The sequence below is a fragment of the Streptomyces sp. Root1310 genome (assembly GCF_001426425.1).
In the GTDB taxonomy this organism is placed as follows: domain Bacteria; phylum Actinomycetota; class Actinomycetes; order Streptomycetales; family Streptomycetaceae; genus Streptomyces.
This window is the reverse complement of record NZ_LMEQ01000023.1, coordinates 227,314-342,656: the sequence shown is the minus strand read 5'-3', so window position 1 is coordinate 342,656 and position 115,343 is coordinate 227,314. Positions and strand designations below refer to the sequence as shown.

Sequence of the window (115,343 nt, the reverse complement as noted above, 5' to 3'; positions counted from 1 at the left end):
GCGCCCTGGGCGAACTCCACCATCAGCATGACGGTCGCGGTCAGCAGCAGCACCCGCAGCAGCCCGCGTGCCCGGGGTGCCACCACCGGCACCAGGACGCCGAAGGGCACGCCGAGCAGGATGTTCCCGCCGATCTGCTTCACCGCGTCGCGGAGTTCGGGCTGGTCGAGGTAGGCACGCAGGGAGTCGCCGGGGCGCAGGTTGGAGTGCACCAGTGCCGCGGAGGCGGGTGACGGCTCCAGGGTGAGCCGGGCGAGGACCACGGCGAACGCCACCATGAAGGCGAACGCGAAGAGCATCGCCAGCAGCCGGAGCGGAAGCGGCAACGGCCGGCGCTCGGCGCGCTCCTCCTTCTTCGACCGGCCTGGCTTCGAGCCGGGCTTCGGGTCCGGCTTCGCGCTTGACTTCGAGCGGGGTTTCGGGACGGGCTTCGGGCCGGATGCCGAGCGCGTCCAGAAGGGGAATCCGCGCTTCGGGCCCGACTTCCCGGCCCCGTTCTTCGGTGAGGCGGGCTCCTCCGTCCTGGTGGCGCGTGGGCGGAACACGGCAAGTGGACGTAGAGCGGTACGGGCCATTCGGTCCTCCAGTCTTCAACTTTCCTGCGTGGGAGCGCGTTTACCCCCGAACGTCCGAGGGATGCGGTTCCGCCTCGCGGCCAGTGCCGGCCTCCGCGGTGGCCGACTCTCCCGGCGCCTGCGCGATGCCGATGCACCCCGCGTGCCGGGTCGGGTGTGGTCGGTCAGGCGTGGCCGTCAGGCGTGATAGGTCACCTTCACCTCCGTGAAGCCGAGGGAGCGCAGCAGCCCCTGGAGCATGTCGGTGGTGTTGGTCTCGGCGCGCGCGATCAGCTCGCTCTCCTTCGCCGCCTCGCCGATGTGCTTGACCGCCAGCTTCTGCACGGCCTGCTCGCCGCTCGGGTTGTCCGAGAAGAGGTCACCGAGGCGGTCGAACAGCCCGCGCTGCTTGGAGACCGCGTAGGAGCGGTCGGGGTCGAGCGCGGGTTTGCCGAGCAGGGCGTGCGGCAGCCGGAGTGTGGCCGAGGTGCGGTCCTCGTCGACCGTCACGTCCTTGTCGCCGACCTTGCCGAGGTCGACGTAGGCGTCCACGGTGCCCGCCCCGACGTACAGGGTGCGGGTGCCGCGGATCGCGTCGGGGAGGTACTTGGCGTCCTTCTCCAGGTCGACGACGACCTGGAAGTTCCCGGAGGCGGCGTCGTAGCGGCTCATGTCCTGGATGGACTGCAGCAGGGCGGGGCCCGAGCGGTCGTGGGTCTCGGTGCCGAAGAAGTCGCGCAGTCCCGGCAGCAGGCTCAGCCGGATTCCGGCGAACATCACGACGAGTACGACCACGACGGCGGTGAGCACCTTGGCCCAGCCGGGCATGCGCCGGGGGAGGCGTGTGGTGGGCTTCTCGGGCTTGGTGTCAGTCGTCATGCGACGGCCCTCCTTCCTCCTGTCCGGATGCCCGTCAAATCCCCTGTCAGACCGCGCTGTTGGCAACCTGTGACAGTGGGGGCACGGACGGCCTGCCGCTCAGGTGAGCGAGCCGGTGCGTGCCGAGTGGTCACCCCGGGACGCCGGGGGGAGGGGCCCGCCCCGCCGCCTCGTGGGCCGGCCGGGCCGGCCACCGGGCCGACGACGCGCGCCGTCCCGACCGGCGCGCGGTTCCGGCAGCCCACCCGGTTGGCCGCGTGGAGCGCTCCGGGGCCCGGCGGCGGGCGACGACGGGTTTCCCCGGGGTTCGAGGGGCTCCGAGGGACTTCGCGTGACCCGACGGGGCTCCCGCGCACTCCTGAGGGTGGGCAAAACGGACCCGGTCCGTAGCATGAGAGCTCCCCGCCCAGCCGGACATGATCAGCGAGGAGCCGATCGTGCGAGACATCTCCGTGTTCAGCGGCAGTGCCCACCCCGAGCTGGCAGCCGAGGTCTGTGCCCACCTCGGTGTGCCCCTGAGCCCCACCCGACTCAGCAGGTTCGCCAACGACTGCCTGGAGGTCCAGCTCCAGGCGAACTGCCGGGAACGGGACGTCTTCCTGGTCCAGCCCCTGGTCCGGCCCGTGCAGGAGCACCTGGTCGAGCTGCTGCTGATGTGCGACGCGGCCCGCGGGGCGTCGGCGGGCCGGATCACCGTCGTCATGCCGCACTACTCCTACGCCCGCTCCGACAAGAAGGACGCGCCCCGCATCTCCCTGGGCGGACGCCTGGTCGCGGACCTGATGGCGGCGGCGGGCGTCCACCGGGTCCTCGCCATGACCCTGCACTCGCCCCAGGTGCACGGCTTCTTCTCGATGCCCGTGGACCATCTGCACGCCCACCGGGAGCTGGCCGCCCACTTCCGCCGCTACGACCTCACCCGCACCACCGTGGTCTCGCCCGACCTCGGCAACGCCAAGGAGGCCGCCGCCTTCGCCCGGATGATCGGCGCCCAGGTGGCGGCCGGCGCCAAACAGCGGTACGCCGACGACCGGGTCAGTATCAGCGCGGTGATCGGCGAGGTGACCGGGCGGGACGTGATCGTCCTGGACGACGAGATCGCCAAGGGCAGCACGGTCCTGGAACTACTGGACCGGCTCAGGGAGTTGGAACCGAGGTCGATACGGGTGGCGTGCACGCACGGCCTGTTCGCGGCCGGTGCCCTCAAGCGGCTCAGCGAGCAGCCCGACGTGCTGGAGATCGTGTGCACCAACACCGTGCCGGTGCCCGCCGAGGAGCACACCGACAAGCTGCGGATCCTGTCCATCGCGCCGGCCCTGGCGGAGGCCGTGCGCCGTATTCACAACGGCGAGTCCGTCAGCGCCCTGTTCGACGCCGCGCGCGGCCGATAGCCCGGGACCGGGCAGGGCACGGGCTGAGGCACCGGTACAGGAGCAGGCACAGGAGCTGGCGCTGGCGCTGGGACTGGCCCTGACGCTGGGACTGGTCCTGGCATAGGGGGCGGGATGGCCGGGCGGCGGGGGCCGCGGGAGCGGGAGGAGCGCTTCGAGCGCCGTCATAACGTTCCGGAGGTGGCCTCGGGCTGTTCCAGGGCCGCGTCCAGCGTCGTGGCGGGCGGCAGCAGCCGGTACAGCCCCGTGGCCCGCAGGATCCGCAGGGTGAGCCGATGGGTGCAGACGAGGTGCAGATGCCCGCCGTGGTCCAGGACGCGCCTGCGGGCCCGGTACAGCAGGCGCAGCCCGGAGCAGTCGAAGAACTCGATCAGGCTCAGGTCGATCACGATCCGGGGCGCCGGGCCACCGGTCGCGTCGTCGAGGTGCGGGGTGATCTCGGTCGCCGCGACGATGTCGATCTCGCCGCGGAACTCCAGCACCGTGTACCCCCGGTCCTCACGGACGCGCAGATGCGGGGTGTCCGCTGCGGGTTTCTCCAGCACGACGACATCGCCTCCAACCCGCTCCACCGGTCGGGAGCCTCCAACGGCCGGGGAGCAGACAGCAGTTCCCCGCCCCAGCAAGTTACCCCCGATCGGATGAATTCCAGCATGTTCGATTGACATATGTCTTCGAAATGCAACCGACTCTGTCGGAGTTTTTTCGCGCCGTGAGCGAAGGGGTGCGTTGAGGACTAGGACAGCGCGTGCCAGGCCTTGGAGAGCGCTGTGCGCAACTGCTCCGCCTGGTGTGCGGTGAGCTCCCGCACCATGCGCTCCTCCAGTTCCCGCACGGGCCCGGCGTGCCGGTCGAGCAGCTCGCGGCCCTCGGTGGTGAGCAGGATCAGCAGCTCGCGCCGGTTGCGCGGATTGCGTTCGCGGCGGACGAGGCCACGTGTCTCGAGGGAGCGCACCAGATCGGCGATGGACTGGGCGGTCACGAAGGAGTCCCGGGCCAGCTGGGCCGCGGACAGGCCGTCGTGCCGTTCCAGCACGGTGAGCGCCGTGTACTGCAGGGCCGTGATCCCCGACGGCTTGACCAGCTCGTCCAGGTGGGATCGCACGACCAGCTCCACCTGCTTCACCATGTAGAGCAGGGACGGGGGTGTCCGGTGGGGCTGAGGTGCGGACGCTGCCTTGGTTGTCTGGGTGCCGGCCATGATGCCGAGCGTAGACCATTGACAGGAAACCTGTCTGTAATGAGACTGCGGACCAACAGGAATCCTGTTTGTTGAAATCTTGGCGACGATGCTGAGGAGTGGTGATGACCACCTTCGAGATCGACCCCGGTCGACTGTTCATCGGGGGACAGTGGCGCGAGGCGGCGGACGGCGCGCGGACCGAGGTGGTCGACCCGTCCCGGGGCGCGGTCGTCACCACCGTCGCGGAGGCGGGCGCCGCCGACGTCGACGCGGCCGTAGGGGCCGCGCGCGCGGCCTTCGACGCCGGGCAGTGGTCCGCGCTGAGCGGCCGGGAGCGCGGCCGCGTCCTGCTCCGGGTGGCGGAGCTGATCCGTGCGGAGGCCGACGAGATCGCCCGGCTGGAGAGCCTGGACGTCGGCAAGCCGATCACCCTGGCGCACGCGGTCGACGTCACGAACGCGGCCAACGACTACGAGTACTTCGCCTCCCTCGCCTTCTCCCTGGACGGCGCGATCCGCGACACCCCGATGAACGCCCTCGCCTACACCAAGCGCGGCCCGATCGGCGTGGTCGCCGCGATCACCCCGTTCAACTTCCCGCTGATCCTGGCCGGTTCGAAGATCGCCCCGGCGCTCGCGGCCGGCAACACGGTCGTCCACAAGCCCGCCGACGAGACCCCGCTCAGCGCCCTGTACATGGCCGGACTGTTCCAGCGGGCCGGCGTCCCCGACGGGGTGGTCAACGTCGTCACCGGCGCGGGCCCGGTCGCCGGTGAGGCGCTGCTGCGGCACCCCGGCGTGGACAAGATCGCGTTCACCGGTTCCACCGCGATCGGCCGGCACGCCGCGAGCGTCGCCGGCGAGAACCTCAAGCCGGTCACCATGGAGCTCGGCGGCAACGCCGCGCACATCGTCTTCGAGGACGCCGACCTGGAGAAGGCCGTCGGCGCCGTCATCAAGGGCTTCGTCTTCAACACCGGCCAGTTCTGCATGGGCGGCCCACGGCTGCTGGTGGCCCGCCCGGTCTACCGCACCCTGTTGAACATCCTCGCCGAGGCGGTGCCCGGGGTGCCGGTCGGCGACCCGCGGAAGGCGGAGACCGTCGTCGGCCCGATGGCGGGGGAGAAGCACCTGCGCAAGGTCGAGGAGTACGTCGAACTGGCCCGCAAGGAGGGTGCCCGCATCGTCTGCGGAGGCGAGCGGCTCGACCTCGACGGCGGCTACTACTACCGGCCCACCGTGATCGCCGACCTCGCGAACGACTCCCGTGTGATCCAGGAGGAGATCTTCGGCCCGGTGCTCACCGTCCAGCCCTTCGACGACGAGGACGAGGCCGTCGCGCTGGCCAACTCCACGCCGTACGGCCTGGCTTCGGGCGTCCAGACCGGCAGCCTGGCCCGCGCGCACCGCGTCGCCGACCGCCTCCAGGCCGGCATCGTCTGGGTGAACGACTGGGCGATGCTCGACCCGGCCGTCCCCTTCGGCGGCGTCAAGGACTCCGGCTTCGGCCGCGAATACGGTCCCGAGGCGCTCAACGCGTACACCAAGGTCAAGTCCGTCGTCGTCTCGCTCGACTGAACGCGCCGCGAAACAAAGGGAGTCCGACCGATGTCCATCACCACCCGCGCCGCCGTCGTCGAGTCCGGCGGAGCCCCCTTCACCCTGTCCGACGTCGTCCTCGACGACCCCGCCCCGCACGAGGCGGTCGTCCGTCTGGTGGCGGCCGGACTCTGTCACACCGACCTCGGCGTGGCGAGCGGCGGACTGCCCTTCCCGCTGCCCGGAGTCCTCGGCCACGAGGGCGCCGGCGTCGTGGAGTCGGTCGGCTCGGCCGTCACCGGGGTGGCACCCGGCGACCATGTCGTGCTGTCCTTCACCTCCTGCGGCGACTGCCGCAACTGCCACGGCGGCCATCCCGCCTACTGCGCCACCTGGCTGCCGCTGAACCTCATCGGCGGCCGCCGGGCCGACGGCACCGGCACGATCAGCCGGGACGGCGAGCCCCTCGGCGGCCACTTCTTCGGCCAGTCCTCCTTCGCCGAGCGGGCCCTGGTCGACGAGCGCAGCCTCGTCAAGGTCGATCCCGGAGTGCCCCTGGCATCCATCGCCCCGCTGGGCTGCGGGGTCCAGACCGGCGTCGGCGCCGTCTGGAACGTACTGAAGCCGGCGACCGGCAGCACGGTCGTCGTCCTCGGCGCGGGCGCCGTCGGACTGTCGGCGGTCATGGCGGCCGCCCTCACCCCGGCCACCACGATCATCGCGGTCGACCGGGTCGCCGAACGCCTCCAGCTGGCCAAGGAACTGGGCGCCACGCACACCGTCGACGCGAGCGCGGTCGCCCCGGCCGAGGCGGTCACCGGGATCACCGGCGGGCGGGGCGCCGACGGCATCGTGGAGACCACGGGCAACACGGCCGTGCTGCGCCAGGGGGTCGACGCGCTCGCCGCCCGCGGCACTCTCGTCGTCGTGGGCGCACCGCCCTTCGGCAGTGAGGTCGCCCTCGACGTCAACGGGCTGCTGGGCGGCAAGCGGGTCGTCGGGCTCACCCTCGGCGACAGCGAGACGCAGTCCTTCATCCCGGCCCTGGTCGAGCTGGTCAAGGAGGGCCGCCTCCCGCTGGACCGCCTGATCGGCACCTATCCGTTCGCGGACATCGACCGGGCGGTGCGGGACATGACCGAGGGCAGGACCATCAAGCCCGTGCTGCTGTTCTGACGGTCCGTCAGTCGACCGTCAGGACCAGCTTGCCGGTGGTCCGGCCGGTGTCGCCGAGCGTGTGCGCCTCGGCGGCATCGGCCAGCGGGAACGTCCCCGCGATCGTGGGGCGCAGCTTCCCCGTCCCGGCCAGTTCGGCGATCGTCCGCATCCCGGCCCGGTCGGCGTCAACGAGCATCCGCACCGCCCGGACGCCGAGCCGCTCCGCCTCCTCGTAGAACTCGTCCGACCCGACCGGCAGGATCGACACCACGATCCCGCCCGGCCGCAGTACGCGCAGGGACCGCACGGAGGTGTCCCCGCCCAGCGTGTCCAGGACCACGTCGACGTCCTTGACGGCCTTGGTGACGTCGTCCTCCCGGTAGTCGATCACCTCGTCGACGCCGAGCTCCCGCAGGAAGTCGTGCTTGCCCGCGCTCGCCGTACCGATCACATGGGCGCCGCGCGCCTTGGCGATCTGCACGGCGACATGGCCCACGCCGCCCGCGGCCGCGTGGATCAGTACCCGCTGCCCGGCCTCGAGGCCGGCGTTCTCGACCAGGGCCTGCCAGGCGGTCAGCGAGACCAGCGGCAGTGCGGCCGCCTCGACGTGGCCGAGCCCGGCCGGCTTGTGCCACAGGGCGCGGACCGGGGCGATGGCGTACTCGGCGTGCGAGCCGTGGCCGTAGGGGTACGGCAGCATGCCGAAGACCTCGTCGCCGGGGGTGAAGGTCGCCACGCCGATGCCGACCGCCTCGACGGTCCCGGAGAGGTCCCAGCCCAGGACGAAGGGCGGTTCGCCCAGGAAGCCGCCCGTGGCGCGGTGCTTCCAGTCGGTCGGGTTGACGCCCGCGGCGCGCACCCGCACCAGTACCTCGTTCGGACGCGGCGCGGGCCGCTCCACTTCCTGTTCCTCGAGGACCTCGGGACCGCCGAGGGCGTTCTGGCTGATGACGCGCATGGTGTTCACAGTGCTCATGGTGAACCAGCCTGCCCGGCCGCGTCCGACCGGGAAATGGCAAGATTGCCAAGCTTCGATAGGATCGTGCCATGCAGGCACAGCAACGCAAGCACCGGGTGGTCGTCCTCGCCCTCGACGGTGTCTACCCCTTCGAACTCGGCATCCCCAGCCGGATCCTCGGCGCGGCCGACGGCCACTACGAGATCCTGACCTGCTCGGTCGACGGCGGACCCGTCCAGACCAACGCCGACTTCACCGTCGGCGTGCAGCACGGTCCCGAGGCGCTGGCCACGGCCGACACGGTCGTCGTCGCCCCGGTGGCGTCCGACTGGATCACCGCCGAACTGCCGGACGGGGTCGCCGAGGCGCTCGCCCGGATCCGCCCCCACGCGCGCATCGTCTCCATCTGCACCGCCGCGTTCGTCCTCGCCGCCGCCGGTCTCCTCGACGGCCGCCGGGCCACCACCCACTGGCAGGTCGCCGAGGCGTTCGGCCGGATGTATCCGCAGGTCGACCTCGACCCGGACGTCCTGTTCGTCGACGACGGCCGGGTGCTGACCTCGGCGGGAGCCGCCTCCGGGGTCGACATCTGTCTGCACCTCGTCCGCAAGGACCACGGCAGTGAACTCGCCAACAAGGTGGCCCGCCGCTGCGTGGTCCCGCCGTTCCGGGACGGCGGCCAGGCGCAGTACATCGAACAGCCCGTTCCCGAGACCGGCCCGGCCAGCACGGCGGCCACCCGCGCCTGGGCCATGGGGCGGCTGGACGAGCCCCTCGCCCTCGCCGACCTCGCCACGCACGCCCGGATGAGCCCGCGCACCTTCGCCCGCCGCTTCCGCGACGAGGTGGGCATCAGTCCCGGCCGCTGGCTGATCCAGCAGCGCGTGGTACACGCCCGGCACCTGCTGGAGGCCAGTGACCTCTCCGTCGACCAGATCGCCGGCCGGGTCGGGTTCGCCACCGGCGCCTCACTGCGCCAGCACCTGCACGCGGCCATCGGCGTCTCCCCCCAGGCGTACCGCAGGACGTTCCAGACGGCCCGCTGAACGTTCCGGACCACTGCCGCGTCACAGGAGCGGACGCGAACGGGCGGCCGAGGGACGGAAACGGGGGACGGGTATGCGCGCACGGTTCGTGGCGTCCGCACTGCTGGTGGTAATGGCGGCCGCGGGATGCGGTGCCGGGGACGAGCAGGACGTGGTCGTCGAGGGGACGCCCCCGGCGACCCCCTACGCCGGTCCGCTGGACATCGCCACGAAGGAGCTGGACGAGAGCACGCCGGAGGCCCTGCGTGTCGCGTCCGGCGCCGCGGGCCGCGCGCTGGAGTGCGACAGGGAGATCTCCTGGGGCGGCGGGCCGGACGGCTGGAGCGAGCGCGACGGCGGTGACACCCCGGAGGAGGGGCTGCGGCTCTACTTCGACCTGTTCGAGCCGGCGGGCCCGCACTCCGGCTTCCGGGTGGAGCGCGCGGAGGCGGACCGGGTGCTGTTCTCGTACGACGTGGCCGGCCGGACGAAGATCGCGGTCGTCGTCGCCCGGGACCAGGAGGAGCGGCCGGGATGGGGCCCGGAGACCAACGCCTCCTGTGATCCGGCCGAACTCCCCGCGAGCGTCACCGACTCCGGCGACGAGGAGATCTGGACGGACCGGCACGGCGGGCGGGTCGCGACCACGACCCTGAGCAGCTACCCCGGCGCCGAGCACTGCGGGTGGCAGACGGCGCACTTCCTGGGGATGGGCCGGGGCGCGGATCACCGGCAGTACGTCCGCGACCCCGACGGCGTGATCGAGGAGGAGCTGCTGACCTCGCCGTACGACGGCGACGCCGCCGTGCCGGCCGACGCCCACGACACCGGGTACCGCTACGGCGACTGGCGGTTGTGGCTGGCGGACGACGCCTCGACGGCGTATGTCCGCACCTCCGACGGCGTCGAGGCCTGGCCCCTGGCGAAGGACATGGTGGCGTGCCGGTGACCGCCGGTCAGCGGCTGGCGTGCAGCGCGACGAGCAGCTGCCACACCTGGTCGGCGATCTCACCGGGCGTGCCCTCGAGGTCGCCGTGCAGCCAGTCCGCCAGCACCCCCGCGAAGGTCGCGGCGACCGCCGAGGCGACCAGGGGCGCGTCGGCCGCGCCGGCCCGCTCCCTTTCCCGCAGGCTGTAGGCCCGCAGATCCCGGTGCAGCACGCGGCCGAGCGGACCGCCGCCGCCCGGCGCGAGCAGGGTGCGGTACAGCGCGGCGTGCGGCGTCAGGGAGCCGAAGAACTCCGGCAGCGCGGCCGGTGCCCGTACCGGGTCGGGCCGCCCCCGCCAGGCGTGCAGCGCCTCCACGGCTTCCCGCACGACGTCCGCGCAGGCGTCGACCGCGAGCGCCTCCAGGTCGGGGTAGTGCACGTAGAAGGTGGCCCGGCCGACCCCCGCCCGCCGTACCAGCGTGGCGACGCCGACCTCCTCCAGCGGCCGCTCCGCGCATTCCTCGAGCAACGCGGTACGCAGCCGCGCCCGGGTGCGGGCCGCGCGCGGGTCCTCGGGCTCGGCGCGGGTCACTGCGCGATCAGGACGGCGGCCAGGGCGAGCGCGCCGGGCAGGGCCTGGGCGACCAGGATCCGGCGGTTCGCCGTCGCGGCGCCGTACACGCCGGCCACGATCACACAGGACAGGAAGAACACCTGCGCCCGGAAGCCGGTCGGGTCGGCCGCGATCAGCCCCCACACCAGGCCCGCCGCGAGGAAACCGTTGTAGAGGCCCTGGTTGGCGGCCAGCGCGGCGGTCCGCTTCGCCATCTCCGCGTCCAGGCCGTGGAACGACATCCCCGGCTTCCTCTGCCACAGGAACATCTCCATCACCAGGATGTAGAGATGCAGCGCGGCCACCAGCGCGACCAGCACGTTCGCCAGGATCTCCATGGTCTCCCTCAATTTCTTGGACAGGTGTCCACTATAACGGGACACCTGTCCAGGAAGTCCAGCGCCGGTGGGAATCGTGACCTCCCGCGCGGGACTCTTGGTGCGAAACGGGCGGCGAGCGCCAGACTGAAACCATGACGCCCGTACCCGCACGCCCCGCGAAGCAGCGCAGGATCGACACCCTCCACCGGCTGGAACACGACGTCGACGCGTGGGTCGCCACGGCCGCCGAGGGCGGCTCGGCCCCCTATCTGGTCCCCCTCTCCTTCGTCTGGGACGGCGCGACCCTGCTCTTCGCCACGCCCGCCACCAGCCCCACCGGCCGCAACCTGCTGGCCACCGGGGTCGCGCGCATCGCCGTCGGCCCGACCCAGGACGTCGTGATGATCGAGGGCACCGCCGTGGCCGTCCCCCCGCTCGAACTGCCGGAGGAGGACGCCGAGATCTTCGCGGGCAAGACCGGCTTCGACCCGCGCGAACTGGCCGCGCCCTACCTGTACTTCCGGGTCCTCCCCGGCCGGATCCAGGCCTGGCGGACGGCCGACGAGATCCAGGGGCGGGAGCTGATGCGGGACGGGGCGTGGCTGGTGGCCGACTGAAACCGGGGTATCCGCAAGGTCCGGGGGGCGGGAACCGCCCGCCCCGGGCCGGACCTCGCGGAGGAGACGACGACATGGCAGTGGTGAAAGCGGGCGTTGTGGTGCTCGACTGTGCCGAGCCCGAGAAGCTCGCCGAGTTCTACAAGGGGCTGCTGGACGCCGAGGAGATCGTCGCGTCCGCCAACCGCGTGGAGATCAGGGGCGCCGACGGCACCCGGCTGGCCTTCCGGCGCGACGTGAACGCGACCCCGCCGAGCTGGCCCCGCCCCGAGAACTCCTTTCAGGCCCACCTGGACTTCCTCGTCGACGACCTCGACGAGGTGGAACGCAGGGTCGTGGGCCTGGGCGGCCGCCCCCTGGAGACCAAGGGCGCGCCCGGCCCGCACGAGGAGCGCGGCTACTCCGACCCGTCCGGCCACTCCTTCACCATCCGTCTCGAGCCCCCCACGGCACCGAAGCAGGGCTGAAGCCGGGTACGGGAGCGGCCCGGCCCTCACCCGGACGACGCCGGAGAGGGCCGGGCCGCGGTCGCGCCGACGGCACCCCGGCGAAGCCCGGACGGGCGCCGTGGGTCCACCGCCGGCCGCGGCCGGTCCCGGAGGACGGTCCGCTCAGTCCCGGCCGCCCTTGTCCTGGGCCGGCCACACGCCCGTGGACCGTTCGATCGCCTTGGCGCCGGTACGGTCGGCGGCGCTGCGGACCGCCGCGAAGATCGCGCCCTGGACCGCCGCGGCCAGCAGGATCTCGCCCCACCCGCGGTCCCGGTCGAGAGCGTCCGGAGCGTCGTCCTCGTGTCGTATCGCCTTCCACGCCTTGCGGAACGCGGCTCCCGCCAGGGCGCCGCTCGCCCAGCCGAGCACGAAACCGACGGGCTTGTAGACAAGGGGGAGTTTCCTCTTCTTGGCCACGTGTGTCTCACTCCTTCTTGCGGTGTTGCGTGGATGGGGGTCTCAGGGCCGCCCTCGCGCCGGAACCTCCTCGTCGACGCGGACCGGACCGGGCGGTGTCCCGGTGCCGAACGGACGGCCGCCGAGTTCCTCGCGGTGGTGGGCGGCGTGCCAGTCGGTCAGATCCGGGCCGAGGGGGACGATCCGGGTCGGGTTGATGCCGGTGTGCACCCGGTAGTAGTGCCGCTTGATGTGGTCGAAGTCGACGGTGTCGCCGAAGCCGGGCGTCTGGAAGAGATCCCGGGCGTACGCCCACAGGACCGGATTCTCCGTCAGCTTCCAGCGGTTGCACTTGAAGTGGCCGTGATAGACGGCGTCGAAACGCACCAGTGTGGTGAACAGCCGGATGTCCGCCTCGGTGATCGTGTCCCCCACCAGGTAACGCTGCCGGGCCAGCCGGGACGCCAGCAGCTCCAGTCGCCGGAACACCCCCGCGCAGGCCTGCTCGTACGTGCCCTGCTCATGGGCGAACCCCGCCCGGTACACCCCGTTGTTGACGTCCTCGTACACGTCGGCCATGACCGTGTCGATCTCGTCGCGCAGCCCGTCGGGATAGAGGTCGGGGGCACCCGGCCGGTGCAGCGCCGTCCATTCGGTGGCGAGGTCCAGGGTGAGCTGCTGGTAGTCGTTCGTCACCAGCTCGCCGCTGGGCACGTCCACGATCGCCGGCACGCTGACGCCGTCCCCGTGGTCGCGCTCCCGGCGCTCGTACGCCTCGCTGAGATAGCGGATGCCGAGGACGGGGTCGCGCCCGTCCGGGTCGAGGGTGAAGCGCCAGCTGCGGTCGTCCTGGATGGGGTCGGCGATCGCCATCGGCAGCGCGTCCTCCAGGCCGAGAAGGCGCCGGGAGATCACCGCCCGGCTCGCCCACGGGCAGGCACGGCTGACCACCAGACGGTAACGGCCCGCCGTCACGGGCCAGCCGTCCCGGCCGTCCGCCGTGATCCGGTCGGTGAAGTGACTCTTGGACCGCTGGAACGCCTTGTGGCCGTACGCGCTGTTGCCGTCGCCCCCGCCGCTCATGGTTCCTCCCGCTGGCATCCGTGCTTCCGTGCATGTCCTGTGCCCTGCATGTCCTGCTGAACGCGTTCCCCGATTTCCGCCGACGGCACGGTATGAGCCCGATCTGCCTGGGCAGTCGGCGATGGTGACAGGGACATCTGCAGAGCGCCAGACCGCACGGACCGCCGATCGGACCGCCGATCGGACCGCCGAAGGGAACGTCGAAGGGAACGCCGAAACGACCACCGGAAGGGCGGCCGCGGAGAAGGCGCCGGGGAGAGGAGAGCGCACCGCCGAGTCGCGCGCCGACCGCAGGACCCGCGTCACCGTCCTGGTGGCGCTCGCCGCCAACCTGGTGATCGCCGTGGCCAAGGCCGCGGGCGGTCTGTTCGCGGGCTCGCCCGCCCTGCTGTCGGAGGCCGCGCACTCCGTCGCCGACAGTCTGAACGAGGTCTTCCTCCTCGCCGCACTGCGCCGCAGCCGACGCCCGGCCGACGCACGGCACCCCTTCGGCTACGGCAAGGAGCGCTTCTTCTGGTCGCTGCTCGCCGCCGTGGGGATCTTCGTCATGGGCGGCTGCTTCTCCTTCTTCCAGGGCGTCGAGGCCCTGCGGTCGGGCGTCGACGAGGAGCTCAGCGGCTATGTGGTGGGCCTGATCGTGCTCGGTGTCGCCTTCCTCGCCGAGGGCGTCTCACTGCTGCGGGCCCTGCACCAGGTACGCAAGCAGGGGGGCGGTCTCGCGGGCCTGCGCGACCCGGCCCTGCGCACGGTCGTCGCCGAGGACGGCACCGCCGTGCTCGGCGTCACCCTGGCCGCGATCGGCATGGTTCTGCACATGGTGACCGGGCAGGTCGTGTGGGAGGCCTCCGCCTCGCTGGCGATCGGCGCGCTGCTCGTCTACGTCGCCTACCGGCTGGGGCGCGAGGCCCGCGACCAGCTCATCGGCGAGGCCGCCGACCCGGAGACCGGGGCGCGGATCCGCGCGCTGCTCGACGCCCAGCCCGAGATCGACAGCGTGGAAGCGCTGTTCACGATGAAGATGGGCCTCGACGCGGCCCTCGTGGCGGCCCGGGTCGACCTCATGCCGGGCCTGGACAGCGAGCGGGTCGAGGAGATCGCCGTGCGCATCAAGCGCTCGATCGCGGCGAAGGTGCCCGAGGCGGACCAGGTCTTCCTCGACGTGACCGACCGGGGCGCGCGAGAGGCAGCGGAAAGCCCCGCCGCGACGGGGGAACGCGGCGGGGCCTGACAGTCGGGTGCCCGGGGGGAGCACCGTCATGCGTTCACTGTGACAGATTTTTCTACGGCATCGTCGAGGAGTCCTGGAGGAGTCCTCGAAGGGCGCTCGAACGGCGCCCGGAGGGGCACCTTCCGCACCCGCGCGGCGGCCGTCTCAGCCGCCGGCGGCGGGCTCCACGACGAACACCGGGATCTCCCGGTCCGTCTTCTTCTGGTAGTCCGCGTACTGCGGGAACGCGGCGACGGCGCGCTTCCACCACTCGGCCTTCTCCGCGCCGGTGACCTCACGGGCCGTCATGTCCTGCTTCACGGGGCCGTCCTGGAGCTCCACCTGGGTGTCGGCCTTGACGTTGTGGTACCAGACCGGGTGCTTCGGCGCACCGCCCAGCGAGGCGACCAGGGCGTAGCGGCCCTCGTGCTCGACCCGCATCAGCGGCGTCTTGCGCAGCTTCCCGCTCTTCGCGCCCCGGGTCGTCAGCAGGATGACCGGCAGTCCCGTGTCGAGCAGCGTCGTCCCCTCGGTGCCGCCGGAGCGCTCGTACAGCTCCACCTGTTCGCGCACCCACTGGGTCGGGCTGGCTTCGTACTCGCCTTCGAGAGGCATGGCATCCGTCTCCTTCGTCTTCGCGCCGCGTCGTTCGCGTCACGTACGTCCGACTCGCAACCCGGTTCAACACCGCCGGCCGCGAGATTCATCCGCCCCGGGGCCTCCTAGATCACCATCCGCACGGCCAGCACCGTCATCACCCCGCTCGACACGAGTGCCGTCGCCAGCCGCCCCCGGTGTCCGGTCAGCACGCGGCCCAGCAGCGCGCCGCCACCGGCGAGCGACACCTGCCAGCTCGCGGACGCGGCAAAGGCCGCCAGCACGAACACGCCCTGTTCCAGCGGCCGTACGGACGCGGTGGTGCCGGTGCCGAGAACCAGGGCGGCGAAGTAGATCACGGTCGTCGGGTTGAGGAGGGTGATGCCGAACAGGCTCAGACAGGCCCGGGCCGGGCTCGGTGGAGGGGGCGCGGACCGGGTGCTGAGCCGCCGGGCCCGGTACTGGCGTACGGCCGCCACGGCGCCGCGTGCCGCCAGGGCCAGCAGGACCAGCGCCGAGGCCCAGCGCAGCGGCGTCAGCACCGGCCGCAGTACGGCCGCGACGGCGGCGCCCCCGACCGTGGCGACCAGGGCGTAGAGGCCGTCCGCGAGGGCGACGCCGAGCGCGGCGCACACCCCGGTGCGCAGGGAGGTGCGGGCGGTGAGGGAGACGAGGTAGGTCGCGACCGCGCCGACGGGTACGGCGATGCCGTAGCCCGCGACCAGGCCCGCGACGAGCGCGGCCGTCACGGTCGCGCGGTATCGGGCCTCCGGGGACGGCCGGGCTGCTGTCGGCGGGGCGCCGGAAGGGTGGTGGCGTACGTCGGCGGCAGGAGGGCGTCGAAAGTGGACATGGCCGGATCCTGCGGGTGAAGGCGGGGCGGCGGCAATCGGTTTTCCCGGCGCCGTCCCAAGAGTGGCGCTTCGGAGCGTACGGTTCCGGCCGAACCGCCCCATTGGTCGATCTGGCCGAACTGCGCGTCGCCCTATAGGTGCCCGGGGCATCTAATGAAGATCGGCATGACGCACCCTTCGTCTGCGAGGTCACCCATGACGGACACGACCGACACCACGGGCCTGACGGAGGTGAGGCGCGGGCCGGCTCCCGTCGCCTTCCCGCAGGACCGCACCTGCCCCTATCAGCCGCCCCCCGCCTACGACACCCTGCGCGACTCCCGTCCGCTGGCCCGCGTCACCCTCTACGACGGCCGGGTCGCCTGGCTGGTGACGGGGCACGAGGCGGCCCGCGAGCTGCTCGCCGATCCCCGCCTGTCGACCGACCGCACCCGTCCCGGCTACCCCGCGACCGCACCCCGCTTCAAGGCGCTGCGCGACCGCCGGGCGGCCCTGCTCAACGTCGACGACCCCGAGCACCACGCCCAGCGCCGCCTGCTCGTCGCGAACTTCACCCTCAAACGCGCCACCGCCCTGCGCCCGGCCATCCGGCGGATCGTCGACGAGCGCATCGACGCGATGCTCGCGCAGGGGCCGCCCGCGGAACTCGTGAACGCCTTCGCGCTGCCCGTGCCGTCCACGGTGATCTGCGAACTGCTCGGCGTGCCGTACGCCGACCACGAGTTCTTCGAGGAGCAGTCGCGACGGCTGCTGCGCAGCCGGGTTCCGGAGGAGGTGCGCGTGGCGCGCGACCGGCTCGACGCCTACCTCGGCGCGCTCATCGACCGGAAACTGACGGAGCCGTCCGGCGACGGCGTCCTCGACGCCCTGGTCCACGAGCAGGTGCGCGAAGGCACCGTGGACCGGGAGGAGGCGATCGCGCTGGCCATGATCCTGCTGGTCGCGGGCCACGAGACGACCGCCAACATGATCTCGCTGGGCACCTACGCCCTGCTCCGGCACCCCGAGCGGCTGGCCGAGCTGCGCGCCGAGCCGTCGCGGCTGCCGGCGGCCGTCGAGGAGTTGATGCGGCTGCTGTCCATCGCGGACGGGCTGCTGCGACAGGCCACCGAGGACATCGAGGTGGCCGGGACGAGGATCCGGGCGGGGGAGGGAGTGGTCTTCGCGACGTCCGTGATCAACCGGGACGAGGGCGCCTACCCGGCACCCGACACCCTCGACTGGGACCGCTCCGCCCGCCATCATGTGGCGTTCGGCTTCGGCATCCATCAGTGCCTCGGCCAGAACCTGGCCCGCGCGGAGCTGGAGATCGCCCTGGGCGCGCTCCTGGAGCGGCTCCCCGGGCTGCGGTTGGCCGTGCCCGCCGACGAGGTCCGCTGGAAGCCCGGCGACACCATCCAGGGGATGCTGGAACTCCCCGTGACCTGGTAGGAGGCTCCCGTGACGGACATTCACATCGACACGGGCGTCTGTATCGGCGCCGGCCAGTGCGCGCTGGCGGCCCCGGGCGTCTTCACCCAGGACGACGACGGTTTCAGCGCCCTGCTGCCCGGCCGGGAGGGCGGCGGCGGTGACCCGATGGTGCGGGAGGCCGCACGGGCCTGCCCGGTCGGCGCCATCAAGGTGTCCGACCCGGCCGGATGAGGCGCGGGCGCGGGGTGCGGTGGCGATAGGGCCGACCACGTCCGTCCGCACCCCGTGTCCGCTTCACCCGCTTCCGAGGCCCGCCCGCGTCGGCTGCCGGGCCGGGCCCGGTGGTCAGCCGTCCCCGGACCGACCCGGGGCCGGGGTCCGGCCCAGCAGCAGCCGCGCCGCCTCGCGTGCCTCCGCCGCCGGGGCTGTGCCGCCGCTGATCCCGGCGGTCACCATCGCGCCCTCCGCCAGCAGGAACAGCGGCCCGGTGAGCGCGTCGGGCAGCCCCGCGTCGGCCACGAGCCCGCCGAGGTACTCGCGGAACGCCCGCTTGTGGGCGCGCACCCGACCTGCCACCCGCTCCGAGGTCGCGCCCAGCTCGCCGTAGGCGTTGATCCAGGCGCAGCCGCGGAAGTCCGGCTCGCCGAACCACTCCGCCAGCCAGTCGAAGACGGCCAGGATCCGCTCCCGGGGGTCCTCCCGCCGTGCCACGGACTGCGCGAGCAGCCCGCGCCAGCGCACGTCACGCCGTTCCAGATAGGCCTCCACCAACTGCTCCTTGGCCGGGAACAGCTGGTACAGGCGCTTGAGCGACACCCCCGAGGCGCCCCGGAGGTCGTCCATCCCGACGGACTGCACGCCGCGTCCGTAGAAGAGCTTCTCCGCGGCGTCGAGCGCCTGCTCACGGGCCGTTGCGCTGTCCACGGGCGACCACCGCTCCTCGGGTCTGGTTCCTTGACGGGAGAACGTTCGTTCTCTACGTTAGCAGCCAAGACGGAGAACGCTCGTTCTCCACCGTTCGGGAGCCAACAGGAGACGCCATGCCGGACGCCCGTCCACCCCTGCCGCCCTTCACCCGGGAGACCGCCGCCCGGAAGGTCCAGGCCGCCGAGGACGCCTGGAACACCCGCGACCCGCACCAGGTCGCCCTCGCCTACTCCGAGGACTCGGTCTGGCGCAACCGCGACACCTTCCTCACCGGCCGTGCCGCCATCGTCGAGTTCCTCACCGCCAAATGGGCCCGCGAGCACGAGTACGCGCTCCGCAAGGACCTCTGGGCCCACGACGGCCACCGCATCGCCGTCCGCTTCCAGTACGAGTCGCGCGACGCCACCGGACAGTGCTGGCGCAGCTACGGCAACGAACTGTGGGAGTTCGATGAGCGCGGGCTGATGACCCGCCGGGAGGCGAGCATCGACGACGTGCCGATCGAGGAGGCGGACCGCCGGATCCACGGGCCGCGCCCCGAGGCCGAACGGGGGCTGTCCTTCCCGCTTCAGTAGGGTGCGCGGGTGACCGAACAGGACGAACAGCCGCCCTTTCTCTACGTCGTCGTCTGCGCCGCCGGCATCGCCGCGGACGTCGGCAGGCTGATCGCCGCCGCCCGCGAACGGCAGTGGGGCGTGGGCGTCATCGCGACGCCCCACGCCATGAACGGCTTCTTCGACACCGCCGCCGTCGAGGCGCAGACCGGGCGCCCGATCCGCTCCGCCTGGCGGCGCCCCGGCGACCCGCGGCCGTTCCCCGAGCCCGACGCGGTCCTCGTCGCCCCGGCCACCTTCAACACCATCAACAAATGGGCGGCGGGCATCGCCGACACCCTCGCCCTCGGCACCCTGTGCGAGGTCTCCGGTCTCGGCGTCCCCGTCGGGGTCCTGCCCTGTGTGAACGAGACCCTCGCGCGCCACCCCGCCTACCGGGACAGTCTGATACGGCTGCGCGGCATGGGCGTCCGGTTCGGGCACCCCCACGACCGCGCCCAGGGCGAGGAGTTCGACTGGGAGCGGGCGCTGGACCTGATCGAGTGAGCCGGGCGAAGCCGCACGGTCCCGCCCGTCCGGCCGGACCGACGTACGCTCCACTTCCGTACCCACACCGATGTCAGGAGCGGCCGCGATGCAGTACGTGAAGCTCGGTTCGACGGGGCTGGACGTGTCCAGGATCTGTCTGGGCTGCATGACCTACGGACTTCCCGACCGGGGCGCGCACGAGTGGACCCTCGACGAGGCGGCGTCGCGCCCGCTCATCAGGCAGGCCCTGGACGCGGGCATCACCTTCTTCGACACCGCGAACGTCTACTCCGACGGCACCAGCGAGGAGATCGTCGGCAGGGCCCTGCGCGACTTCGCCCGCCGCGACGAGATCGTGCTCGCGACGAAGGTGAACGGCCGGATGCGGCCCGGACCCAACGGCGCCGGACTGTCCCGCAAGGCGATCCTGTCCGAGATCGACCACAGCCTGCGCCGCCTCGGCACCGACCACGTCGACCTGTACCAGATCCACCGCTTCGACCCGCACACCCCGGTCGAGGAGACGATGGAGGCACTGCACGACCTGGTGAAGGCGGGCAAGGTGCGCTACCTCGGGGCGAGTTCGATGTACGCCTGGCAGTTCTCCAAGATGCAGTACACGGCCGATCGGCACGGCTGGACCAGGTTCGTGTCGATGCAGAACCACTACAACCTCCTCTACCGCGAGGAGGAGCGCGAGATGCTGCCGCTCTGCGCGGACCAGGGCGTCGGCGTACTGCCCTGGAGCCCGCTGGCCCGCGGCCGCCTCACCCGCGACTGGGGCACCGAGACCGGCCGCAGCTCCACGGACGGCTTCGGCGGATCCCTCTACCCGGAGGGCGACCGCGCCACCGTCGAGGCGGTCACCCGCATCGCGGCCGACCGGGGCGTCCCCCGTGCCCGGGTCGCCCTGGCCTGGCTCCTCCACCAGCCCACGGTGACCGCCCCGATCGTGGGAGCCGCGAAGCCCCATCACCTCACCGATGCGGTGGCCGCCACCGAACTGACGCTGACCGAAAAGGAGTTGGCGGAACTGGAGGAGCCCTACCGGCCCCACCCGATCGCCGGCCACTGAACGCGCCCCGCCGCGGGCGCGGGGAACCGCGCGAGCGGAGAGCTAATGCGGGCCCTGCGGTGCGAACTCGGTACCGCAGGGCCCCGCCCCCTCGCTGACCGCCAGCGGGACCCGTTCACCGCTCATGGAGACCGTCCGGTAGTACCGGCCGATCCGTCGCGCAGACCGCCCGGCATAGTGCCCGATGAACGACCGCCGGAACCGGTCCCCACTGGTATTGGGCCCCGACCCGTGCACCAGGCTGCCGTTGAAGAACAGCACGTCACCCGGCGCCATGTCGACCGGCACCGCGGCGAGCCCGGGCGGCGGCGGCACGTACTCGCGCGCGAACGACACCTCCGCGTCCGCCTCCTCGGGGCAGAACAGCCCCGTCCGGTGGGTGCCGGGCACTACCTCCAGCCCGCCGTTGTCCCGGTCGATCACGTCGCAGGCCAGCCAGGCCGCCACGCAGGTGCCCGGCTCGACCCGCAGATAGAAGTTGTCCTGGTGCAGCGCCTGGCCCCGGGCGCCCGGCGGCTTGAAGTAGAACATGCTCTGCGCGGCCAGCACCTCCTCGCCGAGCAGTTCCTCCAGCACGTTGCGCAGCCGCGCGTCCAGCAGCACCTGCCGGGCGAGGGCACTGATCTCGTGCGGGTGCATCACCCTCGGGTACGCGTGCAGCGGGTCGGCGGAGCCGGGGCGCGGTGCGAAGTGCCCGGGCACCGGCCGCCCGGCCGCGTGCAACTCCGTGAACTCGGCACACAGCCGGTCGACCTCGCCGTGCCCGAACAGTCCGCGTACGACGGTGAAGCCGTCCTCCCGGTACTGCCGCAGCCCCGCCGGGGTCAGGACGGGTGTTCCGGCGGCGCCGGTGTCCGTGACGGTCATACTTGCCCTCCTCGGTCCACTGGTCTCGACCGTCACGCTAGGCCTACGCGCTTCCCGGGAGGATGCCCATGCGTGCTGACGACCTGCCCAGGACTGCCGGGTCCGCGGATCCGTCCCCGCCGCCCGGCCTGGTGGTGGTCGGTCACTTCGACGAGGACGCCGGGTACGGCGTCAACCGGCCTCGGGGGTCGGACAGTTGGCTGTTCACCTGGACGACGGGCGGAAGCGGCCTGCTGCGCCAGGGCGGGAGCGAGGTGCGGGCGGGCGCCGGAGACCTGGTGGTGCTCGCGCCCGGCGTCCCGCACGTCTACGCCGTCGAACCCGGCTCCCGGCACTGGCGGTTCTGGTGGGCGCACTGTCGGGCCCGGCCCTCCTGGACTCCCTGGCTCCGTCCCTACGCCACCGACGGCGGCCCGGACGGTCTGTACGCCGTCGGCCCCGTCCCGGCCGCCCTGCACGACCGGATGGAGGGAGCCTGGCGGCGGACGCACGCCGACGCCCGGTGGACCGGCGCAGAACCGCCGGCCGGTGATCCGGGGATCGCGGTCGCCCGTGGCTCCGCGGCCCGGGAACTCGCCCTGTGCGGGCTGGAGGAGGCCGTCCTGCTGGCGGCAGCCTCGGCCCGGCCTCCCGCGTCCCCGCCCGGTCTCGACGACCGTGTCCGCCGGGCGCAGGCGCGGATGGCGGCGGATCCCGGCGCCCCGCACACCGTCCGCTCGCTCGCCGCGGAGGTCGCGTTGTCGCCCTCGCGCTTCGCCCATCTCTTCACGGAGCAGGTCGGCCGTTCCCCGATGCGGGCCCTGCTCGAGACGCGACTGAGCCATGCCGCCCGGCTGCTGGAGGGCACCGACCTGTCCGTGGAACGGGTGGCGTCGGCCTCGGGCTTCGCGAGCGCGTTCCACTTCAGCCGCGTCTTCCGGGCCCGCCACGGCACACCGCCGGGCGCGTACCGGGACGGAATGCGCCCGGTAATTACCGTCCGGAAAGGCACGTCGAAAGGGGCACCAAAAGGGACACCGATACAGTGACCACCCCACAGCGGTTACGCGGTTGACGTTTCGTCAATATTCTTCGTCCCGCGCGCAATGCACGAAACCGTGAGATCCCTTGTTCCGCCTGGTCCGGCTGTGCGAAGGTGAGCCCTGTCGGCGCCCGGACAACGATTTCCCCGGTGCGCGCGAGACACCTCCCGTTCACACCCCCCACGCTTCAAAAGAGCGGTACCCCCCCCGCGGACGTCAGAGGTGCCGAACCCTGTGCGAGTCGATCCCGCTTCGTGGGCGGGATCGCAAACCCGATGGTATGGACTTTATGCCGCATGCCCCCGGAAGGAATGCAGACCGTGAATGACGCAGGCCTGTCGAATTCCCCTTCGGCGCGCCGCTTCGACGCGACGGACGAACAGCTGAGCTCCGAGCTGAAGAAGTGGACGGGGGCGTCACCCGCACTGCATCCCGTCGGTGAGCTGCTGGACCGCCACTGGGCGCCCGCTTTCGCCTATGCACGGCTGTGCACCGACGGCGAGCGCGCGGCGGGCATGCTCACCACGGCCGCCTTCACCCGGCTGTTCGGTGAGAGCCTGCGGCAGAACGGGCCGACCGCCGCGTGGCGTCCCCATCTGCTGGTGACCGTGCGCCGCATCGCCGGTGAATGGGACGCAGACGGCCGCCGTGACCTGCTGCATCCGGCGCTGCGCTCCGAGGGCGAGGACCGTGACCGCGCCGCCGCCCGCCTGCTGCCGCCGCTGAACCGGCGCATCCTGTCCCGGGCGTTCCAGCGGCTGCCGCAGTCCGCGCGCTGCCTGCTCTGGCACATCGAGGTCGAGGCCGAGCCGTTGGCCGTCCCGGCCGGACTGCTGGGCCTGGAGGAGGAGGGCGCCCGGGTCGAACTGCGCCGGGCCCGCGAGCGGCTGCGCGAGGAGTGCCTCCAGGTGCACCGCGAACTCGCCACCGACGACGAGTGCCACCGCTACGACCGGCTGCTGGACGTCACCTGCCGCCGCGGCGGGGCCGACCTCGACCCCGACCTGCGCGGCCACCTGGAGCGGTGCCGGCACTGCCTGCACACCGCCGACCAGCTGCGCCAGTTCGAGGGTCTGCTCGGCGCCGCCCTGGCCGAGGGCATCCTGGGCTGGGCCGCCGCGGCGTATGTGGAGGTCAGGATGGCCGGCGACGGCGAATCCGGCGAGACCCCCGCGGAGCAGCCCCGGAGCTACTCGGGAGAGGCCTTCACCGACGGAACCCCCGCCCCCGCCGCGCCCGGCGCCGGGGCCGGCCCGGACCCCCGCGCGGGGTGGCGTGCGGGGGCGATCGCCCGTATCGGATCGCGGGTCGGTGCCGCCGCGCGCACCGGAGCCGGGTCCGGCGCCGACGCGCGCCCCGGCGGGAGCCGGTCGGCCCACAAGGCGGCCCGCCGCGCCCGCCGGCGCAACCTCGCCGCCGCCGTGCTGACCGTGAGCGGGCTGGTCGTGCTGCCGCTCGGGGTGTGGGCCGCCATCGGCTCCGGGGACGGAGCCGCGCCCGGCGCGGGCAGCGCGTCGGCGAAGACCCCGGCCGCCGGGACGGACACGGCCACCTCCGACCCGTCCTGGGTCGACGTCGGTGAGGACGCCCAGGGCACCCTGCGCGGCCGCCTGCACAACGTGGCCTCCGGGCTGTGCATCGGCATCGTCGGCACCAAGGCCGTCAGCGGCGCCGAGACCGAACTCGCCGCCTGCTCCTCGGTGGCCGGCCAGCAGTGGTCGTACGAACCGGACGGGCTGGTGCGCAGCGCCGCGGACGCCGATCTGTGTCTCGACTCCCACCTGGGCTTCTCGGTGCGGCTGGCCCCGTGCGCGGGAGCCTCCCAGCCCGACCCCAAGAACGTCCGGTACGACTTCACGCTCCAGGGCACGCTGGTCCCGCGCTCGGGTCAGAACCTCGCGCTGGCGCCGGCCGCCACCGACGGGTCGGGCGCCCTCGTCCTGAAGAACCGGGTGGACAGCGCCGCACAGCGCTGGGTGATCGACACCTCGCAGCCCGACCCGCAGATGCAGTTCGTCAACTGGGGCGCCGACAGCACCTCCTCGGGCACCCCGGTGCCGACCCCGACGCCCCGGGCCGCGAAGTCCCCGACGCCGACGCCGTCCGCCACCTCGACCGCCACGAGCCCCACCGGCTCCTCCTCGGGCTCCGACACCCCGTCCTGTTCGTACTACCCGTCCCCCTCCTGCTCGTGGGACGGCCAGTCGGGATACGGCTACGGCGGCTCCGGGTACGGCTACGGCGGCTCCGGGTACGGCGGCGGATACGGGGGATACGGCTCGGGCTCCGGGTTCGGCGGCGGGCGCGACTGACCCGGGCGGTCAGACGCCGACCACCTGCAGCGAGGCCCACAGCGCCACGACGGCCGGGACCAGCGCGGCCGGCACCGTGAGCAGACCCAGCCGGGTGAACTCCCCGAGCCCGACCCGCTCCTCACGCGCCTGCACCACACGCCGCCACAGCAGTGTCGCCAGCGATCCGGCGTAGGTGAGGTTCGGGCCGATGTTCACCCCGAGCAGCACCGCGAGCACCGCCCCGGTCCCGGCCGGGGCGGCGAGCGGCACCAGGACCAGCACCGCGGGCAGGTTGTTGATCAGATTGGCCAGGACGGCGGCCAGCGCGGCGACGGCGAGCAGGGCCAGCAGACCCGAGCCGTCCGGGAGGAGGTTCCGCAGGGCGTCGGCGAGCCCGTTGTCGACGACCGCGCGCACCACGATGCCGAGCGCCAGCACGAACGCCAGGAACCCGGGCGCGGCGGCCCGCACCACGGCGACCGGTGTCACCCGCCGCCGTATCAGCGCGCGTCCGGCCATGACCAGGGCGCCGGCGAACGCGGCCCAGGCCGGTTCGATCCCGACGGCGGACGCCACCACGAACCCGACGAGCGTGCACGCGACGGTGACCAGCGCGAACAGCGGCAGCTCGGGTGCCGGGCCGTCGTCGGCGGCGGGCTCGGCGGCCGGCAGGTCCTCGGCGAAGAAGCGCCGGAAGACCAGGTATTCGGCGACGATCGCGACCACCCAGGGCAGGGCCATCAGGGCGGCGAACCGGGTGAAGCTCAGCCCGCTCGCCTCGAACGCGAGCAGGTTGGTGAGGTTGGAGACCGGCAGCAGCAGCGAAGCCGTGTTCGACAGGTGCGCGCAGGCGTAGACGTGCGGCCTGGCGCGCACGCCCATCCGGGCGGCGGTGGCGAACACCACCGGCGTCAGCAGCACCACGGTCGCGTCCAGACTGAGCACGGCGGTGATCACCGAGGCCAGTACGAACACCGCGACCAGCAGGCGTCGCGGGCTGCCGGCCGACTTGCGGGCCATCCACGCCCCGCACGCCGTGAAGAGGCCTTCTACGTCGCACAGGTGCGCCAGCACCAGCACCGCCGCGAGGAAGCCCACCACCGGTCCGAGCCGCTCGGCCTCCGCCAGCGCGTGCTCCGACGAGACCGCCCCCAGGGCTGTCACCAGTGCGGCGGCGGGGACCGCGACGAGTGCCTCGGACCGCCCGGCGGGGCGCAGCACGGCCCATCCCAGGGCGGCGGCGAGCAGGACGACGGACAGCGTTTCGGCGAGCGCGGAATTGATGGGGTTCTCCGGGGGCGGGGTGTGATCGTGCCCGCCCAACTGACTGGTCCGGGTGTCCGTCCATGAAAACACGTGGGGGTAAAGCGACCGCCAAGCGAGCGTAAGGGCCGGCGCCTCACTCCTCGTCGAGCAGGCTCAGCTCAGCCCAGATCGTCTTGCCCTCGGGGGTGTGCCGGCTGCCCCAGCGCTGCGTGAGCTGGGCGACCAGCAGCAGGCCGCGGCCGCCCTCGTCCCAGGTCTTCGCCCGGCGCAGATGCGGGGCGGTGTGGCTGGTGTCGGACACCTCACAGATCAGCGTGGTCGCGTCATGGATCAGCCGGAGCCGGATGGGATGGGCGCCGTAACGGATGGCGTTGGTGACCAGTTCGCTCACCACCAGCTCGGTGGTGAAGGAGGCCTCGCTCAGTCCCCAGCGGGCGAGCTGGTCGACCGCTTGCTTGCGGATCGGCGCGACCAGCGACGGATCGGCGGGGATGTCCCAGGTCGCGACCTGGGAGGCGGGCAGGCCCCGGGTGCGCGCGAGCAGCAGGGCCACGTCGTCGGCGGTGCCGCCGGGCGGGAGCAGGGCGTGCAGGATCCGGTCGCAGGTCTCGTCCAGGGAGTCCGCGTACGCTGCCAGCGTCTCGCTCAGCAGCAGCAGTCCGGAGTCCGCCTCCCGCTCACGGGACTCGATCAGGCCGTCGGTGTAGAAGGCGAGCACACTGCCCTCGGCGAGCTCCAGCTCGGCCGACTCGAAGGGCAGCCCGCCCACCCCCAGCGCGGGACCGGCCGGCAGCTCGACCCGGCGGGCCGGGCCGTTCGGCCGCAGCACCACGGGCGCGGGGTGCCCGGCCCGGGCCAGCGTGCAGCGCCGCGACACGGGGTCGTACACCGCGTACAGACAGCTGGCGCCGACCTCGCCCGGGTTGCCCTCGGCGCCGGCCTCCTCCGACAGCCGGACGACCAAGTCGTCCAGGTGCGTGAGCAGTTCGTCGGGGGCGAGGTCGATGTCGGCGAGGGTACGCACGGCGGTGCGCAGCCTTCCCATGGTGGCCGAGGCCTGGATGCCGTGCCCGAGGACGTCCCCGACGACCATGGCGACGCGCATCCCGGACAGCGGGATCACGTCGAACCAGTCGCCGCCGACCCCGGCGCGGGCGGCCGGCAGATAACGGGAGGCGGCGTCGACGGCGGCGGTGCGGGGCAGCGAGCGGGGCAGCAGGCTGCGCTGGAGGGCGAGGGCCGTCTCGCGCTCGCGGGAGAACCGGCGGGCGTTGTCGATGCAGACGGCGGCCCGGGCCGTGATTTCCTCGGCCAGCAGCACATCGTCCGGAGTGAACGGGTCCGGCCGGCGGAACCGGGTGAGGACCGCGACGCCGAGCGTCATACCGCGCGCCATGATCGGCACGGACATCGTGGAGTGGATGCCGAGCTCGCGCACCCGGGCGCCGCGTGCCGGGTCCCAGGCGAGCCAGGCGTCCAGACCGCCCTCCGCCAGGGAGCCGATGATCGTGTGTCCCGCGACCAGCGAGTCGGCCTGCGGGGAGCCGGCCGGGTAGTGCTGTACCTCGCCCGGCTTGGCCACCGCCTCCGGGCTGCCGGCGTTCACCGAGTGGTGCGCGGCCCGCCGCAGCCCCACCGGAGGGCTGAACCGGCTCGGCGGCTCCCCGCCGTCCTGCGGGTCGAGCAGGTCGACGCTGACGAAGTCGGCGAGCGCGGGTACGCAGACCTCTGCCAGCTCCTGAGCCGTCCGGAGGACGTCCAGGGTGCTGCCGATGCGCACGCTGGCCTCGTTGACCAGCTGGAGCCGCTCGCGTGCCAGGTAGTTCTCCGTGAAGTCGTGGGCGGACAGACACACACCCCGGATCCGGCCGTCGGCGTCGGTGACCGGCGCCATCCGGGCCAGCCAGGCATGGGCCCGTGCCTCGCCTCCGGTGCGGGTGTACGTCTGCACGTCCTGCGGCCGGCCGCTGGTGAGCACCTGCAGCATGTGTTCCTCGAGCTCCGAGCTCTGCGGCCCGCCGCCGATCTCGGCGAGCCGAAGCCCCCGGACGCGTTCCTCGGGCAGTCCGATGACCTCGCGCATCGCGTCGTTGATCCGGCACAGTCGCAGCCGTTCGTCGTAGACGGCCACGGCGCAGGGGGACTGGACGAGGCCCGCCGCCGCGAGGAGGGCGTCCGACGGGCCGGTGTCGGCCCCGGCGAGCGGGGTGACGACGAGCCACTGTGCGGGGTCGTCGGCCCGGTCGGTCAGGCGATGCGCGAGCAGCCACACCCGGACCGGGCGGCCGTCGCGATGGCGCAAAGTGACCGTTCCGTCCCAGCGCATACCGGTGAGGTCGAATGTCCCGTCGGCCAGCAGTTCCGTGGCGGGCCGGCCCAGGACATCGGCCGGGGTCCAGCCCAGCAGGGCCCGGGCGCCCTCGTTCCACCCGATCAGCGCGCCGGAGTCGTCGACGACCGCCCGGGCCGTCGCGGCCTCGTCGAACGGATACTCCGGGCTCATCCAGGCACTCCATCGCGGACACTCACAGTGAACAGGTACGTCACTTCCGTTCCAGCCTAGTGTGTCCCGCTCCCTGACGGACGGGAACCCCCACGGCTCGGCTGAACAGCGAGTTCCCGTCGTGGTCAAGGGCTAAAACCGGCCGATCCGGCGCGATCACCGGCTGCGGAGCCCGGACCCGCCGCCGGAGCGGGCGGGCGCGTCCGGCCCCTTGACGGGCAGGAGCGGCCCGTCGTCAGATTCTGTTTGTTAACGATCAGTTGTGAGTACTTCTGGTTCCTGATGAGGGAGAGCCGGCCATGACGGTCACTCGCAGATCGGTCCTTCTCGCGTCCACGGCCGCACCGGCCGCCGGAGCGTTCCTCGGCACACCGGCGGCACAGGCCGCCGCGGACGCCGTGCGCGCCTCCGGCCGCCGCACGGTCGCGCTGCGCGACGGCTGGCGCTTCGCGCTGGCCGACCCGGGTGGGATCACCGACCCGACCGGGCAGTACGCGCACGCCGCGGACCCCGGCCACGACGACTCGACCTGGCGTGTGGTGGCGGTTCCGCACGACTGGAGCATCGAGCAGACGCCCACCACGCAGAACGGCACGACCAGCGGCACCGGCTTCTTCCCCGGCGGCCTGGGCTGGTACCGCCTCGCCTTCACCCTGCCGCCCGGCCACGCCGGCCGGCGGATCTCCGTCGAGTTCGACGGCGTCTACATGGACTCGTACGTCTACTGCAACGGCACCGAGGTCGGCCGTCACCCCTACGGTTACACCGGTTTCGCCTTCGACCTCACCGACCTGCTGCACACCGACGGCACCACCGAGAACGTGCTCGCGGTCAAGGTGCAGAACCGGCTCCCGAGCAGCCGCTGGTACTCCGGCAGCGGCATCTACCGCGAGGCCCGGCTCGTCGTCACCGAACCGGTGCACGTGGAGCGCTGGGGCACGTACGTCACCACCCCCGAGGTCACCGACGAACGGGCCGTCGTCCGGGTCGCGACCACGGTGGCGAACGCCTCCGGCACGAACGCGGACGTCGAGGTCGTCTCCCGGGTCCTCGCGCCGAACGGCCGCACCGTCGCCCGCGCCTCCTCCACGGTCTCCGTCGCCGACCGGGCCACGGAGACCCAGGAACTCACCGTGACCCACCCGCAGCGATGGGACTTCGAGACTCCGCGCCGCTACACCCTGGAGACCGAGCTGCGCGTCGCCGGCCGGGTCACCGACACCTACCGCACCCCGTTCGGCATCCGCACCTTCCGCTTCGACCCGGACGAGGGTTTCCACCTCAACGGCGGCTACGCCAAGATCAAGGGCGTCGACCTGCACCACGACCTCGGCGCGCTCGGCGCCGCGATCAGCGTCGACGCCGTCCGCCGACAGATGACGATCATGAAGTCCATGGGCGTCAACGCCTTCCGTACCTCCCACAACCCGCCGTCGCCGGAGATGATCCGGATCTGCGAGGAGCTGGGCATCGTGATGCTGGTCGAGGCCTTCGACTGCTGGAAGACCGGCAAGACGCGGTACGACTACGGGCGGTTCTTCGACGAGTGGTGCGAGCGGGACGCCACCGAGATGGTGCTCGCGGCCCGCAACTCGCCCGCCGTCCTCCTGTGGTCCATCGGCAACGAGATCCCCGACTCCACCTCCACCGCCGGTCTCGCCATGGCGGACCGGATCATCACCGCGATCAGGGCCGCGGACGACACCCGTCCGCTCATCATCGGCTCGGACAAGTACCGCACCCCGCCCGCCAAGGGCTCCGCCGCCGACCTGATGCTCGCCAAGCTGGACGGCCTCGGCCTGAACTACAACACCGCCAAGTCGGTGGACGTCCTGCACGCGACCTACCCGCACCTGTTCCTCTTCGAGTCCGAGTCCTCCTCCGAGACCTCGACCCGCGGCACCTACCAGGAGCCCGAGCACCTCAACACCGGCGAGAACCACACCCCCGGCAGGCGGGCGACCTCCTCCTACGACAACAACCTCGCCTCCTGGACGATGAGCGGCGAGTACGGGCACAAGAAGGACCGCGACCGGAAGTGGTTCACCGGGCAGTTCCTGTGGTCCGGCATCGACTACATCGGTGAGCCCACCCCCTACAACGTCTTCCCGGTGAAGGCGTCGTTCTTCGGCGCGGTCGACACGGCCGGGTTCCCGAAGGACATGTACCACCTCTTCCGGAGCCAGTGGGTCGACGAGCCCATGGTCCATCTGCTGCCCATGACCTGGAACCACCGGGCGGGCGACACGGTCGAGGTGTGGGCCTACTCCAACGCCGACACCGTGGAGCTGTACCTCAACGGCAAGTCCCTGGGCGTGAGGAAGTTCGACACCAAGCAGACCGTCGACGGCCGCGGCTACCTGGAGACCACCGAGCCCACCGGGGACGACAAGACCTTCACCACCGGCCCCTATCCCGGCAGTTACACCAGCCCGAACGGCAGCGCGGGCAAGCTGCACCTGACCTGGCGGGTGCCCTACCTGCCGGGCGAGCTGAGGGCGGTGGCCCGCAGGGGCGGCAGGACGGTGGCCACCGACGTGCTGCGCACGGCCGGCGCCCCGCACGCCGTACGCCTCACCCCGGACCGCGAGTCCCTTCCCGCGGACGGGCGGTCGCTGGTCTTCGTCACCGCCGAAGTGGTCGACGCGCACGGGACGGTGGTGCCCGACGCCGAACACCTCATCTGCTTCGAGGTGAGCGGCGGCTCCCTCGCCGGCCTCGACAACGGGCGCCAGGAGAGCGCCGAGCGCTACCAGGCGAGCACACGCACCGCCTTCCACGGCAAGGCCCTCGCCATCGTGCGCTCCGGCACCGGGGCCGGCTCCCTGAGGGTGACCGCGCGCGTGGACGGGCTGCGCAAGGGCACCGCCACCGTGCGCACCGCGCCCGCCCGCCAGAAGGCGACGACTCCTCCCGCGGCCTTCGTTCCCGACCTGCCGGCGCCCGTGAACTTCCCCTATGCGGACGCCAGTTACTCCGGCCGCCCGGACACCCTGCCCGCCGCGCTGCTGGACGGCGACCCCGCCACCGGCTGGTCCAACGCCTTCGCCAAGTCGGCCACCGCCCTGCTGCCCGCCTTCGGCGGGGCCCGGCCGCGGGACTGGGTCTCGGTGGACTACGGGCGCACCCGGGACTTCGACCGGGTGGAGGTGTCCTTCACCGTCGACGCCACGCACAGCCTGCCCGCGGCGCTCGAGGCGGAGGTGTGGGACGGCGAGCGCTATGTGCCGGTCACCGGGGCGACCGTCGACTGGGCGACCGCCTCGGACGCGCCGACCGCTCTCACCTTCGACCCTGCCCGCGGCTCCGGCCTGCGCCTGACCCTGACCAGCAGCGCACCCGGCACACCCCAAGGAGCGGTCCGCATCACCAAGCTGCAATCCTGACCCGGCCGACCCTGAYCMGGSCGACCCGGCCGATCCTGATCAGGCCGACCCGGCCGATCCTGATCAGGCCGACCCGGCCGACCCTGACCCGGGCGACCCGGCCGATCCTGATCAGGCCGACCCGGCCGAYCCTGAYCMGGSCGACCCGGCTGACCCTGGTCCGGCCGGGCCTGCCGACCCGGCCGACCCTGGCCCAGCCGACCCGGCCGGACAGCGCAGCCGGTTGAACCAGCGGAAGCGGATGGGCTGCTGCCCGCCCGGCCTGCTCAACCGCTGGCGGCCCTCCCGCGGCGCGCCGGGGCCGGACCGGTCGGGCGGCGCTCCCGGCCCGGACGACCACCTTGCTGGAAAAACCCGGTCGGGTCCCTCTCGGGCGGCCCGGACATCCCGATCCGGAGGACACCCGGCCACTGCTCCGGGATCCGTGACGAAGTCGCCCCGGGCAGGCCGGTTCCGGAGTGGTCGGGTCCGAGCCTCCCCGGTCCGAGCCCGTCCGGTCGGACCCTTCCAGACCGGTCCGGTCCGGTCCAGTCCGGACGGACGGACCGGGGGGCGCTGCCGCCGCCCAGTGACCCCGCGCCCAGGACGCCTCAGCCCGCGTCGGTCGCCTCGAAGGTCACCTTCGCGGTGTCCACCGTGCCAGCCTCCCGCCCGGGTGCGCTCTGCCACGACCAGTACAGGTTGGTGTGCGCCATCACCTGCTCCGGCGCCGGAGCGCCGTACTTGCTCAGGTCCTCCGTCGTGTGCGCGTCGCCGACCAGCGTCACGTCGTATCCCCGCACGAAGGCACCGTGCAGCGTCGAGCGGATGCACGCGTCGGTCTGCGCCCCGGTGACGACGACCCGGCCCACCCCGCGCTCCGCGAGCACCGACTCCAGCTCGGTGTCCTCGAAGGAGTCCTGGTAGGTCTTGTGGACGAGCGGCTCGGCGTCGAGGCGGACCAGTTCCTCGACGTACTCCCAGTTCTCGCTGCCCCGTTCGAGGTCGTCGTCGGAGTGCTGCACCCAGACGACCGGCACGTCCTGCGCGCGGGCCGCGTCGACGAGGGTGTGGATGTTCGCGATCACCTCGTCGCGCCGGGGCGCGCCCGCCACCACGCCCTTCTGGACGTCGATCACGAGCAGGGCGGTGTTCGGCCGGTCGGGCAGGGTGGTCATGGAGAACTCCGGTTCCTCGTCATGGGCGTGATCGGTGCTCGGACGGTCCACCTTAGGACGCACCACCGACAACGGGCTCGAAAGCCATCTCGTCCGGACCGTTGACGGGGTGTCATGACTCCAACAACCATGTCCTGCGACCCCGCTCTGGGAGCGCTCCCACGCGATGCGGCCCGCATCCCGTACGGAGCGTCCCGCACTTCCCCGAGGAGCCTGGACGTGAAACGAAGCGGAACCACCCTGCTGTCCCTCGCGGCCCTGCTGGGTGCGGCGCTCACCGCGCTGCCCGTGCAGCAGGCCGGTGCCGAGGAGGTCGAACAGGTCAGGAACGGCGGCTTCGACACGAGCGCCGACCCCTGGTGGACCAGCAACGTCACCGCCGGTCTCACCGACGGCAGACTGTGCGCCGACGTGCCGGGCGGCACCGTCAACCGCTGGGACTCCGCCGTCGGCCAGGACGCGATCACCCTGGTGAAGGGGTCGTCGTACCGGTTCTCCTTCAGTGCCTCCGGAGTGCCCGAGGGGCACGTGGTGCGGGCGATCGTGGGCCTCGGTGCCTCCCCGTACGACACCTGGTACGAGGCGACCCCGGTGCTGAACGAGTCGGGAGACGCCTACACGTACACGTTCACCTCGCCGGTCGACAGCACCCAGGGGCAGGTCGCGTTCCAGGTCGGCGGGAGCGCCGATCCGTGGCGGTTCTGCCTGGACGACGTGTCGCTGCTGGGCGGGGTGCCGCCGGAGGTGTACCAGCCCGACACCGGGCCACGCGTGCGCGTGAACCAGGTCGCCTATCTGCCGGCCGGGCCGAAGAACGCCACCCTGGTCACCGACGCCGGCGCGAAGCTGCCCTGGCAGCTCAAGAACGCCTCCGGGGCGACGGTCGCGCACGGCTGGAGCGTGCCGCGCGGGCTCGACGTCTCCTCCGGGCAGCGCGTCCACTCCATCGACTTCGGCGGCTACCGCACGCGCGGGACGGGCTTCACGCTGGTCGCCGACGGCGAGACCAGCCGCCCCTTCGACATCGGCACGGACGGCTACGACCGGCTGCGACGGGACGCGGTGAAGTACTACTACACGCAGCGCAGCGGCATCGCGATACGGGACGACCTGCGGCCCGGGTACGGCAGAGCGGCCGGCCATGTGAACGCGGCCCCCAACCAGGGCGACTCCGCGGTCCCGTGTCAGCCCGGGGTGTGCGACTACACCCTCGACGTCACCGGCGGCTGGTACGACGCCGGTGACCACGGCAAGTACGTCGTCAACGGCGGCATCGCCACCTGGGAGCTGCTGAGCACCTACGAGCGTTCCCTGCTCGCCCGCACCGGCGACCCGGCCGCTCTCGGCGACGGGACGCTCGCCCTTCCGGAGAGCGGCAACAAGGTGCCGGACATCCTCGACGAGGCCCGCTGGGAGCTGGACTTCCTGCTGAAGATGCAGGTGCCGGACGGGCAGCCGCTCGCCGGCATGGCCCACCACAAGATCCACGACGAGCAGTGGACCGGCCTGCCGCTGCTGCCGAGCGACGATCCGCAGAAGCGCGAACTGCACCCGCCGACCACCACCGCGACCCTCAACCTGGCCGCCACGGCCGCCCAGGCGGCCCGCCTGTACCGGCCCTACGACAAGGCCTTCGCGGCGAAGGCGCTGACGGCCGCGCGCAAGGCCTTCACGGCCGCACTCGCGCATCCGGACGTGTACGCCGACCCGAACGACGGCACCGGCGGCGGGGCCTACAACGACGAGGACGCGACCGACGAGTTCTACTGGGCGGCCGCCGAGCTGTACCTCAGCACGGGGGAGAAGCAGTTCGCCGACCAGGTGGTGAACTCCCCGGTGCACACGGCCGACGTCTTCGTCCCCAACGGCTTCGACTGGAGCCGGACGGCCGCCGCCGGCCGCCTCGACCTGGCGACCGTCCCGAACCGGCTGCCCGGCCGCGACAAGGTCCGCCGATCGGTCGTGCGGGGCGCCGACACGTATCTCGCCACGCTGGCCGGACAGCCGTACGGCATGCCCTACGCCCCGGAAGGCAACCGCTACGACTGGGGTTCCAGCCATCAGGTCCTCAACAACGCCGTGGTCATCGCCACGGCCTACGACCTCACCGGCGCCTCGAAGTACCGGGCCGGGGCCGTCGAGAGCATGGACTACGTCCTAGGACGCAACGCGCTCAACCTGTCGTACGTCACCGGCTACGGCGAGGTGAACTCCCACCACCAGCACAGTCGCTGGTACGCGGGCCAGCTGGACCCGACCCTGCCCGACCCGCCGCGGGGGACCCTGGCGGGCGGCGCGAACTCGAGCATTCAGGACCCCTATGCGCAGGGCAAACTCCAGGGCTGCGTGGGCCAGTTCTGCTATATCGACGACATCCAGTCCTGGTCCACGAACGAGACCGCGATCAACTGGAACGCGGCGCTGGCCCGACTGGCCTCCTTTGTGGCCGATCAGGGATAGGGCGCGATCGGCAACCGGATCGGCAAGAGGTCCCGCCTGATCGGCAGTGTTCAGGTTCGAACACCTTCCGGTACCGCGCGGTCATCAGTTTGACCTGGGGATATTTACGAGTAAGTACCCGCGCGGTACCGTGAAGGGCATGCCAGCCCTCAATGTGGAATTCAGCGATCGCGAGCTGGAGGACCTGCGGCAGATCGCCAAGGAACGCGGTACGTCGATGAAGGCACTCGTGCGGGAGGCGGCCGCCGCCGACATCGCGCGGCACCGGGCGCTCCAGGAGGGCGCGGAGGCCTTCCGCAGGTTCTTCGCCTCGCACGCGGACGAGTTCGCCGCCGCCTTCCCCGAGGACGAACGTTCCGTCCGGGGCGAGGGGCGGGTCGCCTGACCGATGACCTCCGTCATCCACATCGACGTGCCCTGGCTGCTCCAGCGCCACGAAGAGGTTCTGCCGGAGCAGCCCACCGTCAACGACTTCTCGGCGCTGGTCGCCGCCGTCGCCCGGCACCGGGTCGACCCGCCCAAACTCGGCGTGGACTCCGATCCGGCCTGGCGTGCCGCCGCGCTGCTGCACACCCTCACCGTGCTCAAGCCCCTGCCCTCGGCCAACGCCCGCTTCGCCTGCGCGACGGCGGTGGCGTACATGTTCACCAGTGGGGTCGGTATCGATCCGCCGTACGGCGCGCTCGTCGACCTCGCCCGCGATCTGCTGGACGGCAAGACGGACGTCTACGGCGCGGCGGACCGGCTGCGGTCCTGGCAGATATAGGCAAAGCGCAAAGCCTCAGGGCCGCCGGCCGAGGGCGGGAGGAACAAGGCCGGCGGCCGTTTCGCGCAGGAGAGCCGCCGTCCTGCGCGGGGCCTCCGAGGAAGTGGCCGGTTCCAGCCAACTACGCGGGCCGGTGCGCCGGGAGAGTGCGCGGCACCCTGCCGTGTGCGCGTGTTTCACACGGGGCGCAAGGGTGAATTCCGGCCGGTGCGGCAGAGCCCGTGGAATGGCGGGATACCCGGTCCGGGGCGGCCCCGCCTATCGACTTTTTATCAACAAGGCGCAGCTTCAGCTCTCGCCTTGTTGTGCGCGACTCAGTTGTGCAAAGGTGAACCGCCCGTGCGAGGGGTCATGACCACACCCCGCGCGTTCGTCGGCGGAGGCGAATTCACGCTCCCTGCCGCACCGGACAGGTACGTACCAAAGGAATGCGCTCAGTGCCCACCCCTCAGCCTCCTCGTCCGCCCTACCCTCCGCAGGGCGGGGGCCCCGGAGAATCCGACGAGTCACTCGCCGCGGGAATACGCGGCGGCGCGGACAGCGAGGTCGCCCAGTCCACCGCTCTGCTGATCGCCCGGCACTGGCGGCCGGTGCACGAGTACGCGGTCATCTGCCTCGCCTCCTCCGGGAACGTCGCGTCCATGGTCACCGCGGCCGCCTTCCACCAGGTCCTCGACCGGCTGAAGCTGGGCGAGCCGGGGACCGCGCTGCGGCCCCGACTGCTCGTGACCGTGCGGGACATGGCCCGGCTGTGGTCCGCGGACGAGGGACTCTCCGGCGTGCTGCCGGTGCTGCGCAAGCCGGCCGGCGCCCGCGGGATGCGGGCCGCGAAGTCCATGATCCCGGAGAACCGGGTGCTGGCGGAACGCTCGTTCCAGGGCCTTCCCGCGGTCGCCCGGTGCGTCCTGTGGCATGTGGAGGTCGAGGCCGAGGACGTCGCCGTCGCCGCCGGTCTGCTCGGTATGGACACCGACACCGTGGCCTCGGTCCTGGATCAGGCCCGGGACAAACTGCGTGAGGGAGTCGTCCGGGCCCACCGCGAACTCGCGCCGAGCAAGGACTGCCGCTTCTACAACCGGCTCCTCGACGTCCCGATCCGCCGCGGCGGCGACCTCCTGCCTGACGTGCGCAAGCACCTGGACGAGTGCCGTTACTGCCGTGCCGCCGCCGAACAGCTCGGCCACTTCGAGAGCGGCCTCGGCGTGCTGCTCGCCGAGGCGGTGCTCGGCTGGGGCGCCCGCCGCTACCACGACACCCGCCCCGGCCGCGCCAAGCAGCAGACCGTACGGCTCAAGGGCTCCGCACGGCACGGCGGCCGTGGCACCCGCGGCAGGGGCGGCAACCTGCTCTCGCGCATCCCCTCGCCCCGCCGGCGGGCCTCGGGGCAGAGCCGCTCACCGCGCGCGCTGTTCACCGGTGTCGGCCTGGCCTCGGCGGGTCTGCTGACCACCCTGCTCGCCGCCGGCATGTGGTCGGACGACGGCGGCGCCGACCCGGCCGCCTCCACCAGCGGCAGCGTCCCCGGCATCGACTCGCAGGCCGCCACCGCCTCGCCGACCGCCCCGGGCACCGCCCAACTGCCCACCGCGCCAAGGCAGACCAGGCTGCGCAACGCCGCCGCCGACCTCTGCCTGGACGTCCGGGGCGAGGCGAGGGCGGGCGCCTCCGTCGAACTGGCGGACTGCTCCTCCGACGCGACCCAGCAGTGGTCCTACGACGACGACGGGCAACTGCGCAGCGTGGCAGGGCCCGGCCTGTGCGTGGACTCCCACGCGGACGCCGGGGTGGTCATCCTCGGCTCGTGCGTGGACGAGACCGACGCCCGGGGGGACGACGTCCGCTACGACCTCACCGTGCAGGGCGAGTTGCTGCCCCGCTGGGACGACGCGCTCGCCCTCGCACCGGCCGGGGAGGAGCCGGGCGCGGACGTGGTCGTGAAGGTACGCGACCACTCCACCGGCCAGCGCTGGCTCACCGACGTCACCTCCGCCACGCCCGGTTCCCTCGCGGTCACCGGCACGGACGCGCCCGCGTCGGCCCAGCCGGTCGACCTGGCGGACGGCACCGCCTGAGGGACGCGGCACACGAACCCCGGCCGGCCCGTGGACCTGGGCGGGGACCGGTGGCCGCGCGGTCACCCGCCCGTCGTCACCCGGCGTCCTCGACGAGATCCGCCGGGCCCACGGTCCCCGGGCCGGCGTGGCCGGACAGCGCCAGGGTGAGGTCGAACTCGGCGAGCAGACAGCGGATCACGTGTTCGACACCCGGCTGCCCGTCCAGGCCGAGGCCGTAGACGTAGGGACGGCCGAGGAGCACCGCCCGCGCGCCGAGGGCGAGCGCCTTGAAGACGTCGGCGCCGGTGCGCACCCCGCTGTCGAACAGCACCGTCAGCCGGTCGCCGACCGCCCGCGCCACCCGGGGCAGCGCGTCGGCGGCCGCGACCGAACCGGCGACCTGCCTGCCCCCGTGGTTGGAGACCACCACGCCGTCCATCCCGGCGTCGGCGGCGAGCCGGGCGTCGTCGGGGTGCAGCACACCCTTGAGGACGATCGGCCCGTCCCAGTTCTCCCGCAGGAACGCCAGGTCCGGCCAGGTCTTGCCGGGGTCCGCGAACAGACTGACGAAGTGCAGGACGGCCGCGTTCGGGTCCTCGTGCACCGGCTTGGCCAGGCCCGCCAGGAAGGCCGGGTCGGTGAAGTGGTTGGCGGTGCCCACGCCGTGCAGGAACGGCAGATAGGCCTGGTCGAGATCACGGGGCCGCCACGCCAGCAGCGGGGTGTCCAGGGTGACGACGAGCACCGTGAACCCGCTCGTCCGCGCCCGCCGCAGGAAGCTGCGGGTCACCTCGCGGTCCTTGGACCAGTACAGCTGGAACCAGCGCTCGGCGTCCCCCATCGCCTCGGCCACCTGCTCGATCGGCGTGCTGGACGCCGACGACATGATGAACGGCACCCCCTGCGCGGCCGCCGCCCGGGCCGCCGCGGACTCGGCCTCCGGATGCATGATCGACAGCACGCCGACGGGCGCGAGGGCGAGCGGCGCGGGCAGCGCGCGGCCCAGCACCTCGACGGACAGGTCCCGCTCGTGCACGTCCCGCAGCATGCGCGGCACGATCCGGCGACGCTCCAGGGCCGCACGGTTCGCCCGCGCCGTGCTGCCGTCCCCCGCGCTGCCCGCCACGTAGCCGACCGGCCCGGGGCCGAGGCGCTGTTCGGTGAGCTCCTCGAGCCGGGTCAGGTCGGTGGGCAGCCGGGGGACCGCGCCCGTCATCCCGTTGAGATAGATCTCGTACTGGAAGTCCGCCCAGTGCTTCGCCATCCGTACGTCCCGCCTCTCGCCGTCCCGTGATCCGGCGTCGTCGCCGTCGCAGGGCGACCATACCGGCGGGTCGGTCGCGCCGGTCCGGGGATGCCGGACCGTCCCCGGCGCTGTCCTCCCGGGACCCTCGCGATCGTCCGGTCCGCCCACCGCGTTCGGCCTGCCCACCGGATACCGCCGTTCTAGACTCGGACCATGCACAGGACCGACCGCGCCGGCCGGATGGTCGCGGCATCACCGGCGGCTGTCTACGATGCCCTCCTCGACCGGAAGGCCCTGCAGACCTGGCTGCCGCCGGACGGCATGCGCGGACGGGTCGAGCGCTGGGATCCCCGGCCTGGTGGCGGGTTCCGGATGGTACTCACCCACCTCGACCCCACCGGCGACCCCGGCAAGACCTCGGAGACGACGGATGTCGTCGAGGTCGGGTTCGCCGAACTGGTGCGACCCGAGCGCGTGGTGCAGCGGGCGGTGTTCGAGGCGGACGACCCGTCGTACGCGGGCACCATGACGATGACCTGGCACCTCGTTGCCGCCGGTGAGGGAACAGAGGTGACCGTCACCGCCACGGACGTGCCGTCCGGCATCGACCAAGCGGTGCACGAGGCCGGGATGGCCTCCTCACTGGCCCACCTGGCGTCGTACGTCGAACGGGTCGGCTGACTCGGGCCGCCGGCCGCGGCAGGACCCCGCCCCGCCCCGGCGAACCGGGCACCGGGTGGGCCCCCCGAGATTCAGCGGGTGACTGCCCGTCGCCGCGCTCAGGAGTCCGTCGTCCGTCTTCTTCGCCTCGCGTACGCGGCAAGGGCGTGGGCGGGCGGGTACCGGACGGCTTCCGACAGGGACGTCACTCGGAAGGAGCTGCACCCAGACCCAAATACAGCCGGGACAGACGGTCGGTTGCTTCCCGGCTTGCGGCCAGGGCCTCCTTCCGCCGCCCCATCTCATTCAACCTGGTGGACAGGGTGTTCAGGGACTCGGCGAGGTTGGACAGGTGGGCGTCCGAGTTCGTCGCCGCGAGGTCGCGGTAGTGGCCGGTCGCCTCGCGGCTCGCGGCCAGGGCCTCCTTCCGCCGCCCCATCTCACCCAACCTGGCGGACAGGCTGTTGAGGGACTCGGCGAGGCTGGGCAGGTGGACGTCGGAGTTCGTCCGGGTGAGCGCGCGGTAGTGGCCGGTCGCCTCGCGGCTCGCGGCCAGGGCCTCCTTCCGCCGCCCGATCTCACCCAACCTGGCGGACAGGTTGTTGAGGGACTCGGCGAGGTTGGGGAGGTGGGCGTCCGGGTTGGCCGCCGCGAGGTCGCGGTAGTGGCCGGTCGCCTCGCGGCTGGCGGCCAGGCTTTCCTGGCGCTGGCCCACCGCGCCCAGGCTCGCGGACAGGATGTTCAGGGTTCCGGCGAGGCTGGGGAGGTGGGCGTCCGGGTTGGCCGCCGCGAGGTCGCGGTAGTGGCCGGTCGCCTCGCGGCTGACGGCCAGGCTTTCCTGGCGCTGGCCCACCGCGCCCAGGCTCGCGGACAGGGTGTTGAGGGACAGGGCGAGGTTGGGGAGGTGGGCGTCCGGGTTGGCCGCCGCGAGGTCGCGGTAGTGGCCGGTCGCCTCGCGGCTGACGGCCAGGCCTTCCTGACGTTGCCCCACCGCGCCCAGGCTCGCGGACAGGATGTTGAGGGACCCGGCGAGGCTGGGGAGATGGGCGTCCGGATTCGTCTGGGCGAGGGCGCGGTAGTGGCCGACGGCTTCCCTGCTGAGGGCCAGGCCCTCCTGGCGCTGCCCCACGACGCCCAGGCTCGCGGACAGGGTGTTCAGTGACAGGGCGAGGTTGGGGAGGTGGGCGTCCGGGTTCGCCGCCGCGAGGGCGCGGTAGTGGCCGACGGCCTCCCGGCTGACGGCCAGGCCCTCCTGACGCTGCCCCACCGCGGCCAGGCAGGTGGACAGCGTGTTGAGGGACTCGGCGAGGTTGGGCAGGTAGGCGTCCGGGTTGGCCGCCGCGAGGTCGCGGTAGTGGCCGGTCGCCTCGCGGCCCGCGGTCAGGGCCTCCTGGCGCTGCCCCACGACGCCCAGGCTCGCGGACAGGGTGTTGAGGGACGCGGCGAGATTGGGGAGGTGGGCGTCCGGGTTGGCCGCCGCGAGGTCGCGGTAGTGGCCGACGGCCTCCCGGCTGACGGCCAGGCCCTCCTGACGCTGCCCCACCGCGCCCAAGCGGGCGGACAGGTTGTTGAGGGACATGGCGAGGTCGGGCAGGTGGGCGTCCGGGTTCGCCTGGGCAAGTGCGCGGTGGTGGCCGGCTGCTTCCTGGCTCGCGGTCAGGGCTTCTTGGCGCTGCCCCACGGCGCCCAGGCTGGAGGACAGGTTGTTGAGGGATCCGGCGAGGCTGGGCAGGTGGGCGTCCGGGTTCGCCGCCGCGAGGTCGCGGTAGTGGCCGACGGCCTCCCGGCTGACGGCCAGGCTCTCCTGGCCCTTCCCCACGACGCCCAGGCTTGCGGACAGGTTGTTGAGGGACATCGCGAAGTTGGGGAGGTGGGCGTCCGGGTTCGCCGCCGCGAGGTCGCGGTAGTGGCCGACGGCCTCCCGGATCGTGGCCAGGGCCTCCTGGCGCTGCCCCACGGAGCCGAGGCTCGCGGACAGGGTGTTGAGGGACATGGCGAGGTTGGGGAGGTGGGCGACCGGGTTGGCCGCCGCGAGGTCGCGGTAGTGGCCGGTCGCCTCGCGGCTCGCGGCCAGGGCCTCCTCCCGTCGCCCCGTCTCACCCAACTGGGCGGACAGGGTGTTGAGCGAGGCGGTGAGGTTGGGCAGGTGGGCGTCCGGGTTCGCCGCCGCGAGGTCGCGGTAGTGGCCGGTCGCCTCGCGGCTCGCGGAGAGGGCCTCCTCGCGCTGCCCTACGGAGCCGAGGCTTGCGGACAGGGTGTTGAGGGACATCGCGAAGTTGGGGAGGTGGGCGTCCGGGTTCGCCGCCGCGAGGGCGCGGTAGTGGCCGACGGCTTCCCGGCTCACCGCCAGGCCCTCCTGGCGCTGCCCTACGGGGGAGGTGGGCGTCCGGGTTCGTCGCCGCGAGGTCGCGGTAGTGGCCGGTCGCCTCGCGGCTCGCGGTCAGGGCCTCCTSGCGCTGCCCTACGGCGCCCAGGCYGGWGGACAGGKTGTTGAGGGACRTGGCGAGGTTGGGGAGGTGGGCGTCCGGGTTCGTCGCCGCGAGGTCGCGGTAGTGGCCGGTCGCCTCGCGGCTCGCGGTCAGGGCCTCCTCGTGCTGCCCTACGGCGCCCAGGCTTGCGGACAGGGTGTTCAGGGATCCGGCGAAGTTGGGCAGGTGGGCGTCCGGGTTCGCCTGGGCGAGGCCGCGGTAGTGGCCGACGGCTTCCCGGATCGCGGCCAGGCCTTCCCGGCGCTGCCCTACGGCGCCGAGGCTCGCGGACAGGGTGTTCAGCGACGCGGCGAGGTTGGCCAGGTGGGCGTCGGGGTCTGCCTGGGCGAGGGCGCGGTAGTGGCCGGTCGCTTCCCGGATCGTGGTGAGGGCCTCCTCCCGCTGCCCCATCTCACCCAACTGGGCGGACAAGGTGTTCAGGGACGCGGCGAAGTTGGGCAGGTGTTCGTCCGGATCCGTCCGGGCGAGAGCGCGGTAGTGGCCGACGGCTTCCCGGATCGCGGTCAGGGCTTCCTGGCGCCGCCCCAGGGCGCCCAGGCTCGCGGACAGGTTGTTGAGGGACATGGCGAGGTCGGGCAGGTGGTCGTCCGGGTTCGCCCCCGCGAGAGCGCGGTAGTGGCCGGTTGCTTCCCGGATCGTGGTGAGGGACTCCTCCCGCTGCCCCATCTCGCCCAACCGGGCGGACAGGTTGTTCAGGGATCCGGCGAGGTTGGGCAGGTGGTCGTCCGGATGTGCCTGGGCGAGGGCGCGGTAGCGCCCGGTGAGGGTGTGGGCGAGGCGGAGCACGGTGCGAGCGAGGCGCTGGCTGGAGTACGGGAAGTGGTAGTAGAGGGTGGTGAGATCGTCCAGGCTCGTGGCGGGGTCGGTGGTGATCGTGTCGAGGGCGGCGGTGAGGGGGGCGGGGTGGTCGGTGCGGGTCGCGGTGGAGATGATCGCCGCGGTGAGCTGCTGGGCGCGGCGGGTGCACAGGGCAGTGAGCCGGTCGTCCAGCCGGTGGTCGAAGACGGCGTGGGCGGCGGCGCGGCTGTAGACGGTCAGGAGCTGGGTCGTCTGGGCGTCGTCGGCGCCGTCGAGGAGGTGCTCGGCGAGCGCGGGGTTGGCGTCCAAGGTGCGGCCGACGTGGCGTTCGGCGAGGCGGTCGGGTTGCAGGGTGCCCCAGGGCAGCGGGGAGGTGGCTGGGTACAGGGCGGCGATCCAGGCGGTGACGGTGTCGCGCCGGTCGCGAGGCTGGTCGGCCAAGGCGGAAAGCCGCCCCCACAGCACGTCGGCCTGGTCGCGGTCGGCGGCGCCGGCCAGGTGGGCTGCGGCCAGGGCCGTCTCCAGCGTGGCGGTGGACAGGCCCGGGGTGAGGCCGCGGGCGGCGGCACTCTGGTGCCAGTAGCGGCGTTCGTGTCCGAGCAACCGGTCCTCCACACCCTCCGCGTCCTCGCGCGCCGTGTCGCTCGTGGCCCAGCGGGGGCCGGGCCCGGACTCTGCCAGGTCGACGGCCCCCGGTGTGGCGGTGTCGAGTGCGGTGGTGTCGAGAAGGTCGGCGAGGGCGGTCATGTGGAGGGTGAGGGCATTGCCGTAGGCGTCCTCGTTCAGCCGGACAGGCAGGGGAAGGCTGCTCGCGATGCCGGGCCAGTCGTGGCCGGCCAGGCCTTTGACCTGACCGAGGGCGGGGGCCAGCGCACGGACGGCGGCACGGTAGGCGTCGGGCCGGGCGCCGGGGTCGCTTTCCAGGGGTTCCAGCAGGCGGGTGGGGGCGGCGTCCAGATAGTCCTGCGCGAGACTTCCGGCGGTAGCGGCCTGGTACCACCAGTCGCCGGCGGTACGGGCCAGCAGCAGCACCTTGAACGGAGCTGTGCCGGAGTGGTCGGCGGCGGCCTCGACCAGGGCGGCCAGCTGCTCGGTGCGTGTCTCGGCGTAGTCGAGGACGACCAACAGCGGCTTGGAGACGTCTCGCAGGTGCCGCAGCTGATCCGCCGTGGCGTCAGGGCGGGGCCACAGCACAACCCACCGATCGGCGGTCAGCAGCGAGGCGAGGTGGTGGGCGAGGCGGGTCTTGCCCTGCCCACCGGGCCCGTACAGGAGCCACGCTCCGAACCCGCTCCGGGCGCACCAGGTCGTCAGTTCCTCCAGCAGCTGCCGACGGCCGTGGAAGGGGACGGTCTGCCGCGCGGCGGGCAACAGCGCGGCCGGTGAGCGAACCGGCCCGGTGGCTCGGGGCCCGGTGGCCGGATCGGCGAGGTGCTGCAACTCCACCGCGTCCAGACCGGACGGCGAGGCGCCATGCGTGGCCAGGGCGGTGCGGAAGGCCGCGTCGTGATGCAGGACATAGGCGGGGACGGCGTTGAGCTGTCCGTGGCCGGAGTGGGCCCGGTCGGAGGCCACCACGCCTACGAGCAGGCGGTCACAACAGACCGCCGCACCCGACAGCCCGCCCCACGGCGAGGTGCCGGGCGCCGACGACTGCGGCGGATGCTGGAGGAGGTCCATCACATACCGGTTGTGGGTGATACCACTGCCCGGGTTCAGCCTGCCGCGCAGTTGCACGGCCTCCACCGCCCGGCCCTCGTGCTGGGCAAGATCGGGCACCCCCCAGGTCTCACACTCGGCACCGGGCCGGTCCGTGACCAGCCGGCCCCAACGCACCGGGGCGACGGGCGCCCTCCACCCCGGACTGTCGTCGACCAGGACGAGCGCGGCATCGTCCCTGCCACCGGACGTGCCGCACCACACGACCACCCCGTCCAGGACACGGTCCCCGCCGGGATGGAACACCTGAACGCGCCGCCTGACCGGCGCCACGTCCTCCTCCCGCGGCACGGTGACGACGTGCGCGGAGGTCAGCACCAACCGTCCGCCCAGCGCGTACCCCGACCCCGGACCACCCGGTCCCGTCACCCCGACAAGACGCGATCGCTCCACCCCGACACCCCCGTTGATCCGTCACCGACCCACAGCCACGATCCCCAGGACCGTCCCCGACTCCCGGCGGGTCAGTCCTCGATGCGTCCCGAGGCGTCGCCGGGGCCCGCCACCCGGTTGGAGCTGCCGCTGACCAGCAGGTCACCGCCGTTCGCGCTGCGTGGCGTCAGCGTGAACTGCACCCGATGCGTACGACCGCGTGAGACACCGGCCTTGGCCTCGGCCCCGACCGCCCACAACCGGAATCCCGCCTTCGCGCTCGCGTCCGCGCGAATCTCCACCTCGAACTCCATCTCCACCGGGCCCACCGCGAACACCAGATCCGGATGACTCCCGCCCACGGCCGCAGCCGAGATCAACTCGTCCCGCACCGCAGCCACTGCGGCCACCAATGGAATATCCATGACATCCACCCCTCCCGCGACAACACGCCCTTCCGGTGCCAACACGGTAGAACCGCCATCACGCCACCCGCAGCCCAACCTTCAACTTCACGACCGTAGGAGCCCTGCGGGAACGCCACCTGATGCCTGACCACATCCAGGAGGAGCGGGCGAATCGTCACCGTCGCCCTGCCGGCGAGGACGGGGCGTCACGCGACATCAGGGGGCGGAGGCCGTCACTGATCGGGGCCTGCCGAACGTCCGGCGTGGGCAGGACCCCGACCAGGGGGTGAATCATCCTTCTTCCGCGTCGGGTGTGGACGAATCCATCCCCTCACCGCGACCGCGACCGCGACCGGGGCCGGGTTCGGAGTCGGAGTCGGAGTCGGCGTTGGGGTCCGGGGCCGCATCCGGGCCCTGGGCCCGCACCCGCTGGACGTGTTCGAGGGAGTCGCGCAGCTCGGTGAGCCAGTCGTCGGTGTGACGCTGGACCAGCCGGACACACCAGGCGAGCGCGTCGCTGCGGCTGCGGGCCACGCCCGCGGCGATCAGGGTGTCGAGGACCTGGCGTTCGGGCTGCCGCAGCCGGGTCATGACGGGCGCGGCCACGTGGGTGAACAGGGCCCGCTCCCCGTCGCACACCACACCCCAGGACACCTTGCGCCGGAACCGGTGTTCGGCGTCGCGGGCCACGGCGACGCGGGTCTCCCGGGTGCGCTCCCGGAACTCCTGGATCCGGGCGGTGACCGCCGCCTCCCGCTCGGCGGCCGAGGCGTCCTCGGCGAGCCGGGGCGCGGGGATGCGGCCGATCACGGTGATCTCCTCGCGGTCGACCGTCACCTCGGCGGGCTCCTCGAAGAGGTCGTCCGGCAGGCGGCCGGCGAACCAGCCCCTCAGCTTCTCTTTCTGTTCGTTGGTAATCATGTAATGACGATTACTCCGCAGGTACATGAACGCAAGGGGTCGAGAAGGAGTCCGCCGAGAGCGGAACGGAAGGATGTGCGGAGGGAGCTCGGAGGGGTGCGCGGAGGGATCCGGAGGAGGGTGCGGAGGGGTGCGCGAAGGGAACCGGAGGCCCAGGCGGAATGTTTCAGGCCGATTAACGAAGCTATGGAAACCGGTCATCGAGCCGACCGAAGGGATCATGAAGCGCTTGCTTTCGGCGTTGGAACGTTCGAATTCCGTTACTTCTCGCCACTGCTTCAATACGCAAGGTTACTGAAACCCATGGGGTCGATGTGAGATTCGGCCGTGGACTCGGCAGACTCGCGCTCGCCGCGTTCGACACCGACCGAGCCGGACCGGCACACCCCCGAATCGAGCGGAAGGATGCACACAATGCGGAACACCGCGCGCTGGGCAGCGACCCTCGGCCTCACGGCCGCCACCGTCTGCGGATCCCTCACCGGATCCGCGCTCGCCGCCCCGGCCGCAGCGCCGACCTCCCTCTACGCCCCGTCGGCCCTCGTGCTGACCGTGGGCCACGGAGAGACCGCCGCCACCGTCAACGCGGCCCGGGCCGTCACCCTGAGCTGCGCCCCGACGCCCTCCGGCACCCACCCGGCCGCCGCCCGTGCCTGCGCCGAACTGCGCGCCGCCGGCGGCGATCTGGACGCCCTGGCGGGCCCGGGCGACGCCGTCTGCACGAGGCAGTACGACCCGGTGGTCGTCACCGTCGACGGCGTATGGCAGGGCAAGCGCGTCTCCTTCGAGCGCGCCTTCTCCAACGAGTGCGTGAAGAACGCTGCCGGGAGCAGCCTCTTCGCGTTCTGAGACCGGGATCGCGTGGTCCCCGTGGACGCCGAGAGAGGCTCGTGAGGTGGGGAGTGCGAGCCCCTGACACGGGAGCAGCGTGATTCCGTACCCGGAGGCCGGTCGGACAGTGTGGGGCTGTCCGCCGGCCTCCGGTGCACCCGTTTCCGGAAACGGCGCGCCGAGCCCGGCACGGCACCCCGCCGCGTTGTCGGATCACCCGAGTGCATCCGGTGCGCGGGCGATCCTCCGCCTTGCGATGCACCGCACCGGACGCCGCGCGCTGATCCGACGCGCATGGTCGGACACGCCCTAGGACCGCTCCCGGTGGCTGGTGTCGCACCAGGGATAGCGGCGGCTGCGCCGGCAGGTGCACAGGGCGACCCGGAAGCGGTCGGAGGCGACCGTGGTGCCGTCCTCCAGTTCCACCTCGACCGGTCCCTCGACGAGCAGGGGCCCCTGGCGCTGGACGCTGATCCGACAGGGCCTGTCAGCTGGGGAGTTCGGCACGGACGACCACCAGTTCCTCGTTCTCGTCGTCGGCGGACAGCAGGCCCCGTTCCCGCAGCCAGTCCCTGCGCTCGCGCAGTACCGGGCCGAAGGGAATGCGGCGGCGTCGCGTCACGGACGCCTTGAGGCCGGACGCACGCAGGACCGTCAGGGTGCTCGCGGGGTCGCTGAGCGCGGAGTGGACCATCAGCAGCACACCGCCGGGCCGCAGCAGCGGGGGCGCCTCGAGGCAGATCCGGTCGAGCAGGAGCCGGCCGTCACCGCCACCGTCCCAGGCCCGTGCCGTCCCGCGGCCCACGCGCTCGCCGGCCGGCGCGGGCACGTACGGCGGGTTGGTCAGGATCAGGTCGAAGGACTGTCCGTGCACCGGCGCGAAGAGGTTGCCGCGGTGCACGCGCACCGGCAGCCGCTCCCGCCAGGCGTTCAGACGGGCGGAGCAGACCGCGCGCCAGGACACGTCGACCGCGGTGACCCGCGTGCCGCGCCGTGCGGCCTCCAGCGCCAGCGCACCGGTGCCGGTGCCCACGTCGAGCACGTCGGCGCCCGGGTGCAGCGGTTCTTCGGACAGTGCCCCGGCCAGCAGGGCGGTGTCCTCCTGAGGGGCGTACACGCCCGGGAGTACGAGAGGATTCACGCCGACCAGGTACCCAGGAGATCAGGAAATATGGGCATTTTCCTGATCGGTGAGTGGGGTGCGCAGGGAGGACTCGCCCGAGCGCCAGGCACGGAGCAGGCGGGCGGCGAGGCGGTCCTCCAGGTACCCGGTGGCGTCGAGGCCGAAGGTGACGTCGGGGGCCAGGTGCGGCTCCTCGTCCAGCAGACCGCCGATGACGTCACGGCGTACCACCTGCTCGTGCACGGCGTCGGCCTCGACGTGCTCGTCGTAGAAGTGCACGGCGGCGGGTCCGGCGTCCGCGCGGCGCATCGCCTGCGCCAGCCGCCGGGAACCGGGCGAGGAGGTGATCTCGACCGCCGCGAAGTGGCCCACGAGGGCGCCCCTGAGGGACCGGTGCAGGCCGAAGAGGGACATCAGGTTGACCGTGGCCAGCAGCTCGGCGCACGCGGCGTCCAGATAGCGGCCGTAGGTGGTGTCGAGGCCCAGGTCCGTCATGAGGTCCGCGAACAGCTGTGCGTGGACGCGGTCGGGTCGGCCGCCGCCCCACTCGTCGAACTCCACCGCCGCCATCGCCGCCTTGGCCCGGCCCCACAGCCTCGGCAGCACCCACGCGTGCGGGTCCGCCTCCTTGAGGTGGTAGAGGGACCGCTGGGCGGCGTACTCGCGCAGCTGCCACAACTCGCCCTCGGTCGCGAGGAAATGGCTGACGCCCGAGCCCTCGACGGGCTCGACGAGAAGCTCCGCGAGCGCGTCCCCGACGGAGTCGTGGACCGGTGTGTCCTCGCGCAGGGCGGTCAGGAAGCGGTGCTCAAGAGCGGCCCGCACCCGCAGCAGGCCGGGGTCCCACTCCCGGTCCGGGGCCACTCCCGCGAAGCCGCGGTAGTGCAGCTCGTAGCAGAGGTACAGGGCCAGCTGGAGGTCGTCGCCGTACGCGGAAGCGGACGCGACCGTCGCCGCCGCGGGGAGCGTGTCGGCGCCGGCCAGATATCCGCGGACGGCCGCGGACACCGGGCCCCGGGCGACCGGCAGCTGTGGTCCATGGGGGTCGTGTGCCATGCGCGCCGGGTACCCCACGCACGCCGGACCACCCGCCCTGGCCCGGACCCACCCGCCTGGCCCGGACCACGCGGAGCGACCCGCCGGGCCGGACGGACGCGACGGCTCAGGCGGAGCGACACTCCGCAGTCGACGGCTCCGGCGGCCCCGGCGGTTCCGGTGGTCCTGGTGGTCCTGGTGGTCCTGGTGGTCCTGGTGGTCCCGGTGGCCCCGGGGGTCCCGGCCGTCCCGGCGGCTCCGACGGCTCACGCGGCGTGGCCTGGCCGGGCCTGGGCGGCGGCCCAGCTGCTCCGGGCCACACCCCTCCGCTCCGATCGGCCCGAGCGCCGGCCGGGGGCCGCAGGGGCCGGGCATGCCGCCGGACCTGGCCTTGGCCGGCCGCCGGTTCGGGTCCGTCCGGGCGGCCGACGGACGGTCACGCCGACGGACGGGACCGTGGCGTTCAGCGGCGGGGGGCCGTCGGGCCCGTATGGGCCGGGCGGCCGCTGTCACGGCCTCTTCCGGGATGGGGCCGCCCGGCGCGCGCCCGGCTCGGCCGGCCGCGACCGGCCCTTGGCCGTGTGCACCGGCAGAGGGACTCGCCCGCGGCGTCCGCCACCACCAGCCGCACGGTGTCCCGGCCGACGTCCGGCGCGCTGACTTTGATGGACCGCGAGTGCCCAGGGGCACACCTCCGGGCGCCCCGCGTTGCGGGCATGCCGCAGAGGGGCCGCCGTCCCTCGCGGACGGCGGCCCCTCTCCCTGGTGCGGCGGGTGGAGAGCCCGTCACATGTGGACCACCGGTGCCGCGTCCGCGTCCTGCTGCGGCACCCCGCGGCGGAAGAGCAGGAACGCGATGACCGCGCCCGCGGCGAAGAAGCCCGCCGACCACCAGAAGGCGGTGGTGTAGCTCTCGATGGTCGCCTGTGCCCGGACCAGCTTGTCCGCCGGGTTCTTGCCCACCAGGTAGTCGGCGGCGGCGCTCGCGGCCAGGGTGTTCAGCAGGGCCGTGCCGATCGAACCGCCCACCTGCTGCATGGCGTTGACCGTGGCGGAGGCCACGCCCGCGTCCTCGGCGGCGACCCCGCCGGTGGCCATCTGCATGGCGGGCGGCATGACCAGGCCGAGGCCGATGCCGGTGACGACCAGCTGCGGCAGCACCGCGCTCAGGTAGTGGGAGCCGACGCCGATGCCGGTCAGCCAGGCCATGCCCACCGCGGCGATCGCGAAGCCCAGCGGGATGACCGCCTTCGGGCCCAGGCGCGGCACCAGGGCCGTGGTGCCGATCTGCGCCGCCACCATGAGCGCCCCGACCATCGGCAGGAACGCCACACCCGTCTTCGTCGGGCTGAAGCCCAGGTTGAGCTGGAGGTAGTACGTGAGGAAGAGGAACACGCCGAACATGCCGGCGCCGGAGATCAGCACCGCCAGGAACGAGGCGGCGCGGTTGCGGTCGAGCAGGATGCGCAGCGGCAGCAGCGGGTGTGCGGCCCGGGTCTGCCACCAGGTGAAGGCCGCCAGCAGCGCACCGCCCGCGAGCAGGAAGCCCCAGGTCTGCGGCGAGTCCCAGTCGTGGGTCTCCGCGTTGGAGAAGCCGTACACCAGGGAGAACAGACCGGCGGCGACGAGGACCGTGCCCGGCACGTCCAGCTTGGAGTTCTCGGCGTCGCGGTGGTTGGACAGCAGCAGCCAGCCGCCCGCGAAGGCGACGACCGCGATGGCCACGTTGACGTACAGCGTCCAGCGCCAGTCGAGCGCGTCGGTCAGGATGCCGCCGAGCAGCAGACCCACCGCGCCGCCCGCGCCGGCGATGGCGCCGTAGACGCTGAACGCCTTGGCGCGTTCCCTGGCGTCGGTGAACGTGGTGTTGAGCAGCGAGAGCGCGGCGGGCGCGAGGAGCGCGCCGAAGGCGCCCTGGAGTGCGCGGGCGGTGACCAGCATCTCGAAGTTGGTCGCGGCACCGCCGAGGGCGGAGACGGCGGCGAAGCCGACGACCCCGATCAGGAAGGCCGTCTTACGGCCGAAGAGGTCGGCTATCCGGCCGCCGAGCAGCAGCAGGGAGGCGAACGCCAGCGCGTAGGCGGTGACGATCCACTGCCGGTTGCCGTCGGAGAAACCGAGGTCGGCCTGGGCCGAGGGCAGGGCGATGTTCACGATGGTGGCGTCCAGCACCACCATCAGCTGGGCCAGGGCGACGACCGCGAGGATCCACCACTTCTTGGCGGATGCTGCGGACGGCCCCTGGTCGGCGCCCGTGCGGGTGCCGTCCGTCAAGGTCTTCGGAGACATGGGGAACCACTCCAGGGACGTGAAGGCAAAGAACACGTAAACGAAACGGTTTCGTACACCTAGAGGCTAGACGAGTTTCTGCGAAACGGCAAAGTTTCGTTAGTGAGGGGGCGCGGACCTGCGCGGCGGCGGAGCCGCGGCGGGCCGGGCGCCGGGCCCCGCAGCGGCCGGGCGCCGGTCCCCGGCCCGAGGGAGCCCTGGGACTTCCGGGCGCCCGGGAGAGGCGCGGAAGTCCCGGAAGCCCTGGGAAGTCCCGGAAGTCCCGGGACTTCCCAGGAGTCCAGTCCCGGAACCGGACCGGCCGGGACGGGGGCTAGGCCAGCTGCCGGCGCACCAGCTCGTGCAGCCGTCCACCGGTGTCCGCGAGGAGCTGGGCGGGCGGGCCCTGCTGGGCGACCTTGCCGTTCTCCATCACCACGACCCGGTCGGCGTCCATCACCGTCGACAGGCGGTGCGCGATGACGACCCGGGTGGCGTTGAGCTTGCGGGTGCTCTCGATGACCGTGCGCTGGGTCTCGTTGTCGAGGGCGCTGGTCGCCTCGTCGAAGAACAGGATCCGGGGCCGGCGGATCAGCGCCTGGGCGATCATCAGGCGCTGACGCTGGCCGCCGGAGACCGACCCGCTGCCCGAGACGATCGTGTGCAGTCCCATCGGCATGCGCTTGATGTCCTCGGCGAGACCGGCCAGCTCCGCGGCCGCCATCGCCTCCTCCGGCGTGTAGGCCTCGGTGCCGCAGATGACGTCCAGCAGGGAGCCCGTGAACGGCTGGGCGTGCTGGAGCACCACCCCGCACTGCCGGCGCACCGCCGACTGGTCGAGGGCCGCCAGGTCCTGGCCGTCGTACAGCACACTGCCCGAGACCGGCTTGTCGAAGCCGATGAGCAGCCGCAGCAGCGTCGACTTCCCGCAGCCGCTCGGGCCGACGATCGCCACGAACTCGCCCGGCCGCACCTCGAAGGAGACGTCGTCGAGGACGAGGGGACCGTCGTCGGAGTAGCGGAAGGACAGCCGGCGGGCCTCCAGCGCGCCGGACAGCGGACCGGGGAGGGTGTTCGCCGTGCGGACCTCCGGCGTCGCCTCCAGCACCGGCCGGATCTCCTCGAACAGCGGCAGCGCGGCCACCGCCGAGACGAACGCGCCGGTCAACGAGGTCACCGAGGTGAGCAGCATCGTCATGGACGTGTTGAAGGTGAGGAAGTCGGCGGCCGACAGCGCGCCCCGCGCCGGACCGGCCAGCAGCATGAACATCAGCAGGGAACACAGCGGCAGATACACCGAACCCAGCACCGTGTTGAGGTTCTTGATCCGGCCGAGGCGCTGCTGGAGCTCCCGGCTGCGCGCGAACTGCGCCGCCCAGGCCGCGTACGCGTAGTTCTCGGCGGCCGCCACCCGCAGCTTCGGCAGTCCGCGCAGGGTCTGGAAGGCCTGGTTGTTCAGCTTGTTGGAGAGCACCACGAGCCGCCGCTGCCAGCGCACCTGCCACAGCCCGAGCGCCAGGAACACGGACGCGATGACGACCAGCATGCCGATCGCGGCGAGGGCCATCGGCACGCTGTACCAGAGCAGCAGCCCCAGGTTCATCGCGCCGACGGTGACGGACTGGGCGACCGAAGGGCCGAGTCCCGCCAGCAGCCGGCGGATCGCGCTGATGCCCATCGCGGCACTCGCCAGCTCGCCCGTCGAACGCTCGGCGAAGAACTTCGTCGGCAGTCTGAGGAGCCGGTCCCACACCGCCGGCTGGAGCGTCGCCTCGATCCGGCCCTCCAGGCGCAGCATGGTCAGGTTCTGCAGCAGCATGAAGGCCGCCGCCACCACGCCGCTGACCATCACCGCCAGACACACCTGCACGATCAGTCCCTGCTGGGCCCTCGGCACGTACTCGCCGAGCACCTTGCCGGTCGCGATCGGCACCAGCGCCCCGATCACCACCGTCACCAGCCCGCTCAGCAGCAGGTTCGTCAGGTCCCCGGCCGTGCCCCGCATGCTGAAGCGCAGCAGCCCGAGGGGGCCGAGGCCCTGTTCCGGCAGCGGGCGGTAGAACATGACCGCCCGCGGCTCGAACTCCTCCGCGTTGGCCTTCTCGACCGGGGTCTCCCGCCCGGTCGCCGGGTGCACGGCGACATAGCCGCCGCGCCGCCACAGCAGCGCGACCGGCGCCCCGGACAGGGCCCGGTGCCCGACCAGCGGTCCCACGTCGTCCCGCCACCAGCGGCCGTCCAGACGTACGGCCCGGGCGCGCACCCGCGAGGCGAGAGCTACCCGTTCCACCGGGTCCAGCCGGTCGTTGTCGGCGCCCATCCGCGAGGGCTCGGCGAGGGTGATCCCGGCGGCGCGGGCGACGAGCCTGCACGCCGCGTAGGTGGCGTCCGCGTCGGCGGCCGTGGCGCGCCTGTCCGCGCCCCTGCCGTCGCGGTCGCCCCGGCCGCTCTTGCCGATCGACGCGAGCAGCGTCCGGTCGGCCTGGGCGCGGACCGCCTCACCGGCCTTGATCCCGGCGGCCGTACGGGTCTCGTGGGTGTGCTCCAGCTGCTCGATCCAGCGGTCCAGCGTGGTCAGCAGCCGGTACTGCTGGTCGACCATGCTCTGCCACACCGCGGGGTCCATCAGCAGGTCGGCGGCCGCCTCCGCGCCGTACAGCGAGCCGTACTGCACGCTGCCCGGCGGCACCTGCATCCAGAACACGTCGTCGTCCGTGATCTCGGCAGCCCGCTCGGTGGCCGTCGGCGCCTGGAAGAGGATCGACAGTCCGCGGCCCACGCCGAGGGCGAGCGCGTACTCCAGCGGGCTCGAAGTCGGCGGGACGTACTGGGGGTTGCCGTACTCGTCGTAGGACCAGGTCTGGGTGTGCGCGGGCTGGTACAGCTCGCGCAGCCCGATGCGGTGCACGACGCAGTCGCGCAACGGGCGCGCGACGAGCGTGTGGTGGGGTCCGGTGACCGGACCGAGCAGCAGCGAACCCGCCTCCAGCCGGCCCAAGTGGTGCCAGTGGCCCTGCTGTCCGGCGTCCACCGCGAACAGGTCCAGCGCGCCCGACGCGACCAGCCACAGCACCTGCGGCCCTTCCAGGTCGAGCCGGCTGAAGCCCGCGCAGTCGATCCGCGCGCCCAGCTGCCCCAGCGCGCCGAGCACGACGTCGCCTTCGGACACGGCAGTCATCTCATCGCTCCCTGACCAGCGCCGCGTACGAGCCGCCGCGCGCCACCAGTTCCTCGTGCCGTCCGCGCTCGACGACCGTGCCGTGCTGCAGTACGACGATCTCGTCGCTGTCGCGCACCGTGCTCAGCCGGTGGGCGATCACCACACAGGCGCAGCCGCGCCGGCGCAGGTTGTCCATCACGAGCTGCTCGGTCTCCGCGTCCAGGGCGCTGGTCACCTCGTCCAGCACCAGGATGCTGGGCCGCCGCACCAACGCCCGCGCGATCTCCAGGCGCTGGCGCTGACCGCCGGAGAAGTTGCGGCCGTCCTGCTCGACCTTGCCGTGGATGCCGCCGGGCCGCCGCACGACCGTGTCGTAGAGCGCCGCGTCCCTGAGCGCGTCGACGACGGCGTCGTCCGGGATCGACGGGTCCCACAGCGCCACGTTGTCCCGCACCGAGCCCTCGAAGAGGAACACCTCCTGGTCGACGAAGGACACCGAGGAGGCCAGCGCCCCGCGCGGAATGTCCTCCAGCCGCTGCCCGTCGACCCGGATCACGCCCTCCCAGGGCGCGTACAGACCCGAGATCAGCCGGGACACCGTCGACTTGCCGCTGCCCGACCCGCCGACCAGCGCCACCTGCTGCCCCGGTCCGACGGTCAGGTCGAAGCCGGTCAGCAGCGGCTTGTCCAGCGGGCTGTAACCGAAGGTGATGTTCTCCAGCTCGACATGACCGTGCAGCCTGCGCGTGGAGTCCCCGCCGGCGCGACGGTCGTAGAGCGGGTCGGCGCGGAAGTTCTCCACGTCCTTCAGCCGGGCCACGTCCGCCGCGAAGTCCTGGATGCGGCCCGCGACCCCGTTGAGGCGGGTCAGCGGGGCGGTGAAACGGGTGACCAGAGCCTGGAAGGCGACCAGCAGACCCACCGAGATGTGCCCCTCGATCGCCCGCATGCCCCCGATCCACAGGATCAGCGCGCTGTTGAGCGTCGCGAGCGTCGGCGCGACCACGCCCAGCCAGGCGCTCGGCACCCCGAGCCGCTGCTGCTCCTCCAGCGTGGTGGCGTGCTGCCCGGCCCACTTGCGGAAGTACCCCTCCTCGCCACCGGTCGCCTTCATCGTCTCGATCAACTGAAGCCCGGTGTACGCCGTGTTGGTGAGCCGCGCGTTGTCCGCGCGCAGCTTCGCCGTCCGGGTCGCGCGCAGCCGTACGACGATCCGCATGGCGACGATGTTCAGCAGCGCCACGCCGATCCCGACGGCCGTCAGCTGCGGGTCGTAGGTGTAGAGGAGGACCGCGTACAGGACGACGACGATCGCGTCCACGCCCGCCGAAGCCAGGTCGCGGGCCAGCGTCTCGGCGACCGCGTCGTTCGACTGGAGCCGCTGGACCAGGTCGGCCGGGCTGCGCTGGGAGAAGAAGGTGACCGGCAGCCGCAGCAGATGGCGCAGGAACCGGGCGCTGGACAGGGTCGAGGAGATGATCCGGCCGTGGTGCAGGTTGGCCTGCTGGAGCCAGGTCAGCGCCACGGTGAGGGCCACGCAGGCCCCCATCGAGACGAACAGCACGCCCAGCAGCGAGGTCTGCCGTCCGATCAGGAACATGTCGATGTAGGTGCGGCTCAGCGCCGGCACCGCCGCGCCCACCAGGACCAGCAGCAGACTCGCCAGCACGGCCGCCGGCAGGGTGCCCGCGGTGCCGCGCAGCCGGGCCGGCATCGCGCCCAGCACCCCCGGTCTGCGTCCGCCCCGCTCGAAGTCCTCGCCCGGCTCCAGCACCAGCACGACACCGGTGAAGCTGCCGTCGAAGTCCTCGATCGGCACGAAACGCCGGCCCTTGCCGGGGTCGTTGATGTACACACCCCGGCGGCCGAAGCGACGGCCGAGGCCCTCGTAGACGACGTAGTGGTTGAACTCCCAGAAGAGGATCGCGGGCGACCTGACCCCGGCGAGGGCCGCCAGGTCCATCTGCATGCCCTTGGCCGTGAGGCCGTAACCGCGGGCCGCCTTCAGCAGGTTGCTCGCCCGCGAGCCGTCACGGGAGACACCGCAGGCGATGCGCAACTCCTCCAGCGGGATGTGCCGGCCGTAGTGCCCGAGGACCATGGCGAGCGAGGCCGCCCCGCACTCCACGGCCTCCATCTGGAGCACGGTGGGCGTGCGGACGGTCTTCGTCCGGCTCTTGGGAACCGTGCGTCGGGGCGGTGCGGCACGCCGCCGGGTCCGCGGCTGCTCGGTGGTGGTCACGGCAGCAGCCAATCGACGGGACGCTGGTCGGCCAGCCGGATCGAACCCGTGGCCATGGTCATGGAGGTGAGGGCGAACGGCGGCCCGTCCGCGGACGACCACCGGTAGCCGCTCTTCGTCGCCGAGGACCGGTCCAGGCGGACCAGGACCGCCACCGGGCGGCCGTCCTCGGTGAACTGCTCGCCCAGCTGGCTGTCGCCGAGGAACGCGGCGATCGCCTGCGCCGACTGGGCCGCGCGGTCCACCGACTTCACATGACCGCGCAGCACGCCGTACTCCTGCGAGGGCACGGTCTGCACGGTCAGGTCGACGGCCGCGCCGGACGGGACGGAGGCGGCGTTCTCCGCGGGGACGTACACCGTGGCGTACAGCGGGTCGTCGGCGTCGGCGACCTTCTCGACGGCGGCGACGTTCGCGCCGGTGGAGATGATCTGGCCGATGGTGGCGGCGAGCGCGGTGATCCGGCCCGCGGCGACCGTCCGCACCACGGCGTCGCCCTCCGCCGTGCGCACCTTCAGCACCGGTGAGCCGGCGGGCAGCCGCTCGCCCTCCTTCGCGAGGACCGCGGTGACCTGGCCCGCGGCCGGACTCTGCAGGATGTAACTGCCCTCGCCGTGGGTGAGGACGGCGGGCGCGCTCACCGTCGAGGCGACCGAACCGGTCACCGCCCACACGGACGCGGCCGCCATGACGACCACGGTCACGGACAGCACCAGCCAGCCCTGGGGGCGTGCGAAACGCACCGGCAGGTCGAGTTCCTCCGGCGACTGGAGCTTGGCGAGGGCCTGTTGGCGGAACTGCACGGGCCTACCTCGGGAGTTTCAGGACGCCGACGAGTCCCGGAGCCGGGTGACGGCTCCGGGACTCAAAGGAGTCACGAAGGTGCGATCAGAGACCGGCGACCAGGTTGGTGACCGGGGCCGTGTTCAGGCCGGTGACGCCCTCGACGGTGCCGACGGCCGTGTTGACCAGGCCGGAGACCGGGGCGATGCCGTCCACCAGGCCGGTGACGGTGCCGACGGCGTTCAGGGACAGACCGCCGGAGACGTTGTCCAGCTCGGCGTCGGAGATCTCGACGGTCTCAACCTGGGGGGTGGAGTTCATGGTGGAACTTCCCTTCACATGGATATCTCATAAGGGGGGAGCGGCCCCCTCTGGGGACAGATGACGGCCGCGAGCACGGGCACCGGGCACCCCGTTTCCGGGAGACCGCGATGACCCTGCGGTGCGTTGGATCAAAGCAGGTCCGCGGTCGGCGCAGCTAATCAATCACCGCGTTCACCTGGGAACTTGTGTCACGGGAGCGTGAAACGGTGCAGGCGCGCCCACTGCTTGTCGGCGACTTCTTCACACCATGGGCGGGATCCGCTCCGATGAGCGTCCGGCGGTCTCGCGGCGAATCCGACACTCCCGCACCAAAGGCGTGCCGGGCGCCGGGCAGTTGTGCAGAACCCCTGCCCGCGGTGACCCGCTTGGGCATTCGATGTGCAGATTCTCTGAAGCGGGGATTCGGGCCGCGGATCCGGACGGAGCGTCACCGGCCGACCGCGAGGAGTGCCGGCCGGTGCGGGCCCGATCGGTAGCCGCATAGCTCGTGCACAGGTTGGCGAACGCCTTCCGGGGGTCGGGCTTCGGCCGGACCGATCGGTTCAGGACATCCGCCTCGGTCACCGCACACCGGAACGAAGTCGGCCGGGGGGCCGTCTTCCTGTTTTCGGGTCCTCGTGAGCGGCCGGCGCACGGATCCCGGCGGCCGTGTCCGTGGCCGCCGCCGACACCCGTCCCAGAGGTCCCCCGCACTCCCGTGCCGATGTCGCTGACCAGGGAAGAAGCCGAACCGGCGGTGCTCGTCGACGCGTTCGGCGCACAGGCCCCAAGCGAGCGCCCGGAGTGCGAGGCCGACCGGAAGGATCTTGTCGGCTTCGGCGGTCGACATCGCCATTTGGGCGTTTGTTCCCGGGCTCGTGAGGTCGGCCCCCGGTCATGGCCGATTCAGGTTTGAGCAAAGGAAGTTGGCAAACGCGATTGAACGCGCCCCGTGACCCCTGCGTACTCATGGCCAACCAGGCGCCGCTGTACGGAGCTGCCGAACCCCGGCAGCCAGACCCCGTCCCCCAGGAGGTCGAGTTTTTTGAGTCACAAGCGAGTTACGAAGCGCAAGGCCATCATCGCGGCAGGCGGTGTGGCAGCGCTCGGAGCGGCGGCCATCCTGCTTCCCAACGCCAACGCCTCCCAGGACGGCGGCTCCAACGACGCCGCCACGGTGAAGACGCTCAAGGCGGGCGACGCCTCGGATCTCGCGTCCCAGCTCGAGAAGCTGCTCGGTGACGCCTTCGCCGGTTCCTACTACGACAGCGAGGGCCAGCAGCTGGTCGTTAACGTCGTGAACGTCTCCGGCGACGAGAACAACGTCATCGTGCAGGCGAAGAAGGCCGGGGCCAAGGTCCGCGAGGTCGAGAACAGCCCGGCCGAACTCGAGGCGGCCGCCAAGACGCTGAAGACCGAGGCGACCATCACGGGCACCGCGTGGGCCGTCGACCCGAAGACGAACAAGATCCTGGTCACCGCCGACTCCACGGTCACCGGCAGCAAGTGGGACAAGATCGAGTCGACCGTCCAGACCCTCGGCTCGGGCATGGCGACGCTCCAGAAGTCGGCCGGTACCTTCACCACGAAGGTGGCCGGCGGCGACGCGATATTCGGCGGCGGGGCACGCTGCTCCCTCGGGTTCAACGTGACGGCGGGCGACGGCTCCCCGGCGTTCCTGACGGCCGGTCACTGCGGTGTCGCGGCCGAGCAGTGGTCCGACTCCGAGGACGGCGCGCCGATCGCCACCGTCGACCAGGCGACCTTCCCCGGGGACGGCGACTTCGCGCTGGTGAAGTACGACGACGCCGCCACCGTGGCCGCCAGCGAGGTCAACCTCGGCGACCAGACCCTCGCGATCACCCAGGCCGCCGAGGCGACCGTCGGCACGCAGGTCTTCCGGATGGGCAGCACCACCGGTCTCAAGGACGGTCAGGTCCTCGGTCTCGACGCCACCGTGAACTACCCCGAGGGCACCGTCACGGGCCTCATCCAGACGGACGTCTGCGCCGAGCCCGGCGACAGCGGCGGCTCGCTCTTCACCCAGGACGGCCTCGCGATCGGCCTGACCTCGGGTGGCAGCGGCGACTGCACGGTCGGCGGCGAGACGTTCTTCCAGCCGGTGACCACCGCGCTCGAGGCGGTCGGCGCGACGCTCGGCGACGGCGGCGTCGGTGCCGGTGACGCGGTCGGCGGCGAAGAGGCCGGCGCCGGTGCCGTGGACGAGAACGGTGACGGCATCGACGACCAGACCGGCGAGGCCATCGTGGGCGGCGGCGAAGAGGCCGGCGCTGGTGACGAGGCCGGCGCCGGTGAAGAGGCCGGTGCCGTGGACGAGAACGGTGACGGCATCGACGACCAGACCGGCGAGGCCATCCAGGGCGGTGGCGAAGAGGCCGCCGACGGCGGGGTCGACGAGAACGCGGGCGCCGACGACGCCGGCAACGGTCAGGACGAGGCCGGCAACGGCCAGGAGGCCGGCTCGGGTGTGAACGAGTCGCACTGACACCGCATCATCCGAACGGTCCGGTCCTCCGGCGGGGGCCGGACCGTTCGTGTCCCCGCCCGGTGACGGGCTTCAGCCGTCCTCCCGCGCCCGCAGCAGCAGCAGTGCCACGTCGTCCCGCCGCTCGTCCGCCGTCGCGTAAGGACCCACCAGCTCGTCGGCCAGCTCCGTCAGCGGACGGTCCCCGGCCTCGCCGAGCCGCCGCCCCAGGTCGGCGACCGCGTCCTCGATGTCCACCCCCGGCGTCTCGATGAGCCCGTCGGTGTAGAGGGCGAGGACACAGCCGTCGGTCAGTTCGACCTCCGTCGTCGGATACGTCGCCGAGGCGTCGATGCCCAGCAGCGGACCGCCCGCGAGATCGAGGACGCGCACCCGGCCGTCCGGCCGGCGCAGCAGCGGCGGCGGATGCCCCGCCCGGGCCATGACGGCCCGCCCCCGGCCCGGATCCAGCCGCAGGTACAGACAGCTCGCGAACAGTTCGGAGCCGAGGTCGATCAGCAGCCGGCTGGTGCTGCGCATGACCTCCGCCGGCTCCTGCCCCACCGTCGTGTACGCGCGGACGGCGGTGCGGATCTGGCCCATCAGCCCGGCCGCGGTCACGTTGTGCCCCTGCACGTCCCCGATCACGGCCGCCGGGAGCGGATGCGAGGGCACCAGGTCGTAGAAGTCCCCGCCGATCTCCATGCCCCGGGTGGCGGGCAGATAGCGGGCGGTGGCCTCGATCCCGGGCAGCGACGGCAGCGAGTGCGGCAGCAGCGCCGCCTGAAGCCCGTGCGCCAGCTGGTGTTTGACGTCGTAGAGCAGGGCCCGGTCCAGGGCCTGTGCGATCAGCCCGGCGAGGCTGGTCAGCACCGCACGCTCGTGGGTGGAGAACGTGTGCGGTTCGGCGTAGGCCAGCACACAGGCGCCCACCGGGCGGCCGGAGGCGATCAACGGCAGGAAGGCCCAGGCGGCGAACCCGTCGGGCGTGGAGTGCCGGGCCGGGTACAGCCGCTCCAGGTCCTGCCGGGAGTCGAAGAACGCCGGGACGCCATGGGACGCCGCGTGCGCGCCCGGTGTCGGGGAGGACAGCGGCGTCCGGTCGAACCGCTCCACGACATGCGGGTCGGGGTACCCGTGGTGCCCGAGCACGTGCAGCCGCCCGGCCCGCGCGCCGAGCAGCGCCAGCGCCTGACTGCCCACCGCCGGCGCGATCTCGTCCGCCACCAGCCCCACCACGTCCTGCACGCTCACCGTCTCGGTGAGCGCCCCGGCCATGCTCAGCGCCTGTGACATCGACACCAGCCGGGTCGGCGCGTCCTCCGAGCGGGGACCGGCCGGGCTCATCTCCGACACCGCCCGGGCCCGGCTGATCCGCACGCTGATCCCGGTGGTACTCGGATACAGCCGGAACGACAGCCACTGCGAGGGCGGGCGCAGCGCCACGAACGAGGTGGCCTCCTGGCTGAGCAGCGCGGCGCGGTAGCGCTCCTCGTACAGGGGATCGTTCAGCCAGGGAACCGCCGCCCACAGCTGCGAACCGAGGAGCGCGCCCACCGGGACGCCGAGCAGTGCGCCGGCCGCCTCGTTCGCGAACCCGACCCGTCCGCTCACGTCGAGCGAGCACATCCCGTACGGCAGCCGCGACACCATCCGGGCCGCCTCGACCGTGCCGAGCGTGTCGGCGACGCTGCCCAGCGGGCCCGTGCCCAGCAGATCGGTCTCGGCCCGTACCGCGCGGTTCTTCGACGCGGCGCGTTCCAGCCGCAGCGCGAGCCGCTCGCAGGCCGCCGTCAGCTCCCGGCGCTCCCGGTCGGAGATGTCCGGCGGGTGCGAGCCGGGCCAGGTCACGAAGACCGCGCCGTACACCCGGTTCGCGGTCAGCACCGGCACCGCGGCCAGCGCGAAGGGGTAGGGCAGTACGACGGCGATCCGCGGATAGCGGCGGGCCATGTCCTCCACCCCGCCCACCCACACCAGCCGCCGTTCGCGCACCGCCTCGGCGACCGGGATCGGCGCGCTCAGCCCCACCCGCTCCCAGGGTGCCGCGAAGGACCGGGGCAGTCCCGCCATCACCGCCATCTCCAGCAGCGGCTCGTCGCCCGGACGCAGGTACACGGCACCCGAGTGCGCGCCGACGGCGTCCATCATCGACGTCAGCGCCAGGGAGAGCAGCGGCTGGCCGACCGGCGCCCATTCGGTCGCAGGTGCCTGACCGGACGACATCTGCCCGTCCGACACGGCGACCACCTCCTCGCCCGGTGCCACGCGAGCCTCAGGGTCCAAATCTGCCCCCTGGCGGGCCGGTGCGCACGGCGAGCGCCCCGCCCGCGGAGGGCTGCCCCCGTACCCCGTCGGACCAGCCTCATGCCCCCTCGGCCGAAGCGCGCGACGGCGTACGGGCGCCCCGCGTGCGCCCCCGCGCATCCCGATGGCCGGATCTTCGCGCTGAGAAAAGGTCCCGGAGCCGAAGAATGGGCACGCGTTCAACACCACGAACAACGCCATGGAACAGGTGTACGGCGAGAGCTGAAGGGGCGGCAGTGATCCGCGTACTACTGGTGCACGACGCGTGTCTGGTCAGATCGGTCCTCGCACAGTGGCTGTCCCGGGAGCCCGATCTCCGGGTGGAGGACGTCCCCTGGCGCAGCGCGGCCGGCCGCGTCGGGGCGGTGCCCCCGGACGTGTGCGCGGCGGATCTCGACTGTTCCGACGCCTACGGCCTCCCACCCCTGGGCGACTTATGCCCGCGGGGCGGCGGTCCGGTGCCGCCCCGCTTGCTGGTCCTCGCCAGTGCGAACCGGCCGGGCCTGCTGAAACGGGCCCTGGAGGCGGGGGCGCTCGGCTATGTCGACAAGGCGGGCACGCCGGAGCAGTTGCTGCGCGGCATCCGGAAGGTCGCCCAGGGGGAACGTTTCGTCAATGATTCGCTGGGCTTCGGCTTCCTCAAGGCCGCCGAGATGCCGCTGACCCGTCGGGAGCTGAGCGTGTTAACGCTCGCCGCCGAGGGCGCCTCCGTCGCGGAGATCGCCGGGAACCTGCATCTGTCCCACGGGACCGTGCGCAACTACATGGCGGCGATCACCCGCAAGACCGGCGCCCGCAACCGGGTCGACGCCATCCGTATCTCCCAGGGGCAGGGCTGGCTTTGAGCCGCCCCCGGTGTCTCCCGTTTCCACCGCTCTCGCCGCCATCGACGGTTTCGCGTTGTTCGCGGGTTCCGCGGGTTCCGCGGGTTTCTCCGTTTTCCCGGCCTCCCCTCCCTCCCCGGCTTCCTCTCCTGCTTCCTCCCAGCCGCCGACGAGATCGCGGTACAGAGGAGAGCGCCGCACCACCTCGTCGTGGGTCCCGTACGTGGTCCGCGGCCCGTCCATGACCAGCACCCGGCCGGCGCGCCGGGCCGAGCTGATGCGGTGGGCGACGACGACCAGGGTGCCGCCCGGCCGGGCGGCGAAGGCGCGCTCGGCCCGGGCCTCCGCCTCTTGGTCCAGGTGGCTGGTCGCCTCGTCGAGGAGGGCGAGCGGGGCGTGCGACAGGTAGGCGCGGGTGAGGGCGATCAACTGGCGTTCGCCGCCCGACAGCGCGGCCGGATCCACCCGCGCCGCCGGTCCGCCCAGCGCGTCGAGCAGCGGGGTCAGACCGACCGCCTCGGCAGCCGCGCGCAGTTCCGCCTCGGGTACGGGGTCCGGCCGCAGGTGCGTGAGGTTGGCGCCGAGGGTGTCGCTGAACACGTACGCCTCCTGCGGGATGAGCACCCGCTGAGCGGCCGCTTCACCGCTCGGCACCGGCCGACCGCAGATCCTTATCTCCCCGCGCACCGGCTCGAGGAGCCCCGCGACCAGCCCGGTCAGCGTGGACTTGCCGACCCCGCTCGGCCCCACGACGGCCAGTCGCGCCCCGACGGGCAGGGTGAGCGTGAGGTCGTCGACGACGGGCGCGGAGGCGGGACCGTAGGCGAAGGTGAGGGAGGTCAGCGCGAGCGCGGGGGGCGCGGGGTTCGGCGAGGCCGCCGGAGGGACCACCGGCCGGGCGGACCCGAGGGGAGGGCCCTGCGGGGTCGCGCTCGGCCGGGGAGGTCCTGTGGCCGGGGTGTGGCCGGTGCGCGGGCGGCCCTCGGCGCGCGGGCTCTGGTCGCTGGACGCGTGGCCTGGCACTTCGCGGCCTCGGCATCGGGGCTGGGGCGTGGGCTTGGGCAGGGGCAGGGGCAGGGGCAGGGGCTGGGGCGGGTCGGTGGCTGCCGGGCGTCGTGCGGCGTGCGGCCGATGGGGGCCGGGCGGCAGGTCGGGGGCGGGCGGCCCGTGGTGCGGGGTCGCCGTCCGGCCCTCCCGGTCGGCCGACCGTAACGGGGCTGCCGGTGCCTCGCCCCGCGGCGCCAGTCGCCGCAGGACGACCGTCAGGCGGGAGCCGCTCGTGCCCAGGCCGTGGACCAGGGCGGTCAGCGCCGGGAGCAGGGACTGGGTGACATAGGCCAGGGCGCCCACGAGCGCGCCGGCGGTCACGCCGTGGCCGAGCAGCCAGGGGGCGCCGGCCAGCAGCAGGACCAGCGGCAGATGGCCACCGAGCGCCAGGCACGCCACCCGGGCCACGCCCCAGCGGGCCAGGGCGCGGGCCGCGCGCAGCTCGGCGTCGACGAGTGCGCCGGTGTCCCGGGCGATCCGGTCCTCGGCACCGGCCGCCGTGACGTCCCTCAGTCCCGGGCAGACGACGCCCAGGTGCCCGGCCAGAGCCTCGTCGGCGGCGAGGAACGCCTCCTGGCGCCGGGCCAGCGGGCGCAGGGTCACCGCGAACAGACCCACCCCGGCGGCGAGCGGTGGTACGACGACCAGCAGGAGCTGCGGCGCGAGCGCGCACAGGCCGACCAGAGCGCCAGCGGACGTGAACACGAACGACCGCGAGACCATCACCAGGCCCGCGAAGCTGTCCCGCGCGATCTCCACCTGCTGGGTGAGCCCGGACAGCGTCCCGCCGTCCGCCTCCCGCACCCCCCGCCGCACGACGCGGGTGACGAGCCGGTCCCGCAGCGGTTCCACCAGCGCGGCGACCGCCCCGTACACCCGCCCGGTCCCGTAGGCGCCCACGAGCACGCCGAGCCCGGCGACCGCGAGCCACCGCAGTCCCGCTTCGGCCCGCCCGGCCAGGAACCCGTCGTCCAAGGCCCGCGCCACGGCGTAGCCGAGCAGGAAGGTCTGCCCGGTCTCCAGCACCGACCAGCCCATCAGCCGGCACAGGGCCCGCCGCCGCTCCAGCAGAAAGCGGAGTCCCCTGGTCGTCGGCCCGTCCGCGCCGGCCACCGGGCTCACCGCCGTGCCTCCGGTCCGGACCCGGCCTCCGCCTGCGTCTCCGCCCGCGCCTCCGCCCGCGCATCCGCCCACGCGTTCGCTGCCGCACCCGCGGGCGTACCGGCGCCCGCTGCCTCCTCCGTCTCCCCGTCCGTCCCGAACACCGCCCGGTACCCCGCGGTCCGCCACAGCTGTTCATGCGTCCCCACCGCCCGCACCCGGCCCCCGTCCAGCCAGGCCACCGTGTCGGCGCGGGCGGCCGTCGAGGCCCGGTGGGCGACCACGAGGCGGGTGGCGCTCGTGGTGCTGCCGAACACGGACCGGGTGACCTGGCGTTCGGTGATCGTGTCGAGGCTGGAGAGGGCGTCGTCGAGGATGAGCAGCCGGCCGCCGTGGGCGAACGCGCGGGCCAGGCCCAGCCGTTGGGCCTCGCCGCCGGAGTGCGGGGCGTCCGCGCAGGGCGTGGCGTAGCCGTCGGGCAGGCGGCGGACGAAGTCTTCGGCGCAGGCCGTACGGGCGGCCTCCCGGACCCGGGCGGGGGAGGCGAGGCCTAGGGAGACGGTGTCCTCGATCGTCGTGCCGAGCAGGGCCGGGCGGTCGAAGGCCTGCGCGATCGCGGCCCGCAGTTCGGCCCGGGGGAGGGCGGGCAGCGGCACGCCGTCCAGCAGGACCTCGCCGCCGTCCGGGTCGGCGAGCCGGCCCGCCAGCGCGGCCAGGAGGGACTTGCCGGTGCCCGAGCGGCCCACCAGGGCCAGGGTCGTCCCGCCCGGTACCACCAGGTCGACGCCGTCCAGCACCGTGCGGTCACCGCGGCGGGCGGTCACGCCGCGCAGTTCGAGCCTGCCGGGGCCCTCGCGCGGCAGGCGGCGGTCGCCGTAGGGGGGAGCCGGTTCGGTCAGGACCTCGCCGAGGCGGGCGGCGGCCGTGCGGGACCTGACCAGGCCGGAGAGCTGTCCTACCAGCACCCCCACGCCGGTGGCGAGCACCGCGTAGCGCGACGCGGCGAGGACGTCGCCCGCCGAGAGCCGGTGCCGCGTGAGCAGCAGGCCCGCGACGGCGACGACCGCGAGGTGCAGCAGGGGCGCCACCGCGGTCGCCTGTGCGGCGGCCCGGCCCTGCACCTGCCACATGCGCCGACCCGCCCGGGACAGTTCGGGCAGCGGCCGCAGGATCCGTGCGGTGTCCCGGTCCGCCGTGCCCGCCGCGCGGATCGTGCGGGCCCCGGCGACCGCCTCCGTGAGCGCGTCCGCGATGCGCCCCTGCGCCCGCTGGTAGTCGGCCACGCACGCCGAGGTGCCCCGGGCGAGGGACCGCAGCAAAAGGGTCAGGACCGGCGCACCGGTCAGGAAGACGACCGCGAGCCACGGGTCGATGAGGGCCAGCGCCGCCACGGCGCCCACCGGGCCGGCCGGCGCGGCCAGCAGAGCGGCGCGGGCGCCGGGCGCCGTACCGGCTTGGGCGGCGCTGCCGACGACCCGCGCGACGAGGTCCCCGGCGCCGAAACGGGCCGTGGCGCGGGGTCCCACGGCCAGCACATGGCCGGTGACCCGGCGGCGCAGGAAGGCGGTGGTCCGGGCGTCGAGTGTGCCGGTCAGGACGGTCTCGCACGCGTCGAGCAGGGTGAGCAGGAGGGCGAGGGCCGCGCAGGACAGCACCCAGCGGGTCGCGGGGGAGTGGGTCAGCAGCAGGTCCAGGGCCCGGCCGAGGGCCGCGGGCAGCAGCAGCTGGGCTGCGGTCGCCGTCACGTTCACCAGACCCAGGGCCACGCAGCGGGCTCCGCTGTGCCGGGTGGCCGCACGGAGCAGCTCACCGGTCGTCCGGTCCATCGCCATCCTGCTCCCGCGCTTCCTCGGAGGTGTCGGAGGTGTCCGGGCGGGCCGGCCCCGGGCGGCCCCCTCCCTGGGGAGAGGACCGCCCGGAGCGTTCAGCGTGTCGTGCGTGTCCCTCGGATCAGAGACAGAGCAGAACGCTGGCCGCGCTGATGCAGGACAGCAGGCTCACGGTGCTGTTGCCGCCGCCGCTGGTGTGCTCGTCGGATTCCATCGTCTGAAGGTCGAGCAGGGCCATGGTGTGTCCTCTCATCGGTTCATCGGTGGGATGTCACGTCCCGTGGGGACGGGTTGCGTCACGACTGCGCCGGTGGCGCGGAGCCGCGTCATGAGGGCCGCCGGTGCGGCGGCGGGAGGAACGGCAGGTGCGCGGTGGCGCCCGAGCCGTCCGGGTCGAGGGCGGCGGCGAGGGCGAGCAGACAGCCCGCCGTTCCGGTGCCGAGGTCCATGGAGAGCCGCATCATCTGGTGCCCGGGGAAGGCGAGCTGGCCCTGGTAGGGCATCGCGAACCAGCCCAGCGCGGCGATCTGCTCGTCGAGCCGGCTCCGGGTCGCTCCGGGCGTACCGGTGCGGGCGAGGTGCAGGATCATCCCGGCGCGGCCCTGGAAGAGGCCGGGCTGCGCGTAGAAGCGTGAGGTGGCCGCGGTGAGGATGCCGGCGCGGGCGCGGTCGAACTCGCCCGTGGCGTCCTCGGCGTGGGCCGCGTACTCGTCGAGCACGGCCCCGACCCCCACGCTCCCGTCCCCGAGATACGGCAGGGTCCGCCACCCCTCGTCGACCTCCAGCGCGCCGCCCTCGCGTTCGCTGCATGCCGCCAGGTCCCGGCGCAGGGCGACGCCGGCCGCCTCCAGCAACCGGCGCTCGCCGGTCTGTTCGTACTGCCTGAGCAGGAACAGCGCGGGTCCGCTCGCGCCCCGCAGCAGCCCGGCCCGGCGCCGCCGGGGTGTGTCAGGCACCGGTTCGGCGAGTCGTCGTACGACGATGTCGGCGGCCTCGGCGGCCCGCTCGCGCAAGCCCGGCTCACCCGTCCGGCGCGCCAGGTCGCCGAGGACGAGTCCCAGTCCGGCCAGCCCGCCCTGCAGGTCCGAGGAGAGGTTCTGCCACCGCTCGCGCAGGATGCCGTCGACCAGGTCGAGTGCCCGCTGCCGGTGACCCAGCAGGTCCAGTACGTGGGCGACGCCCGCGAGGCCGTCGTACAGACCGAGCGGGGTGCCCGTCGGGGCCGGGGCGGTGTGGTCGAGGAGCCAGCGCTCGCCGTCGTCGTGGCGTTCGGCGCCGGTCACCGACAGCGCGTACAGCACGCCGGCCGCGCCGTGCGCCAGCCCGAGACCGCCGCCGTCGGAGAACTGGGCGACGTCCCCGGGGAAGAGCCGGTCGTCGCGTTCCGGAGTCGCCGACGCGAGGATCGCCTTGACCATCGAGTCACGGCTGTGCGGCCAGTCACGGGGCTCCACCCGGAAGGCCGGCGCCGACGGCACCCGGGCGGCGATCCGCGCCGGCGCCTGCGATCCGCCGCCTTCCGGGGCGGGCCCGGCCGGGCGGACGGCGCGGGTGATCTCCGCGACCGCCTCGTCCAGGAACTCCCCGGGTACGTCCGGGAACTGCTCGGCGATCACCTCCGCCAGATGGGCCGCCTTGCCCCGGTCCACCACGAACAGCGTGGTGACGGGCAGGAACAGGGCCAGCCGCAGGCAGGCCAGCGCGTACCGGTCGACGTCGGCGCCCCGGCGGTCGGGCGGTGCGAAGAAGCCGGGGTGGGCCACGACCTGGCGGCCGTTCTCCCCGGTGGGGGCCGCGGCCTCGAAGTCGATCAGGAACACCGACTCCTCGTCCGGCGCGACCATGATGTTGAAGACGTGCAGGTCGTTGAAGACGATCCCGCGCGCGTGCACCTTGCGCACCGCCCGTTCCACCGCCTCGTGGATCCGTACCGCCCACGCCGTGTACGCGGCGACGGCCCGGGGATCGGGGTCGGGGGAGAGCAGCGGGTGCCGCTCCGCGAAGAAGGAGTTGAGCGGACGCCCCTCGACGAGGTCCATGACCAGGAAGCGGTGGTCGCCGAGGGTGAACCAGTCCCGCACCTCGGGCACCACGCCGGTTCCGGCCACCGCCTCCAGCGCCCGCTTCTCCCGCTCCAGCCGGGTGATCGCGTCGGCCCCGTCCGAGGCCAGCCCCGCGTGCGGCCGGCCCTCCTTGAGGACCACCTTGCGCCCGTTCCGGGTGTCGGTGCCGGCGTAGACCCCGCCGCCGTTGGAGAAGTGCAGCGCCTTCTCGATGCGGTAGGGCAGTTCGCCCACCGTCGTGGTGTTGCGGGCCGCCAGGTGCGGCTCCAGGAACGGGGGCAGGGTCACCCACTCCGGCACCTGGAAGGAGGGCGCCCGCCGGTCCGGGACCAGGGTTCCCGCGCCGTCGCGCACCGCCGGTACCAGCGAGCCCCGGTCGTCGACGACGTAACTGCGGGCGAACGCCCCGTAGCGGACGTAGAGCGGGCCGTCGGACCAGCGCAGGTCGGTCAGGATGTACGGGCCCTCGAAGCCCTCCAGCAGCGCGCCCAGCTCGCGCAGCACCGTGTGCAGCTGCTCGTCGTCGGACGGGTAGACGGTGACGAACTTGCCGCTGGTGTCGCGGCCCGCGTACTTGGTGTTGCGCAGATGCAGCAGGTGCGGGCCCGGCACGAACTTGAACGGGACGCGGCGCGGGACGCAGTAGTCCCACACGATCGCCGCGATGCGCTCCGCGTTCGTCCGGGTGGCGGAGGCGTGGATCTTCCAGCCCTGGGCGGGGCCCGGCGCGGGGGAGCCGTCCGCGTCGAGCGGCGTCAGGGTCAGCCAGTCGCCGGTCCGCGCCGAGGTCCAGCCCTCGGGGACCGGGCGGCGCGCCGTGTCGAACAGCGGGGCGGGACCGTCGCCGGTCAGCCGGTCGGGCGTCTCGTAGAAGTGCGCGTCCGCCAGCGCGTACACCTCGTACCGCTTGTCCATGCGTCCCCTTCCGTGGCCCGTTCCGTGGCCCGCCAAGAGACTCGCAAGAGGAGGAGGGCCGTGGACAGTCACGCCTGTCACGACATCCGTGTGCGGAACGCATGCGTAAAGACATGTTCGGTCCGTTTCGAGCGCGGACCGGCCGTCCGTACCCCTGAACGCCTCCGTGAAACGGTCGCAGGGGCTGCGCGGGGGCACCTTTGGCGCTGTAATGGCGGACGTGGTCGACGAGGGTGCCGCGGAGCGCAGAACGGGACCCGTGCGTGCCGAAATCGCCCTCAAGACGATCGCAGCCGATCCCGCCACACCCGAACGGGTGAGGCGCACGCTCGAACAGGCCCTTGTCTTCGCGGGCGCGGTCCTCGCCGCGGTCTACGCACCCGGCGGGGACGGCGCCCTGCTCCGGCTGGTCGAGTCGGCCGGTGTGCCGAGGACCCTTTACGGGCTGCGGGAGAGCTACCCGCTCGACGGCCACTCACCGGCCGCCGACGTCCACCGGGCCGGACGGCCGGTGTGGCTGGGCCCCGCGGAGCTCGCGGACCGCGCGGAGGCGCGGCGGATGCCCGTCAACGACGTCCACCTGGCCGTCCTGCCCGTGCCCGGCCGTCCGGGCGGCTGTCTGCTCGCGGTGAGCGAGCGCCCCGGCGGCTTCGGCGCCGACGAGCGGGCCTGCCTGGAGCTCGTCGCCGATGCCGTCGCCCTCCCCGCCCCCGCCCTCCCCGCCGAGGAGGGGGAACTGCTCCCGAACGCCTTCAGCCTGGCCATGGACACCGGCAGGGTCGAGGCCGGCGACGCGCTCCTGGAACTGTTCGGGCTGAGCCGGGACCGGTTCGACGGCCGGGTGGAGACGCTCCTCGGGCTCACCGTCCCCGAGGACCTGCCCTCGCTGATGTCCGTCGTCGAGGCCGGCCACATGTCGATCGGCGAGCGCGAGCTGGAGTTCCGCGTGCTGCAGCCCGCCGGGCCGCCGAGGTGGCTCAGGCTGCGCGGCCGGCTGCTGCCCGGCGACGGCAGGCCGGCCCGGCTCGTCGGCACCGTCACGGACGCCTCCACCCTGCGCGGCGAGGTCACCGACGTCGCCCGCGTCCAGCGGCTGGCCGCCGCGCTCGCCACCGCGGGCACCGTCAGCGATGTCGGCCGGGCCGTCGTCGCCGCGCTGCGCAAGCCGCTGCGGGCCGACCGGATCGCGCTCGCCGAACTGGAGAACGACCGGCTCGTGGTCACCGTCCTCGACCCGCCCGAGCCCGAGTCCTGGCCCGACCTGTGGCAGCTGGAGTGGCGGGCCGAGTGGCCCGACGCGCCCGTGCGCGCCATGCCCACCCTCGCCGCCGCCCTGCGCGAGGGCCGCGCCCGGATCTGGCCCGCCGGCACGGCCCTGGAACCGGCCCTCGCCGAGGTCGGCCCCGGCGGCCTCGCCGTGCTGCCGCTGTCCGCCGGGGGACGCATGGCCGGGGTCTGCCTGATCGGCTGGGACGAGCCGCACGACTTCGGCCCCGACGAACGCGCCCTGCTCACCGCCTCCGCCGGCCTCGCCGGCCAGGCCCTGACGCGCGCCCGTGCCTTCGACGCCGAGCACGAACTCGTCGGCATGCTCCAGCGCCAACTGCTCCCGCGCCGCCTGCCGGAACTCCCCGGCGCCGTCGCCGTCGCCCGCTACCTGCCGGCCACCGCGGGCCTCGAGGTGGGCGGCGACTGGTACGACGTGATCCCGCTGTCCGACCACCACGTCGCCCTGGTCATCGGTGACGTCCAGGGACACAGCGCGGGCGCCGCCACCCTCATGGGCCAGATGCGCACGGCACTGCGCGCCTACGCCGCCGAGGGCCACCCGCCGGACGTCGTGGTCTCCCACTCCAACCGGCTCCTGATGGAGCTGGAGACCGACCTCTTCGTCACCTGCTGCTATGTCGACGTCGACATGGAGGAGGGCACCGCCTGGTGCGTACGGGCCGGGCACCCGCCACCCGTCCTGCGCTACCCGGACGGCTCGACCGAGATCGCCGAGACGGACGGCGGCCCGCCGCTCGGCGTGGTGACGCGGGCCGACTTCCCGATGACCCCGCTGCGCCTGCTGCCCGGCACCGTCATCGCCCTGACCACGGACGGACTCGTGGAGTCCGCCGACCTGGACATCGACACCGGCCTGGACCGTCTCGCCCACGAACTGGCCGTGTCCGACCCCGCCCACCTGGGCCCGGTCGCCGACGCGCTGCTCGGCAACGCCCACCGCGGCGACGACGTCGCCCTGCTCCTCATGCGCTACGACGGCATGGCCGTCAAACCCCTGCGCGAGGGCTGGACGGTGTGGCGGGTGCCCGAGGCGGCCCGGCAGGCCCGCCGCTTCACCCGGCGCACCCTGCGCACCTGGGGTGTGCCCGCCGAGGCCATGGACACCGCCCTGCTCGTCGTCTCCGAACTGGTGACCAACGCCCTGGTGCACACCGACGGCCGGGTCCGCCTCGACCTCGTCCTGATCGGCCACCGGCTGCGCGTCGCCGTCACCGACGCCTCGCCGCGTACCCCCGTCAAGCCGACCGCTCTGGGCTGGGAGGCGACCGGCGGCCGGGGCATCCTCCTCGTCGAGGCCGTGTCCGACGCCTGGGGGACGGTACCGGTCAGCGGCGGCAAGCAGGTGTGGAGCGAAGTGGCGCTCGACCACTGAGCGACCGGCGCTCGCCCACCGAGCCGCCGCGCCGCCACGTGTCCCGGAGCACGATGGGGGTACCCGCCGCCCATGGACACCTTCGCCTCCGCCTTCCTCGCGGCATCCGGAAAGTCCGTGCTGGCCACCGTCGTCTTCGTCGTCGTCGGGATCGTTCTCGTCGGCGGTCTGATCTGGGCCTTCCGGCTCGGCATCAAGGTCCGGGCCCGTGAGCCCGCGCCCCCGAAGCCGCACGAACAGCCCCGCAGGCCCGGCTCCGGCCCGGCCCACGAGACGCGCCGGGCCCGCGAGCCCAACGAGATGCCGCGCGCGGCGGACGAGAGTGAACGCCTCACCCCGCACGAGCTGCGGCCCACCGGCAGCCGGGACAGCACCGACCAGCAGCGGCCCCGTTGGGACGAACAGTCGTGACGGCGCACATCCGGAACGATCCGGCGACCCGCCGGGCCGAGAGCGGCTGGGCCAGGGCCCGTCGGCTGCGCCGCGCCGGGGCCGCGCCGCGCACCTGCCTGGCGGCCGTCGCGGCCCCCGGGGCGGCCGCCGGGATGCAGTCCGGCCCGGAATGGAACATTGTCAGGGGTGAGGACTGACCGGCAGACGGTCGGTGTGAGCGAATGAATCGGTTGCCGCCGGGCGGCCGGGGCTGGAGTTGAGGCAATGAAGGCTCTCGTGCTGTCCGGGGGCGCCGGGACACGCCTTCGGCCGATCACCCACACCTCTGCCAAACAGCTCGTACCGGTCGCCAACAAGGCCGTGCTCTTCTACGGCCTGGAGTCCATCGCCGCCGCCGGCGTCACCGAGGTGGGTGTGATCGTCGGTGACACCGCGCCGGAGATCCGGGAGGCCGTCGGCGACGGCTCCCGGTTCGGCCTCGACATCACCTACATCCCGCAGGACAGGCCCCTCGGCCTCGCCCACGCGGTGATCGTCGCCCGGGACTTCCTCGGCGAGGACGACTTCGTGATGTACCTCGGCGACAACTTCATCGTCGGTGGCATCACCGACTTGGTCGACGAGTTCCGCAGGACCCGGCCCGACGCCCAGATCCTGCTGACCCGGGTCCCCGACCCCCGCGCCTTCGGCGTCGCCGAACTCGACCCCGCGGGACAGGTCGTCGGCCTCGAGGAGAAGCCCGCGCACCCCAAGAGCGACCTCGCCCTGGTCGGCGTCTACCTCTTCACCTCCGCGATCCACGACGCCGTACGCGCCATCGGGCCGTCCCGGCGCGGCGAGCTGGAGATCACCGACGCCGTGCAGCGGCTCATCGACACCGGCGCCCGGGTGCACTCCACGATCATCAAGGGCTACTGGAAGGACACCGGGAACGTCGTCGACATGCTGGAGGTCAACCGGACCGTGCTGGAGGGCGTCGAGCGCCGCATCGACGGCGAGGTCGACGAGGCCTCCGAGACGGTCGGCCGGGTCGTCGTGGAGGCCGGCGCCCGAGTGGTGAACTCACGCCTGGTCGGGCCCGTCGTCCTCGGCGCGGGCAGCGAGGTCCGCGACTCCTTCATCGGCCCCTTCACCTCCGTCGGCGAGAACTGCCGGATCACCGACAGCGAGCTGGAGTTCTCCATCGTGCTGCGCGACTCCTCCATCGCCGGGGTGGGCCGTATCGAGAACTCCCTGATCGGCCGGCATGTCGAGGTCACCCCGGCGCCCGGCGTGTCCAGCGCCCACCGGCTGGTACTCGGCGACCACAGCAAGGTACAGATCCACACATGAACCTCCTCGTCACCGGGGCCGCCGGATTCATCGGTTCCACGTACGTGCGCGGCCTGCTGGCCCGCGACCCCGGCGTGCGCGTCACGGTCCTGGACAAGCTCACCTACGCCGGCAGCGTCACGAACCTGCCGACCGGACATCCCCGGCTGGAATTCGAGCACGGCGACATCTGCGACGCCGACCTCGTCGACAAGCTGACGGCCGCCGCCGACCAGGTCGTCCACTTCGCCGCCGAGTCCCACGTCGACCGGTCCATCGACGGCGCGGGCACCTTCGTCCGCACCAACGTCCTCGGTACCCAGACGCTGCTGGACGCCGCCCTGCGGCACGGCGTCGGCCCTTTCGTGCACGTCTCCACCGACGAGGTGTACGGCTCCATCGAGACCGGCGCCTGGACCGAGGACGAGCCGCTGCGCCCCAACTCCCCGTACGCCGCCTCGAAGGCCTCCTCCGACCTGATCGCCCTCGCCTATCACCGCACCCACGGCCTGGACGTCCGCGTCACCCGCTGCTCCAACAACTACGGCCCGCACCAGTTCCCCGAGAAGCTGATCCCGCTCTTCGTCACGAACCTCCTGGACGGCGAGCAGGTCCCCCTCTACGGCGACGGACGCAACGTCCGCGACTGGCTGCACGTCGAGGACCACTGCGAGGCCGTGGACCTCGTCCGTACCGGGGGGCGCCCCGGCGAGGTCCACAACATCGGCGGCGGCACCCAGCTGAGCAACCGCGAGCTGACCGGTCTGCTCCTCGACGCCTGCGGGGCCGGCTGGGACCGGGTCCGGCACGTCGAGGACCGCAAGGGGCACGACCTGCGCTACTGCGTCGACTGGACGAAGGCCCGCACCGAGCTCGGCTACCGGCCGCGCCACGACTTCGCCACCGGGCTCGCCGAGACCGTCGCCTGGTACCGGGACCACCGGGACTGGTGGGAGCCCCTGAAACGAAAAGCGCGGACGCCATGAGATGGCTGGTCACCGGGGCGGGCGGCATGCTCGGCCAGGACACGGTGGAGGAACTGGCCCGGCGCGGCGAGGACGTGACCGGCCTCGACCACACCGGGCTGGACATCACCCGGCCCGGATCCGTCGCCCGGGCGTTCGCCGCGCACCGGCCCGACGTGGTGGTCAACTGCGCCGCCTACACGGCCGTCGACGACGCCGAGACCGACGAGGCCCGCGCGCTGCTCGTCAACGGCGAGGGACCCCGGCTGCTGGCCGCCGCCTGCGCCGCGCACGGGGCCCGCCTGGTCCATGTCTCCACCGACTACGTCTTCGACGGCGCGGCCCGCGCCCCCTACCCGGAGGACGGTCCGCCGGCCCCCCGCACCGCCTACGGCCGCACCAAACTGGCCGGCGAGCGGGCCGTGCGCGCCGTGCTCCCCGACGCCGGCGTGATCGTGCGCACCGCCTGGCTCTACGGCGTCCACGGCCGCAGCTTCGTGCGCACCATGCTGGAACTTCAGGCCCGCCGCGACACCGTCGACGTCGTCGACGACCAGCGCGGCCAGCCCACCTGGAGCGCGGACGTCGCCGCCCGCATCGCCGACCTGGGCCCGAAGGCCGGCCGCGGCGCGACGGGCGTCTTCCACGCCACCGCGGCCGGCGAGGCCACCTGGTACGACCTGGCCCGCGAGGTGTTCCGCTCGGTCGGCGCCGAGCCGGACCGGGTGCGCCCCACCACCGGCGACGCCTTTCCCCGGCCCGCGCCCCGGCCGGCCTACAGCGTCCTGGCCCACGGCCGGTGGCGGGAGGTGGGTCTGGCGCCGCCACGGCACTGGCGCGCCGCCCTGGGGGAGGCCCTTCCCCTGATCCGCAAGGCGTCCTTCGACACGGTGTCCCTCAAGGAGTCCCTTCGTGAAACGCCATGAGTTCCTGCGGGAACTGCACAAGGCCACCGCCAACCGCAACTACCTGGAGATCGGCGTCAACGACGGCCGCAGCCTGCGGCTGTCCCGGGTGCCCAGCATCGCGGTCGACCCCGCGTTCAAGGTGACCTCGGAGATCCGCTGCGACGTCCACCTGGTGAAGGCCACCAGCGACGACTTCTTCGCGCGCCGCAACCCGCTCGCCCACCTCAAGGGCGGCCGCCACCCGCTGCGCAACCTCGCCCGGGGACGCCGGCCCCTCGGCCACTGGCACCGCACCACCCTCGACCTGTCCTTCATCGACGGCATGCACCTGTTCGAGTACGCGCTGCGCGACTTCATCAACGTCGAGCGGCACTCCGACTGGTCGAGCGTGATCGTCCTCGACGACATGCTGCCCCGCGGTGTCGACGAGGCCGCCCGCGACCGGCACACCACGGCCTGGACCGGTGACGTCTACAAGCTCATCGAGATCCTGTCCCGCTACCGCCCCGACCTGGTGGCCGTCCCCGTCGACACCCAGCCCACCGGACAGCTCGTCGTCTTCGGCGCCGATCCCCGCAATCCGGTGCTGCGCGAGAAGTACCACGAGATCATCGCCGAGTTCGACGTCCCCGACCCGCAGAAGGTCCCCGAGGCGGTCCTGGAACGGGTGCGCGCGGTGCGGCCCGAGACCCTGCTGCGGGCGGGCTTCTGGAAGCCCCTGGTCCGGGCCCGCAACCGTGGTCTCGACCGCTCCCGGGGCTGGGAACCGCTGCGCGGAGCCCTGGAGCGGGTGACCGTCAGCCGCTGACCCTCAGTTCCCGGTAGCGGGCCAGGCAGGAGGCGTACGACGGCAGCAGCCCCGACGCCTCCGCCCGGGCCAGTGACGGCGCCTGCGCGTCCTTCGGAGACAGCACCGGCTCCACGCCCCGCGGCCAGTCGATGCCCAGGGCCGGGTCGAGCGGGTGCACCCCGTGCTCGTGCTCGGGCGCGTACCCGGTCGAGCAGAGGTAGACCACGGTGGCGTCGTCGGTCAGGGCCAGGAAGGCGTGGCCGAGGCCCTCGGCGAGGAACACCGCGTGCCGGGTGTCGTCGTCCAGCCGGACCGCCTCCCACCGCCCGAAGCGGGGGGAGCCGACCCGCAGGTCGACCACCACGTCGAGCACCGCCCCGCGGACGCAGGTGACGTACTTGGCCTGTCCGGGCGGCACGTCCGAGAAGTGCACCCCGCGCAGCACGCCCCGGCGGGAGACGGAGCAGTTGGCCTGGGCGATCCCCAGGTCGTAGCCGGTGGCCTCCCGGAACTCCGGCGTCCGGTACCACTCGTGGAAGCTGCCCCGCCCGTCCGGGAAGACCTTGGGTTCCAGCACCCAGGCGCCCTCGATGTCCAGTGGCCGCATGTCGTCATTTCCTCCGGGGCGTGATGCTCTGGAGTGCCCGGTACAGCGCCCGGCGCACTCTGCGGGCCAGTCGTCGGGCACCGGCGGGCTGAGGGGCCGGCACCACGAGGACACCGTCCGACGCGACGTGCAGGGCGAAGGGCAGCGGGTGGAATCGCGCCCCCTCCGTGTCCGGGGTGAGGCAGACCGTCGTCAGCCAGGTCCCGCCCAGCAGATCACCGACCGGCAGGACGGCAGCCAGCCGGCCGCCCGGCGAGAGCGTCCCGAACACCTCGTGGGAGCCGCCGGACTTCGCCCCCGTCAGCCGCAGCAGCACGGCGACGGCCTCGGGCACGTGCAGCGGCAGGACCACATGGAGGCGGTCCTCGGCGACGGCGACGTCGTCGGCCGCCACGCGGCCCAGGCCCAGCCGCCGGCCCGCGTGCCCGACGTCCAGCGCCAGGCTCGCGTACCGGTCGGTCCAGTACGGCAGCACCACGCGCCCCGCCACCACCCCGGCGGGCGGGACGGGGCGGCCGTGGCGGGGCGCCGGACCCAGCCGCAGCTCCTTCGTCCAGCCGCCCAGGCCGACGCGCACGAACACGTCCCACAGCCCCTCGCCCGCCGGCCCGCCGCTCAGCGCGGTGGCGGGAGCGATGGTGGCGGTCGCCCGCAGGACGAGCCGCACCCGGCTGCCGTCGCCGGCCGGGACGGTCTCCCGGACCACGTCCACCGGCTGGAAGTACTGCGCCGAGCTGGCCCGCTCCCGCAGCAGCAGGTCGGGCGCGGCCCGGTCGAACCGGCGCACGATGTCCGTGCCCAGCCACCGGACCGCCTCGGCCACGTCGTGCGGCGGCCACTGCGGGGAACCCCCGGCGGACGGGAAGGTCATCGGCCCGCCGTCGTGCGTCAGCTCGGCGGCGAAGGCGATCCGCAGCACGTCGCCCTGCCAGGTGACGTCCTCCGGGTCGACGGCGAGGCCGACACCCGCCTCCCACTCCGCGAAGGCGACGACGTCGTCGTAGCGTCCGTCGGCGGCCAGCGCGGCGACGACCCGCTGGGCGGGCTGGAGCGGTGCCGCCACACCCGGCCCGAACCGCTCGACCACGACCGAGTGGATCTCCTCGAACAGCTCCCTGCGGTAGTCCTCGGGCAGGCCGAGGAAGCGCGTGCCGCGCAGCCGCTCCACCATCTCCACGCGCAGCCACCGCCGGAACAGCTTGTCGCGCAGCGGACCCGGCTCGGTGTACCGCTCGACGACGTCCAGGGCCTCCCGGAGGTTCTTGAAGTACCCCACCGGGTCGAACCGCTGGAAGCCCGCGTTCGCGGCGTCGTCGCGCCTGACGTGGTAGTAGCAGACGTAGTCGCTGAGCACCGAGACGTTGTCCGCGCGCAGATACGCCTCGGTGACGAAGACATGGTCCTCCAGGCGCCGCCGCCCCTCGGGAAAGCGCAGGCCGGTGCGGTCCAGGAACGCCCGGCGGACCATCTTGTGCGGGGTGAGGCTGTCGATCAGCGGCGCGTTCTCGACGGTGGCGTGCGGGCGGTTGACGCGGAACAGCTCCACCGGCACCCCGCGTCCCTTGCCGGCCATCTTGCCGACGACGACGTCGGCGTCGTTCGCGACCCCGTAGGCGTACATCCGCTCCAGGGCCTCGTCGCCGAGGTGGTCGTCGTTGTCGACGAACATCACGTACTCGCCCCGGGAGACGTCGATGCCGACGTTGCGGGGTTTGCCCGCCCAGCCGGAGTTCTCCTGGTGGACGACCCGGATCCGGGAGTCCTCGGCGGCGGCCGCGTCGAGGAGCGCGGGGGTGGAGTCGGTGGAGCCGTCGTCGACGAAGATCACCTCGTACTCGTCCGGCGGGAGCGACTGCCTCAGCAGCGAGGCGAGACAGTCCTCGATGTAAGGACCGGGGTTGTAGACGGGGACGATGACGCTGACCTTGACCGGCATCGGGCTCCTGGCCCCCTTGCTGGATCGCTCTGCCGTGCGCGGGACGGAGGGTGCGCGTGGCCCGATGCTAACCCCGCCAACGACGCCCCACCTGTCCGGATTGGTCCGAGTCGGGGATTTTGTAGTCTGGCGCCGTGCGCCTGCTGATGATGTCCGACACCCACCTCCCCAAGCGCGCCAAGGCGCTGCCCGCCGCGCTGCTCGACGAGCTCCCGCACGCGGACGTGGTGATCCACGCCGGGGACTGGGTCGACGCGGACACCCTCGACCTGCTGGAGCGCCGCAGCCGCCGGGTGATCGGCGTGTACGGCAACAACGACGGGCCCGACCTGCGCGCCCGGCTGCCCGAGGTCGCCTTCGCCGAACTGGGCGGACTGAGCTTCGGGGTCGTCCACGAGACGGGTCCCGCCCAGGGCCGGGAGGCCCGCTGCGCCGCCCGCTTCCCCGGCCTCGACGTGCTGGTCTTCGGGCACAGCCACATCCCCTGGGACACCACCGCCCCCGGCGGGCCGCGCCTGCTCAACCCGGGATCGCCGACCGACCGGCGGCGTCAGCCGCACTGCACCTACCTGACCGCCACCGCGGCCGACGGCAGGCTCACGGACCTCGTCCTGCACCGGCTGCCACCGCGCCGGTGACAGAGAACCGGGCCGCGCCCGGCCGAGAGGGTCGGGGGCGGCCCGGAACTTGCGAGTGTGCGTTGCTTCAACGGACCTCCTTCCTTCGCTTGACGAAGGACAGAGGACATGCATGCCTGTCCGTTAAGGGCGCGTACCCCGTTCGTGCGCGATTCACACATCCTCGCGAAAAACCTGGAAAGCGGCCGGCCGCCTCACTTCGCGCGGTGGATCGCCCCGGCCGTCGCGGTCAGCGGAGCCCCGCTGCCGCCCCAGCGCAGCGCGACGATCTCGGCGGCCACCGACACCGCGACCTCCTCGGGTGTCCGGGCCCCCAGGTCCAGCCCGACCGGTGAGCGCAGCCGGGCCAGCTCGGCGCCGGTGAGGCCGGCCGCGACGAGCCGTGCCCGGCGTTCGTCGTGGGTACGGCGGCTGCCCATCGCCCCGATGTACGCGGCCGGCCGGCGCAGTGCCACCTCCAGCAGCGGCACGTCGAACTTCGGGTCGTGGGTCAGCACGCAGATGGCCGTGCGGCCGTCGGTGTCCGCGTCGCGCAGATAGCGGTGCGGCCATTCCACGACCACCTCGACGCCCGGCGGGAAACGCTTCGGGGTGGCGAAGACCGGCCGGGCGTCGCACACCGTGACCCGGTAGCCCAGGAAGTCGCCGATCCGGGCCACGGCGGCCGCGTAGTCGATCGCGCCGAACACCAGCATGCGCGGCGGCGGTGCGAAGGAGTGCAGGAACACCGCGACGGCGTCCTCCCGCCGCTGGCCGCGCGGCCCGTAGTGGCGGACGCCGGTGACGCCGAGGGCGAGCTCGCCGCGCGCGTCGGCCGTGACGGCCGCGTCCAGGCCCTCCGTGCCCAGCGTGCCGCAGGTCCGGTCCGGCCAGACGGCGAGGGCGGCCCCGCGCGGCGCGGGGCCGTCGGTCACCGTGGCCACCGTCACCGGCTCGCCCGCGGCGACCGACTCCGCGACGGAGCCGAACGAAGGGTCGAGGCCCGGCGTGACGGGACGGACGAGCAGCGTGATCTCACCGCCGCAGGTCAGCCCCACGGCGAAGGCGTCCTCGTCGCTGTAGCCGAAGGTCTCCAGACGGGCCGCCCCGTCGGCCACGACCTCCCGGGCCAGCTCGAACACCGCGCCCTCCACGCAGCCCCCGGACACGCTGCCCACGACCTCGTCGTCCGGCCCCACCGCCATCGCCGCGCCGGGATCGCGCGGCGCGCTGCGGCTGACGGCGACCACGGTGGCGAGCCCGAACGGCGCACCGGCCGCGTACCACCCGTTCAGCACCGGGAGAATCTCGCGCACGATCGGTTTCCTTCCGGCCGCGACGGCCGATTCGGCCGTTTCCCCTGAACGGTAATCCGCCGTCGTGTCGCCCGCCGGTCCGCACCGCGCGGGACACCAGGTGAAGCGGCGGAGCCGGTTGCCAACTGGGTTGACAGGGAATGAACTTACTCGCGGGTCAGAAGGTATTGACGGTGTCCGGAAATCACCGGACTGTAGTGGACATGCCGAATATCCGGGCACGTCTGCTCGCTGTTCTGGTGGTCCTCTGCGGACTCTGTGGCTTCCTGACGGTGGCGGGCTCCCCGACCGCCGGCGCGGCCACGCTCCCCGACTCCCTCCCCTTCGACGGCACGGCGCTCACCGTGTCGGGCGGCCGCTTCCTCGACGCCCACGGCCGCGAGGTCGTCCTGCGCGGCTACAACGTCTCCGGCGAGACCAAGCTCGCGGAGAACAAGGGCCTGCCCTTCGCCTCCGTCGCCGACGCCAGGAAGTCCGCGACGGCGCTGCGCGCCCTCGGCGGCGGCAACTCCGTCCGCTTCCTGCTCTCCTGGGCCTACGCCGAACCGGTGCGCGGCCAGGTCGACACCACCTATCTGGCCGCCGCCACCGCGCAGATGGGCGCCTTCCTGGACGCGGGCATCCGGGTCTACCCCGACTTCCACCAGGACCTCTTCTCCCGCCACCTGTTCAACTCGGGCAGCTGGTACACGGGCGACGGCGCCCCCGCGTGGGCCGTGGCACTCGGCGGCTACCCTGCGGAGTCCTGCGGCATCTGCTTCCTCTGGGGCCAGAACATCACCCAGAACGGCGCGGTCAAGGCCGCCCAGTACGACTTCTGGCACAACAACCACGGGCTCCAGGACTACTTCCTCGCCACCGCCCAGAAGACCATGGCCTACATCAGGACGAACCTCACCGGCGAGCAGTTCACCGGCGTCCTGGGCTTCGACCCCTACAACGAGCCCTACGCCGGCACCTACGACTCCGGCCAGAACAGCCGCACCTGGGAGCGCGACCTGCTGTGGCCCTTCTACGTGAGGTTCCGGGCCCGGATGGACGCGGCGGGATGGACCGACAAGCCCGCCTTCGTCGAGCCGAACCTCTTCTGGAACGGCAACGTCAGCAAGGAGGAGGGCGGCCTCCTCGACGCGGGCACGCTCGGCTCCCGCTATGTCTTCAACACCCACTTCTACGACCAGAAGGCCATCTCCGGCGTCCTGATGTGGGGCAACGCGGAGGACGGTCAGTACGTGACGGACTTCGGCACCGTCCGCGACCGCGCCTCGGCGACCGGGACGACGGCGATCGTCAGCGAGTTCGGCCATCCCCTGAACGGCACCACCGCCGGCAAGGCCCCGACCGTCCTGAAGGCGATGTACCAGGCCCTCGACTCACGGGTGAAGGGCGCGAGCTGGTGGACCACCCCGGCGACCTCGGGGCCGGTCCTGTCCGGTTCGCAGTGGCAGTGGGACATCTACAACGGCCGTCACCACGAGCTGATGAACGGCAACGCCGACAAGGTGCTCACCACCGGTGACGCCTGGAACGACGAGGACCTCTCCGCCGTACGCCTGGACGACGGCGGCGCGGTGACCCTCCGTCAGGACGCCCGGCTGCTCGACCGGCTCTACCCGAGCGCCACCTCCGGCACCACCGTCGCCTTCACCTACGAGGACCGCTCCCGCGACGGCTCCACCACCCTCACCTGGAATCCGGTCCCCAGCTCCCTGCCCAGCACGAGACAGCTCGTCGGCTCCGGCCAGTACGGGCTGCTGGTCTGGCGTTCGAACGGCGGCACGGCCCCCACCGAACTGCACCTGCCGGCCTCCTTCCCGACCGCCACGACGACCGTCGTCTCCGACCTCGGCACGGTGTACGCCCCGCCCGCGTACACGACCACCACGAAGATCGCCGCGGCCGCCGAACCGGGCGGCACGGGCAGCCGGCGCCTGCTGCTCGGCGCGCCCGACTCGGGCACCGTGCACTACGCCCTGGTCACCAACGGGGCGACCGCACCGTCCGCGACCCTGCTGGCCGCCGCCCGCACCGAACTGTCGGCCTGGGTGACCCAGAAGGTCGGATAGCCCCACCGGCCAGGACGACGCCTACGGCACGACAGAAGGGGTGGGTGGCGGTGACCGCCACCCACCCCCGCGTGTCCGGCAAGCCGTCAGCCGGCGCTCGTTCCGGTCCAGTTCGCCGCCACATGGCCGATCCGGACCCGCTGCGGATGGTCGCCCACCGGCACCGACACGACCTTCTGCCCGGTGGCGAAGTCGATCGCCGTGACCTGGTCGGCGCCGCTCTCGGAGATCACGCAGCTTCTGCCGTCGCCGCTGACCGTGGCCCAGTAGGGCTTGGAGGCGGTGACCAGCGGGCCCTCCTGGAGGGTCGCGCGGTCGACGACCGTCGCGTAGTCGTCCATCGTGCCCGCCACGCACAGCTTGCCGCCGTCGGGGCTCATCGAGATGCCGTGGTGGCGCGAGTCGTTGACGAAGGTGGTGCGGTCGTCGCTGGTCGCCGGGTTCTTCGGCAGGGTCTTCGTCCGGGTGATGCGGTCCGTGGCGAGGTCGTACTCGAAGAAGCCGTTGAAGAACGAGACCTGGAAGTACAGCTTGGACTCGTCCGGTGAGAAGACCGCCGGTCGCACCGCGTCGGAGTAGTCCGTGAGGCCGATCGCGTTCAGTCGCTGCCGCATGTCGATGACCCTGACCTGCTGGTACGTGGTCGCGTCGACGACGGTGATGCGCCGGTCGCCCTTCGTGAAGTCCTGCCACGGGGCGTCCTGAGAGGTGTTCACGTCGCCGATCGACATGTTGTAGATGTACTTGCCGTCCTTGGTGAAGATGTTCTCGTGCGGCTTGTCGCCGGTCTTGAACGAGCCCAGCTGCTTTCCGGTGGCGATGTTCAGCACGTGCACGGTGTTCGAGATCGACGCGGAGACCGCGACCCGGGTTCCGTCGGGCGAGACGGCCATGTGGTCGGAGCGGTAACCGGACACCGGGAAGCGCCAGTTGATGTTCCCGGTGGCCAGGTCGATGGAGACGACGTCGGCGAAGCTGGGCCGGGAGACGACCACCGACGCGCCGTCCGGCGTGGTGTACATGTCGTCGACGAACTGGTCGTGGCCCTCGCCGACACCGTTGCGGATGGCCTGGAAGTAGATCCACTTGATCGGGTCGGCGTTGATCTCCGCCATCCGGGCGCTCTTGTCGGGGATCACGTTGATCCGGCCGACCTTGGCGAAGTCACCGCTGGACCTGATGACGTCCGCGGTGCCCTCCCAGTTGTTGCCGACGAAGAGCACCTCGCGCAGTGCGGCGGCGGTCGGGGCGTCGGAGACGGCGGTGGCGGCGGCGGGGGCGGTGACGGACAGGACGAGGGCGGCGGCTACGGAGCAAAGGTGCCTGGATCGGAAGGCAGGCATGGCTGCTCTCTCCTCTGGGGGCTGAGGTGTGGGGGCAGGGCGGAACAGGGCCGCCCAATCTGAACACGGAGGCATTCAGAATTTACTTACTGGAAAGTAAGGAAGGGGGGCCCTTCGCCACAAGACTCCGTACACGACAAAATTGGCGGCGGGGGAGCACGGAACGACGAGGGAGGGTCAGTGGCGGGCAGGCTCAGGGCGCCGACCGGCCGTTACGGCGGCAAGACCGCCGAGCAGCGGCAGGCCGAGCGGCGCGGGAGATTCCTGGTGGCGGCGCTGCAGCTGTTCGGGGACGTCCCCGGCTACCGCGGCACCACGGTCGCTTCGCTCAGCGAGGCGGCCGGACTGTCGACCCGCCAGTTCTACGAGGAGTTCCGCACCCTCGAGGACGTCCTCGCCGCGCTGCACCTCCAGGTCAACGACTGGGCCGAGGAGGCGGTCCTGGCCGCCTTCGTCGCCGCCCAGGACATGCCGCTCCTGGAGCGGGTCACCGCGATCTTCCGCGCCTACGCGGCCGACGTGACCTCCGACCCGCGCCGCATCCGGATCACCTTCGTGGAGATCGTCGGGGTCAGCCCCCGGCTGGAGGAACAGCGACTGGCCCGCCGCGCCCGCTGGGTCGATCTCATCTGCGCCGAGGCGTCGGCGGCCGCCGCCCGCGGCGAGGCGGCTCCCCGCGACTACCGTCTCGCGGCGACGGCCTTCATCGGCAGTGTCAACGGCCTCCTGCACGACTGGAGCGCCGGGTGGGTGGACGCGACCCTGGACGAGGTGGTCGACGAACTGGTGCGCCAACTGCTGGGGATCCTCCGCCCCCCGGGGTGGGCACCCGAACCTGCCTAGCCCCTCCAGCCCTGCCGGCCGCTCCCGCCCTGCCTAGCCCCTCCAGCCCTGTCAGCCGTGCGGGCCGGGCAGGCCGCCGTGCGGGCCGGGTGACAGCCGCCCCACCGCCTCCACCACCCGTCCCACTCCGTCCTCCGCGCGCACCCGGGTCCCCAGCTCCGCGGCCCGCTCGCGGAAGCCGGGCTCCCGGGTGACCCGCAGAAGCGCTGCGGTCAGGTCTTCCGCCGTCAGCCGGCGCAGCGGCACCGAGTCCGCCGCCACACCGAGGCCGACCAGGCGGTCGGCCCAGAAGGTCTCGTCGAACTGGATCGGCACCGGAACGGCGGGGACCCCGGCCCGTACGCCCGCCGCCGTCGTCCCCGCCCCGCAGTGGTGGACCACCGCGGCCGTCTCCGGGAACAGCAGCGAGTGCGGGACGTCGTCGACGGTCAGCATGTCGTCGCCGTCGGCCGCGAGGCCCGCCCAGCCGCGCTGGATCACCCCGCGTAGCCCCGCCCGCCGCAGCGCCCGGACGATCTCGGTGCTCAGCCGGCGCGGGTCGGGCACGGTCGCGCTGCCCAGCCCGACGAAGACCGGCGGTGGCCCGGCGTCTAGGAACTCCCGCACGGCGGGCGGGAGCCGGGTCTCCCGGTCGTACGGCCACCAGTACCCGGTGACGTCCAGCTCCGCCCGCCAGTCGCGGGGCCGGGGCACCACCAGCGGGCTGAAACCGTGCAGGACCGGCCAGCCGTGCCGGGCCCGGCCGCGCAGACCGGTGCCGGGACGGCGTACGGCGGGCAGCCCCAGCCGGGCCCGTACCGCCGGCACGACCGGCGCGAAGATCTGCTCGACGGCCACCCCGACCCCGTGCCCGGCCAGCCGGTTGCCGACCGCTCCCCAGGAGCCCCCGCCCAGCATCGGCGGTGCGAACTCCCTGGTGGGGGCGACGGGTTGGAGGTAGAGGCCGAGGCTCGGCAGGGACAGTCCCGCGGCGATGGTGTGCCCCAGTGGCGCCACCGAGGCGGACAGCAGCAGGACGTCGCTCGCGTGTGCGGCGGTCAGGAGGTCGTCGGTCATCCGCCCCACCAGCGACCGCGCCATCCGGGCCACCCGCAGCAGTTTGCCCGGACCGGTGGTGCTGCGGTGCAGTCCCCGGCCCCGCTCGGACTCCAGCTCCGCCCGAGGGTCCACCGGCAGTGCGTGGAAACCCACCCCGGAGCCGGCCACCAGCGGCGCGAACCGCGCGTGGGTGACCAGGGTGACCTCGTGTCCCGCTCGCACCAGCGCATGGCCCAGCCCGGTGAAGGGGGCCACGTCGCCCCGGGAGCCCGCTGTCATGATCGCCACTCGCACGACGGACAGTATGGGGGCGGGGTCCCCGGCCCCGGGTGAACGACCCTGCGAAACCGGCCACTTCACCGTTGAGAGCGGTCACATTACTTCTGTCGCAGCCGTTGACTTCACTCACCGGCGGCTCTACTTTCGGCGCGCAACGCGTTCGGTTTGCCGACCCTTGTTCGATATTTCGAAGCTTGGAGCCGCCCGTATGTTTCCCCCACCCCCCGCACACCCGGTCCGGCGCCGGAGATCCGCCGCCGCCCGGATACTCGCCGTGCTGCTGACGCTGGCCGCCGCCCTGGTGTTCGCCCAGCCCGGTCCGGCCCAGGCCGCGACCTCACGGCAGATCGCCGTGCCCACCGCACCGATGGGCTGGGCCTCCTGGAACAGCTTCGCCGCGAAGATCGACTACAACGTCATCAAGCAGCAGGTCGACGCGTTCGTCGCCGCGGGACTGCCGGCCGCCGGATACAAGTACATCAACATCGACGAGGGCTGGTGGCAGGGCACCCGCGACAGCGGGGGCGACATCACCGTCGACGAGTCCGAGTGGCCCGGCGGCATGAGCGCCATCGCCGACTACATCCACAGCAAGGGCCTCAAGGCCGGCATCTACACGGACGCCGGCAAGGACGGGTGCGGCTACTACTACCCCACCGGCCGGCCCGCCGCCCCGGGCAGCGGCAGCGAGGGCCACTACGACCAGGACATGCTCCGGTTCTCCCAGTGGGGCTTCGACTTCGTGAAGGTCGACTGGTGCGGCGGTGACGCCGAGGGTCTCGACGCGGCGACGGCGTACACCGCGATCAGCGGCGCCGTCACGAAGGCGACGGCCGCCACCGGCCGCCCGCTCACCCTCTCCATCTGCAACTGGGGCTACCAGAACACCTGGAACTGGGCCCCGGGCCTCGCCCCGATGTTCCGGACCAGCACCGACATCATCTACTACGGCAACAACCCGTCGATGACGAACCTGCTGTCCAACTTCGACCAGGGACTGCACCCCACCGCCCAGCACACCGGCTACTACAACGACCCGGACATGCTGATGGTCGGCATGACCGGCTTCACCGCCGCCCAGAACCGCACCCACATGAACCTGTGGGCGGTCTCCGGCGCCCCACTGCTCGCCGGCAACGACCTGACCACGATGACCACGGAGACGGCGAACATCCTCAAGAACCCCGAGGTCATCGCCGTCGACCAGGACGCGCGCGGCCTCCAGGGCGTCAAGGTCGCCGAGGACACCAGCGGGGCGCAGGTCTACGGCAAGGTCCTGTCCGGCACCGGCAGGCGTGCCGTCGTCCTGCTCAACCGCACCTCCGCCGCCCAGAACATCACCGTCCGCTGGTCCGACCTGGGTCTGACCGGCGCCTCCGCCACCGTCCGCGACCTGTGGGCCCGCGCCGACCTCGGCTCGTACTCCACGGGCTACACGGCGAGCGTCCCGGCGGGCGGCTCGGTCATGCTCACCGTCACCGGCGGCACCGAGGCGTCGGGCAGCACCTACACCGGCACGTCGAGCTTCTCCGGTGTGGTCGCCGGCAGCACCGGCCTGAAGGTCGTCGACGTCGCCTACACCAACACGGCCTCCACCGCCCGCACCGCGACGCTGAAGGTCAACGGCCAGACCGCGACGACGGTCTCCTTCCCGCCGACGGGCTCCGCGCAGGGCACCGTCTCCCTCCAGGTGGCCCTGTCGAAGGGCTCGTCCAACACCCTTGCCTTCACGGGCGCCCCGACCCTCGCCGACATCACGGTCAAGCCGCTGCCCGGGGCGAACGGCGCCCTCGTGGTCGGCAAGCAGTCCGGCCGCTGCCTGGACCTGTACAACAGCACCATCACCAACGGCACCCAGGCCGAACTGTGGGACTGCAACGGCGGCTCCAACCAGGCCTGGACGTACACCTCCCGCAAGGAACTCGTGGTGTACGGGAACAAGTGCCTGGACGCCTACAACCTCGGCACCACCAACGGCACCAAGGTCGTCATCTGGGACTGCAACGGCCAGAACAACCAGAAGTGGAACGTCAACAGCGACGGCACGATCACCAACGTCAACGCGGGGCTGTGCCTCGACGCCAACGGGGCGGGCACGGCCAACCGCACCCCGATCGTGCTCTGGACCTGCGGCACCGCCGACAACCAGAAGTGGACGCTGACCTGACCCTCCGCACCGGGGCCCGGCCCACGGGCCGGGCCCCCGTCACCCCCGGCAGAGACGCCCGGGACCGGTGGCGGGGAACCGGCCGGGCGTTTCGCGTGTCTGTCGACATGCCGGACCAGTCGACGTGCGGGACCAGGGGGGACCATGTCGGACACCAGCGAGGCCGAGCCGGTCCGAAGCGGGGGCGGGCGCGTCCGGCGCGCGGTGTTCCGCTTCTTCATGGCTGCCGTGATCCTGCTGCTCGCCGGCCGCACCTACCAGGAGACGGCCGTGGCGCTCGCCCGCTCGGACGGATCCCTGCGCACCGCCGCGGCGAGCGTGACGGAGCTGACCTCGCACACCGTGTCCGGATACTCGGGCGGCGGCCGGGCCGGCGGCAGCGGCGCGTACTTCACCCACACCGAGTACACCGTCCGGCTCGCCCTGGACGAAGGGCACAAGAGGGTCGACAAGGTCGCCGACCGGATCGGGCAGGACCTGTGGGAGGGCAAGCGGGTCGTGCTCGGCCTGTGGCACGGCCGGGTCGTGGAGATCGACGGCCAGGACGTCTGGCCCGGCTGGCACTTCGGGACACTGGACGTGACGCTGATCGTGCTGGCCCCGCTGACGACGGCCTGTCTGATCTCCCTCGCGGTGTCCGCCGCCGCCCTCCTGGCGGCCCGGAGCGGCCGGGCCCGGGCGAGCCGCGACGACCGCTTCGGGCCCTGCGCGTCCGGGGCGGCCGTCGGCATGGCGACGCTGCTCGCGCTGCTCGTCGGCGCGGCCTTCGGGAACGTCCTCGCGTACTGGCCCGCCGTTCCCGTTTGCGCCGGCACGGCGGTGGCACTGGCGAGGCTGAGCGCGGTGATCCGGCACCTCGGGCGGATCGCCGCCGAGGCCGCGCCGGCCGCCACGGGGAGCGCGTCCGCGCGGACCTGAGACCGGCCGCGGCGGGCGGCGGTCGTCGAGGCCGGCTCTGCGGCGGTGTGCGGCGGGCGGCGCGGGCGGATCGCCCGTGCCCGGGAGAGTGACGACCGGCGGCGAGGGCGGGTGTGGCGTCACCGACGCCGGCCGCACCGCGTGCGAACGGCGGGCGGTACCGGGCGGCGCGGGCGGGACCGTGCGCATCCCGGCGCCGTCCGCGGCAGCGTCATGCCAACTCGCCGACCCGCTGCGGCGACCGGTACCGGCAGCGGAGACCGGGTCGGACGCGACCACCCCCTGCCGCCCGCACCGAGAAGGTCCAGGCCGGCCGGGCGCCGACCTGGACCCCCGAGGTCTTCCCGGCTACTCGTCCCATGCCTGGATCATGGTCTGCTCGACGATCTTGCCGTCCCGCAAGGTGAGCATCGACTCGGCGAGGACGCGCACGCCGTCGCTGTACCGGCACGACTCGCTGTATGCGGCACGGTCGCCCTGGACGATGCACTCCTCCAGCTTGTGGGTCATGTCCCGGCTGTAGACGTCGTCGAGCATCTGGCCGATCTCGTCCCGGCCGTGCAGCACCTTGGGCTGGCTGGGCTGGGTGTTGTGGTCGATGACGCGCAGTTCCGCGTCGTCGGCGTAGAGCGACAGCAGTGTCGCCGCGGTCTGATCCTCAATCCCTCTGCGCAGGGTGTCGGTGTCGAAGACGGAGCCTGCCGCGGTGCTCATGGTGACCTCCTCCGAGGGCCGCGGCCGAGGGGAGGTCGGGCCGCCCGACCCTCACCTTCGAGGCTCCTCCGGCGGGCCGGGCTCGGCAAGCGCAGCGGCTCCCCTCAACCTGTCGGGTGAGCGCCGCCGCCCACCCGTGTCCGCGAGGACACCGGCGGCGTTGCTGTAGGCATGATCTCCACTCGACGCATCGCCGCCCTCGCCGCTCTCGCCGCCGGGGTCGCGGGCCTCGCGGCGCCCATGGCGAGCGCGGCCGAAGCCCCGGCCGGCGGCAAAATCAACCCGATGACCACGCTGGACTCGCTCGCCACGAGCCAGATTCCCGCGGAGCACCGCGCCGAACTCCCGCCGGTCTCCAGGCAGCTGGGCGAGCTCAACAAGGTCGGCGAGCTCGAGAAGCTGAACGAACTGCACCAGGTCACCGACCTCGTCGCTCCCGTGACCGGGCTGCTGCCCGCGATCGGCTGAGCGTCCCACTTCGCCCCGCGGGGGCCGCCCGGAGCACCGGGCGGCCCCCGTTCGCGTGCGGGCCCGCTCAGTCGACCGTCGCCAGGAACTGCGTGGCGGCCAGTTCCGCGTAGAGCGGGTCGCCCGCCACCAGCTCACGGTGCGTCCCCACCGCGCGCACCCGGCCCGCGTCCATGACGACGATCCGGTCGGCCATGGTGACCGTCGACAGCCGGTGCGCGACGACGAGGACGGTGGTCGTCCGGGCGACATCGGCGACGGTGTCACGCAGCGCCGCCTCGTTCACCGCGTCCAACTGGGAGGTCGCCTCGTCCAGGAGGAGGAGCCTCGGGTGGCGCAGCAGCGCGCGGGCGATGGCCACCCGCTGCCGCTCGCCGCCGGACAGCTTCGTCCCGCGATGCCCGACCAGGGTGTCCAGACCCTGCGGCAGCCGTTCGACCAGGCCCTCCAGCCGGGTCGTCTTCAGCACGCCCCGCACGGCGTCGTCGTCCGCCGAAGGGTTCCCCAGCAGCAGGTTGTCGCGCAGCGAGCCCGACAGCACGGGGGCGTCCTGCTCGACGTAGCCGATGGAGGACCGCAGCCGGGACAGGTCCCAGTCCGCGAGGTCGCGCCCGTCGAGGGCGATCGTGCCGGACTCAGGGTCGTAGAACCGCTCGATGAGCGAGAACACCGTGGTCTTGCCCGCGCCCGAAGGGCCGACGAACGCGGTCATGCCCCGGGGCGGCACGGTGAACGTCACCCCGTGGTGGACATACGGCAGGTCGTCGGCGTACCGGAACCGGACGTCGGCGAAACCCAGCGAGGCCGGTTCGGCGGCGGGCGAGGGCAGCGGCTCGGGCCGGGACGCCGGCTCCGCGGGCAGCCGCAGGGCCTCCTGGATGCGGCTCAGGGCCGCCGAACCCGTCTGGTACTGGGTGATCGCGCCGACGACCTGCTGGATCGGCGACATGAGATAGAAGACGTACAGCAGGAACGCCACCAGCGTGCCGATCTCGATGGCGCCCGTCGCGACCCGCGCGCCGCCCACCGCGAGGACGGTGATGAAGGCCGTCTGCATCGCCAGGCCGGCCGTGTTGCCCGCGGCCGCCGACCACTTGGCGGCCCGCACGCTCTGCCGCCAGGACTCCTCGGCCGCCGCGTGCAGCGTCTCCTCCTCCCGGTGCTCGGCGCCCGACGCCTTCACCGTGCGCAGCGCGCCGAGCACCCGCTCCAGCGAGGCGCCCATCACGCCGACCGCGTCCTGCGCCCGGCGGCTCGCCCGATTGATCCGCGGCACGATCACGCCCAGGACCGTCCCCGCACAGACGATCACGGCCAGCGTGACCCCCAGCAGCACCGGGTCCACCAGGCCCATCATCACGACCGTGGCGGCCAGCGTCAGCCCGCCGGTGCCGAGGCCCACCAGCGAGTCGGTGGTCACCTCGCGCAGCAGCGTCGTGTCGGAGGTGATCCGGGCCATGAGATCGCCGGGCTCGCTCCGGTCGACGGCCGTGATCCGCAGCCGCAGCAGATACGAGGAGAGCGCCCGCCGCGCGCCGAGCACCACCGACTCCGCGGTGCGCCGCAGCACGAACGAACCCAGCGCACCCACCGCGGAGTTGGCGACGACGAGCGCGGTCAGCGCGAGCAACGCACCCGATATCGAACGGTCCTGGCCCAGGTCGTCGATCAACTTCCGTGCCACCAGGGGCAGGAGCAGCCCGGTGGCCCCGGTGACGAGGGACAGCGCCGCACCCGCGAGCAGGGACCGGCGGTGTGGCCGTACGTAGTCGAGCAACAGCCGCCACGGGGGCCGGTCACCGGCGGTCTCTGCGATGGTCACGGGTCTCCTCGGGAGGTCGGGTCGCAGGCCTCAGGCTACGTCGGCCGCCGCGCGGGTACGGCCGGGAAGGGCGTGTTCAGGGCGGGCGCCGGCCCTGCCGCCCGTGCCCTTACCGATCAGTCACGCGTAGGGTCGGCAGCGGGACGGACGACCGCCGACGAAAGGGGCAGCACCATGCCGCAGGAAGTGCGCGCAGTGATCGCGCCGGGGAAGAACGAGCCGGTACGGGTGGAGACGATCGTGATCCCCGACCCCGGTCCCGGCGAGGCCGTGGTGCAGGTGCAGGCCTGTGGGGTCTGCCATACCGACCTGCACTACAAGCAGGGCGGGATCAACGACGAGTTCCCCTTCCTGCTCGGTCATGAGGCGGCGGGTGTGGTGGAGTCGGTCGGCGAGGGCGTCACCGACGTCGCTCCCGGCGACTTCGTCATCCTGAACTGGCGGGCGGTGTGCGGGCAGTGCCGGGCGTGTCTGCGCGGCAGGCCCTGGTACTGCTTCGACACCCACAACGCGAAGCAGCGGATGACCCTGACCGACGGCACCGAGCTGTCCCCGGCGCTGGGCATCGGGGCGTTCGCGGAGAAGACCCTGGTGGCGGCCGGGCAGTGCACGAAGGTCGACGCGTCGGTGTCGGCGGCGGTGGCGGGGCTCCTGGGCTGCGGGGTGATGGCCGGCATCGGCGCGGCGATCAACACCGGCAATGTGGGCCGCGGCGACACGGTCGCCGTGATCGGCTGCGGCGGTGTCGGCGACGCGGCGATCGCCGGGTCGAACCTGGCCGGCGCGGCGAAGATCATCGCCGTCGACATCGACGACCGCAAGCTCGAGACCGCCCGCAGGATGGGCGCCACGCACACGGTCAACTCCAAGGAGACCGACCCGGTCGAGGCGATCCGCGAGCTGACCGGCGGCTTCGGCGCGGACGTGGTGATCGAGGCCGTCGGCCGCCCGGAGACCTACAAGCAGGCTTTCTACGGCCGGGACCTGGCCGGCACCGTCGTCCTGGTCGGCGTACCGACGCCGGAGATGAAGCTCGAGCTGCCCCTGCTGGACGTCTTCGGGCGCGGCGGAGCCCTGAAGTCGTCCTGGTACGGCGACTGTCTGCCCTCCCGCGACTTCCCCATGCTGATCGACCTGCATCTGCAAGGCCGCCTGGATCTGGGGGCGTTCGTGACCGAGACCATCCGACTCGACGAGGTGGAGCAGGCGTTCGAGCGGATGCACCACGGAGACGTGCTGCGCTCGGTGGTGGTGCTGTGATGGCCGCACGCATCGAACGCGTCGTCACCTCGGGCCGGTTCAGCCTCGACGGCGGCACCTGGGACGTCGACAACAACGTGTGGATCGTCGGCGACGACCACGAGGCGATCGTCATCGACGCCGCGCACGACGCCGACGCCATCCTGGCCGCCGTGGGCGACCGCCGGCTGACGGCCATCGTGTGCACCCACGCCCACAACGACCATGTCTCCGCCGCGCCCGCCCTCGCCGACGCGACCGGCGCCACGATCTGGCTGCACCCCGACGACCTGCCGCTGTGGAAGCTCACCCACCCGGACCGCGAGCCCGACGCCCACCTGGCCGACGGCCAGGTCATCGAGGCCGCGGGCGCCGACCTCACCGTCCTGCACACCCCCGGGCACGCGCCCGGCGCGGTCTGCCTCCACGACCCGGGCCTCGGGGTGCTCTTCACCGGCGACACCCTCTTCCAGGGCGGACCGGGCGCCACCGGCCGCTCCTACTCCCACTTCCCGACGATCATCAACTCCATCAGGGACCGGCTGCTCGCCCTGCCGCCCGAGACGAAGGTGCTGACCGGGCACGGCGACACGACGACCATCGGCGCGGAGGCCCCCCATCTGGAGGAGTGGATCGCCCGGGGGCACTGACGGCGACGGCGGCCCGCGTCCGACCGGGTGACCCGGCGGGGAAAAGCAGACAGGAGGTGTCCGGCTTGCGCGCGATCCTCGTTGACGCCATCGATCCTCGATGACGACACCGACGGAACACGCGCAGGAGGTCGGACATGTCCGGTCCGCTGGAAGGCAGGGTCGCCCTGGTCGCCGGGGCGACACGGGGTGCGGGACGCGGTATCGCCGTGGAACTGGGGGCGGCGGGCGCCACCGTCTACGTGACGGGACGCACCACCCGCGCCCGGCGCTCCGAGAGCGACCGCCCCGAGACGATCGAGGACACCGCCGACCTGGTCACCGAGGCGGGCGGCCACGGCATCGCCGTGCCCACCGACCACCTCGACCCGGCCCAGGTCCGCGCCCTCGTCGACCGGGTCGCGGACGAGCAGGGCCGCCTCGACGTCCTCGTCAACGACATCTGGGGCGCCGAGCACCTCTTCGCCTGGGACACCCCGGTCTGGGAGCACGACCTGGACAACGGGCTCCGGCTGCTCCGGCTCGCCGTCGAGACCCACGCGATCACCAGCCACCACGCGCTGCCGCTGCTGCTGCGCCGGCCCGGCGGGCTGGTCGTCGAGATGACCGACGGCACCGCCGAGTACAACCGTGACACCTATCGCGTGAACTTCTTCTACGACCTCGCCAAGACATCCGTCCTGCGGATGGCCTTCTCCCTCGGCCACGAACTCGGGCCGCGCGGCGCCACCGCCGTGGCGCTCACCCCCGGCTGGCTGCGGTCGGAGCTGATGCTCGAACAGTTCGGAGTCCGCGAGGACAACTGGCGGGACGCCCTGGACCGCGTCCCCCACTTCGCCATCTCGGAGACACCGCGCTATGTCGGCCGGGCGGTCGCCGCCCTGGCCGCCGACCCCGACGTGGCCCGCTTCAACGGGGGGTCCCTGTCCAGCGGGGGCCTCGCCCCGGTGTACGGCTTCACCGACCTCGACGGCAGCCGCCCGGACGCCTGGCGCTACATGGTCGAGGTGCAGGACCCCGGGAAGGCGGCGGACACCACCGGCTACCGCTGAGGACTCAGGCGTCGGAGAGCGGACCGGTCGCCCAGCGCGCCGGGTGCCCCGGAGGCAGGGCGAGATCCTCGCGCACGGCCGCGTAGTAGCCCTCGCGACCGGCCCGCTGCCGCTCCAGCAGCGCCTGCCAGGCCTGCGGGTCGTGCGTCCCCTCGCGCATGAACCGTTCCATCTCCATCACCGTGGTCACCCACACCCGCGCCCGTTCCACCACCTCCCGGCTGCCCAGCATGATCAGCGCCTCGCCGGCCGGGTCGCGCCCGTCGGTCGCCTCCGCGAGCAGCGGCTCGGCCTGCGCGGGGGACAGGGGGTGCGGGTGCGGGTCGTTGCCGAGGTGGGAGGCGACGCGGTAGGTCAGGTTCACCGACTTCTTCAGCGCTCGCGCGTAGTCGCCGTACACGCTCAGCCGCCGCTCCTCCCACCGGGCCGCCGTCTCGCGCCGGAACCGGGCCCCGTCGCTGCGCACGATCGCCAGATACGAGCCGAGGGCACCGACCACGACACCGATGAGAGCGGGGAGTTGCTGCAGAAAAGCGGACATCTCCGCACGGTCTCCGTCCTGTTGACGTGGTAGAGGCGCTTAACCGCCCGTGCAGATCTTTTCACTTGTCCGCCCGGAGAACGTCGGGCAGCGTGCAACCGTGCACACCCCCACCGAGCCGACCGCCTCACCCTGGCGCGTCCGCGACTTCCGCGTCCTGTTCTCGGCCACCGCGCTGAGCCAACTCGGCACGAACGTGAGTTACGTCGCCGTGCCTCTCGTCGCGGTGACCGCGCTCGACGCGCGACCCGGACAGGTCGGTGCCCTGGCGGCGCTGAGCACGGCCGCCTTCCTGTTCATCGGGCTGCCGGCCGGGGTCTGGGTGGACCGGATGCGGCACGGCCGCATCCTGATCGGCGCGGACCTGGGCCGGGCCGTGCTGTTCTCCTCCGTGCCCGTCGCCTGGTGGTCCGGCACGCTCACCCTCGCCCAGCTGTACGCGGTGGTCCTGCTCAACGGGTGCGCGACCGTGTTCTTCGACGTCGGCTCGCAGAGCGTGCTGCCACGGCTGGTCGACCGCGCCGCCCTGGTGCGGGCCAACACGGCCGTCGTGAGCCTCCAGGCCGCGGGCAACATCGCGGGACGCGGCGCGGGCGGCGGACTCGTCCAACTGCTCACCGCACCCGTGGCCGTGCTCTGTGCGGCCGGCGCCCACCTCGTCTCCGCGCTCCGGCTCTGCGCGCTGCGGCCGGGCGACGAACCGCCGCGCCCGGCGCCCGAGAGCCGGCTGGGCGTCCAGATCGCGGAGGGCGTACGGCACGTCCTCGGCGACCGGGAGTTGCGGGCGCTCGCGCTCACCGCCGCCCTCAGCAACTTCGGCTCGCAGATCGTCACCACCATGCTGCCGATCCTGTTCGTCCGTGAACTCGGCCTCTCCGCAGGCGCGTTGGGTCTGTTCTGGGGAGCGGGCGGGCTCGGGCTGCTGCTCGGCGCGTGGTGTGCCCGCCCGCTGGCGGCACGTCTCGGACACGGCCGGGCACTGGGCCTCACCGGGGCGTCCCTGGCACCCGCGGCCCTGCTCGTGCCCCTGGTCGGCCGGGGGCCCTGGCTGTGGATCGCGGGGGCGGCCTGGGTACTGACCCTGCTCAAGACCGGCGTGGACAACGTCCTCGGCGTGAGTCTGCGTCAGCGGATGACCCCGGATGCCCTCCTGGGCCGGATGAACGCCACCTTCCGCTTCCTCCTGACCGGGGCGCTGGCCGTGGGCGCCGCCGTCTCCGGCCTCATCGGCGAACTGGCCGGAGTGCGGGCCGCCCTCTGGGTGGGCGGCGCGCTGCTGGCGGTGAACTTCCTGCCCGTCTTCCTCTCCCCGGTCCGCGCCCGGCGCGAACTGCCGCAGCAGCGGGACACGGTGACGATCAGCCGGAAAATGCCGCGGTGAGCGCCTTCAGCACCCGCTCCCCGTCCGCCCGCGACGTACGCCAGTTGCTGAACGCGGCCCGCAGCGCCGGCACCCCGCCGTACACCGTCGGCGTCAGGAACGCCTCCCCGGACGCGGCCACGGCCTCCGCGAGCGCGCCGACCCGCTCCTGCGTCGGGTCGTCGGCGAGGGTGAAGCAGACGACGTTCAGCCGCACCGGGGCCAGCAGCCGCAGCCCGTCCAGCGCGGCGATCCCGGCACCGAGCCGGGTCGCGAGGTCCACGCTCCGCTCGACGATCTCGCGGTGCCCGTCCCGCCCGTAGGCCACCAGGGAGAACCAGGCCGGCAGCGCCCGCAGCCGCCGCGAGTTCTCCGGTGTGAGATGGACGAAGTCGGGCTCGCCGGTGGGCAGCCCGAGGTACGGCGAGGCGTTGTGGAAGACCCGCACCTGGAGGTCGCGGCGGCGGGTGAACTGCACGGCCGCGTCGTACGGCACGTTGAGCCACTTGTGCAGGTCCACACAGACCGAGTCGGCCAGGTCGAGCCCGTCCACGAGGTGCGCGTACGCGGGGGAGAGGGCGGCGAAACCGCCGAACGCCGCGTCCACGTGCAGCCAGAAGTCGTACCGCTCCTTCAGGGCCGCGATCGCCCGCAGATCGTCGAAGTCCACGGTGTTGACGGTGCCCGCGTTGGCCACGACGACCGCCGGCCGTCCGTCCAGCGCGGCCAGCGCCGCCTCGAGCGCGTCGACGTCGACGGCCTCCCGGCCGTCGAGGACGGGCACCTGCCGCAGCCGGTCCCGGCCGATGCCCAGCACCGAGAGCGCCTTGGCGACGCTGGAGTGCGGGCTGCCCGACAGCACCTCCACGGGCCCCAGCGCGGCCACGCCCTCCCGCGACACGTCCACCCCCAGCCGCTCGCCCAGCCACTCACGGGCGACGGCGAGACCGACGGTGGTGGAGACCGTCGCGCCCGTCACGAACGCCCCGCCGTGCGTCTCGCCCAGCCCGAACAGCTCACGCAGCCAGGCCACCGTCTCGCGCTCCAGCGCCGCCGCCCACGAGCCGCCCGCCCCGGAGACGTTCTGGTCGTAGGCGCCGGTCAGCCAGTCCCCGGCGACCGACGCGGGCGTCGCCCCGCCCGTGACGAAGCCGAGGTAGCGCGGCCCGGCCGAGCCGGAGAACCCGGGCGCCCAGTGCTCGGCGAACCGTGCCAGAGCGCCCTCGGCGCCGGTCCCCTCGTCGGGCAGGCCCACCCGCCCGGGCGCCCGGTCGAGGCGGACCACCGGCCGCTCGGCCAGGCCGCTCACCTCACGGACGGCGAAGTCACGGGCGGACTGGAGGAGGTCGGGAAGCCGGGAGAGATCGTCGGCGAGAGTGCGATGCATACGGGGAGGCTAGGACGGGGCACCGGGCCGTGACTGATCCACCTGAGGGAAACTGGACCGGTGCACCATGGATTCGTCGCCGCCCTCGGCGCCTGGCGCGAGCGCCCCGGACCGCTGGCCCGCTCCCTCGCGGACGCCGTGCGGGAGGCGGTGGCCGACGGCAGACTGCCGACCGGCACCCGGCTGCCCTCCGAACGCGACCTGGCCCGCGCCCTGCCGCTCAGCCGCGGCACGGTCGTCGCCGCCCTCGCCCTTCTGCGGGACGAGGGCTGGCTGCGCACCCGGCACGGCAGCGGCAGCACCGTACGGCTGCCCGGCCGGCTCACCGAACGCACCGCCCCCTGGTCCCAGGACCTCGGCGGGGCGGCCGGCACCGCACTCGACCTCACCCTCGCGGTCACCGCCGCCCCGCACGACGCCTACCTCGCCGCCCTGGCCCGCGCCACCGGACGCGCCGCGACCCTCCTGGTCGACGCGGGCACCGCCGGCCCGGGGCTGCCCCGGCTGCGCGCACTGCTCGCCGACCGCTACACCCAAGACGGCCTGCCCACCCGCCCGGAGCAGATCCTCGTCACCTCCGGCGCCCAGTCCGCGCTCACCCTGCTCCTCGACCAGCTGCACACCGACCGCCGCCGCCCGGTCGCCGTCGAGAGCCCCACCTACCCCGGAGCCCTGGCCGCGCTGCGCCGCCGCCGCGCCCGGTTGCTGCCGCTGCCCGTGTCGGCGCCGGACGGCTGGGACACCGACCGCCTCGAGGACGCCGTACGCACCGGGGGCGCACGGCTCGCCTACCTGACACCGGACTTCCACAACCCCACCGGTGCCCACATGTCGGGGGCCACCCGCGCGCGGGTCGCCCGGCTCCCGCTGACCGTCATCGCCGACGAGACGATGCGCGACCTCGACCTGCGCACCCCGCCCGGCACCGAGCCGCACCTCGCCGGACCCGGTGTGATCCAGATCGGCTCGGCCGCCAAGACCGTGTGGAGCGGCCTGCGCATCGGCTGGATCCGCACGACGGCCGACCTCGTACGGAGCCTGCGCGCCAACCCCCTCCAGGCCCTGCTGTCCCCGCCGCCCCTGGAACAGCTCGTCGCCTGCGAGCTGCTGGCCGACGACAGCGGCTTCGCCGGCGTGCTCGCCGACCGCAGGGCCCGGCTGCGCGCCCAGCGCGACCACCTGGCACATCTCCTCGACGGCACCGGATGGACGTACGAGCTCCCGCAGGGCGGACTGACCCTGTGGCTGCACCTCGGGACGGGCACCCGGGCCGTCGACCTCACGACCCGGGCCGCGGCCCGCGGACTCGCCGTGACCCCGGGCCCGCACTTCGCCGCGGACGGGACGACCCTCGTCCACCACCTGCGACTGCCGTTCACGGCCACCGCGCAGGCCCTCGACCGGGCGGTGCGGCTGCTGCGCGAGTGCCTGGCTGACTGAGGGAAAGTTCACCGTTCTGTCACAGCGCGGATCGGCCTACAACCGTCGCCCCCGTGGAGATGTCTAGGAGGGAGAGATCGCCACTGATGTGCCAGGGAGAGGGCAGCCATGGGGGACATACGCAGACGAGGGGCCGTCGTGCTCGGGCTCACGGGCCTGGTCGCGCCGTTGACGCTGGCGATGGGCGCCGGGCCGGCCCAGGCCGCGAGCTGTACGACGCAGGCCGGGCCGTACCAGAAGCAGGTGGAGAAGTTCCTCGGCCGGCCTGTCGACGGCAAGCAGTCGTCCACCGACTGCAAGGCCATCCGGGCCTTCCAGACCAAGCACGGCATCACCCCGAACATCGGCTACGCCGGGCCCGTCACCTGGGGCGTGATGGACCTCATGAACAAGCAGAAGGCGGTCGGCAACAAGCCCAACAAGGCCGGTAAGTGCCCGACCAACAAGGGCCGCATCGCCTGCGTCAACCTCACCCTCCAGATCAGCTGGATCCAGGACGGCAGCAGGCTCGTCTACGGTCCCGTGCCGGTCCGTACCGGCCGCAACGGGTACGAGACCCGCACCGGTCTGAAGAAGATCTACTGGCGGCACATCGACCACGTGTCGACCATCTACAACGTGCCGATGCCCTACAGCCAGTTCTTCGACGGCGGCCAGGCCTTCCACTCGGTCGGCGTCAGCATGTGGAACCCGCCGGGCTCCCACGGCTGCGTGAACATGACCACCACGACGGCCAAGAAGTACTGGTCGCTGCTCAAGAACGGCGACGACGTCTTCGTGTACGGCCGCAAGCCGGGCACCTGAGTCCCCCCAGGTCGCTGAAGCGGCGCGGGCGCCCGGTCCTCCCGGGCGTCACGCCCCGGGCGCGTCCCCGAAGTCCGGGATCTCCAGCCTGGCCCCGCCCTGCCGCGCGGACTCGTGTGCGACGATGCCCGGCAGGGTGTAGCGGGCCGCGACCCAGGCGTTCACGGACGGCAGCGTACGGGTGCCGACCGCGGTCACGAAGTCGTCCACCAGGAAGTGGTGACTGCCCTCGTGCCCGTTGGGCAGTTCGTCGAACTCCCGCGGCAGCCGCGCACGGTCGTGCACCGGTGCCGAACCCGAGGTGAAGGCGGCCCGCAGATCGGGCGCGACGTGCTGGAGGGACGGGTCGTCGGGGGACAGGGTGGGCTTGGGTTCGAGCAGCTCGCTGATGTCCTGCACCCCGTTCTTGTCCTGCCACAGCGCCACCGTCGCGAGCTGTTCCATGCTCGCCTCGGTGCCGAAGAAGCGGAAACGGGACTCGCGGATGTGGGACGGGTATCCCACCCGCCGGAACTCGTTGGTGCGGAACGAACCACCGCCCGCCACCTCGAACAGCGCGGTGGCGTTGGAGAAGTCGTTGCCGAACCGGCTGACCTCCTTGTCGAAGACACCGTCCCCCCGCCCGTCGACGACACCGATCGCCGACACGCTCACCGCGTGCGTCCCCCAGGCGCCCAGGACACCGCCCACCGAGTGCGTCGGGTACAGCAGCGGGGGATAGCTGGCGGTCGCCTTCCAGTTCTCGCCGCCGCTGTACCGGTACGCGTCGTAGAAGCCGAGGTCCATGTCGTGGACGTAGTCGCCCTCGGCGTAGAAGATCCGCCCGAAGGCGCCCTCCGCGATCCGGTTGCGGGCGTGCACGGTCGCCGGGTTGTACTGGCTGGTCTCACCCATCATGTACGTCAGCCCGGTCGCCTTGACGGCGTCGACGATCGCCGCGATCTCCTCGGCGGTGATCGCCATGGGGACGGCGGAGTACACGTGCTTGCCCGCCTCCAGGCCCTGGAGCACCAGCGGACCGTGCGTCCAGCGCTGGGTGAAGACGGCGACCGCGTCGACCGCCTCGGACGCCAGCATCGCCTCGTACGAGGGGAACGTCCCGGTCAGGCCCACGTCGGCGGCGAGCCGCTCGGCCCGCTCGGGCAGCAGGTCGGTGACGTACACGTCACCGACGCCGGGGTGGGCCAGGAACAGCTTGGCGAACTGGCCCGAGAACTGTCCGGCACCGACGATGCCGAGGGAGAACGTCATGGGTGGCTGTGCCCTTCACTGGTCGAGAACGAGGTTGATCTGGCTGTTGGTCCGGTCGAGACCGCTCACGGACGCGCCGTTGCCGAAGATGTCCTGCATGGCGGGGTGCATGAGGGCGTACACGTCGGCCGCGTAATTGGTGATCGGGTAGGAGAAGGTGGTGAAGTCCTTCTTGTCGGCGACCGGTTCGGTGAACGCGCCGACGTCGATGCCCTTCTTCTCGTACGCCGCCACCGCGGCCTTCGTGCCGTCGGGCGTGGCCGGGAAGACAATCCCGTAACTCCCCACCGTCCGCTGGCACTCGTCCGACGCCAGGTAGGCGACCCACTTCTTGGCGCCCGCCTTGTTGCGGGCGTTCCTGGTGATCGAGTCGGCGAGTCCGTTCATCATCGTGGCGCGCTTGCCGGAGGGGCCGGCGGGTGTGACGGCGGTGCCGATGTCCAGGCCCTTGAAACCGTCGTAGGACGAGATCATCCAGGCGCCGTCGAAGGCGGCGGCCGCCTTGCCCGCGGCCACCTGGGTGTTGGCCTGGTTGGACTGGGAGTTGTAGTCGGTGAAGGGCACCATGTAGCCCTTCTTCGCCAGGCCGAAGTACCACTCGACGACCGACTGGAAGGTCTTGCTGTCGTACCGGTACTTCGTGCCCCACCGCGCCCGGTCCGTGTAGGTCCAGCCGGCGGAGGCGGTGAAGGTGCTCCACTGGGTCTGGCCGTCGCCGTCCCCGCCGCCGTTGGTCGCGAGGCCGTACACCTCGACGTGGTTCTTGTCGAAGCCCGGCTCGTCGCCCCGCCTGCCCTTGCTGTCGACGGTGAGGTGGGCGATGGCCTTCTCGAACGTGCCGCCGTCCTGCGGGTTCCAGGACAGGCCGTTCAGCTGCTCGGCGGTGAGGCCCGCGGCCTTCGCCAGCTCACGGTTGTAGAAGAGGGCGACGGTGTCCCAGTCCTTCGGGGCCCCGTAGCGCCGGCCGTCCTGCCCCCTCCAGTTGGCGCCGAGCCCCGGCTGGTAGTCGGCGTCCTCGATGCCGAGGTCGTCGAGCGGTTCCAGCACCTCCAGGTCGGCGAACTGGCCGAACTTCTGGATGTGGTCGGTGAACACGTCCGGCTCGGTGCCCGCGATAAAGCTCGCGGTGAGCTTGGTCCAGTAGTCGTCCCAGCCCAACTGGGTGATCTTCACGGTGAGTCCGGGGTTCTGCCGCTCGAAGTCCTTCGCGCAGGCCTCGTAGGCGGGCTGCTGGTTGGCGTCCCACAGCCAGTACGTCACCGTGTCCGCCGACGACCCGGCGCCCCCCTGGGCGCAGCCGCTCACCAGGGACAGCCCGAGCACCCCGGCCAGTGCGGTGAGCGTACGCATCCGTATCCGCATGTCCGTCCCCATTACTTGATCCCGGTGAAGCTGATGGTGCTGACGATGCGGCGGGCGAAGAACCCGAAGAGCACGAGCATGGGCAGGGCCGCGATCAGCGTCGCCGCCATCAGGCCGGACCAGTCGGTGCCGGTCTGCGGGGTCTGCGCCCGGAACACGGCCAGCGCCACGGTGAGCACCCGCGAGCCGTCGCTGTAGGACACCATCAGCGGCCAGAAGTAGTCGTTCCAGGAGGTGATGTACGTCAGCACGGCCAGGGTCAGCACCGGCGTGGACGCCATCGGCAGCAGCACCCGGAAGAAGATCCGCACCTTGCCCGCGCCGTCGAGCAGGGCCGCTTCCTCGACCTCGCGCGGCACGTTCATGAAGAACTGGCGCAGGAAGAACACCGCGAACGGCGTCATGAACATCGTCGGCAGGGCGATCCCCAGCAGGGAGTCCACCAGGCCGAGTTCCTTGATGAGCACGAAGTTGGGCAGCAGGGTGAAGATGGCCGGCACCATCAGACCGGCGAGGAACAGGGCGAACACCTTGTCCCGGCCCCGCCAGCGCAGGCGGGCGAAGGCGTACGCGGCCATGGCGGAGAAGAAGATCTGGCAGACGGTGACGAGGGTCGAGACGACCACCGAGTTGAGCAGATACCGCCAGAACCTCAGTCCGCCGCCCGCCCCGCCCTGGGCGATCGCCTCCTTGGTGGACTGCAGGCCGAGGGCCCGTTCGAAGCCGCCCGCGGTCGGATCGACCGGCAGGGGATCCCCCGGGCTCGCGGCGAGCCCGGAGTTGGTGGACAGCGCGGTGCGCAGGATCCAGTAGAACGGCAACAGGGTGACGAGCACGATCACGGCCAGCACCGCCCAGGCCACGATCCGCCCGGGGGTGGGCCGGCGCCTGACGGGCCGTACGGGTGTCGCCTGTGGTGCCGGTGCCGTCGGGACGGTCACAGCGGTCATGTCGACTCCTTCCGCTCAGCCGAGGTCGGTCTGTCCGGCTCGGGTGAGCCGGTACTGGACGAAGGTGATCGCGCTGAGCACGACGAGCAGGGCCACCGACATCGCGGAGGCGTAGCCGAACTGGAAGCGGCCGAAGGCGGCGCCGTAGATGTAGTACTGGAGCACGTTGGTGGCGTCCGCCGGGCCGCCCCTGGTGGTCACGGCGACGGTGTCGAACACCTGGAACGAACCGATCACCGTCATGATCAGCACGACCGCGAGGACCGGACGCAGCAGCGGCATGGTGATCCGCCAGAACATCCGCCACTCGCTCGCGCCGTCCACCTTCGCCGCCTCGTACATGTCGTTCGGGATGGCCTGCAGACCGGCGAACAGCAGCAGCGCGGTGTAGCCGACGTGCCGCCACACATTGATCAGGGCGATCGTGGGGATCGCCCAGGTCTCGTCCGCCAGGAACGGGACGCGGTCGAGACCGAGCGCCGCGACGATCTCGTTGCCGACGCCGAGCTGGGTGTCCAGGATCCAGAGCCAGACGATGCCGGCGACGACGTTCGACATCAGATACGGCGTGAGCACGATCCCGCGCAGCAGCGCCGACTGCGTCAGCCGCTGGAGCAGTACGGCGATCGCCAGCGCCGAGACGGTCTGCACCCCGATGTTGATGACCACGTACACGACCGTGACCCTGAGGGAGCTCCAGAAGATCGGGTCGTGCGCCATGCGCACGTAGTTGTCGAAGCCCACCCATTCCGCCGGTGTGAGCAGGTTGAAGCGGGTGAAGCTCAGGTAGATCCCGCGCAGCGTCGGCCAGAGCAGGAAGACGACGAATCCCAGCAGGGCCGGGGCGATGAACACGGCGGCGAGCCGTCCGTCCCCCCGGCTCTCGGCCGCCCCCGGCCGCCGGTCCGGCCTCGACCCGGTCACCGTCCGCCCAAGGCTCGGCGGCAGGCGCGACGGAGGGCTGTTGGAGGCGATGGTCATCGTGAGACTCCCTTGTCCGCGGCGGCTCGTCCTCGGGCACTTACTTTTGCGGCGAAAGAATCCAGCCGTCAAGAGGTCGGTGAACATCTTTTGTGGCGGCCGTACGGCCCTTATGCTGGCCTAGATATTTCCAATGCAAAAGAAATCAGCAAGTGTGTGGGAGTCTGACCCTCATGACCACAGGTACCGCCAGCTGGCTGCCGCTGAGCCCGGGGGAGCGCTCGGTCGCCATCGAGGTGCTCGTCCACGGCCCCCTCTCGCGCACCGACCTCGCGCGCCGGCTCAACCTGTCCGCCGGCAGCCTCACCCGGCTGACCAAACCGCTGATCGAGTCGGGACTGCTGGTCGAGGTGCCCGACGGAGGTGTCGCGGAGGAGACGCGGCAGGGGCGCCCCTCGCAGCCGCTGGACGTGGTCGCCCAGTCGCGCTCCTTCATCGGCTTCAAGATCACCGGTGACATGGTGTACGGGGTCGTCACCACCCTGCGCAGCGACATCGTCGCCCGCCACGACCGCCCGCTGCGCACGCACGACCCCGACGAGGTGGTCGCGCTGCTGGGCGAGATGACCGAAGAACTGGCCCGCGCCCATCCCGGCCTCGCCGGGATCGGCATCGGGGTGGGCGGGCGCGTCGAGGACCGCGCCACGGTCGGGGAGTCGCCCTTCCTGGGGTGGCGGGACATCCCGCTGGCCGCACTGGTCGAGGAGCGCACCGGACTGCCCGTGGTCCTGGAGAACGACGTAGCCGCCCTGGTGGAGGCCGAGACCTGGTTCGGCGCGGGCCGCGGGCTCGACCGGTTCGTGGTCCTCACCATCGGTGCGGGCTTCGGCTACGGCCTGGTCCTGTCGGGCAGGCGGGTGCCCTGCGTCGAGGAGGACGGCGGCTTCGGCCGGCACATCATCATCGACCCCAGCGGCCCGCTCACCCCCGACGGGGAACGCGGCAGCGCCGTCTCGCTGCTGACCATCCCGAGCATTCGTTACCAGGTGCAGGCCGCGACGGGCCGTGCGCACACGTACGAGGAGATTCTCGCCCTGGCCGCGGCCGGGGAGCCGATGCCCGCCCGGGTCGTCGACGAGGCGGCCCGCGCGCTGGGCACCCTGATCGCGCAGATCGCCCACTTCGTCATGCCGCAGAAGATCCTGCTCGCCGGTGAGGGGGTCGGTCTGATGGACGTCGGCGGGGCGACGGTGGAGGCGGCCGTCCGCGCCCACCGGCATCCGCTGGCCGCCCCGGTGGCCCTGGAGACCAAGGTGTCGGACTTCCACGACTGGGCGCGCGGCGCCGCCGTGCTGGCCATCCAGGTGCTGGTCCTCGGGGCCGCGGAGGGGTGAACGGTGCGCTGGGGGTTGACAGATGGACGTGATCAGTAACACGTCCGTTATGTCCGGTTCGTTCGTGATGACTCACGTGGTCTTCACTTCCGACGCCGTAAGCTTCACGCCATGTCCACCACTGTTGAATCCCTCTCCGAGCGATCGGCCGCGGAGGTCAACGAGGAGATCCGGGCCCTGTGGCTCCGGTCGGGCGGGACACTGAGCGTCGAGCAGCGTGCGGAATACCAGCGGCTCGTCCTGGAGTGGGCCGCCGCTCCGTCCTCCGTCGAAGCGGCCTGACAGCCACCCGGCCGCGGGGCCGCCCGACAGCGGCGCCCCGCACCGGGCATCCCCCGGCGGTCACCCCCACGTCGCCGAGTAGTACCGCTGGTAGGCCTTGCGGTCCTGCTCGGCACGGAAGTACCGGGTCGCGACGAGGGCGACCATACTGCCCGCGATGACCAGCAGACCGGGGCCGATGTTCCTGGGATCGGTCAGCCGGGCGGCCAGGGTCTGACCGACTCCGGTTTCCGTCACGGGAGTGGTCGTGCCCGGCGACGCCGCGCCCGGGGAGAGCCCCGCCTGGGTGGAGGAGGCGGACGGCGCGGGATCGGCGGACGACGTGGACGCACCGGCGTTGTCGGAGGGAGCGGCCACGATCAGCTGGACGCCGAGCTGAGCCAGTGCCCTGGTCACCGGCTGGAAGAACGTCGTCCCCCCGGTGGTGCAGTCGCCGCTGCCGCCCGAGGTGATACCGAGGGCGACGCCGTCGGAGAACATCGGACCGCCGCTGTCGCCCGGTTCGGCGCACACGCTCGTCTCGATGAGCCCGCTGACCGTGCCCTCCGGGTAGTTCACCGTCGCGTCGAGACCGGTGACCTCCCCGTCACGCAGCCCGCTGGTGCTGCCGCTGCGGAAGACCCGCTGGCCGACGGCCGCGTCGCCGGTGCCCGTGATCCGCACCCCGTTGCCGTTGCCGATGGCCACCACGTCGGCGCCCGCGCCCGCCTTGCCGCTCGCGTACTGCACCAGGGAGAAGTCGCCGCCGGGGAAGTTCGAGTTCACCGTCCGGCCCACCTGCTGCTTGGCCTGGTTGTCCGCGAACCAGGTGGAGCCCGTGGGTCCGCAGTGCCCGGCGGTGAGGATGAAGTCGTTCGTCCCGTTGGTCACGTTGAAGCCGGCCGAACAGCGTCCGCCGGTCGACAGGATCGGCTGGGCGCCGTTGATCCGGGTGGTGAACTCGCCGGTGGTGCGCTCCATGCGGACGAAGCTGCCGATGCCGGTGGCCGTCCGCGTCAGCTGGGACCAGTCACCGGCCGACACGGTGCTGTCGGCCTGTACGACGATCTGGTTCGTCCGGTAGTCCATCACCCAGGCGGTGCCGGGCACCTTGGGCGCCGAACGCAGGGTGTCCGTGGCCGACCTGAGCTCGTTCATGCTGTGGGACACGACCTTGGCCGCGGCGCCCGCCGCCCGGACCGTGTCGGCCGTCTCCTCGTCCGTGACGGCGACGACCGGGCGTCCGTCGGCGCCGAGCCAGGTGCCCGCCGTACGCGCGGTGCCGAGCTCCTTGACGAGGGCCGCCCCCGGATTCGTGACGACGGACTCCGCCGCACTGCGCGGCGCCGCGGCCGTGCCGCCCGGCTCGCTCGCCATGGCCGCCTGGGTGACCATGGCCCCTCCCAGGAGGAGTCCGCCGACGGCCGCCAGCCGTGTCACTCGCCGGACGGTCCGTCGTCGTACATGCCTCATGTCTTGGCTCCCGAAACCCCGAACGCACGGCCTCAACACCGCGGGGCGCTCCGGTCGTTGAGTGCCCTCACCTCCATACGTGCGAGGGGCCCGCAGCGTTCAGCGCGGAAGTGATCACCTCAGGGTTTGCGGGCCACCCCGCCGAACATCGCGACCTCGTCCGGTTCGGCCCCGCCCGCGAACCCCTCCGGACGCCAGCGTGAGCAGGACACCACGCCCGGTTCCAGCAGTTCCAGGCCGTCGAAGAAGCGGGCCACGTCCTTCGGTGCGCGCTGGGTCAGCTTCGGGGTGCCGTGCTCGTTCCAGAAGGCGACGGCCTCGTCCACGTCCGGCATCGCCGGGCTGGTGACGGTGTGCGAGAGCACCAGATGACTGCCCGCGGGCAGCCGGCCGACCAGCCGCCGCACCAGGCCGTACGGGTCCTCGTCGTCGCCGACGAAGATGACCACGCCGAGCAGCATCAGGGCGACCGGCGCGTCGAGATCCAGCGTCTTCGCGGCGTGTGCGAGGAGCGCGTCGACGTTGCGCAGGTCCTCGTCGAGATAGTCCGTGCGGCCCTCCGGGGTGCTGGTGAGCAGGGCGCGGGCGTGCGCCAGGACCAGCGGGTCGTTGTCGACGTAGACGGTCCGGGAGTCCGGGGCGAGACGCTGCGCGACCTCGTGCGTGTTGTCCGCGGTGGGCAGTCCGGTCCCGATGTCGAGGAACTGCCGGACACCGGCCTCGGTCACCAGGTGCCTCACGGCACGGCCCAGGAAGAGCCGGTCGGCGCGGGCGTATGCGCCGATGCCCGGATGCAACTCCCGGATCCGGTCTCCGGCGGCACGGTCGACCTCGTAGTTGTCCCTGCCGCCGAGCCAGTAGTTCCAGATGCGGGCGGTGTGCGGCCGGGAGGTGTCGATACGGAGGTGCGGCGCCTGGGCGGCCGCCTCGGCGGTCGGCGCGTTGTCGGTCACGGGTCGGCTCCTGTCCGGAAGATGGGGAGCGGGAAGTGCCAACCAGCAATCTAGACCGGCGAGTTGAGCGGCGCGGACCGTCCTCCTGATTCCGCCGCGGGCCCGAGCCGCGCCCAGCTCCGCTCGTCGCCCCACACGGCCGCCGCCCCGGTGTAGGGGCGCAGCAGCGCGGTCAGCGCCGGGTCGCCGCGGCCGTTGAGTTCGTCGGAGGCGATCCGGCGGGCGATACCGGCCAGGAAGTCGGCGAGCTGCACCCGCGCGTCGAACCGCGAGACGACGAGCCGGAGTCCGGCCAGGCGGATGCCCCGCACCCGGGCCGCGCCCTCGATCCAGGCGATCCGCTCCGGGGTGAGCATGTTCTGCCGGTCGTGCGCGAGCCGGACCGGGCGCCCGCCGGCGCTCCAGTGTGCTGCCGTGTGCAGGATCGACGGCAGCAGGGGATTGAGCACCGGGGTCAGCACGAACGGTCCGTCCTGAATTCCGGCCCGGTAGGCGAGGGCACGGGAGCGTTCCTGCGCGAGCCGCGAGAGCGTCTCGGCCACCGCCGTCCCCGGATACCGCTGCCGCAGTTCCTCGAGCGTGCGGAAGAAATGCCCGACGGGCCCGTCCGACGGGTCCTCGTGGCGCACCCACAGCAATTGGTTGGCCGCTTCCAGGAACTGTCTCCATTCCGCCTCGGTGAAAGTCCGCCGCCCGTGCCGGAACAGCGGGACGGCCGCCCCGGGGTCGCCGAGCAGCAGGTCGGCGGCCCGGTCCACGACGAAGAACGACTTCTCGACGAGGTGAACGTGGGCGTGCCCGTACAGCGGGCCCGATGCCGAGAGCAGCCACTCCAGAACCGCCCGGTGTTTCTCCCGGAGCAGATGGTTCGCCTTGTACTCCTCGGCGGGCGAACGGATCCGGTTGCGGATCTCCTGTACATGTCCGGCGGCCGCATCGGCCGACAGCAGCACGCTCGCGTGGGCGAACACGTCGGTGTTCCCGCCGGTGAGGTTCTCGCCGTCCGAACCCGACTCGTCGCAGGCGATCTCCGCGATGCCGCCGGCGTCCACCACAGCTGTCCCGTTCAGGTGATCCCAGGTCACACCACAGCCCCCTATCTTGTGCCCCATGACCAGCATCCCGCACGAGACGCCCGGTGCACCGAACCCTTTACAGGCCCTCACGCTCGACCGGCTCCGATGTCGTACGAGCATGAAGTGGCGTACCCATCCCGCGGACGTCCTTCCGCTGTGGGTCGCGGAGATGGACGTGCCCCTCGCCGAACCGGTGGTCGGCGCGGTGACGCGGGCCCTGGCGCTCGGTGACACCGGCTATCCGGCGGGCACGGCCTACGCCGAGGCGCTGGCCCTGTTCGCGGCGAAGCGGTGGGCCTGGGACGGGCTGGCGGTCGAGCGGACGGCGATCGTGCCCGATGTGATGCTGGGCGTCGTCGAGATGCTGAAGCTGGTGACGGGGCCCGGCGACCCGGTGGTCGTCAACCCGCCGGTGTACCCGCCGTTCTTCCAGTTCGTGACCCACATGGACCGGCGGATCGCCGAGGCGCCCCTCGACGCGGACGGCCGGCTCGACCTCGCCGCGCTGGAGGACGCCTACCGGCGCGCGGTCGCCGGCGGCGGCCGCGCCGCGCACCTGCTGTGCAGCCCGCACAACCCGACCGGCACCGTGCACACCGGGCGGGAACTGGCCGCCGTGGCCGCGCTCGCCGGGCGGTACGGCGTGCGGGTGGTCGTCGACGAGATCCATGCGCCGCTGACCGCGCCGGGGGTCGACTTCGTGCCCTACCTCGCCGTCCCCGGCTCGGAGAGCGGTCTGTCGCTGATGTCGGCCTCCAAGGGGTGGAATCTGGCCGGGCTCAAGGCGGCGCTGGCCGTCGCGGGTCCCGAGGCGGCGGCCGACCTGGCGCTGCTGCCCGAGGAGGTGTCCCACGGACCGAGCCACGTCGGTGTGCTGGCCCACACCGCGGCCCTGCTCGAGGGCACGGGGTGGCTGGACGCCCTGCTGGCCGGTCTCGACGACAACCGGCGCCTGCTCACCGCCCTGCTGGCCGAGCACCTGCCCGGCGTCGGGTACCGGGCCGGGGAGGCCACCTATCTCGCCTGGCTCGACTGCCGGGCACTGGGTCTCGGAGACGATCCGGCCGCGGTCTTCCTGGAGCGGGGGCGGGTCGCCCTCAGTCCCGGGCCCGACTTCGGCACGGGCGGGGCCGGGCATGTCCGTCTGAACATCGCCACCTCGCCGGAGGTCCTCACCGAGGGTGTCCGGCGGATGGCGGCCGCCCTTCGCTGAGCCGCGGGTCCTCCCACCGGGCCGCCGACCACCGGCGCTGCTCCGACCACCGGCGCTGCTCCGGTGGTCGGCGCTGCTCCGCCCGCCGTTGCGTGACGGTCGCCCGCACGCCCTCGGGGGTGCCGCAGCGCGACGACACCGGGTACGCGCGCCGGGTCCGGCGGGACCGCGAGCCGATGCCGCCGAGGGGGGTGGGGCGCACGGATGCCTAGACTTCGGGAATGGCTGACAACGCACTCGACCGGCTGGCAGCGGGCAAGTACCTGCTGATCACCAGCTATCGCAAGAACGGCACCGGGGTCGCCACACCCGTGTGGGTGGTGCGGGACGGGGACGCGCTCGGCGTCTGGTCGGTCGCGGACTCCTGGAAGGTGAAGCGGATCCGGGCCCGCGGCGACGTCCTCGTGGGTCCCTGTGACGTCCGCGGCAACCCCACCGGCGAGCAGATCCCGGCCACCGCCGAGATCTGCGACGCGCCGACCACCGCCCGCTATCGCAGCCTGCTCGCCCGCAAGTACGGCGTCGTGGGCCGCCTCACCCTGCTGGGCAGCCGGCTGCGCAGGGGGTTGGACGGAACGGTCGGGATCCGCGTCACGCTGTGAGCGCGCAAACGGAGAAGGGGGCCCGGACCGCGTGGTCCGGACCCCCTTGAGCGTGGCGCGCCGGTCCTACGGCGCGTCCACGACCGTCCCCGTCTGCACCGGCTTGTCCGGCAGCGGATCGGCGTTGTCGTCGGTCAGCGCGAGACGCATCGACTCGGCCGGCTCCGCCACCGGGTCCTTCACCGTGGGCACGGTGAAGTCGGTTTCGGTGGTCCCGGCCCGGATGTTCAGCCAGACCCACAGGTTCGCGTCCGACAGCGGGCGCTCAGGGTCGGGCACGTCACCGGAGTGGTCGAGCAGCCACTGCGGGTCCACGTCCTTGGTGGACAGCTCGGCGCCCCCGGTGACCGGCAGCACCCGGACCGGCTGCCAGAAGTCCACGTCGGCGGTCTCCGAGAGGGTGATCCGCCAGCTCAGCGACTCGCCCTCGGTCACCCGGTCGGCGACCGGCGCCAGGGTCACGTTCGGCGCCGGGTCGTCGTTCTGCACCGTGACCCCGCCCCGGTAGGAGCCGACGACCGCACCGCGCACGGCCTTCACGAGAAGGTCCTGTGTCACGTCGTAGGCGAAGCGGGTGTCGCCCTTCACCTCGATCGGCACGTCGATCGGCGTGCTGCCGGGCCGGACCGTGACCACCTTCTCCGTGGCCTCGAGCGTCTCCGGGTCGACGACGTAGAAGCGGACCCGGCCGCTGCCGTGCCCGGACACCTGGACCGGGACGTGATAGGTGCGGGTGCCGGAGTCGCCCTCCTTGGCCGTGATCCGGCCGATGTCGACCCGCGGCAGCGCCGCCGCCCTGACCGCCGGTGTGCCGGGGGCCCAGCCCCAGGCGTCCATGAACCACGCCTGCCCGGACCCCGAACGCGGAGTCAGCGCAAGAGACCTGACGTGCCGGAGATCGAGGCCGGCGCGCGTGGCCGCGGTCAGCGGGACACGCAGCTCGCGGGCCCAGTACGAGGCGGTGCGGTCGGAGCCCGGCAGGCCGTCGACCGTGACCCGGCCGAGCGAGGCGCGACGGCCGGACGTGTCCGTGACGGAGACGGCCAGCTCGGTGCCGGTGGTGTTCGGCGGCACGAAGACCCGCAGCGCGAGGCTCTCGGCACCGGAGAGGGAGACGGGAGCGAGGGAACGGATCGTCGTCGGTGTGCCCGGCGCGGACCACTTCAGCGCGACCGCGCTCTTGCCGGAGTCCTTCTCCAGATCCCACCAGCCGAAGTGCGGTGACCTCCCCGTGGCGTCGGCGGCCAGACACGCCCTGG

General features: G+C 72.7%; 96 protein-coding genes and 1 pseudogene (2 of these 97 only partly in view). 47 read left to right on the top strand and 50 right to left on the bottom strand.

What is annotated here, in order from left to right:
• Together ASD48_RS25600 and ASD48_RS25595 are read right to left on the bottom strand one after the other, a co-directional pair.
• Positions 1-326, bottom strand: the 5' portion of a protein-coding gene (locus ASD48_RS25600; protein WP_057604057.1) for a VanZ family protein. 151 nt of this gene lie to the left of the window's left edge; the window shows 326 of its 477 coding nt (coding positions 1-326); it begins with the start codon at positions 324-326; the stop codon falls past the left edge of the window.
• A gap of 426 nt (positions 327-752) precedes the next feature.
• A complete protein-coding gene (locus ASD48_RS25595) occupies positions 753-1,433 on the bottom strand; it encodes a DUF4230 domain-containing protein (protein ID WP_057604056.1) in 681 nt (226 codons plus the stop codon).
• 437 nt (positions 1,434-1,870) lie between these two features.
• Between ASD48_RS25595 and ASD48_RS25590 the strand changes: the two genes are divergently transcribed.
• Positions 1,871-2,824 carry a ribose-phosphate pyrophosphokinase gene (locus ASD48_RS25590; RefSeq protein ID WP_057604353.1) on the top strand — a complete coding sequence of 318 codons (954 nt, stop codon included), beginning with the start codon at positions 1,871-1,873 and terminating at the stop codon, positions 2,822-2,824.
• Between the two features lie 164 nt (positions 2,825-2,988).
• Here the strand turns inward: ASD48_RS25590 and ASD48_RS25585 are convergent, their stop codons facing one another.
• Positions 2,989-3,396, bottom strand: a complete 408-nt coding sequence (locus tag ASD48_RS25585; protein ID WP_079073972.1) for an anti-sigma factor antagonist — start codon at positions 3,394-3,396, stop codon at positions 2,989-2,991.
• Between the two features lie 164 nt (positions 3,397-3,560).
• Positions 3,561-3,953 carry a MarR family transcriptional regulator gene (locus ASD48_RS25580; protein WP_199875974.1) on the bottom strand — a complete coding sequence of 131 codons (393 nt, stop codon included), beginning with the start codon at positions 3,951-3,953 and terminating at the stop codon, positions 3,561-3,563.
• 176 nt (positions 3,954-4,129) lie between these two features.
• Here ASD48_RS25580 and ASD48_RS25575 point away from each other — a divergent pair, with 176 nt between their 5' ends.
• Entirely contained in the window at positions 4,130-5,584 is a 1,455-nt protein-coding gene (locus ASD48_RS25575) for an aldehyde dehydrogenase family protein (protein ID WP_057604053.1), read from the top strand.
• Between the two features lie 30 nt (positions 5,585-5,614).
• Complete coding sequence (locus tag ASD48_RS25570) at positions 5,615-6,721, top strand: NAD(P)-dependent alcohol dehydrogenase (RefSeq protein WP_057604052.1); 1,107 nt, start codon at positions 5,615-5,617, stop codon at positions 6,719-6,721.
• 7 nt (positions 6,722-6,728) lie between these two features.
• On the opposite strand, the gene ASD48_RS25565 is transcribed toward ASD48_RS25570, so the two are convergent.
• On the bottom strand, positions 6,729-7,679 hold the full coding sequence (locus tag ASD48_RS25565; RefSeq protein WP_057604051.1) for an NADP-dependent oxidoreductase: 951 nt from the start codon (positions 7,677-7,679) through the stop codon (positions 6,729-6,731).
• Between the two features lie 71 nt (positions 7,680-7,750).
• Between ASD48_RS25565 and ASD48_RS25560 the strand changes: the two genes are divergently transcribed.
• Positions 7,751-8,707 carry a helix-turn-helix domain-containing protein gene (locus ASD48_RS25560; protein ID WP_057604050.1) on the top strand — a complete coding sequence of 319 codons (957 nt, stop codon included), beginning with the start codon at positions 7,751-7,753 and terminating at the stop codon, positions 8,705-8,707.
• A 73-nt stretch (positions 8,708-8,780) separates the two neighbouring features.
• Entirely contained in the window at positions 8,781-9,635 is an 855-nt protein-coding gene (locus ASD48_RS25555; protein WP_057604049.1) for a hypothetical protein, read from the top strand.
• 7 nt (positions 9,636-9,642) lie between these two features.
• Here ASD48_RS25555 and ASD48_RS25550 read toward each other — a convergent pair whose 3' ends face one another.
• Both ASD48_RS25550 and ASD48_RS25545 read right to left on the bottom strand, forming a co-directional pair.
• Complete coding sequence (locus tag ASD48_RS25550) at positions 9,643-10,206, bottom strand: TetR/AcrR family transcriptional regulator (protein ID WP_057604048.1); 564 nt, start codon at positions 10,204-10,206, stop codon at positions 9,643-9,645.
• Positions 10,203-10,565 (bottom strand): DUF1304 domain-containing protein, encoded by a 363-nt coding sequence (locus ASD48_RS25545; RefSeq protein WP_057604047.1) that lies wholly within the window; start codon positions 10,563-10,565, stop codon positions 10,203-10,205. The genes ASD48_RS25550 and ASD48_RS25545 overlap by 4 nt, the downstream gene beginning before the upstream one ends.
• A gap of 134 nt (positions 10,566-10,699) precedes the next feature.
• Between ASD48_RS25545 and ASD48_RS25540 the strand changes: the two genes are divergently transcribed.
• Both ASD48_RS25540 and ASD48_RS25535 read left to right on the top strand, forming a co-directional pair.
• Positions 10,700-11,164, top strand: a complete 465-nt coding sequence (locus ASD48_RS25540) for a pyridoxamine 5'-phosphate oxidase family protein (RefSeq protein WP_057604046.1) — start codon at positions 10,700-10,702, stop codon at positions 11,162-11,164.
• A 74-nt stretch (positions 11,165-11,238) separates the two neighbouring features.
• Complete coding sequence (locus tag ASD48_RS25535) at positions 11,239-11,631, top strand: VOC family protein (protein ID WP_057604045.1); 393 nt, start codon at positions 11,239-11,241, stop codon at positions 11,629-11,631.
• A 144-nt stretch (positions 11,632-11,775) separates the two neighbouring features.
• Here the strand turns inward: ASD48_RS25535 and ASD48_RS25530 are convergent, their stop codons facing one another.
• Together ASD48_RS25530 and ASD48_RS25525 are read right to left on the bottom strand one after the other, a co-directional pair.
• Entirely contained in the window at positions 11,776-12,072 is a 297-nt protein-coding gene (locus ASD48_RS25530; protein WP_020127674.1) for a DUF4235 domain-containing protein, read from the bottom strand.
• Between the two features lie 42 nt (positions 12,073-12,114).
• Complete coding sequence (locus ASD48_RS25525) at positions 12,115-13,134, bottom strand: glutathione S-transferase C-terminal domain-containing protein (RefSeq protein WP_057604044.1); 1,020 nt, start codon at positions 13,132-13,134, stop codon at positions 12,115-12,117.
• A 124-nt stretch (positions 13,135-13,258) separates the two neighbouring features.
• Here ASD48_RS25525 and ASD48_RS25520 point away from each other — a divergent pair, with 124 nt between their 5' ends.
• Positions 13,259-14,362: a cation diffusion facilitator family transporter gene (locus tag ASD48_RS25520; protein ID WP_242432739.1), complete on the top strand. Its 1,104-nt coding sequence runs from the start codon at positions 13,259-13,261 to the stop codon at positions 14,360-14,362.
• A gap of 144 nt (positions 14,363-14,506) precedes the next feature.
• On the opposite strand, the gene ASD48_RS25515 is transcribed toward ASD48_RS25520, so the two are convergent.
• Positions 14,507-14,956, bottom strand: a complete 450-nt coding sequence (locus ASD48_RS25515; protein WP_057604043.1) for a nitroreductase family deazaflavin-dependent oxidoreductase — start codon at positions 14,954-14,956, stop codon at positions 14,507-14,509.
• Between the two features lie 107 nt (positions 14,957-15,063).
• Positions 15,064-15,687 (bottom strand): LysE family transporter, encoded by a 624-nt coding sequence (locus ASD48_RS25510; RefSeq protein WP_057604042.1) that lies wholly within the window; start codon positions 15,685-15,687, stop codon positions 15,064-15,066.
• Positions 15,688-15,987: 300 nt separating this feature from the next.
• Here ASD48_RS25510 and ASD48_RS25505 point away from each other — a divergent pair, with 300 nt between their 5' ends.
• A complete protein-coding gene (locus ASD48_RS25505; RefSeq protein ID WP_057604041.1) occupies positions 15,988-17,223 on the top strand; it encodes a cytochrome P450 in 1,236 nt (411 codons plus the stop codon).
• A 9-nt stretch (positions 17,224-17,232) separates the two neighbouring features.
• The gene (locus ASD48_RS25500; RefSeq protein WP_057604040.1) at positions 17,233-17,436 is read left to right on the top strand and encodes a ferredoxin; all 204 of its coding nucleotides are present in this window, start codon (positions 17,233-17,235) and stop codon (positions 17,434-17,436) included.
• A 114-nt stretch (positions 17,437-17,550) separates the two neighbouring features.
• On the opposite strand, the gene ASD48_RS25495 is transcribed toward ASD48_RS25500, so the two are convergent.
• Entirely contained in the window at positions 17,551-18,129 is a 579-nt protein-coding gene (locus ASD48_RS25495; protein WP_057604039.1) for a TetR/AcrR family transcriptional regulator, read from the bottom strand.
• 116 nt (positions 18,130-18,245) lie between these two features.
• Between ASD48_RS25495 and ASD48_RS25490 the strand changes: the two genes are divergently transcribed.
• The 3 genes from ASD48_RS25490 to ASD48_RS25480 all read left to right on the top strand — a co-directional run bounded on the left by ASD48_RS25490 (position 18,246) and on the right by ASD48_RS25480 (position 20,289).
• On the top strand, positions 18,246-18,707 hold the full coding sequence (locus tag ASD48_RS25490) for a nuclear transport factor 2 family protein (RefSeq protein WP_057604038.1): 462 nt from the start codon (positions 18,246-18,248) through the stop codon (positions 18,705-18,707).
• A gap of 9 nt (positions 18,708-18,716) precedes the next feature.
• Positions 18,717-19,232 (top strand): flavoprotein, encoded by a 516-nt coding sequence (locus tag ASD48_RS25485; RefSeq protein WP_057604037.1) that lies wholly within the window; start codon positions 18,717-18,719, stop codon positions 19,230-19,232.
• A gap of 88 nt (positions 19,233-19,320) precedes the next feature.
• Positions 19,321-20,289: an aldo/keto reductase gene (locus ASD48_RS25480; protein ID WP_057604036.1), complete on the top strand. Its 969-nt coding sequence runs from the start codon at positions 19,321-19,323 to the stop codon at positions 20,287-20,289.
• Positions 20,290-20,331: 42 nt separating this feature from the next.
• Here ASD48_RS25480 and ASD48_RS25475 read toward each other — a convergent pair whose 3' ends face one another.
• Complete coding sequence (locus ASD48_RS25475) at positions 20,332-21,156, bottom strand: phytanoyl-CoA dioxygenase family protein (RefSeq protein ID WP_057604035.1); 825 nt, start codon at positions 21,154-21,156, stop codon at positions 20,332-20,334.
• A 68-nt stretch (positions 21,157-21,224) separates the two neighbouring features.
• Here ASD48_RS25475 and ASD48_RS25470 point away from each other — a divergent pair, with 68 nt between their 5' ends.
• Both ASD48_RS25470 and ASD48_RS25465 read left to right on the top strand, forming a co-directional pair.
• Complete coding sequence (locus ASD48_RS25470) at positions 21,225-22,184, top strand: helix-turn-helix domain-containing protein (protein ID WP_057604034.1); 960 nt, start codon at positions 21,225-21,227, stop codon at positions 22,182-22,184.
• A gap of 305 nt (positions 22,185-22,489) precedes the next feature.
• On the top strand, positions 22,490-24,490 hold the full coding sequence (locus tag ASD48_RS25465) for an RICIN domain-containing protein (RefSeq protein WP_057604033.1): 2,001 nt from the start codon (positions 22,490-22,492) through the stop codon (positions 24,488-24,490).
• 9 nt (positions 24,491-24,499) lie between these two features.
• On the opposite strand, the gene ASD48_RS25460 is transcribed toward ASD48_RS25465, so the two are convergent.
• Positions 24,500-25,795, bottom strand: a complete 1,296-nt coding sequence (locus ASD48_RS25460; RefSeq protein WP_057604032.1) for an arsenic transporter — start codon at positions 25,793-25,795, stop codon at positions 24,500-24,502.
• 76 nt (positions 25,796-25,871) lie between these two features.
• The gene (locus ASD48_RS25455; RefSeq protein WP_057604031.1) at positions 25,872-28,241 is read right to left on the bottom strand and encodes a SpoIIE family protein phosphatase; all 2,370 of its coding nucleotides are present in this window, start codon (positions 28,239-28,241) and stop codon (positions 25,872-25,874) included.
• Between the two features lie 299 nt (positions 28,242-28,540).
• Here ASD48_RS25455 and ASD48_RS25450 point away from each other — a divergent pair, with 299 nt between their 5' ends.
• Positions 28,541-31,627 carry a glycoside hydrolase family 2 TIM barrel-domain containing protein gene (locus ASD48_RS25450; RefSeq protein WP_057604030.1) on the top strand — a complete coding sequence of 1,029 codons (3,087 nt, stop codon included), beginning with the start codon at positions 28,541-28,543 and terminating at the stop codon, positions 31,625-31,627.
• Positions 31,628-32,217: 590 nt separating this feature from the next.
• On the opposite strand, the gene ASD48_RS25445 is transcribed toward ASD48_RS25450, so the two are convergent.
• Positions 32,218-32,784 carry a cysteine hydrolase family protein gene (locus tag ASD48_RS25445; RefSeq protein ID WP_057604351.1) on the bottom strand — a complete coding sequence of 189 codons (567 nt, stop codon included), beginning with the start codon at positions 32,782-32,784 and terminating at the stop codon, positions 32,218-32,220.
• Positions 32,785-33,003: 219 nt separating this feature from the next.
• On the opposite strand from ASD48_RS25445, the gene ASD48_RS25440 reads away from it, so the two are divergent.
• From ASD48_RS25440 to ASD48_RS25425, 4 genes are all read left to right on the top strand, one after another.
• Positions 33,004-35,244 (top strand): glycoside hydrolase family 9 protein, encoded by a 2,241-nt coding sequence (locus ASD48_RS25440; protein ID WP_057604029.1) that lies wholly within the window; start codon positions 33,004-33,006, stop codon positions 35,242-35,244.
• A 139-nt stretch (positions 35,245-35,383) separates the two neighbouring features.
• The gene (locus tag ASD48_RS25435; RefSeq protein ID WP_037735240.1) at positions 35,384-35,629 is read left to right on the top strand and encodes a hypothetical protein; all 246 of its coding nucleotides are present in this window, start codon (positions 35,384-35,386) and stop codon (positions 35,627-35,629) included.
• A gap of 3 nt (positions 35,630-35,632) precedes the next feature.
• Positions 35,633-36,010, top strand: a complete 378-nt coding sequence (locus ASD48_RS25430) for a hypothetical protein (RefSeq protein WP_020128970.1) — start codon at positions 35,633-35,635, stop codon at positions 36,008-36,010.
• Positions 36,011-36,447: 437 nt separating this feature from the next.
• Positions 36,448-38,082, top strand: a complete 1,635-nt coding sequence (locus tag ASD48_RS25425; RefSeq protein ID WP_057604028.1) for an RICIN domain-containing protein — start codon at positions 36,448-36,450, stop codon at positions 38,080-38,082.
• Between the two features lie 76 nt (positions 38,083-38,158).
• On the opposite strand, the gene ASD48_RS25420 is transcribed toward ASD48_RS25425, so the two are convergent.
• Positions 38,159-39,328 (bottom strand): lactate 2-monooxygenase, encoded by a 1,170-nt coding sequence (locus ASD48_RS25420; RefSeq protein ID WP_057604027.1) that lies wholly within the window; start codon positions 39,326-39,328, stop codon positions 38,159-38,161.
• A 195-nt stretch (positions 39,329-39,523) separates the two neighbouring features.
• On the opposite strand from ASD48_RS25420, the gene ASD48_RS25415 reads away from it, so the two are divergent.
• Complete coding sequence (locus ASD48_RS25415; protein WP_057604026.1) at positions 39,524-39,991, top strand: SRPBCC family protein; 468 nt, start codon at positions 39,524-39,526, stop codon at positions 39,989-39,991.
• A gap of 2,075 nt (positions 39,992-42,066) precedes the next feature.
• Here the strand turns inward: ASD48_RS25415 and ASD48_RS25410 are convergent.
• From ASD48_RS25410 to ASD48_RS25400, 3 genes are all read right to left on the bottom strand, one after another.
• The gene (locus ASD48_RS25410) at positions 42,067-45,369 is read right to left on the bottom strand and encodes a tetratricopeptide repeat protein (RefSeq protein WP_157880699.1); all 3,303 of its coding nucleotides are present in this window, start codon (positions 45,367-45,369) and stop codon (positions 42,067-42,069) included.
• Between the two features lie 71 nt (positions 45,370-45,440).
• Positions 45,441-45,773 (bottom strand): trypco2 family protein, encoded by a 333-nt coding sequence (locus tag ASD48_RS25405; RefSeq protein ID WP_057604350.1) that lies wholly within the window; start codon positions 45,771-45,773, stop codon positions 45,441-45,443.
• Positions 45,774-46,046: 273 nt separating this feature from the next.
• Positions 46,047-46,676, bottom strand: coding sequence for a hypothetical protein (locus tag ASD48_RS25400; protein WP_057604024.1), 630 nt, complete (start codon positions 46,674-46,676; stop codon positions 46,047-46,049).
• A 414-nt stretch (positions 46,677-47,090) separates the two neighbouring features.
• Between ASD48_RS25400 and ASD48_RS25395 the strand changes: the two genes are divergently transcribed.
• A complete protein-coding gene (locus ASD48_RS25395; protein WP_020128975.1) occupies positions 47,091-47,525 on the top strand; it encodes a protease inhibitor in 435 nt (144 codons plus the stop codon).
• A gap of 291 nt (positions 47,526-47,816) precedes the next feature.
• On the opposite strand, the gene ASD48_RS25390 is transcribed toward ASD48_RS25395, so the two are convergent.
• From ASD48_RS25390 to ASD48_RS25355, 8 genes are all read right to left on the bottom strand, one after another.
• Positions 47,817-48,014 (bottom strand): CDGSH iron-sulfur domain-containing protein, encoded by a 198-nt coding sequence (locus ASD48_RS25390; protein ID WP_057604023.1) that lies wholly within the window; start codon positions 48,012-48,014, stop codon positions 47,817-47,819.
• Positions 47,995-48,657: a HemK2/MTQ2 family protein methyltransferase gene (locus ASD48_RS25385; RefSeq protein WP_063887499.1), complete on the bottom strand. Its 663-nt coding sequence runs from the start codon at positions 48,655-48,657 to the stop codon at positions 47,995-47,997. The genes ASD48_RS25390 and ASD48_RS25385 overlap by 20 nt, the downstream gene beginning before the upstream one ends.
• 12 nt (positions 48,658-48,669) lie before the next feature.
• Entirely contained in the window at positions 48,670-49,686 is a 1,017-nt protein-coding gene (locus ASD48_RS25380; protein WP_057604021.1) for an iron-containing redox enzyme family protein, read from the bottom strand.
• Positions 49,687-50,451: 765 nt separating this feature from the next.
• Positions 50,452-51,954 carry an MFS transporter gene (locus tag ASD48_RS25375; RefSeq protein WP_057604020.1) on the bottom strand — a complete coding sequence of 501 codons (1,503 nt, stop codon included), beginning with the start codon at positions 51,952-51,954 and terminating at the stop codon, positions 50,452-50,454.
• A 313-nt stretch (positions 51,955-52,267) separates the two neighbouring features.
• On the bottom strand, positions 52,268-55,111 hold the full coding sequence (locus ASD48_RS25370) for an NHLP bacteriocin export ABC transporter permease/ATPase subunit (RefSeq protein WP_057604019.1): 2,844 nt from the start codon (positions 55,109-55,111) through the stop codon (positions 52,268-52,270).
• A gap of 1 nt (position 55,112) precedes the next feature.
• Positions 55,113-57,335, bottom strand: coding sequence for an NHLP family bacteriocin export ABC transporter peptidase/permease/ATPase subunit (locus ASD48_RS25365; protein WP_057604018.1), 2,223 nt, complete (start codon positions 57,333-57,335; stop codon positions 55,113-55,115).
• Entirely contained in the window at positions 57,332-58,138 is an 807-nt protein-coding gene (locus tag ASD48_RS25360) for an HlyD family efflux transporter periplasmic adaptor subunit (protein ID WP_057604017.1), read from the bottom strand. The genes ASD48_RS25365 and ASD48_RS25360 overlap by 4 nt, the downstream gene beginning before the upstream one ends.
• 85 nt (positions 58,139-58,223) lie before the next feature.
• Complete coding sequence (locus ASD48_RS25355) at positions 58,224-58,439, bottom strand: hypothetical protein (protein ID WP_020128984.1); 216 nt, start codon at positions 58,437-58,439, stop codon at positions 58,224-58,226.
• Positions 58,440-59,466: 1,027 nt separating this feature from the next.
• Here ASD48_RS25355 and ASD48_RS25350 point away from each other — a divergent pair.
• Positions 59,467-60,927 carry a S1 family peptidase gene (locus ASD48_RS25350; protein ID WP_079073971.1) on the top strand — a complete coding sequence of 487 codons (1,461 nt, stop codon included), beginning with the start codon at positions 59,467-59,469 and terminating at the stop codon, positions 60,925-60,927.
• Positions 60,928-60,999: 72 nt separating this feature from the next.
• Here ASD48_RS25350 and ASD48_RS25345 read toward each other — a convergent pair whose 3' ends face one another.
• Complete coding sequence (locus tag ASD48_RS25345) at positions 61,000-63,156, bottom strand: SpoIIE family protein phosphatase (protein ID WP_057604349.1); 2,157 nt, start codon at positions 63,154-63,156, stop codon at positions 61,000-61,002.
• A gap of 224 nt (positions 63,157-63,380) precedes the next feature.
• Here ASD48_RS25345 and ASD48_RS44865 point away from each other — a divergent pair.
• A pseudogene (locus ASD48_RS44865) lies at positions 63,381-63,974 on the top strand (response regulator transcription factor); the annotation flags it as partial.
• Here the strand turns inward: ASD48_RS44865 and ASD48_RS25340 are convergent.
• The 4 genes from ASD48_RS25340 to lanKC form a co-directional block, all read right to left on the bottom strand.
• Complete coding sequence (locus tag ASD48_RS25340; RefSeq protein ID WP_107104408.1) at positions 63,897-66,122, bottom strand: ATP-binding cassette domain-containing protein; 2,226 nt, start codon at positions 66,120-66,122, stop codon at positions 63,897-63,899. The pseudogene ASD48_RS44865 and the gene ASD48_RS25340 overlap by 78 nt on opposite strands.
• 80 nt (positions 66,123-66,202) lie before the next feature.
• Positions 66,203-68,017 (bottom strand): ABC transporter ATP-binding protein, encoded by a 1,815-nt coding sequence (locus ASD48_RS25335; RefSeq protein ID WP_057604015.1) that lies wholly within the window; start codon positions 68,015-68,017, stop codon positions 66,203-66,205.
• 118 nt (positions 68,018-68,135) lie between these two features.
• Positions 68,136-68,252, bottom strand: coding sequence for a SapB/AmfS family lanthipeptide (locus tag ASD48_RS25330; protein ID WP_020128989.1), 117 nt, complete (start codon positions 68,250-68,252; stop codon positions 68,136-68,138).
• Between the two features lie 88 nt (positions 68,253-68,340).
• Positions 68,341-70,992: a class III lanthionine synthetase LanKC gene (gene lanKC / locus ASD48_RS25325; protein WP_057604014.1), complete on the bottom strand. Its 2,652-nt coding sequence runs from the start codon at positions 70,990-70,992 to the stop codon at positions 68,341-68,343.
• A 211-nt stretch (positions 70,993-71,203) separates the two neighbouring features.
• Here lanKC and ASD48_RS25320 point away from each other — a divergent pair, with 211 nt between their 5' ends.
• The 7 genes from ASD48_RS25320 (at position 71,204) to ASD48_RS25290 (ending at position 78,039) form a co-directional block, all read left to right on the top strand.
• Entirely contained in the window at positions 71,204-73,654 is a 2,451-nt protein-coding gene (locus tag ASD48_RS25320) for a SpoIIE family protein phosphatase (protein ID WP_057604013.1), read from the top strand.
• A gap of 72 nt (positions 73,655-73,726) precedes the next feature.
• Positions 73,727-74,065 carry a DUF6479 family protein gene (locus ASD48_RS25315; protein WP_057604012.1) on the top strand — a complete coding sequence of 113 codons (339 nt, stop codon included), beginning with the start codon at positions 73,727-73,729 and terminating at the stop codon, positions 74,063-74,065.
• Positions 74,062-74,244: a hypothetical protein gene (locus ASD48_RS25310; RefSeq protein ID WP_057604011.1), complete on the top strand. Its 183-nt coding sequence runs from the start codon at positions 74,062-74,064 to the stop codon at positions 74,242-74,244. Before ASD48_RS25315 ends, ASD48_RS25310 begins: the two co-directional genes overlap by 4 nt.
• A gap of 67 nt (positions 74,245-74,311) precedes the next feature.
• Positions 74,312-75,379, top strand: a complete 1,068-nt coding sequence (locus ASD48_RS25305; RefSeq protein WP_057604010.1) for a glucose-1-phosphate thymidylyltransferase — start codon at positions 74,312-74,314, stop codon at positions 75,377-75,379.
• Complete coding sequence (rfbB, locus tag ASD48_RS25300) at positions 75,376-76,344, top strand: dTDP-glucose 4,6-dehydratase (RefSeq protein ID WP_057604009.1); 969 nt, start codon at positions 75,376-75,378, stop codon at positions 76,342-76,344. The genes ASD48_RS25305 and rfbB overlap by 4 nt, the downstream gene beginning before the upstream one ends.
• Positions 76,341-77,249 (top strand): dTDP-4-dehydrorhamnose reductase, encoded by a 909-nt coding sequence (gene rfbD / locus ASD48_RS25295; protein ID WP_057604008.1) that lies wholly within the window; start codon positions 76,341-76,343, stop codon positions 77,247-77,249. The genes rfbB and rfbD overlap by 4 nt, the downstream gene beginning before the upstream one ends.
• On the top strand, positions 77,236-78,039 hold the full coding sequence (locus ASD48_RS25290) for a hypothetical protein (protein ID WP_057604007.1): 804 nt from the start codon (positions 77,236-77,238) through the stop codon (positions 78,037-78,039). Before rfbD ends, ASD48_RS25290 begins: the two co-directional genes overlap by 14 nt.
• On the opposite strand, the gene rfbC is transcribed toward ASD48_RS25290, so the two are convergent.
• Positions 78,029-78,628 carry a dTDP-4-dehydrorhamnose 3,5-epimerase gene (rfbC, locus tag ASD48_RS25285; RefSeq protein WP_057604006.1) on the bottom strand — a complete coding sequence of 200 codons (600 nt, stop codon included), beginning with the start codon at positions 78,626-78,628 and terminating at the stop codon, positions 78,029-78,031. The two genes, ASD48_RS25290 and rfbC, sit on opposite strands and share 11 nt — an antisense overlap.
• A 4-nt stretch (positions 78,629-78,632) precedes the next feature.
• Positions 78,633-80,564: a glycosyltransferase family A protein gene (locus tag ASD48_RS25280; RefSeq protein WP_057604005.1), complete on the bottom strand. Its 1,932-nt coding sequence runs from the start codon at positions 80,562-80,564 to the stop codon at positions 78,633-78,635.
• A 134-nt stretch (positions 80,565-80,698) separates the two neighbouring features.
• Between ASD48_RS25280 and ASD48_RS25275 the strand changes: the two genes are divergently transcribed.
• Entirely contained in the window at positions 80,699-81,202 is a 504-nt protein-coding gene (locus tag ASD48_RS25275) for a metallophosphoesterase (protein ID WP_057604004.1), read from the top strand.
• A gap of 194 nt (positions 81,203-81,396) precedes the next feature.
• Here ASD48_RS25275 and ASD48_RS25270 read toward each other — a convergent pair whose 3' ends face one another.
• On the bottom strand, positions 81,397-82,497 hold the full coding sequence (locus tag ASD48_RS25270) for an XdhC/CoxI family protein (RefSeq protein WP_057604003.1): 1,101 nt from the start codon (positions 82,495-82,497) through the stop codon (positions 81,397-81,399).
• Positions 82,498-82,700: 203 nt separating this feature from the next.
• Here ASD48_RS25270 and ASD48_RS25265 point away from each other — a divergent pair, with 203 nt between their 5' ends.
• Entirely contained in the window at positions 82,701-84,563 is a 1,863-nt protein-coding gene (locus ASD48_RS25265) for a cellulase family glycosylhydrolase (protein ID WP_057604347.1), read from the top strand.
• Between the two features lie 86 nt (positions 84,564-84,649).
• On the opposite strand, the gene ASD48_RS25260 is transcribed toward ASD48_RS25265, so the two are convergent.
• Entirely contained in the window at positions 84,650-85,906 is a 1,257-nt protein-coding gene (locus ASD48_RS25260) for a YncE family protein (RefSeq protein ID WP_057604002.1), read from the bottom strand.
• A 180-nt stretch (positions 85,907-86,086) separates the two neighbouring features.
• Between ASD48_RS25260 and ASD48_RS25255 the strand changes: the two genes are divergently transcribed.
• The gene (locus ASD48_RS25255) at positions 86,087-86,749 is read left to right on the top strand and encodes a TetR/AcrR family transcriptional regulator (protein ID WP_057604001.1); all 663 of its coding nucleotides are present in this window, start codon (positions 86,087-86,089) and stop codon (positions 86,747-86,749) included.
• Positions 86,750-86,800: 51 nt separating this feature from the next.
• On the opposite strand, the gene ASD48_RS25250 is transcribed toward ASD48_RS25255, so the two are convergent.
• The gene (locus ASD48_RS25250) at positions 86,801-88,066 is read right to left on the bottom strand and encodes a glycosyltransferase (protein WP_057604346.1); all 1,266 of its coding nucleotides are present in this window, start codon (positions 88,064-88,066) and stop codon (positions 86,801-86,803) included.
• A gap of 208 nt (positions 88,067-88,274) precedes the next feature.
• On the opposite strand from ASD48_RS25250, the gene ASD48_RS25245 reads away from it, so the two are divergent.
• Both ASD48_RS25245 and ASD48_RS25240 read left to right on the top strand, forming a co-directional pair.
• Positions 88,275-90,233, top strand: coding sequence for a ricin-type beta-trefoil lectin domain protein (locus ASD48_RS25245; protein WP_107104393.1), 1,959 nt, complete (start codon positions 88,275-88,277; stop codon positions 90,231-90,233).
• A gap of 144 nt (positions 90,234-90,377) precedes the next feature.
• A complete protein-coding gene (locus ASD48_RS25240) occupies positions 90,378-91,151 on the top strand; it encodes a hypothetical protein (RefSeq protein WP_057604000.1) in 774 nt (257 codons plus the stop codon).
• Between the two features lie 348 nt (positions 91,152-91,499).
• On the opposite strand, the gene ASD48_RS25235 is transcribed toward ASD48_RS25240, so the two are convergent.
• Positions 91,500-91,865, bottom strand: a complete 366-nt coding sequence (locus ASD48_RS25235; RefSeq protein WP_057603999.1) for a nuclear transport factor 2 family protein — start codon at positions 91,863-91,865, stop codon at positions 91,500-91,502.
• 171 nt (positions 91,866-92,036) lie between these two features.
• On the opposite strand from ASD48_RS25235, the gene ASD48_RS25230 reads away from it, so the two are divergent.
• A complete protein-coding gene (locus ASD48_RS25230) occupies positions 92,037-92,333 on the top strand; it encodes a hypothetical protein (protein ID WP_057603998.1) in 297 nt (98 codons plus the stop codon).
• A gap of 67 nt (positions 92,334-92,400) precedes the next feature.
• On the opposite strand, the gene ASD48_RS25225 is transcribed toward ASD48_RS25230, so the two are convergent.
• A complete protein-coding gene (locus tag ASD48_RS25225) occupies positions 92,401-94,155 on the bottom strand; it encodes an ABC transporter ATP-binding protein (protein WP_057603997.1) in 1,755 nt (584 codons plus the stop codon).
• 174 nt (positions 94,156-94,329) lie between these two features.
• Here ASD48_RS25225 and ASD48_RS25220 point away from each other — a divergent pair, with 174 nt between their 5' ends.
• The 3 genes from ASD48_RS25220 to ASD48_RS25210 all read left to right on the top strand — a co-directional run bounded on the left by ASD48_RS25220 (position 94,330) and on the right by ASD48_RS25210 (position 97,096).
• A complete protein-coding gene (locus tag ASD48_RS25220; RefSeq protein ID WP_028806711.1) occupies positions 94,330-95,415 on the top strand; it encodes an S-(hydroxymethyl)mycothiol dehydrogenase in 1,086 nt (361 codons plus the stop codon).
• Positions 95,415-96,044: an MBL fold metallo-hydrolase gene (locus tag ASD48_RS25215; protein ID WP_057603996.1), complete on the top strand. Its 630-nt coding sequence runs from the start codon at positions 95,415-95,417 to the stop codon at positions 96,042-96,044. Before ASD48_RS25220 ends, ASD48_RS25215 begins: the two co-directional genes overlap by 1 nt.
• Positions 96,045-96,181: 137 nt before the next feature.
• Complete coding sequence (locus ASD48_RS25210; RefSeq protein WP_057603995.1) at positions 96,182-97,096, top strand: SDR family oxidoreductase; 915 nt, start codon at positions 96,182-96,184, stop codon at positions 97,094-97,096.
• 4 nt (positions 97,097-97,100) lie between these two features.
• Here ASD48_RS25210 and ASD48_RS25205 read toward each other — a convergent pair whose 3' ends face one another.
• Positions 97,101-97,637: a hypothetical protein gene (locus tag ASD48_RS25205; RefSeq protein ID WP_057603994.1), complete on the bottom strand. Its 537-nt coding sequence runs from the start codon at positions 97,635-97,637 to the stop codon at positions 97,101-97,103.
• Between the two features lie 100 nt (positions 97,638-97,737).
• On the opposite strand from ASD48_RS25205, the gene ASD48_RS25200 reads away from it, so the two are divergent.
• Positions 97,738-99,018, top strand: a complete 1,281-nt coding sequence (locus ASD48_RS25200; protein ID WP_057603993.1) for an MFS transporter — start codon at positions 97,738-97,740, stop codon at positions 99,016-99,018.
• Here ASD48_RS25200 and ASD48_RS25195 read toward each other — a convergent pair.
• Complete coding sequence (locus tag ASD48_RS25195) at positions 98,996-100,384, bottom strand: pyridoxal-dependent decarboxylase (protein ID WP_057603992.1); 1,389 nt, start codon at positions 100,382-100,384, stop codon at positions 98,996-98,998. The genes ASD48_RS25200 and ASD48_RS25195 overlap by 23 nt on opposite strands.
• A 60-nt stretch (positions 100,385-100,444) precedes the next feature.
• Between ASD48_RS25195 and ASD48_RS25190 the strand changes: the two genes are divergently transcribed.
• Positions 100,445-101,824, top strand: a complete 1,380-nt coding sequence (locus ASD48_RS25190; protein ID WP_057603991.1) for a PLP-dependent aminotransferase family protein — start codon at positions 100,445-100,447, stop codon at positions 101,822-101,824.
• 108 nt (positions 101,825-101,932) lie between these two features.
• Positions 101,933-102,628, top strand: a complete 696-nt coding sequence (locus tag ASD48_RS25185) for a L,D-transpeptidase family protein (protein WP_057603990.1) — start codon at positions 101,933-101,935, stop codon at positions 102,626-102,628.
• 48 nt (positions 102,629-102,676) lie between these two features.
• Here ASD48_RS25185 and ASD48_RS25180 read toward each other — a convergent pair whose 3' ends face one another.
• Genes ASD48_RS25180 through ASD48_RS25165 form a run of 4 tightly spaced genes read right to left on the bottom strand, consistent with a single transcriptional unit; the run spans position 102,677 to position 107,172 of the window.
• Positions 102,677-103,879 (bottom strand): Gfo/Idh/MocA family oxidoreductase, encoded by a 1,203-nt coding sequence (locus ASD48_RS25180; RefSeq protein ID WP_057603989.1) that lies wholly within the window; start codon positions 103,877-103,879, stop codon positions 102,677-102,679.
• 15 nt (positions 103,880-103,894) lie between these two features.
• Positions 103,895-105,229, bottom strand: a complete 1,335-nt coding sequence (locus ASD48_RS25175) for a sugar ABC transporter substrate-binding protein (protein WP_242432728.1) — start codon at positions 105,227-105,229, stop codon at positions 103,895-103,897.
• 23 nt (positions 105,230-105,252) lie between these two features.
• The gene (locus ASD48_RS25170; RefSeq protein ID WP_057603987.1) at positions 105,253-106,191 is read right to left on the bottom strand and encodes a carbohydrate ABC transporter permease; all 939 of its coding nucleotides are present in this window, start codon (positions 106,189-106,191) and stop codon (positions 105,253-105,255) included.
• Positions 106,192-106,206: 15 nt separating this feature from the next.
• Positions 106,207-107,172, bottom strand: coding sequence for a sugar ABC transporter permease (locus ASD48_RS25165; RefSeq protein WP_057603986.1), 966 nt, complete (start codon positions 107,170-107,172; stop codon positions 106,207-106,209).
• Between the two features lie 173 nt (positions 107,173-107,345).
• Between ASD48_RS25165 and ASD48_RS25160 the strand changes: the two genes are divergently transcribed.
• Together ASD48_RS25160 and ASD48_RS43660 are read left to right on the top strand one after the other, a co-directional pair.
• Complete coding sequence (locus ASD48_RS25160) at positions 107,346-108,506, top strand: ROK family transcriptional regulator (protein WP_057603985.1); 1,161 nt, start codon at positions 107,346-107,348, stop codon at positions 108,504-108,506.
• 111 nt (positions 108,507-108,617) lie between these two features.
• Entirely contained in the window at positions 108,618-108,788 is a 171-nt protein-coding gene (locus ASD48_RS43660) for a hypothetical protein (RefSeq protein WP_020129024.1), read from the top strand.
• 60 nt (positions 108,789-108,848) lie between these two features.
• Here the strand turns inward: ASD48_RS43660 and ASD48_RS25155 are convergent, their stop codons facing one another.
• From ASD48_RS25155 to ASD48_RS25145, 3 genes are all read right to left on the bottom strand, one after another.
• Positions 108,849-110,240, bottom strand: coding sequence for a S1 family peptidase (locus tag ASD48_RS25155; protein WP_057603984.1), 1,392 nt, complete (start codon positions 110,238-110,240; stop codon positions 108,849-108,851).
• A gap of 119 nt (positions 110,241-110,359) precedes the next feature.
• On the bottom strand, positions 110,360-111,193 hold the full coding sequence (locus tag ASD48_RS25150) for an SAM-dependent methyltransferase (protein WP_057603983.1): 834 nt from the start codon (positions 111,191-111,193) through the stop codon (positions 110,360-110,362).
• Between the two features lie 50 nt (positions 111,194-111,243).
• Positions 111,244-112,278, bottom strand: a complete 1,035-nt coding sequence (locus ASD48_RS25145) for a hypothetical protein (protein WP_242432727.1) — start codon at positions 112,276-112,278, stop codon at positions 111,244-111,246.
• 25 nt (positions 112,279-112,303) lie between these two features.
• Between ASD48_RS25145 and ASD48_RS25140 the strand changes: the two genes are divergently transcribed.
• Both ASD48_RS25140 and ASD48_RS25135 read left to right on the top strand, forming a co-directional pair.
• The gene (locus tag ASD48_RS25140; protein WP_057603981.1) at positions 112,304-113,482 is read left to right on the top strand and encodes an aminotransferase class I/II-fold pyridoxal phosphate-dependent enzyme; all 1,179 of its coding nucleotides are present in this window, start codon (positions 112,304-112,306) and stop codon (positions 113,480-113,482) included.
• Positions 113,483-113,703: 221 nt separating this feature from the next.
• The gene (locus tag ASD48_RS25135; RefSeq protein WP_057603980.1) at positions 113,704-114,084 is read left to right on the top strand and encodes a PPOX class F420-dependent oxidoreductase; all 381 of its coding nucleotides are present in this window, start codon (positions 113,704-113,706) and stop codon (positions 114,082-114,084) included.
• Between the two features lie 66 nt (positions 114,085-114,150).
• On the opposite strand, the gene ASD48_RS25130 is transcribed toward ASD48_RS25135, so the two are convergent.
• Positions 114,151-115,343, bottom strand: partial view of a hypothetical protein gene (locus ASD48_RS25130; protein WP_057603979.1) — the 3' end only. The gene runs 1,603 nt beyond the window's last position; only the last 1,193 of its 2,796 coding nucleotides appear in the window; the start codon falls outside the window, past its right edge; its stop codon occupies positions 114,151-114,153.

Bases quoted from the DNA above. Each gene is read 5' to 3' on its own strand.
- ASD48_RS25505 (WP_057604041.1), top strand. From the start codon at position 15,988: ATGACGGACACGACCGACACCACGGGCCTGACGGAGGTGAGGCGCGGG.
- ASD48_RS25240 (WP_057604000.1), top strand. From the start codon at position 90,378: ATGTCGGACACCAGCGAGGCCGAGCCGGTCCGAAGCGGGGGCGGGCGC.
- ASD48_RS25465 (WP_057604033.1), top strand. From the start codon at position 22,490: ATGCAGACCGTGAATGACGCAGGCCTGTCGAATTCCCCTTCGGCGCGC.
- ASD48_RS25315 (WP_057604012.1), top strand. From the start codon at position 73,727: ATGGACACCTTCGCCTCCGCCTTCCTCGCGGCATCCGGAAAGTCCGTG.
- ASD48_RS25395 (WP_020128975.1), top strand. From the start codon at position 47,091: ATGCGGAACACCGCGCGCTGGGCAGCGACCCTCGGCCTCACGGCCGCC.
- ASD48_RS25235 (WP_057603999.1), bottom strand. From the start codon at position 91,865: ATGAGCACCGCGGCAGGCTCCGTCTTCGACACCGACACCCTGCGCAGA.
- ASD48_RS43660 (WP_020129024.1), top strand. From the start codon at position 108,618: ATGTCCACCACTGTTGAATCCCTCTCCGAGCGATCGGCCGCGGAGGTC.
- ASD48_RS25405 (WP_057604350.1), bottom strand. From the start codon at position 45,773: ATGGATATTCCATTGGTGGCCGCAGTGGCTGCGGTGCGGGACGAGTTG.
- ASD48_RS25480 (WP_057604036.1), top strand. From the start codon at position 19,321: ATGCAGTACGTGAAGCTCGGTTCGACGGGGCTGGACGTGTCCAGGATC.
- ASD48_RS25580 (WP_199875974.1), bottom strand. From the start codon at position 3,953: ATGGTGAAGCAGGTGGAGCTGGTCGTGCGATCCCACCTGGACGAGCTG.
- ASD48_RS25170 (WP_057603987.1), bottom strand. From the start codon at position 106,191: ATGACCGCTGTGACCGTCCCGACGGCACCGGCACCACAGGCGACACCC.
- ASD48_RS25305 (WP_057604010.1), top strand. From the start codon at position 74,312: ATGAAGGCTCTCGTGCTGTCCGGGGGCGCCGGGACACGCCTTCGGCCG.
- ASD48_RS25595 (WP_057604056.1), bottom strand. From the start codon at position 1,433: ATGACGACTGACACCAAGCCCGAGAAGCCCACCACACGCCTCCCCCGG.
- ASD48_RS25515 (WP_057604043.1), bottom strand. From the start codon at position 14,956: ATGCCTCTCGAAGGCGAGTACGAAGCCAGCCCGACCCAGTGGGTGCGC.
- ASD48_RS25565 (WP_057604051.1), bottom strand. From the start codon at position 7,679: ATGAGCACTGTGAACACCATGCGCGTCATCAGCCAGAACGCCCTCGGC.
- ASD48_RS25135 (WP_057603980.1), top strand. From the start codon at position 113,704: ATGGCTGACAACGCACTCGACCGGCTGGCAGCGGGCAAGTACCTGCTG.
- ASD48_RS25265 (WP_057604347.1), top strand. From the start codon at position 82,701: ATGCCGAATATCCGGGCACGTCTGCTCGCTGTTCTGGTGGTCCTCTGC.
- ASD48_RS25540 (WP_057604046.1), top strand. From the start codon at position 10,700: ATGACGCCCGTACCCGCACGCCCCGCGAAGCAGCGCAGGATCGACACC.
- ASD48_RS25420 (WP_057604027.1), bottom strand. From the start codon at position 39,328: ATGGCGAAGCACTGGGCGGACTTCCAGTACGAGATCTATCTCAACGGG.
- ASD48_RS25450 (WP_057604030.1), top strand. From the start codon at position 28,541: ATGACGGTCACTCGCAGATCGGTCCTTCTCGCGTCCACGGCCGCACCG.
- rfbB (WP_057604009.1), top strand. From the start codon at position 75,376: ATGAACCTCCTCGTCACCGGGGCCGCCGGATTCATCGGTTCCACGTAC.
- ASD48_RS25435 (WP_037735240.1), top strand. From the start codon at position 35,384: ATGCCAGCCCTCAATGTGGAATTCAGCGATCGCGAGCTGGAGGACCTG.
- ASD48_RS25155 (WP_057603984.1), bottom strand. From the start codon at position 110,240: ATGAGGCATGTACGACGACGGACCGTCCGGCGAGTGACACGGCTGGCG.
- ASD48_RS25175 (WP_242432728.1), bottom strand. From the start codon at position 105,229: ATGCGTACGCTCACCGCACTGGCCGGGGTGCTCGGGCTGTCCCTGGTG.
- ASD48_RS25245 (WP_107104393.1), top strand. From the start codon at position 88,275: ATGTTTCCCCCACCCCCCGCACACCCGGTCCGGCGCCGGAGATCCGCC.
- ASD48_RS25455 (WP_057604031.1), bottom strand. From the start codon at position 28,241: ATGAGCCCGGAGTATCCGTTCGACGAGGCCGCGACGGCCCGGGCGGTC.
- ASD48_RS25535 (WP_057604045.1), top strand. From the start codon at position 11,239: ATGGCAGTGGTGAAAGCGGGCGTTGTGGTGCTCGACTGTGCCGAGCCC.
- ASD48_RS25210 (WP_057603995.1), top strand. From the start codon at position 96,182: ATGTCCGGTCCGCTGGAAGGCAGGGTCGCCCTGGTCGCCGGGGCGACA.
- ASD48_RS25555 (WP_057604049.1), top strand. From the start codon at position 8,781: ATGCGCGCACGGTTCGTGGCGTCCGCACTGCTGGTGGTAATGGCGGCC.
- ASD48_RS25205 (WP_057603994.1), bottom strand. From the start codon at position 97,637: ATGTCCGCTTTTCTGCAGCAACTCCCCGCTCTCATCGGTGTCGTGGTC.
- ASD48_RS25490 (WP_057604038.1), top strand. From the start codon at position 18,246: ATGCCGGACGCCCGTCCACCCCTGCCGCCCTTCACCCGGGAGACCGCC.
- ASD48_RS25570 (WP_057604052.1), top strand. From the start codon at position 5,615: ATGTCCATCACCACCCGCGCCGCCGTCGTCGAGTCCGGCGGAGCCCCC.
- ASD48_RS25380 (WP_057604021.1), bottom strand. From the start codon at position 49,686: ATGGCACACGACCCCCATGGACCACAGCTGCCGGTCGCCCGGGGCCCG.
- ASD48_RS25160 (WP_057603985.1), top strand. From the start codon at position 107,346: ATGACCACAGGTACCGCCAGCTGGCTGCCGCTGAGCCCGGGGGAGCGC.
- ASD48_RS25215 (WP_057603996.1), top strand. From the start codon at position 95,415: ATGGCCGCACGCATCGAACGCGTCGTCACCTCGGGCCGGTTCAGCCTC.
- ASD48_RS25280 (WP_057604005.1), bottom strand. From the start codon at position 80,564: ATGCCGGTCAAGGTCAGCGTCATCGTCCCCGTCTACAACCCCGGTCCT.
- ASD48_RS25475 (WP_057604035.1), bottom strand. From the start codon at position 21,156: ATGACCGTCACGGACACCGGCGCCGCCGGAACACCCGTCCTGACCCCG.
- ASD48_RS25445 (WP_057604351.1), bottom strand. From the start codon at position 32,784: ATGACCACCCTGCCCGACCGGCCGAACACCGCCCTGCTCGTGATCGAC.
- ASD48_RS25180 (WP_057603989.1), bottom strand. From the start codon at position 103,879: ATGACGTTCTCCCTCGGCATCGTCGGTGCCGGACAGTTCTCGGGCCAG.
- ASD48_RS25260 (WP_057604002.1), bottom strand. From the start codon at position 85,906: ATGCCTGCCTTCCGATCCAGGCACCTTTGCTCCGTAGCCGCCGCCCTC.
- ASD48_RS25430 (WP_020128970.1), top strand. From the start codon at position 35,633: ATGACCTCCGTCATCCACATCGACGTGCCCTGGCTGCTCCAGCGCCAC.
- ASD48_RS25575 (WP_057604053.1), top strand. From the start codon at position 4,130: ATGACCACCTTCGAGATCGACCCCGGTCGACTGTTCATCGGGGGACAG.
- ASD48_RS25400 (WP_057604024.1), bottom strand. From the start codon at position 46,676: ATGATTACCAACGAACAGAAAGAGAAGCTGAGGGGCTGGTTCGCCGGC.
- ASD48_RS25415 (WP_057604026.1), top strand. From the start codon at position 39,524: ATGCACAGGACCGACCGCGCCGGCCGGATGGTCGCGGCATCACCGGCG.
- ASD48_RS25165 (WP_057603986.1), bottom strand. From the start codon at position 107,172: ATGACCATCGCCTCCAACAGCCCTCCGTCGCGCCTGCCGCCGAGCCTT.
- ASD48_RS25330 (WP_020128989.1), bottom strand. From the start codon at position 68,252: ATGGCCCTGCTCGACCTTCAGACGATGGAATCCGACGAGCACACCAGC.
- ASD48_RS25140 (WP_057603981.1), top strand. From the start codon at position 112,304: ATGACCAGCATCCCGCACGAGACGCCCGGTGCACCGAACCCTTTACAG.
- ASD48_RS25335 (WP_057604015.1), bottom strand. From the start codon at position 68,017: ATGGCGATGGACCGGACGACCGGTGAGCTGCTCCGTGCGGCCACCCGG.
- ASD48_RS25195 (WP_057603992.1), bottom strand. From the start codon at position 100,384: ATGCATCGCACTCTCGCCGACGATCTCTCCCGGCTTCCCGACCTCCTC.
- ASD48_RS25525 (WP_057604044.1), bottom strand. From the start codon at position 13,134: ATGAGCGGCGGGGGCGACGGCAACAGCGCGTACGGCCACAAGGCGTTC.
- ASD48_RS25230 (WP_057603998.1), top strand. From the start codon at position 92,037: ATGATCTCCACTCGACGCATCGCCGCCCTCGCCGCTCTCGCCGCCGGG.
- ASD48_RS25370 (WP_057604019.1), bottom strand. From the start codon at position 55,111: ATGACTGCCGTGTCCGAAGGCGACGTCGTGCTCGGCGCGCTGGGGCAG.
- ASD48_RS25560 (WP_057604050.1), top strand. From the start codon at position 7,751: ATGCAGGCACAGCAACGCAAGCACCGGGTGGTCGTCCTCGCCCTCGAC.
- ASD48_RS25250 (WP_057604346.1), bottom strand. From the start codon at position 88,066: ATGACAGCGGGCTCCCGGGGCGACGTGGCCCCCTTCACCGGGCTGGGC.
- ASD48_RS25320 (WP_057604013.1), top strand. From the start codon at position 71,204: ATGGCGGACGTGGTCGACGAGGGTGCCGCGGAGCGCAGAACGGGACCC.
- rfbC (WP_057604006.1), bottom strand. From the start codon at position 78,628: ATGCGGCCACTGGACATCGAGGGCGCCTGGGTGCTGGAACCCAAGGTC.
- ASD48_RS25185 (WP_057603990.1), top strand. From the start codon at position 101,933: ATGGGGGACATACGCAGACGAGGGGCCGTCGTGCTCGGGCTCACGGGC.
- ASD48_RS25340 (WP_107104408.1), bottom strand. From the start codon at position 66,122: ATGGGCTGGTCGGTGCTGGAGACCGGGCAGACCTTCCTGCTCGGCTAC.
- rfbD (WP_057604008.1), top strand. From the start codon at position 76,341: ATGAGATGGCTGGTCACCGGGGCGGGCGGCATGCTCGGCCAGGACACG.
- ASD48_RS25470 (WP_057604034.1), top strand. From the start codon at position 21,225: ATGCGTGCTGACGACCTGCCCAGGACTGCCGGGTCCGCGGATCCGTCC.
- ASD48_RS25220 (WP_028806711.1), top strand. From the start codon at position 94,330: ATGCCGCAGGAAGTGCGCGCAGTGATCGCGCCGGGGAAGAACGAGCCG.
- ASD48_RS25545 (WP_057604047.1), bottom strand. From the start codon at position 10,565: ATGGAGATCCTGGCGAACGTGCTGGTCGCGCTGGTGGCCGCGCTGCAT.
- ASD48_RS25375 (WP_057604020.1), bottom strand. From the start codon at position 51,954: ATGTCTCCGAAGACCTTGACGGACGGCACCCGCACGGGCGCCGACCAG.
- lanKC (WP_057604014.1), bottom strand. From the start codon at position 70,992: ATGGACAAGCGGTACGAGGTGTACGCGCTGGCGGACGCGCACTTCTAC.
- ASD48_RS25355 (WP_020128984.1), bottom strand. From the start codon at position 58,439: ATGAACTCCACCCCCCAGGTTGAGACCGTCGAGATCTCCGACGCCGAG.